100 protein-coding genes and 1 pseudogene (1 of these 101 running past the window's edge) are annotated in these 111,525 nt (G+C 73.6%); 40 read left to right on the forward strand and 61 right to left on the reverse strand.

The window, feature by feature from the left end; all coding sequences use genetic code 11:
- Positions 1-186 precede the first annotated feature (186 nt).
- Positions 187-1,206, reverse strand: a complete 1,020-nt coding sequence (locus tag ACFZCF_RS00325; RefSeq protein ID WP_391283643.1) for an SCO1860 family LAETG-anchored protein — start codon at positions 1,204-1,206, stop codon at positions 187-189.
- A 276-nt stretch (positions 1,207-1,482) separates the two neighbouring features.
- Positions 1,483-2,202 (reverse strand): SIP domain-containing protein, encoded by a 720-nt coding sequence (locus ACFZCF_RS00330; RefSeq protein WP_391283645.1) that lies wholly within the window; start codon positions 2,200-2,202, stop codon positions 1,483-1,485.
- A gap of 103 nt (positions 2,203-2,305) precedes the next feature.
- Between ACFZCF_RS00330 and ACFZCF_RS00335 the strand changes: the two genes are divergently transcribed.
- Together ACFZCF_RS00335 and ACFZCF_RS00340 are read left to right on the forward strand one after the other, a co-directional pair.
- Entirely contained in the window at positions 2,306-4,411 is a 2,106-nt protein-coding gene (locus ACFZCF_RS00335; RefSeq protein WP_391283647.1) for a penicillin acylase family protein, read from the forward strand.
- On the forward strand, positions 4,408-4,971 hold the full coding sequence (locus ACFZCF_RS00340) for a GNAT family N-acetyltransferase (protein ID WP_388439176.1): 564 nt from the start codon (positions 4,408-4,410) through the stop codon (positions 4,969-4,971). The genes ACFZCF_RS00335 and ACFZCF_RS00340 overlap by 4 nt, the downstream gene beginning before the upstream one ends.
- 29 nt (positions 4,972-5,000) lie before the next feature.
- Here the strand turns inward: ACFZCF_RS00340 and ACFZCF_RS00345 are convergent, their stop codons facing one another.
- Positions 5,001-5,138, reverse strand: coding sequence for a hypothetical protein (locus ACFZCF_RS00345; protein WP_388439179.1), 138 nt, complete (start codon positions 5,136-5,138; stop codon positions 5,001-5,003).
- 149 nt (positions 5,139-5,287) lie between these two features.
- Positions 5,288-6,373 (reverse strand): amidohydrolase family protein, encoded by a 1,086-nt coding sequence (locus ACFZCF_RS00350; RefSeq protein ID WP_391283650.1) that lies wholly within the window; start codon positions 6,371-6,373, stop codon positions 5,288-5,290.
- A gap of 101 nt (positions 6,374-6,474) precedes the next feature.
- Between ACFZCF_RS00350 and ACFZCF_RS00355 the strand changes: the two genes are divergently transcribed.
- Complete coding sequence (locus ACFZCF_RS00355; protein ID WP_391284738.1) at positions 6,475-7,572, forward strand: aminotransferase class V-fold PLP-dependent enzyme; 1,098 nt, start codon at positions 6,475-6,477, stop codon at positions 7,570-7,572.
- A 67-nt stretch (positions 7,573-7,639) separates the two neighbouring features.
- Here ACFZCF_RS00355 and ACFZCF_RS00360 read toward each other — a convergent pair whose 3' ends face one another.
- The gene (locus ACFZCF_RS00360; protein ID WP_388439184.1) at positions 7,640-8,710 is read right to left on the reverse strand and encodes an alkene reductase; all 1,071 of its coding nucleotides are present in this window, start codon (positions 8,708-8,710) and stop codon (positions 7,640-7,642) included.
- A 132-nt stretch (positions 8,711-8,842) separates the two neighbouring features.
- Here ACFZCF_RS00360 and ACFZCF_RS00365 point away from each other — a divergent pair, with 132 nt between their 5' ends.
- Positions 8,843-9,346, forward strand: coding sequence for a MarR family winged helix-turn-helix transcriptional regulator (locus ACFZCF_RS00365; protein WP_388439187.1), 504 nt, complete (start codon positions 8,843-8,845; stop codon positions 9,344-9,346).
- Positions 9,347-9,368: 22 nt separating this feature from the next.
- Here ACFZCF_RS00365 and ACFZCF_RS00370 read toward each other — a convergent pair whose 3' ends face one another.
- The 3 genes from ACFZCF_RS00370 to ACFZCF_RS00380 form a co-directional block, all read right to left on the reverse strand.
- A complete protein-coding gene (locus ACFZCF_RS00370; RefSeq protein ID WP_391283653.1) occupies positions 9,369-10,427 on the reverse strand; it encodes an aminotransferase class V-fold PLP-dependent enzyme in 1,059 nt (352 codons plus the stop codon).
- Positions 10,428-10,527: 100 nt separating this feature from the next.
- The gene (locus ACFZCF_RS00375; protein WP_388439192.1) at positions 10,528-11,238 is read right to left on the reverse strand and encodes a DsbA family oxidoreductase; all 711 of its coding nucleotides are present in this window, start codon (positions 11,236-11,238) and stop codon (positions 10,528-10,530) included.
- Between the two features lie 410 nt (positions 11,239-11,648).
- The gene (locus ACFZCF_RS00380) at positions 11,649-13,142 is read right to left on the reverse strand and encodes an aldehyde dehydrogenase family protein (RefSeq protein WP_391283654.1); all 1,494 of its coding nucleotides are present in this window, start codon (positions 13,140-13,142) and stop codon (positions 11,649-11,651) included.
- A gap of 142 nt (positions 13,143-13,284) precedes the next feature.
- Here ACFZCF_RS00380 and ACFZCF_RS00385 point away from each other — a divergent pair, with 142 nt between their 5' ends.
- From ACFZCF_RS00385 to ACFZCF_RS00410, 6 genes and pseudogenes are all read left to right on the forward strand, one after another.
- A complete protein-coding gene (locus tag ACFZCF_RS00385) occupies positions 13,285-14,055 on the forward strand; it encodes an IclR family transcriptional regulator (RefSeq protein WP_388439198.1) in 771 nt (256 codons plus the stop codon).
- Between the two features lie 147 nt (positions 14,056-14,202).
- Entirely contained in the window at positions 14,203-15,651 is a 1,449-nt protein-coding gene (locus ACFZCF_RS00390; protein WP_391283656.1) for a penicillin-binding transpeptidase domain-containing protein, read from the forward strand.
- 154 nt (positions 15,652-15,805) lie between these two features.
- Positions 15,806-16,210 (forward strand): hypothetical protein, encoded by a 405-nt coding sequence (locus tag ACFZCF_RS00395; RefSeq protein WP_391284740.1) that lies wholly within the window; start codon positions 15,806-15,808, stop codon positions 16,208-16,210.
- Positions 16,211-16,790: 580 nt separating this feature from the next.
- Positions 16,791-18,821 carry a SpoIIE family protein phosphatase gene (locus ACFZCF_RS00400; RefSeq protein WP_391284742.1) on the forward strand — a complete coding sequence of 677 codons (2,031 nt, stop codon included), beginning with the start codon at positions 16,791-16,793 and terminating at the stop codon, positions 18,819-18,821.
- Positions 18,818-21,607 carry a SpoIIE family protein phosphatase gene (locus ACFZCF_RS00405; RefSeq protein ID WP_391283658.1) on the forward strand — a complete coding sequence of 930 codons (2,790 nt, stop codon included), beginning with the start codon at positions 18,818-18,820 and terminating at the stop codon, positions 21,605-21,607. Before ACFZCF_RS00400 ends, ACFZCF_RS00405 begins: the two co-directional genes overlap by 4 nt.
- 1 nt (position 21,608) lies before the next feature.
- Positions 21,609-21,797 (forward strand): annotated as a pseudogene (locus ACFZCF_RS00410) (cytosine deaminase); the annotation flags it as partial.
- Here the strand turns inward: ACFZCF_RS00410 and ACFZCF_RS00415 are convergent.
- Entirely contained in the window at positions 21,794-22,945 is a 1,152-nt protein-coding gene (locus tag ACFZCF_RS00415) for a hypothetical protein (RefSeq protein ID WP_391283659.1), read from the reverse strand. The pseudogene ACFZCF_RS00410 and the gene ACFZCF_RS00415 overlap by 4 nt on opposite strands.
- 196 nt (positions 22,946-23,141) lie before the next feature.
- On the opposite strand from ACFZCF_RS00415, the gene ACFZCF_RS00420 reads away from it, so the two are divergent.
- Positions 23,142-23,924 carry an NAD-dependent epimerase/dehydratase family protein gene (locus ACFZCF_RS00420; RefSeq protein WP_391283660.1) on the forward strand — a complete coding sequence of 261 codons (783 nt, stop codon included), beginning with the start codon at positions 23,142-23,144 and terminating at the stop codon, positions 23,922-23,924.
- A gap of 211 nt (positions 23,925-24,135) precedes the next feature.
- Here ACFZCF_RS00420 and ACFZCF_RS00425 read toward each other — a convergent pair whose 3' ends face one another.
- Positions 24,136-25,101 (reverse strand): AraC family transcriptional regulator, encoded by a 966-nt coding sequence (locus ACFZCF_RS00425; RefSeq protein WP_388439217.1) that lies wholly within the window; start codon positions 25,099-25,101, stop codon positions 24,136-24,138.
- Positions 25,102-25,165: 64 nt separating this feature from the next.
- Here ACFZCF_RS00425 and ACFZCF_RS00430 point away from each other — a divergent pair, with 64 nt between their 5' ends.
- Together ACFZCF_RS00430 and ACFZCF_RS00435 are read left to right on the forward strand one after the other, a co-directional pair.
- The gene (locus ACFZCF_RS00430; protein ID WP_388439219.1) at positions 25,166-25,405 is read left to right on the forward strand and encodes a hypothetical protein; all 240 of its coding nucleotides are present in this window, start codon (positions 25,166-25,168) and stop codon (positions 25,403-25,405) included.
- A gap of 45 nt (positions 25,406-25,450) precedes the next feature.
- The gene (locus ACFZCF_RS00435) at positions 25,451-26,683 is read left to right on the forward strand and encodes a TerD family protein (RefSeq protein WP_388441713.1); all 1,233 of its coding nucleotides are present in this window, start codon (positions 25,451-25,453) and stop codon (positions 26,681-26,683) included.
- A 15-nt stretch (positions 26,684-26,698) separates the two neighbouring features.
- On the opposite strand, the gene ACFZCF_RS00440 is transcribed toward ACFZCF_RS00435, so the two are convergent.
- The 4 genes from ACFZCF_RS00440 to ACFZCF_RS00455 all read right to left on the reverse strand — a co-directional run bounded on the left by ACFZCF_RS00440 (position 26,699) and on the right by ACFZCF_RS00455 (position 31,793).
- On the reverse strand, positions 26,699-27,715 hold the full coding sequence (locus ACFZCF_RS00440; protein WP_388439222.1) for a 1-aminocyclopropane-1-carboxylate deaminase: 1,017 nt from the start codon (positions 27,713-27,715) through the stop codon (positions 26,699-26,701).
- Positions 27,716-27,850: 135 nt separating this feature from the next.
- Positions 27,851-28,540, reverse strand: a complete 690-nt coding sequence (locus tag ACFZCF_RS00445) for a GntR family transcriptional regulator (RefSeq protein ID WP_359526758.1) — start codon at positions 28,538-28,540, stop codon at positions 27,851-27,853.
- A 115-nt stretch (positions 28,541-28,655) separates the two neighbouring features.
- Positions 28,656-30,098 (reverse strand): alkaline phosphatase PhoX, encoded by a 1,443-nt coding sequence (locus tag ACFZCF_RS00450; protein WP_388439228.1) that lies wholly within the window; start codon positions 30,096-30,098, stop codon positions 28,656-28,658.
- 246 nt (positions 30,099-30,344) lie between these two features.
- The gene (locus tag ACFZCF_RS00455) at positions 30,345-31,793 is read right to left on the reverse strand and encodes a hypothetical protein (protein WP_388439230.1); all 1,449 of its coding nucleotides are present in this window, start codon (positions 31,791-31,793) and stop codon (positions 30,345-30,347) included.
- 243 nt (positions 31,794-32,036) lie between these two features.
- Between ACFZCF_RS00455 and ACFZCF_RS00460 the strand changes: the two genes are divergently transcribed.
- Complete coding sequence (locus ACFZCF_RS00460; protein ID WP_388439233.1) at positions 32,037-33,875, forward strand: endonuclease/exonuclease/phosphatase family protein; 1,839 nt, start codon at positions 32,037-32,039, stop codon at positions 33,873-33,875.
- Between the two features lie 26 nt (positions 33,876-33,901).
- On the opposite strand, the gene ACFZCF_RS00465 is transcribed toward ACFZCF_RS00460, so the two are convergent.
- Complete coding sequence (locus ACFZCF_RS00465; RefSeq protein ID WP_391283665.1) at positions 33,902-34,612, reverse strand: antibiotic biosynthesis monooxygenase; 711 nt, start codon at positions 34,610-34,612, stop codon at positions 33,902-33,904.
- Positions 34,613-34,705: 93 nt separating this feature from the next.
- Between ACFZCF_RS00465 and ACFZCF_RS00470 the strand changes: the two genes are divergently transcribed.
- Positions 34,706-35,149, forward strand: a complete 444-nt coding sequence (locus ACFZCF_RS00470) for a GNAT family N-acetyltransferase (protein WP_391283666.1) — start codon at positions 34,706-34,708, stop codon at positions 35,147-35,149.
- Positions 35,150-35,233: 84 nt separating this feature from the next.
- Complete coding sequence (gene dapA / locus ACFZCF_RS00475) at positions 35,234-36,106, forward strand: 4-hydroxy-tetrahydrodipicolinate synthase (RefSeq protein ID WP_391283668.1); 873 nt, start codon at positions 35,234-35,236, stop codon at positions 36,104-36,106.
- A gap of 21 nt (positions 36,107-36,127) precedes the next feature.
- Here the strand turns inward: dapA and ACFZCF_RS00480 are convergent, their stop codons facing one another.
- The 4 genes from ACFZCF_RS00480 to ACFZCF_RS00495 form a co-directional block, all read right to left on the reverse strand.
- Positions 36,128-36,346 carry a hypothetical protein gene (locus tag ACFZCF_RS00480; RefSeq protein WP_391284745.1) on the reverse strand — a complete coding sequence of 73 codons (219 nt, stop codon included), beginning with the start codon at positions 36,344-36,346 and terminating at the stop codon, positions 36,128-36,130.
- Between the two features lie 69 nt (positions 36,347-36,415).
- Complete coding sequence (gene dapD, locus ACFZCF_RS00485; protein WP_388439246.1) at positions 36,416-37,402, reverse strand: 2,3,4,5-tetrahydropyridine-2,6-dicarboxylate N-succinyltransferase; 987 nt, start codon at positions 37,400-37,402, stop codon at positions 36,416-36,418.
- A 44-nt stretch (positions 37,403-37,446) separates the two neighbouring features.
- Positions 37,447-38,043, reverse strand: coding sequence for a TetR/AcrR family transcriptional regulator (locus ACFZCF_RS00490; protein WP_391283669.1), 597 nt, complete (start codon positions 38,041-38,043; stop codon positions 37,447-37,449).
- A complete protein-coding gene (locus tag ACFZCF_RS00495) occupies positions 38,043-38,363 on the reverse strand; it encodes a DMT family transporter (protein WP_388439252.1) in 321 nt (106 codons plus the stop codon). Before ACFZCF_RS00495 ends, ACFZCF_RS00490 begins: the two co-directional genes overlap by 1 nt.
- 62 nt (positions 38,364-38,425) lie before the next feature.
- Between ACFZCF_RS00495 and ACFZCF_RS00500 the strand changes: the two genes are divergently transcribed.
- Positions 38,426-39,481, forward strand: a complete 1,056-nt coding sequence (locus tag ACFZCF_RS00500) for an oxidoreductase (RefSeq protein ID WP_391283671.1) — start codon at positions 38,426-38,428, stop codon at positions 39,479-39,481.
- A gap of 75 nt (positions 39,482-39,556) precedes the next feature.
- On the opposite strand, the gene ACFZCF_RS00505 is transcribed toward ACFZCF_RS00500, so the two are convergent.
- From ACFZCF_RS00505 to ACFZCF_RS00540, 8 genes are read right to left on the reverse strand one after another with little or no spacing between them, the layout of a single operon-like run.
- A complete protein-coding gene (locus ACFZCF_RS00505) occupies positions 39,557-39,895 on the reverse strand; it encodes a metal-sulfur cluster assembly factor (protein WP_388439258.1) in 339 nt (112 codons plus the stop codon).
- A complete protein-coding gene (gene sufU / locus ACFZCF_RS00510; RefSeq protein ID WP_189950383.1) occupies positions 39,892-40,353 on the reverse strand; it encodes a Fe-S cluster assembly sulfur transfer protein SufU in 462 nt (153 codons plus the stop codon). The genes ACFZCF_RS00505 and sufU overlap by 4 nt, the downstream gene beginning before the upstream one ends.
- Positions 40,354-40,363: 10 nt before the next feature.
- Entirely contained in the window at positions 40,364-41,632 is a 1,269-nt protein-coding gene (locus ACFZCF_RS00515; protein WP_388439261.1) for a cysteine desulfurase, read from the reverse strand.
- Entirely contained in the window at positions 41,629-42,393 is a 765-nt protein-coding gene (gene sufC / locus ACFZCF_RS00520; protein ID WP_360600684.1) for a Fe-S cluster assembly ATPase SufC, read from the reverse strand. The genes ACFZCF_RS00515 and sufC overlap by 4 nt, the downstream gene beginning before the upstream one ends.
- A gap of 7 nt (positions 42,394-42,400) precedes the next feature.
- Complete coding sequence (locus tag ACFZCF_RS00525; RefSeq protein ID WP_388439266.1) at positions 42,401-42,718, reverse strand: bifunctional 3-phenylpropionate/cinnamic acid dioxygenase ferredoxin subunit; 318 nt, start codon at positions 42,716-42,718, stop codon at positions 42,401-42,403.
- Positions 42,718-43,899 carry a Fe-S cluster assembly protein SufD gene (gene sufD, locus ACFZCF_RS00530; RefSeq protein WP_388439269.1) on the reverse strand — a complete coding sequence of 394 codons (1,182 nt, stop codon included), beginning with the start codon at positions 43,897-43,899 and terminating at the stop codon, positions 42,718-42,720. The genes ACFZCF_RS00525 and sufD overlap by 1 nt, the downstream gene beginning before the upstream one ends.
- Positions 43,900-43,958: 59 nt before the next feature.
- A complete protein-coding gene (gene sufB / locus ACFZCF_RS00535; protein ID WP_388439273.1) occupies positions 43,959-45,374 on the reverse strand; it encodes a Fe-S cluster assembly protein SufB in 1,416 nt (471 codons plus the stop codon).
- Positions 45,371-46,096 carry a helix-turn-helix transcriptional regulator gene (locus ACFZCF_RS00540; RefSeq protein WP_388439276.1) on the reverse strand — a complete coding sequence of 242 codons (726 nt, stop codon included), beginning with the start codon at positions 46,094-46,096 and terminating at the stop codon, positions 45,371-45,373. Before ACFZCF_RS00540 ends, sufB begins: the two co-directional genes overlap by 4 nt.
- A gap of 579 nt (positions 46,097-46,675) precedes the next feature.
- Between ACFZCF_RS00540 and ACFZCF_RS00545 the strand changes: the two genes are divergently transcribed.
- The 3 genes from ACFZCF_RS00545 to ACFZCF_RS00555 all read left to right on the forward strand — a co-directional run bounded on the left by ACFZCF_RS00545 (position 46,676) and on the right by ACFZCF_RS00555 (position 49,445).
- A complete protein-coding gene (locus tag ACFZCF_RS00545) occupies positions 46,676-47,611 on the forward strand; it encodes an ATP-binding cassette domain-containing protein (protein ID WP_391283676.1) in 936 nt (311 codons plus the stop codon).
- A 14-nt stretch (positions 47,612-47,625) separates the two neighbouring features.
- A complete protein-coding gene (locus tag ACFZCF_RS00550; RefSeq protein WP_391284747.1) occupies positions 47,626-48,390 on the forward strand; it encodes an ABC transporter permease in 765 nt (254 codons plus the stop codon).
- Positions 48,391-48,476: 86 nt separating this feature from the next.
- Complete coding sequence (locus tag ACFZCF_RS00555; RefSeq protein ID WP_391284749.1) at positions 48,477-49,445, forward strand: COX15/CtaA family protein; 969 nt, start codon at positions 48,477-48,479, stop codon at positions 49,443-49,445.
- Positions 49,446-49,477: 32 nt separating this feature from the next.
- Here ACFZCF_RS00555 and ACFZCF_RS00560 read toward each other — a convergent pair whose 3' ends face one another.
- From ACFZCF_RS00560 to ACFZCF_RS00570, 3 genes are all read right to left on the reverse strand, one after another.
- A complete protein-coding gene (locus ACFZCF_RS00560; protein WP_388439282.1) occupies positions 49,478-50,557 on the reverse strand; it encodes an amidohydrolase family protein in 1,080 nt (359 codons plus the stop codon).
- 486 nt (positions 50,558-51,043) lie between these two features.
- Positions 51,044-51,388, reverse strand: coding sequence for a hypothetical protein (locus tag ACFZCF_RS00565; RefSeq protein ID WP_388439285.1), 345 nt, complete (start codon positions 51,386-51,388; stop codon positions 51,044-51,046).
- 94 nt (positions 51,389-51,482) lie between these two features.
- Positions 51,483-52,436, reverse strand: a complete 954-nt coding sequence (locus tag ACFZCF_RS00570; RefSeq protein ID WP_391283678.1) for a heme o synthase — start codon at positions 52,434-52,436, stop codon at positions 51,483-51,485.
- Between the two features lie 378 nt (positions 52,437-52,814).
- Here ACFZCF_RS00570 and tkt point away from each other — a divergent pair, with 378 nt between their 5' ends.
- The 5 genes from tkt to pgl are packed head-to-tail and all read left to right on the forward strand — an operon-like array spanning position 52,815 to position 59,414.
- Positions 52,815-54,902, forward strand: coding sequence for a transketolase (gene tkt, locus ACFZCF_RS00575; RefSeq protein ID WP_391283679.1), 2,088 nt, complete (start codon positions 52,815-52,817; stop codon positions 54,900-54,902).
- A gap of 36 nt (positions 54,903-54,938) precedes the next feature.
- Positions 54,939-56,063, forward strand: coding sequence for a transaldolase (gene tal, locus ACFZCF_RS00580; RefSeq protein WP_388439294.1), 1,125 nt, complete (start codon positions 54,939-54,941; stop codon positions 56,061-56,063).
- 5 nt (positions 56,064-56,068) lie between these two features.
- Positions 56,069-57,601: a glucose-6-phosphate dehydrogenase gene (gene zwf / locus ACFZCF_RS00585; protein WP_388439297.1), complete on the forward strand. Its 1,533-nt coding sequence runs from the start codon at positions 56,069-56,071 to the stop codon at positions 57,599-57,601.
- The gene (gene opcA / locus ACFZCF_RS00590) at positions 57,598-58,665 is read left to right on the forward strand and encodes a glucose-6-phosphate dehydrogenase assembly protein OpcA (protein WP_388439300.1); all 1,068 of its coding nucleotides are present in this window, start codon (positions 57,598-57,600) and stop codon (positions 58,663-58,665) included. The genes zwf and opcA overlap by 4 nt, the downstream gene beginning before the upstream one ends.
- Positions 58,662-59,414, forward strand: a complete 753-nt coding sequence (gene pgl / locus ACFZCF_RS00595) for a 6-phosphogluconolactonase (RefSeq protein ID WP_388439303.1) — start codon at positions 58,662-58,664, stop codon at positions 59,412-59,414. The genes opcA and pgl overlap by 4 nt, the downstream gene beginning before the upstream one ends.
- A 28-nt stretch (positions 59,415-59,442) precedes the next feature.
- On the opposite strand, the gene ACFZCF_RS00600 is transcribed toward pgl, so the two are convergent.
- From ACFZCF_RS00600 to ACFZCF_RS00670, 15 genes are all read right to left on the reverse strand, one after another.
- Entirely contained in the window at positions 59,443-60,975 is a 1,533-nt protein-coding gene (locus tag ACFZCF_RS00600) for a PH domain-containing protein (protein WP_391283683.1), read from the reverse strand.
- Positions 60,972-61,472: a PH domain-containing protein gene (locus ACFZCF_RS00605; RefSeq protein WP_391283686.1), complete on the reverse strand. Its 501-nt coding sequence runs from the start codon at positions 61,470-61,472 to the stop codon at positions 60,972-60,974. The genes ACFZCF_RS00600 and ACFZCF_RS00605 overlap by 4 nt, the downstream gene beginning before the upstream one ends.
- A 3-nt stretch (positions 61,473-61,475) precedes the next feature.
- Positions 61,476-63,140: a glucose-6-phosphate isomerase gene (gene pgi / locus ACFZCF_RS00610; RefSeq protein WP_391283688.1), complete on the reverse strand. Its 1,665-nt coding sequence runs from the start codon at positions 63,138-63,140 to the stop codon at positions 61,476-61,478.
- A 154-nt stretch (positions 63,141-63,294) separates the two neighbouring features.
- The gene (locus tag ACFZCF_RS00615; protein WP_003957010.1) at positions 63,295-63,630 is read right to left on the reverse strand and encodes an RNA polymerase-binding protein RbpA; all 336 of its coding nucleotides are present in this window, start codon (positions 63,628-63,630) and stop codon (positions 63,295-63,297) included.
- A 77-nt stretch (positions 63,631-63,707) separates the two neighbouring features.
- The gene (gene secG, locus ACFZCF_RS00620) at positions 63,708-63,938 is read right to left on the reverse strand and encodes a preprotein translocase subunit SecG (RefSeq protein WP_031002768.1); all 231 of its coding nucleotides are present in this window, start codon (positions 63,936-63,938) and stop codon (positions 63,708-63,710) included.
- Positions 63,939-64,043: 105 nt separating this feature from the next.
- Entirely contained in the window at positions 64,044-64,799 is a 756-nt protein-coding gene (gene tpiA / locus ACFZCF_RS00625) for a triose-phosphate isomerase (protein WP_382804133.1), read from the reverse strand.
- A gap of 35 nt (positions 64,800-64,834) precedes the next feature.
- The gene (locus ACFZCF_RS00630; protein ID WP_391283690.1) at positions 64,835-66,046 is read right to left on the reverse strand and encodes a phosphoglycerate kinase; all 1,212 of its coding nucleotides are present in this window, start codon (positions 66,044-66,046) and stop codon (positions 64,835-64,837) included.
- Between the two features lie 118 nt (positions 66,047-66,164).
- On the reverse strand, positions 66,165-67,175 hold the full coding sequence (gene gap / locus ACFZCF_RS00635; protein ID WP_382904667.1) for a type I glyceraldehyde-3-phosphate dehydrogenase: 1,011 nt from the start codon (positions 67,173-67,175) through the stop codon (positions 66,165-66,167).
- 223 nt (positions 67,176-67,398) lie between these two features.
- Entirely contained in the window at positions 67,399-70,353 is a 2,955-nt protein-coding gene (locus tag ACFZCF_RS00640) for a M14 family zinc carboxypeptidase (RefSeq protein ID WP_391283692.1), read from the reverse strand.
- A 559-nt stretch (positions 70,354-70,912) separates the two neighbouring features.
- On the reverse strand, positions 70,913-71,902 hold the full coding sequence (whiA, locus tag ACFZCF_RS00645; protein ID WP_388439323.1) for a DNA-binding protein WhiA: 990 nt from the start codon (positions 71,900-71,902) through the stop codon (positions 70,913-70,915).
- On the reverse strand, positions 71,893-72,933 hold the full coding sequence (gene yvcK / locus ACFZCF_RS00650; protein ID WP_388439326.1) for a uridine diphosphate-N-acetylglucosamine-binding protein YvcK: 1,041 nt from the start codon (positions 72,931-72,933) through the stop codon (positions 71,893-71,895). Before yvcK ends, whiA begins: the two co-directional genes overlap by 10 nt.
- Positions 72,930-73,883, reverse strand: a complete 954-nt coding sequence (gene rapZ, locus ACFZCF_RS00655; RefSeq protein ID WP_388439329.1) for an RNase adapter RapZ — start codon at positions 73,881-73,883, stop codon at positions 72,930-72,932. Before rapZ ends, yvcK begins: the two co-directional genes overlap by 4 nt.
- Positions 73,880-75,862: an excinuclease ABC subunit UvrC gene (uvrC, locus tag ACFZCF_RS00660; RefSeq protein ID WP_388439331.1), complete on the reverse strand. Its 1,983-nt coding sequence runs from the start codon at positions 75,860-75,862 to the stop codon at positions 73,880-73,882. The genes rapZ and uvrC overlap by 4 nt, the downstream gene beginning before the upstream one ends.
- A gap of 240 nt (positions 75,863-76,102) precedes the next feature.
- On the reverse strand, positions 76,103-76,957 hold the full coding sequence (locus ACFZCF_RS00665; RefSeq protein WP_391283696.1) for a hypothetical protein: 855 nt from the start codon (positions 76,955-76,957) through the stop codon (positions 76,103-76,105).
- 2 nt (positions 76,958-76,959) lie between these two features.
- Complete coding sequence (locus tag ACFZCF_RS00670) at positions 76,960-77,571, reverse strand: papain-like cysteine protease family protein (RefSeq protein ID WP_388439337.1); 612 nt, start codon at positions 77,569-77,571, stop codon at positions 76,960-76,962.
- 340 nt (positions 77,572-77,911) lie between these two features.
- Between ACFZCF_RS00670 and ACFZCF_RS00675 the strand changes: the two genes are divergently transcribed.
- Positions 77,912-78,838, forward strand: coding sequence for a hypothetical protein (locus tag ACFZCF_RS00675; RefSeq protein WP_388439340.1), 927 nt, complete (start codon positions 77,912-77,914; stop codon positions 78,836-78,838).
- Between the two features lie 15 nt (positions 78,839-78,853).
- Here the strand turns inward: ACFZCF_RS00675 and ACFZCF_RS00680 are convergent, their stop codons facing one another.
- Positions 78,854-79,291 carry a Rieske (2Fe-2S) protein gene (locus ACFZCF_RS00680; RefSeq protein ID WP_388439343.1) on the reverse strand — a complete coding sequence of 146 codons (438 nt, stop codon included), beginning with the start codon at positions 79,289-79,291 and terminating at the stop codon, positions 78,854-78,856.
- A gap of 479 nt (positions 79,292-79,770) precedes the next feature.
- Positions 79,771-82,797, reverse strand: a complete 3,027-nt coding sequence (gene uvrA / locus ACFZCF_RS00685; RefSeq protein WP_391283699.1) for an excinuclease ABC subunit UvrA — start codon at positions 82,795-82,797, stop codon at positions 79,771-79,773.
- 174 nt (positions 82,798-82,971) lie between these two features.
- Between uvrA and ACFZCF_RS00690 the strand changes: the two genes are divergently transcribed.
- The 3 genes from ACFZCF_RS00690 to ACFZCF_RS00700 all read left to right on the forward strand — a co-directional run bounded on the left by ACFZCF_RS00690 (position 82,972) and on the right by ACFZCF_RS00700 (position 85,803).
- Positions 82,972-83,661: a maleylpyruvate isomerase family mycothiol-dependent enzyme gene (locus ACFZCF_RS00690; RefSeq protein ID WP_391283700.1), complete on the forward strand. Its 690-nt coding sequence runs from the start codon at positions 82,972-82,974 to the stop codon at positions 83,659-83,661.
- Between the two features lie 49 nt (positions 83,662-83,710).
- Positions 83,711-84,367: an MBL fold metallo-hydrolase gene (locus ACFZCF_RS00695; protein ID WP_391283702.1), complete on the forward strand. Its 657-nt coding sequence runs from the start codon at positions 83,711-83,713 to the stop codon at positions 84,365-84,367.
- A 149-nt stretch (positions 84,368-84,516) separates the two neighbouring features.
- Positions 84,517-85,803 (forward strand): MFS transporter, encoded by a 1,287-nt coding sequence (locus ACFZCF_RS00700; protein WP_391284752.1) that lies wholly within the window; start codon positions 84,517-84,519, stop codon positions 85,801-85,803.
- A gap of 94 nt (positions 85,804-85,897) precedes the next feature.
- Here ACFZCF_RS00700 and ACFZCF_RS00705 read toward each other — a convergent pair whose 3' ends face one another.
- The 5 genes from ACFZCF_RS00705 to ACFZCF_RS00725 form a co-directional block, all read right to left on the reverse strand.
- The gene (locus ACFZCF_RS00705) at positions 85,898-86,893 is read right to left on the reverse strand and encodes a TerC/Alx family metal homeostasis membrane protein (protein ID WP_388439355.1); all 996 of its coding nucleotides are present in this window, start codon (positions 86,891-86,893) and stop codon (positions 85,898-85,900) included.
- Between the two features lie 269 nt (positions 86,894-87,162).
- Positions 87,163-89,034, reverse strand: a complete 1,872-nt coding sequence (locus ACFZCF_RS00710) for a TerD family protein (protein WP_391283705.1) — start codon at positions 89,032-89,034, stop codon at positions 87,163-87,165.
- 156 nt (positions 89,035-89,190) lie between these two features.
- A complete protein-coding gene (locus tag ACFZCF_RS00715; protein WP_388439361.1) occupies positions 89,191-89,769 on the reverse strand; it encodes a TerD family protein in 579 nt (192 codons plus the stop codon).
- A gap of 108 nt (positions 89,770-89,877) precedes the next feature.
- Positions 89,878-92,025 carry an excinuclease ABC subunit UvrB gene (gene uvrB, locus ACFZCF_RS00720; protein ID WP_391283706.1) on the reverse strand — a complete coding sequence of 716 codons (2,148 nt, stop codon included), beginning with the start codon at positions 92,023-92,025 and terminating at the stop codon, positions 89,878-89,880.
- A gap of 48 nt (positions 92,026-92,073) precedes the next feature.
- Complete coding sequence (locus ACFZCF_RS00725) at positions 92,074-92,970, reverse strand: MHYT domain-containing protein (RefSeq protein WP_388439367.1); 897 nt, start codon at positions 92,968-92,970, stop codon at positions 92,074-92,076.
- Positions 92,971-93,252: 282 nt separating this feature from the next.
- Here ACFZCF_RS00725 and ACFZCF_RS00730 point away from each other — a divergent pair, with 282 nt between their 5' ends.
- Together ACFZCF_RS00730 and ACFZCF_RS00735 are read left to right on the forward strand one after the other, a co-directional pair.
- A complete protein-coding gene (locus ACFZCF_RS00730) occupies positions 93,253-93,807 on the forward strand; it encodes a methylated-DNA--[protein]-cysteine S-methyltransferase (RefSeq protein ID WP_391283708.1) in 555 nt (184 codons plus the stop codon).
- Positions 93,808-93,910: 103 nt separating this feature from the next.
- Positions 93,911-95,212 carry an MFS transporter gene (locus tag ACFZCF_RS00735; protein ID WP_391283709.1) on the forward strand — a complete coding sequence of 434 codons (1,302 nt, stop codon included), beginning with the start codon at positions 93,911-93,913 and terminating at the stop codon, positions 95,210-95,212.
- Positions 95,213-95,223: 11 nt separating this feature from the next.
- Here the strand turns inward: ACFZCF_RS00735 and ACFZCF_RS00740 are convergent, their stop codons facing one another.
- Positions 95,224-95,583 carry a cupin domain-containing protein gene (locus tag ACFZCF_RS00740; RefSeq protein ID WP_388439376.1) on the reverse strand — a complete coding sequence of 120 codons (360 nt, stop codon included), beginning with the start codon at positions 95,581-95,583 and terminating at the stop codon, positions 95,224-95,226.
- A 287-nt stretch (positions 95,584-95,870) separates the two neighbouring features.
- Here ACFZCF_RS00740 and ACFZCF_RS00745 point away from each other — a divergent pair, with 287 nt between their 5' ends.
- Both ACFZCF_RS00745 and ACFZCF_RS00750 read left to right on the forward strand, forming a co-directional pair.
- Positions 95,871-96,788 (forward strand): pseudouridine-5'-phosphate glycosidase, encoded by a 918-nt coding sequence (locus tag ACFZCF_RS00745; protein ID WP_391283712.1) that lies wholly within the window; start codon positions 95,871-95,873, stop codon positions 96,786-96,788.
- Positions 96,785-97,723, forward strand: a complete 939-nt coding sequence (locus tag ACFZCF_RS00750) for a PfkB family carbohydrate kinase (RefSeq protein ID WP_391283714.1) — start codon at positions 96,785-96,787, stop codon at positions 97,721-97,723. The genes ACFZCF_RS00745 and ACFZCF_RS00750 overlap by 4 nt, the downstream gene beginning before the upstream one ends.
- On the opposite strand, the gene ACFZCF_RS00755 is transcribed toward ACFZCF_RS00750, so the two are convergent.
- Positions 97,715-98,362, reverse strand: coding sequence for a uridine kinase (locus tag ACFZCF_RS00755; protein ID WP_388439386.1), 648 nt, complete (start codon positions 98,360-98,362; stop codon positions 97,715-97,717). The two genes, ACFZCF_RS00750 and ACFZCF_RS00755, sit on opposite strands and share 9 nt — an antisense overlap.
- A gap of 72 nt (positions 98,363-98,434) precedes the next feature.
- Between ACFZCF_RS00755 and ACFZCF_RS00760 the strand changes: the two genes are divergently transcribed.
- From ACFZCF_RS00760 to ACFZCF_RS00775, 4 genes are read left to right on the forward strand one after another with little or no spacing between them, the layout of a single operon-like run.
- Entirely contained in the window at positions 98,435-99,190 is a 756-nt protein-coding gene (locus ACFZCF_RS00760; RefSeq protein WP_391283717.1) for an SDR family oxidoreductase, read from the forward strand.
- 12 nt (positions 99,191-99,202) lie between these two features.
- Entirely contained in the window at positions 99,203-99,580 is a 378-nt protein-coding gene (locus tag ACFZCF_RS00765; RefSeq protein WP_391283718.1) for a MerR family transcriptional regulator, read from the forward strand.
- A 60-nt stretch (positions 99,581-99,640) separates the two neighbouring features.
- Positions 99,641-100,099, forward strand: coding sequence for a hypothetical protein (locus ACFZCF_RS00770; protein WP_388439395.1), 459 nt, complete (start codon positions 99,641-99,643; stop codon positions 100,097-100,099).
- An 11-nt stretch (positions 100,100-100,110) separates the two neighbouring features.
- Positions 100,111-100,827, forward strand: coding sequence for a DUF2293 domain-containing protein (locus ACFZCF_RS00775; RefSeq protein WP_391283720.1), 717 nt, complete (start codon positions 100,111-100,113; stop codon positions 100,825-100,827).
- A gap of 46 nt (positions 100,828-100,873) precedes the next feature.
- Here ACFZCF_RS00775 and ACFZCF_RS00780 read toward each other — a convergent pair whose 3' ends face one another.
- The 3 genes from ACFZCF_RS00780 to ACFZCF_RS00790 form a co-directional block, all read right to left on the reverse strand.
- Positions 100,874-101,662 (reverse strand): chaplin family protein, encoded by a 789-nt coding sequence (locus ACFZCF_RS00780; RefSeq protein ID WP_391283722.1) that lies wholly within the window; start codon positions 101,660-101,662, stop codon positions 100,874-100,876.
- Between the two features lie 137 nt (positions 101,663-101,799).
- Positions 101,800-103,080: an SWIM zinc finger family protein gene (locus ACFZCF_RS00785; protein ID WP_391283724.1), complete on the reverse strand. Its 1,281-nt coding sequence runs from the start codon at positions 103,078-103,080 to the stop codon at positions 101,800-101,802.
- Entirely contained in the window at positions 103,077-105,917 is a 2,841-nt protein-coding gene (locus ACFZCF_RS00790) for an SNF2-related protein (protein ID WP_391283725.1), read from the reverse strand. The genes ACFZCF_RS00785 and ACFZCF_RS00790 overlap by 4 nt, the downstream gene beginning before the upstream one ends.
- A gap of 224 nt (positions 105,918-106,141) precedes the next feature.
- On the opposite strand from ACFZCF_RS00790, the gene ACFZCF_RS00795 reads away from it, so the two are divergent.
- Both ACFZCF_RS00795 and ACFZCF_RS00800 read left to right on the forward strand, forming a co-directional pair.
- A complete protein-coding gene (locus ACFZCF_RS00795; protein ID WP_388439408.1) occupies positions 106,142-106,474 on the forward strand; it encodes a hypothetical protein in 333 nt (110 codons plus the stop codon).
- Between the two features lie 87 nt (positions 106,475-106,561).
- Positions 106,562-106,909, forward strand: a complete 348-nt coding sequence (locus ACFZCF_RS00800) for a DUF6343 family protein (RefSeq protein WP_391283727.1) — start codon at positions 106,562-106,564, stop codon at positions 106,907-106,909.
- Between the two features lie 22 nt (positions 106,910-106,931).
- On the opposite strand, the gene ACFZCF_RS00805 is transcribed toward ACFZCF_RS00800, so the two are convergent.
- The 4 genes from ACFZCF_RS00805 to rpsA all read right to left on the reverse strand — a co-directional run bounded on the left by ACFZCF_RS00805 (position 106,932) and on the right by rpsA (position 110,608).
- A complete protein-coding gene (locus tag ACFZCF_RS00805) occupies positions 106,932-107,300 on the reverse strand; it encodes a tetratricopeptide repeat protein (protein WP_031002694.1) in 369 nt (122 codons plus the stop codon).
- Between the two features lie 54 nt (positions 107,301-107,354).
- Entirely contained in the window at positions 107,355-107,960 is a 606-nt protein-coding gene (gene coaE / locus ACFZCF_RS00810) for a dephospho-CoA kinase (protein WP_391283729.1), read from the reverse strand.
- A 32-nt stretch (positions 107,961-107,992) separates the two neighbouring features.
- Complete coding sequence (locus tag ACFZCF_RS00815) at positions 107,993-108,931, reverse strand: PAC2 family protein (protein WP_189945255.1); 939 nt, start codon at positions 108,929-108,931, stop codon at positions 107,993-107,995.
- Between the two features lie 171 nt (positions 108,932-109,102).
- Complete coding sequence (rpsA, locus tag ACFZCF_RS00820) at positions 109,103-110,608, reverse strand: 30S ribosomal protein S1 (protein WP_388439417.1); 1,506 nt, start codon at positions 110,606-110,608, stop codon at positions 109,103-109,105.
- Between the two features lie 346 nt (positions 110,609-110,954).
- On the opposite strand from rpsA, the gene ACFZCF_RS00825 reads away from it, so the two are divergent.
- Positions 110,955-111,525, forward strand: partial view of a class I SAM-dependent methyltransferase gene (locus tag ACFZCF_RS00825; protein WP_388439420.1) — the 5' portion only. Its footprint extends 269 nt past the window's final position; 571 of the gene's 840 nt are visible here — the first part of the coding sequence; it begins with the start codon at positions 110,955-110,957; the stop codon falls past the right edge of the window.

Consider the following 111,525-nt stretch of genomic DNA (forward strand, 5'->3'; position numbering starts at 1 on the left):
CCGGCCCACCACCACTCTTTCCCGCCCGCCCTGGGCCCAGGCCCCCCGGCGGGGGGGCTCACCCGGGCCCCCCCCCGGGGGGGGGCGGGGGGGGGGGGGGCCGGGGGGGGGGGGGGGGTGTCGGGCCGCCCGCCCGCCCCGGGCCGGTTCCCCCTGCGTCCCCCGACGCGTCTCCCCCTCGGGCGGTCAGCCCCGGGCGCGGAAGCGGGTGAGGGCGAGGGCTCCGCCGCCGGCGAGCACGAGGGCGAGGGCTCCGCCCGCGATGTACGGGGTGGCGGAGCTGCCGCCGGTCTCGGCGAGGTTCTGCGTCGGGACGGAGCCGCCGTTCGGCTTGGTCCCGCCGTCGTCCTTCGACTCGGTGGGCTGCGGCGAGGGCTCCTCGGACGGCTGTCCGGTCGGCTCCCGGGTGGGCTCGGCCGTCGGCTTCTCGGTGGGCCTTTCGGTGGGCTTCTCCGTGGGCTTCTCGGTCGGGGTCGGGGCGTCGGGGGTCTCGCAGGTGGCTTCCGCGAGGGTGACCGTGCCCTTGACCTTGGCGACGCCGAGGTTGAGCGGGTTGACCTCCACGTCGAGCTCCAGGGCGGTGGCGGCCGCGGTGCGCGAGGTGGTGCCGGTGCGGGAGAGGTCGAGGGTGATCCGGCCGACGGCGGGCACGTCGAGCTCGGTGCGGCCGCCGGCGGTCAGCGTGATCTTCTTGCCGAGGGCGCGGACGTGGCCGAGGACGTCGGCCTCGGCGACCGGCTTCCTCCCCGTCTCGCAGAGCGCCCTGGCGGTGACCTTCTCGACCTCGATGATGGCGAGGGACGGCAGGCCGGGCACGTGGACGCGGGCCTTGGCGAGGTTGACGTACCCCTCGGCCTTGCGCTCGTCGACGGTGGCGGTGGCGGTGGCGACGTCGGCGGTGAGGATGTCGACGGGCTCGCCGCCCTCCGCACCCCGCACCTTCACGCTGAGCGCGGTCTCGTTCTCGCTCTCGGGCGCCTTGACCTCGTTGAGCGAGGCGCGGACGGGGACCTTCACGGTCTCGCCGAGCAGGGAGACGTCGAGCCCGGTGCGGAGCACGGCGGCGGTGGCGCGGCCCTCGCGGCGCTCTCCGTCCGTCGCCTGCGCGGCGGGCGCCGCGAGGAGGACCGGACCGACGGCCAGGGCGACGACGGCCGCGGCGGCCGCGGTGCGGCGGACGGGCGCACGGAAGGTGTTGCTGTTCAAGGTGGTGGAACCCCCACGGAATGGCATGGCGTCGCCGGCCGCTCGCCACGGGGACGGCGGCTTCGCGCGGCTGCGGCGACTTGGGACACCGGAATCTTTACGCACGGAGAGTGAACCCACAGTCGCCTGACGTGAGTTCACTCCAAAGGGGGGTTTCCGTGTTCATTTTCGAATTTTTTCGACCCAACCGTTTGCAGGAGCCCCTTGGGTCGCGCAAGAAAACGATCCGCGCCCCGGTGGGGTCACGGATCGTCAACGTCACGCCGAGGGGGCGGTTCAGCTGGGGCGCCAGTAGCCGAGTGCGTGGACCCGCTCCTTGGGCAGGGCGAGCTCCTTGCGGACGTACCCGGAGAGGGCGCGGGTGGTCGCGGTGTCGCAGGCGATCCACACGTACGCCTCCGGCCCGGCCAGCGCGGGCAGTTCGGCCCTGACCCGCTCGACGAGCGCGGCCCCGGCGCGCTGCCGGGGGATCCGGCGCAGTTCGTGGCGGGCCGGGTCGACGCGGAAGGGCAGCCCCTCGTCGGAGGCGTGCTGGGTCTCGAACCAGATGGTGGCCGGGATGTCCGGGTGGGCGTCCAGCAGCGAGTTGACGGCCGGCAGCGAGGCCGGGTCGCCGATGACGAGGAGCCGCTCGGGACGGGGCTCGGGGGTCTCGAAGCCGGTGCCCTGGAGGGTGGCCTCGACGGTGTCGCCCGGGGCGCAGTAGCGGGCCCAGTGGCTGGCGGGGCCGTCGTGGAGGGCGAACTCCAGGCTGAAGGTGCCGGCGTCCCGGTCCGGGTCGACCAGGGTGTAGGCGCGCTGGTGCGGTTTCCCGGCGTTCGCGAACCAGATCCGGACCCACATCGTGGGGTGCACCCCGGCGGCGGCGAGCAGCCCGCCGTCCGAGAAGTGGACCCGCCGGTAGTCCTCGGTGACCTGCTCGGCCCCCGTGACGGTGAACGTGAAGTCCTTGGCGCCCATCAGCTTCAGGACGGCGCCCTGCCACCCGTGCCCCACCGCGCGCTCCTCCCCCGGACCCATGGGTTACCTTGGGTCGACGATCAATTTAGGTCAGCCTAACCTAACGGCATCGGAAAGCACACGGACGGGATCGGTAAGGGTGAGCATCGAGGTCTACCGGGACGCCTACGGCGTCCCCCATCTGCGCGCGGCGGACCCGGAGGAACTGGCCTTCGCGCAGGGCCGGGTGACCGCCCTGGACCGCGCCTGGCAGCTGGAGGTCGAGCGCCACCGGGCCCGCGGCACCAGTGCCGCCTTCCTCGGCGCCGCCGAGGCCGGCTGGGACGCCTTCGTCCGCCGGGCCCGGCTCGCCGACACCGCGCGCCGCTGCCTGGCGCGCCTGGAGGAGCACGACCCGGAGACCGCGGACTGGGTGCGGGCGTACGCGGACGGGGTCAACGACGGCCTCGCCGAAGGGGCCCGCCGTGCCCCCGAGTTCGCCGCCACCGGGCTCGCCCCCGGCCGCTGGGAGGCGTGGACGCCGCTGGCCGTCTGGCTCTCCACCCACATCCTCTTCGCGGGCTTCCCGACGAAGCTGTGGCGCGAGCAGGTGGCCACCGCCCTCGGCGAGGAGTGGACCGAGCTGTTCGCCGCCGACGGGCCGGCCACGGCCGGGTCCAACGGCTGGCTGGTGGCCGGGGAGCGGACCGCGAGCGGCGCCGCCCTGGTGGCCGGCGACCCGCACCGCTTCATCGAGGCGCCCGGCGTCTACCAGCAGATCCGGCTCGCCTGCCCCGCGTACGACGTCGTCGGCCTCGCCGTGCCCGGCGTCCCGGGTCTCGCCCACTTCGGGCACGCCGGCCCGGTCGCCTGGGCCATCACCAACGCGATGGCCGACTACCAGGACCTCTACCGGGAGCGGCTGCGGCGCACCGCGACCGGCGGTGTGGAGGCGTACGGCCCCGAGGGCTGGCGCCCGGCCGCCGCGCACACCGAGACGGTCGAGGTCGCCGGCGGCGAGCCGGTGCTCGTCGAGGTGGTCGAGACACCGCGCGGCCCGGTGATCACCGGCGAGGAGCCGGCCGGGACCGGCGGCGAGTGGGAGGGCCTGAGCCTGCGGTACGTGCCCCGGGTCACCGGCCGACTGGGCTTCGAGGCCCTGCCGCGCCTGCTCGCCGCCCGTACCGTCGCCGACGTCGACGCGGCGCTCGACACGTGGGTGGAGCCGGTGAACGTGGTGCTCGCCGCCGACACCGACGGCGGGCTGCTGCACCGGGTCGCCGGACACGTCCCCGTCCGCGACCGGGCCAACTCCCTGCGCCCCGTGCCCGCCTGGGAGCCGGCGCACGCCTGGGGGCCGGAGCCCGCGCCGCTGCCGCGCGCCGACGTGACGGACGGGTACGCGGTGATGGCCAACGCCCGCGGCCTCGCCGCGCCGCTCGGCGTCGAGTTCGCGCCCCCGCACCGCGCCGACCGCATCGCCGAGCTCCTCGCCGCGTCCGCCGACTGGACCCCGGAGAACACGACCGCCGTCCACCGCGACACCGACAACCGCGCGGCGGCCCGCCTGATGGCCGCCGTCGGGGCGGCGGACGGCGGACCCTCCGGCGACGACGCCCCCGGCGGCCTCACCCCCGCCGCCCGGAAGGTCCGGGAGCGGCTGCTCGCCTGGGACCGGCGGATGGACGCCGACAGCGCCGACGCGGGGCTCTACGCGGCCGTGCGGGGCGCGGTCGTGCGGCGGCTCGCCGCGCACGACACCTTCGCGGGCCTGCGCGAACCCGCCCCGTACCCCGAGGTGTTCCGCCCCTGGCTGTACCTCGGGCCGCGGGTCGGCCTCGCCCTGGAGACGCTCCTGGTGGCGGGTCCCGTGCCGGCCGCGGACGTGGCGCGGATCGTGCGCGAGGCGCTGGAGGAGGTCGCCGCGGGCGAACCGCCGGCCGTCTGGGGGGCCACGCACCGGCTCGCACCCTGGCAGGCGCTGCCCCACCCGGACGACGACCGGTGGCCGGGTCTCGGCGGCGACCACGACTGCGTGCTCTCCGTCTCCAGCGTCCCCGGCTACACCGACCGCGGCGCCCGGGCGTCGGCCGCCCGCTACGTGTGGGACCTCGCCGACCGCGGACGCAGCGGTTGGATCGTGCCGTTCGGCGCCTCGGGCGTCGCGGGCGACCCGCACCACGAAGACCAACTCCCCCTGTGGCTGCGGGGCGAGCTCGCCCCCGTCACCACCGACTGGAACCGCCTCACCAAGGAGCAGGGATGACCACGCCCGTCTACGTCCACACCGTCGAGGGCCTCGGCACCGTCGCCGTCCGACCGATCGCCCCGGACGCGGACGCCCCGCTCGTCCACGCGTGGGTCAACGAGGAGCGGGCCCGCTTCTGGGGCATGAACGGCACCACCGTCGAGCAGGTCAGGGACATCTACGCGCACCTGGACTCGCTCACCACCCACCACGGGTTCATCGTGGAGCTCGACGGGGAGCCGGTGTCGGTCTTCCAGACCTACGACCCGGCGGCCGACCGGGTCGGCGAGTGCTACGAGGTCGAGGAGGGCGACATCGGCTGCCACCTCTTCCTCGCGCCGAGCTCCGCCCCGTCCCCCGGCTTCACCGGCGGGCTGCTCTCCGCGCTCGTCGCCTTCTGCCACCGCGACCACACCCGGATCGTGGTGGAACCGGACGCCGCGAACGAGAAGGCCGTCGCCCGCCTGACGCGGGCCGGCTTCGAACTGGGCCCGGAGGTGGTCCTCCCCGAGGTCGACCTGCCGGAGGTCTTCATCCCGGAGAAGCGCGCCCGGCTGGCCTTCCTCCGCCGGGGCTGACCCGCAGGGCGGAGGAGGGCGGGCGCCGACTAGTTCTGCTGGCAGTAGAAGACGCCGGCGCCGTCGAACCACCACTCGCAGGTGTTCGCGTGGCTCGTGCCGGCGAGACCGAGGGTGGCGAGCGCGGTCAGCGCCAGAACGGTGAGGGTCTTGCGCACGGTCGACATGGTTCCTCCCGGAGACGGACGGACGGTGCCCGTCTCCGTAGGCGCGGAAGCCCCGCCACCGGGAGAGCCGTTTCCGCCGACGGGATCCGGCCGTCCGCCGGGCGCGGCGTCCGGCCCGGCCGGGTCCCTGCGCGAGGACCCGGTCGGCCCTACGCCAGGACCCGGCCGCTGACGACGACCCGGCGCGGTGCCGCCAGGACGCGGACGTCCGCGCGCGGGTCCTCGTCGTAGACGACGAGGTCGGCGGGGGCGCCCTCCTCCAGGGCGGGGCGGCCCAGCCAGGCCCTGGCCCCCCAGGTCGTGGCGGAGAGCGCGTCGAGGGCGGGGATGCCGGCCTTCGTCAGCTCCTCGACCTCCTCGGCCACCAGGCCGTGGGCGAGGGAGCCGCCCGCGTCGGTGCCGACGAAGACCGGGATCCCGGCGTCGAAGGCGGCGCGGACGGTGTCGTACCGGCGCTCGTGCAGCCGGCGCATATGGGCCGACCAGCGGGGGAACTTGGCCTCGCCGCCGTCCGCGAGGTGCGGGAAGGTCGCGATGTTGATCAGGGTCGGCACGATGGCCACCCCGCGCTCGGCGAAGAGCGGGATCGTCTCCTCGGTCAGGCCCGTGGCGTGCTCGACGCAGTCGATGCCCGCCTCGACGAGGTCGCGCAGCGAGTCCTCGGCGAAGCAGTGCGCGGTGACCCGGGCGCCGAGCCGGTGCGCCTCGGCGATGGCCGCCTCGACCTCGGCACGCGGCCAGGAGGGGGCGAGGTCGCCGACCTCGCGGTCGATCCAGTCGCCGACCAGCTTGACCCAGCCGTCGCCGCGCCGCGCCTCCCGGCCCACGTACTCCACCAGGTCGGCGGGCTCGATCTCGTGGGCGTAGTTGCGGATGTAGCGGCGGGTGCGGGCGATGTGCCGGCCCGCCCGGATGATCTTCGGCAGGTCCTCCCGCCCGTCGATCCAGCGGGTGTCGGAGGGCGAGCCGGCGTCCCGGATGAGCAGCGTCCCGGCATCCCGGTCGGTGAGCGCCTGCTTCTCGGCGGTGTCCTGGTCGACCGGTCCGTGCCGGTCGAGCCCGACGTGGCAGTGCGCGTCGACGAGCCCGGGCAGCGCCCACCCCCGGACGACGACGGCCTCGCCGGCGGGCCGCTCGAAGGTGATCCGCCCGTCCACGCACCAGAGTTCGTCCCGTACGTCCTCCGGGCCGACGAGCACCCGCCCCTTCACGTGCAACACCTCGTGATCGCTCATGGCTGCACTGTACGACCGCGGGCCGCGGGGGCACCGGGGAACGGTGGGCGTACGCTGGCCACCGGCCGTACCACCGACCCCGAGAAGGCACCACCGTGACCGTGACGCATCCGCTGCTCGACCTGGCCCCGATGACCGCCGCGCACTTCGCGTCGATCGAGCGGCGGGTCGCCGCGCTGCTCTCCACCGAGCAGGACGTGGTGATCACGCAGGGCGAGGCGCTGCTGCCCCTGGAGGGGTGCATCCGCAGCGGGGCGCGGGCCGGTTCGACCGCGCTGAACGTGGTCACCGGTCCGTACGGGCAGACCTTCGGGAACTGGCTGCGCGACTGCGGGGCGACCGTGGTCGACCTGGCCGTCCCCTTCCACACGGCGGTCACCGCCGAGCAGGTGGAGCGGGCACTCGCCGAGCACCCGGAGATCGACTTCGTCTCGCTGGTGCACGCGGAGGCCGCCACCGGCAACACCAACCCGGTCGCGGAGATCGGCGAGGTCGTGCGCGCCCACGGCGCGCTGTTCTACCTGGACGCGGTGGCCTCGATCGGCGCCGAGCCGGTGCTGCCGGACGCCTGGGGCGTCGACATGTGCATCATCGGCGCGCAGAAGGCCATGGGCGGCCCGGCCGGCATCTCGGCGGTGTCGGTGAGCGAGCGGGCGTGGGAGCGCTTCGCCGCCAACCCGGCCGCTCCGCGCCGCTCGTACCTCTCCCTCCTGGACTGGAAGGAGCGCTGGATCGACGGCGGCCGCAAGGCGCTGCTCCACGCCCCGGCGCAGCTGGAGATGCTGGCGCTCGAAGCGTGCGTGGAGCGGATCGAGGCGGAGGGCCTGGACGCGCTGATGGCCCGGCACGCCTCGGCCGCGGCGGCGACCCGGGCGGGTGCGCTCGCGCTGGGCGGCGGCCTGGAGCCGTACGTGCACGAGGCGAGGGACGCGGCGCCGGTGGCGACGACGCTGCGGGTCCCGGCCGGGATCGACGCCTCCGAGCTGGTGGCGAAGGCGCTGTCCGCCGACCCGTCGCTGCCCGTCATCGCCGGCGGCGGCGCGCTGGCGAAGGAGATGGTCCGGGTGAACCACTACGGGCCCGACGCGACGCCGAACGCGGTGCAGTCCTCGCTGGCCGCGCTCGGCGCGGTGCTGGGCGAGGCGGGCCTGGCGGTGGATCTGGAGGGCGCGCGCCGGGCGGTCACCGCGGCCTGGTAGGGCGGCACCACGCGTGCGGAGGGGCGGGGTCCGGGGTGTCCGGGCCCCGCCCCTCCGGCGTGTGCGCTCAGAGGGCGGGGTAGTCGACGTAACCCTGGGGGCCGCCGGCGTACATGGTGGCGGGGTCGGGGGTGGCGTAGGGGCCGCCGGCCTTCAGGCGGGCGGGCAGGTCGGGGTTGGCGATGAAGAGCCGGCCGTAGGCGACGAGGTCGGTGGTGCCGTCCTCGACCAGGGCGAGGGACTCGGCGCCGGTCGGGTCGGCGCCGGTGGCCGGGTTGAGGATGAAGGTACCGGAGAAGCGCTTGCGCAGGTCGAGGACGAGCGGGCGCCGCTCGGGAGCGGTCTCCAGGACGTGGAGGTAGGCGATGCCGACGGGCTCGATCGCGTCGAGCAGCGCGGGGTAGAGCTCCTCGGTGTCGGCCTCGGCGATGTCGTTGAGGGTGTTGGCCGGGGAGACGCGCAGGCCGGTGCGCTCGGGGCCGATCTCGGCGGCGACGGCCTTGACGACCTCGACGGCGAAGCGGATGCGGTTCTCGACGGGGCCGCCCCACTCGTCGGTGCGGTGGTTGGAGCCGGAGGCGAGGAACTGATGGATCAGGTAGCCGTTGGCGCCGTGGATCTCGACGCCGTCGAAGCCGGCCTCGACGGCGTTGCGGGCGGCGGCGGCGAAGCCGGCGACCGCCTCGTGGACCTGGTCGCCGGTGAGCTCGCGGGGAACGGGGAAGTCCTTGGGGCCCTCGTGGGTGTAGACCTGCCCGGCGGCGGCGACCGCGGAGGGGCCGACGGGGTGGAGGTCTCCGTCGAGGAGGTCGGGGTGGCCGATCCGGCCGGCGTGCATGAGCTGGGCGAAGATCCGGCCGCCGCGCTCGTGGACGGCGTCGGTGACCTCGCGCCAGGCGGCGATCTGCTCGCGGCTGTGCAGACCGGGGGTGTTGGGATAGCCCTGGCCTTCGGCGACCGGCTGGATGCCCTCGCTGATGATCAGACCGGCGGAGGCGCGCTGGGCGTAGTACTCGGCGACGATCGCCGGCGGGGTGCGGTCCTGGCCGTTCGCGCGGCTGCGGGTCATGGGGGCCATGGCGATCCGGTTGGCGAGGCGGGTGCCGGCGAGGTCGACGGGGTCGAAGGCGGTGGTCATGGCGGTCTCCCGGATTAATATGTGGTCGGCCAATCATTAGGTCCGACGCCACTGTACGCATTAGTTGGCCAGCCAAGCAAATGTCGGTGCGCGGTACGCTGAGGAAGGTAGAGCCGCACCGAGGAGCCCCTGATGACCGCAGTCGAGCCCGCCTGCACCGAGCAGCTGCCGTCCGCCGCGCGCGGCGGCCCGGTCGGCATGACCCTCGCCCGGGTCTCGCGGGCGCACCGGATCGCCATGGGGCGGCGGCTGCGCGAGCTCGGGCTCTACCCGGGCCAGGAGCTGATGATGATGCGGCTGTGGGACGGCGGGGCGGCCCGCCAGTCGGAGCTGATCCAGTCGCTCGGGCTCGACCCGTCGACCGTCACGAAGATGCTCCAGCGCCTGGAGCAGTGCGGTTACGTGCGCCGCTCCCCCGACCCCGCCGACCGGCGGGCGGTGCTCGTCGAGGCGACGGAGGAGGGGAAGGCGCTGCGGGCCGGTGTCGAGAACGCCTGGTCCGACCTGGAGGCCGGCTCGCTGGCCGGCCTCGACCCGGCCGAGCGGGCCGAGCTGGCCCGCCTCCTCGGGGTCCTCGCGGAGAACCTGCGCGCGGAGGCGGGCGAGGCGGGCGACTGCCCGCCGGTGAACTGCTGAACTCCCGGACCCCCGGAGGGCTTCAGCCCGCGAGGACGTCCAGGGCGCGGTCGACGTCGGCCGCCGTGTTGTACAGGTGGAACGAGGCCCGGAGGTTGCCGGCGCGGTTCGAGAGCACGACGCCGGCCGCTTCCAGGGCGTCCGCGCGGTGGCCGAGGCCGGGGACGGCGACGACCGGGGAGTCGTCCGCGACCGGCTCGTGCCCGAGGGAGAGCAGTCCGGCGCGGAAGCGGGCGGCGAGCGCCTTGTCGTGGGCCTCGATCCGCTCGACGCCGACCTCCTCCAGGAGGGCCAGGGAGCGGGCCGCGCCGTGGTACGAGAGGAAGGCCGCGGGCTCGTCGAAGCGGCGGGCGGAGCGGGCGAGTTCGCGCACCGGACCGTAGCTGTTGACCCACCGCTCCTCGCCGGTGACCCAGTTCGCGTGGACCGGCAGCAGGCTGTCCTGGGCCTCCTCGGTGACGGTGAGGAAGGAGGCGCCGCGCGGGCAGAGCAGGAACTTGTAGGCGCCGGCCACCGTGTAGTCCCACTCCCCCGCCCGCAGCGGCAGCCAGCCCGCGGACTGGGTGGCGTCGAGGAGGGTGCGGGCCCCGTGGGCCGCGGCGGCGGCGCGGACGGCGGCGAGGTCCGCGGTCCGCCCGTCGGCCGACTGGACGGCGGAGAAGGCGACCAGGGCGGTCTCCGGGCGGACGGACTCGGCGAGCCGCTCCAGGGGCACGAAGCGGACCTTCAGGTCGCCCCGGACGGTGAAGGGCGTGATGAGGGAGGAGAAGTCGCCCTCGGGGAAGAGGATCTCGGCGCCGGCGGGCATCGACTGGGCGATCATCCCGGAGTGGACGCCGACCGAGCTGCCGACCGCGACCCGCTCGGGGGCGACCGAGGCGAGGCGGGCGAAGGTGGCCCGGGCCTCGTCGACGAGGTCGAAGCTGCCGGCGCCGCCCGGCCGCCCGTCGGCGGTCTCCTGGGCCAGGGCGGTGATCGCCTCGACGGTGCGGCGGGGCAGCAGGGCGCAGGCGGAGGTGTTCAGGTAGGTCCGCCGGGGGGCGAACTCGGCGCCGCCGAGCGGCTGATCGAGGGAGTCCATGCCCCTACCCTGGGCTCCCCACGACACCCCGTCAATGCCTTTCGATCATGGGGAGACCCCAAGCACGCCTTATTGCCGCAGGTCAGAGTCGTGGGACCGGTCAGACGCGCGGCGGGACCTCGCAGCCGTCCGGTCCGCAGGCCTCCGCGTCGGCGGCGCCGACCGGCTGGAGGGCGCGGCCCTGCCAGGCCTGCTCCAGGGCCTGCGTGAAGACCTCGGCGGGCTGGCCGCCGGAGACGCCGTAGCGGCGGTCGAGGACGAAGAACGGCACGCCGTTGGCGCCGAGTTCGGCGGCCTCTCGCTCGTCGGCGCGGACGGCGTCGGCATAGGCGGTCCCGTCGGCGAGGACGGCGCGCGCCTCGGCCTCGTCGAGCCCGGCCTCGACGGCGAGCGCCACCAGGGTCTCGTCGTCGAAGACGGAGCGCTCCTCGGCGAAGTTGGCCCGGTAGGCGAGGTCGAGCAGTTCGTTCTGCCGACCGCGGTCCTTGGCGAGGTGGAGCAGCCGGTGGATGTCGAAGGTGTTGCCGTGGTCACGGCCGTCGGCGAGGTACTCCAGACCCTCGGAGTGGGCGTTGGAGGCGACGTGGGCCTCCATGGCGCGGGCCTCGTCGAGCGTCCGGCCGTACTTCTTCGCCAGCATCTCCAGGACGGGCCCGGTGTCGCCCTTGGCGCGGTTCGGGTCGAGCTCGAAGGACCGGTGCACGACCTCGACGTCCTCGCGGTGGGCGAAGGCCGCGAGTCCCTTCTCGAAGCGGGCCTTGCCGATGTAGCACCAGGGGCAGGCGATGTCCGACCAGATCTCGACGCGCATGGCTTTCCTTCTCCGGGGGGGTGGGGCAGTCCTCCGCGCAACGCCATCCCGGTGGATTTCATTCCGCTTTCGCCCGCGAGGGGAGCGCGATGTGAGGCGGAGCACGGGGCCGCGGTCGCGGTCGCGTCCCTCGCGGCCGGGGGGCCGGCGGCGCGGACCCTGGCGCGGTCGCGTTCCGTGCGGCCGAGGGCCCGGCGGCGCGGGCCGTCGCCGCCCGGCCCCCACGGTGCCCTCGCGGTGGCGGCGACCCGTCGCCGGGTTCCTCGGGGCCGGAGCTCGGAAAGGGCTCCCCCGCGCCGGCGATCACCCAGATCCCGGACGGGCGGGAGGGGATCGCCGGCGCCCACCGGCCCTGGAGTCGCGCGCCCGCGCCGGGAGGAGCGCGGTGCGGGTCGCGCGCGGGCGGCGGGTCAGCCGCGGGGGACGGCCGGCGGGTTGTCGTCGCGCAGCTCCGGCGGGAGAAGGTGCTGCGGGGTGGACTGGTAGGCGATCGGCCGGAGCCAGCGCTCGATGGCGGTGGCGCCGACCGAGGTCGCGGTGGAGGTGGTCGCCGGGTAGGGGCCGCCGTGGTGCTGGGCGGCGGCGACGGCCACGCCGGTGGGCCAGCCGCCGACGAGGACGCGGCCGGCGAGCGGGGTGAGCGCGGCGAGCAGGCCGGGGGCGGCGGGGTCCTCCTCGGCGCAGTGCAGGGTGGCCGTGAGATTGCCCGGCAGCCGGCCGAGGACGGCGGTGATCTCCGTCTCGTCGGCGTAGCGGGCGACGACGGTGACCGGGCCGAAGCACTCCTCCAGGAGGAGGGCGTGCTCGCCGGCGGCGAGCCGGGCCGCGTCGACGGTCAGGACGCCGGGGGTGACGGTGTGCTCGTCGGCGGCGCCGGGGACGACGGGGGCCTCGACGCCGTCGAGGGCGGCCCGCTCGGCTACGCCGTCGACGAAGGCGGCCCGCATCCGGTGGTCGAGCAGCACGGCGGCGCCGGCCCGGGCGACGCCCTCGGTGAGCGCGGCGAGGAAGCGGTCGCCGTCGGGCCCGGCCGGGGCGAGGACGAAGCCGGGCTTGGTGCAGAACTGGCCCGCGCCCAGGGTCATGGAGCCGGCCAGGCCCGCGCCGGTCTCCTCGGCCCGCTCGGCGAGCGCGCCGGGGGTGATGACGACCGGATTGAGGGAGCCGAGCTCGCCGTGGAAGGGGATCGGCACGGGGCGGGCGACGGCGGCGTCGAAGAGCGCCCGGCCGCCGCGGACGGAACCGGTGAAGCCGGCGGCCGCGACCAGCGGGTGGCGCACCAGCTCGACGCCCGCGTCGAAGCCGTGCACCAGGACGACGACGTCCTCGGGCAGCCCGGCCTTGGCCGCGGCGCGCCGCAGCAGGGCGGCGGTCAGCTCGGAGGTGGCCGGGTGGCCGGGGTGGGCCTTGACGACGACGGGGCAGCCGGCGGCGAGGGCGCTGGCGGTGTCGCCGCCGGGGACGGAGAAGGCGAGCGGGAAGTTGCTGGCCGCGTAGACGGCGACGACGCCGAGCGGGATCTTCCAGCGGCGCAGGTCGGGACGGGGCGGCACGGCCGACGGGTCGGGCAGGTCGATGCGCACGTCGAGGTAGGCGCCGTCCTCGACGACCGCGGCGAAGGCACGGAGCTGGCCGCTGGTGCGGGCGAGCTCGCCGGTGAGCCGGGGGGACCCGAGGGCGGTCTCGGCGTCGGCGGTGGCGACGACCTCGTCGACGGAGGCGTCGAGGAGGTCGGCGGCGGTCCTGAGGAAGGCGGCGCGGACCGCGCGGTCGGCGAGGGCCTCCCGGGTGGCGTGCGCGGCGCGGACCGCGCGGTCGACGTCGGCGGCCGTGGCCTCCGTGCCGACCTGCTCGCGAGGCTTCCCCGTCCGGGGGTCCACACTCCACACTGCTGCTGCCGACACGACCACACCCCTGTTCACTATGATGAACGCTGTTCTTGTGCATGAACGCTGCAGGGTGGACTCTAGGGACGCCACCGGCGTTCCCACAAGGTCGTCCGGGAGACAGCGGGTCGTCCGGAAGTCCGGCGAGAAGGGCGGGGACATGGCGGGTGCCGACGCGAACGGTGCGCAGGTGAAGTCCGCGGTGCGGACGGTGGAGCTCCTGGAGTTCTTCGCCGGCCGGCCCGGGATGCACACCCTGGCCGCCGTGCAGGAGACCATGGGATACCCCAAGTCCAGCCTGTACATGCTGCTGCGCACCCTGGTCGACCTGGGCTGGGTGGAGACCGACGCCACCGGCACCCGGTACGGCATCGGCGTCCGCGCGCTGCTGGTGGGGACCTCGTACATCGACGGCGACGAGGTCGTGGCGGCCTCCCGCGTCACCCTCGACCGGCTCTCCGACGACACCACCGAGACCGTGCACCTCGCCCGGCTCGACGGCACCAGCGTGGTGTACCTGGCCACCCGCCAGTCCCAGCACCACCTGCGCCCCTTCACCCGGGTCGGCCGGCGGCTCCCCGCGCACTCGACTGCGCTCGGCAAGGCGCTGCTCGCCGGCCACGACGACGCGGAGGTGCGGGAGCTGCTCCCGAAGGAGCTGCCGTCGGTGACCGAGCACACGATCACCGACCGGGAGCGGCTGATCGAGGAGCTGGCGCGGGTCCGGGAGCTCGGGTACGCGGTGGACCGCGAGGAGAACACCCTGGGGCTGCGCTGCTTCGCGGTGGCGATCCCCTACCGCTCCCCGGCCCGGGACGCGCTGAGCTGCTCGGTGCCGGCCGCCCGGCTGACCCCGGCGCACGAGCAGCTGATCAAGGACGCGCTCTTCGACGCGCGCGACCGGCTGACGCTGGCGACGCGGCGGCTGTGACGGCGGTCCCCGCCACGGACGCCGATCCCCGCCACGGCGGTCCCCGCCGCCGTAGCCCGACGCCCGGTTTCTCCCGGATGAACGTTTCCTGAGAATCGGGCCGCGCCCGGAACGCCTGCCACCGTCCCGTTCGTCCCTCCAGGTGCCATGAACAAGACGATCAGGCGCACCTCGGTCTTCGCGCTGCTCCTCGTGCTCGCCCTCCTGGGCCGGGCCACCTGGGTGCAGGCGTACGAGGGCAAGGCGCTCGCGAACGACAGCAAGAACCGGCGGAAGACCATCGCGCAGTACGCGCAGCCGCTCGGGAACATCGTGGTGGCCGGTTCGCCGGTCACCGGTTCGAAGCGGACCGAGAGCGGTGATCTCGCGTACGAGCGCAGTTACACGGACGGCGAGCTGTACGCGGCGGTCACCGGCTACAGCTCGCAGGCGTACGGCGCCACCCAGCTGGAGGGCATCTACGCCGACGTCCTGGACGGCACCGACGACCGGCTGAAGAACCCGGTGGACGCGGTCACCCGCAAGCAGCAGGAGCCGGGTGCCGTCGTCACCACGATCGATCCGGCGGTGCAGAAGGCCGGCTACGAGGCGCTCGGGAGGAAGAAGGGCGCGGCCGTCGCCATCGACCCGGTGAGCGGCCGGATCCTCGCCATGGTCTCCACGCCCTCCTACGACCCGTCGGACATCGCCGGCACGACCGACGGCGCCGCCTGGAAGAAGCTGACCGAGGACCCCGACAAGCCGCTGGTCAACCGGGCGCTCCGGCAGCCGCTGCCGCCCGGCTCCACCTTCAAGCTGGTCGTCGCGGCCGCCGCCCTGGAGGACGGTCTGTACTCCTCCGTCGACGTGCCGACCGCCAGTCCGCAGCCGTACACCCTGCCGGGCACCAGGACCGTGCTCACCAACGAGAACGCCTCCGCGCCCTGCGAGAACGCCACGATCCGCACCGCGCTCCGCTACTCCTGCAACAACGTCTTCGGCAAGATGGCCGCCGATCTGGGCCAGGACAAGGTGAAGGCGATGGCGGAGAAGTTCGGCTTCGGCGACGACGAGCTGGACGTGCCGGTCCGCGCCTACACGAGCGTCTACCCGTCCGGGATGGACCGGGCGCAGACCGCGCTCACCGGCATCGGCCAGTTCGACGTGACCGCCACCCCGCTGCAGATGGCCATGGTCTCGGCGGCGATCGCCAACGACGGGCGGCTCGCCGCCCCGCACATGGTCTCCGAGGTCGTCGACGCCGACGGGGACGCGCTCCGGTCCTTCGAGGACGGCGACGCCACCCGGATCGTCTCCTCCGCCACCGCCGCGCAGCTGCGCAGCGCGATGGTGACGGTGGTGGAGCAGGGCACCGGCAGCAACGCGGCGATCGCCGGGGCGGAGGTCGGCGGCAAGACGGGCACGGCGCAGCACGGCGAGAACAACAGCAAGACGCCGTACGCCTGGTTCACGTCCTACGCCAAGGACCCGTCGACCGGGAAGCAGGTGGCGGTGGCCGTGATGATCGAGGACTCGGGCGCGGCCCGCTCCGAGGTCAGCGGCAACGGCCTGGCGGCGCCGGTGGCGCAGAAGATGATGGCGGCGGCCCTGAAGTGACGTTCGCGGGGGCCGGATTGGCCCCCGCGGCCTCCGGTGCGATAGGCAGGGTCCGTTCGAACAGAACACGTGTTCCCGAACTGTCGATCCCGTTCCGCGGAGGACCGTCGTGCGTCGCCTGCACCGCCTGCCCCGTTCGTTCTCCGGCTGGACCATGGCGGTCTTCGGGGTCCTCGCCGCCGCCCTCGGGGTGGTGGGCCTCGTCGCACCGGACGTCCTCCTCACCGCGATGGGCCTCGAGCCGGTGCCGGCCGGCGGGCGGGCGGACGGCGACCACACCCTGGCCTTCCTCACCGCCTCCTCGATGGCCGCGCTCAACATGGGCGTGTACTACGTGCTCGCCGCCCTCGCCGACTGGCGGGCCTTCTTCCGCTGGACGGTCCCCTTCCGCCTGCTGACCTGCGCGGTCTTCACCGCGGCCGTGATCGCGGAGCGGGCCCCGTCCGGCTTCATCGGCGTGGGCCTGTGGGAGGGGTTCGGAGCGGTGGTCACCGGCGCGGCGCTCTGGCGCGAGGACCGGGCCGCGGAGGCCGCGGCCACGGGGCCCTCCCGGGGGTAGGCGCGGGCCCGCGGGAACAGGGCGCTGGGGACCGTCGGAAGGGGGCGGTTGCCCGATCCCGGCGAGGCGGCGCGAGTCTCCGTCCACGCGCTGGTGGCTGACAGGTGCGGCGCCTCCCACTCCCGGCCGTGGCGGTGGCGGACCTCGCCGGGGCGCTGCGCGCCGCCGCCGACCGGGCCACTGACCGGGTCGGACCGTCTCGTGGTGCGTGCCGGGGAACGGCCGGGGAGCATGGGAAGGGACGTGGGCTCGGCGGGAGGAGGGCAGGGTGACGGCCGGTTCCTTCCCGGAGACGGGCACGGGGACGGAGGAGGCACGCACCGCCGCGCCCGGAAACACCCCGCCCGGCACCGGATCTCCCCAGGGAACCCCGGCCGAAGCTCCCCCTGTAACCCCACCCGAAGCCGGGTCCCCGCCGGAAGGCGGCCCCCCGGCCGAAGCTCCCCCTGTAACCCCACCCGAAGCCGGGTCCCCGCCCGAAGCTGCCCCTGGACCCGCGCCGGAAGGCGGATCCGCGCCCGAACCTCCCCCCGGAGCCCCACCCGAAGCCGGAACCCCGCCCGGGGCGGCGTCCGGGACCCTGTTCGGTGCGCGGGGGCTGCTCGACGTGCTCGGGGTGGCGGCCGTGGTGGTGGACGCGGCCGGGCGGATCGTGCTGTGGAGCCCGCAGGCGGAGACCCTCTTCGGGTACCGGGCGGACGAGGCCCTGGGGCAGTACGTGGCCCGGCTGATCGTGGGCGAGGAGCACCGGTCCGAGGCGATGCGGCTCTTCGGCGAGGTGCTGGGGCGCGGCACCACCTGGGCGGGCACCTTCCCCGTACGGCACAAGGACGGGTCGACCCGCCAGGTGGAGTTCCGCAACATGCGGCTCACCGACGACCTGGGGGACCTGTACGCGCTCGGCATCTGCGCCGACCGGACCGTCGTCGCCCGGATGGAGACGGAGCTGGCGCTCTCCGACCGGCTGGTCGACCAGTCGCCGCTGGGCCTCGCGGTCCTCGACACCGAGCTCCGGTACGTCCTGGTCAACCCGGCCCTCGAACGGTTCAACGGGCTCCCGGCCGCCCGGCACCTGGGCCGCAGGCCGTCCGAGGTGCTGCCGGGCATGGACGCGGCGCCGCTGGAGGACGCGGCCCGGCGGGTCCTGGAGACGGGTCGGCCGCTGCTCGACCTCCAGACCATGGGCGCCACCCCGTCGGACCCCGGCGGCGGGCGGCACGCCTGGTCGGTGTCCTTCTACCGCCTGGAGGCGGCCGGCGGCCGGGTCCTCGGCGTGGCGGCCTGGGTGGTCGACGTCACCGAACGGCAGCGGGCCGACGCGGAGGCCGACCGGTCCCGGCGGCGCCTCGCCCTGATCGCGGACGCCTCGGCCCGGGTGGGGACCACCCTGGAGGTGGAGCGGACGGCGGACGAGCTGGCGTCGGTGGTGGTGCCGGCCCTCGCCGACGTGGCCGCCGTCGACGTCCTCGACTCGGTGCTCACCCTGCGGCGGCCCGGCACCCCCGAGCAGGGCCCGGCGCTCTTCCGGGCGCTCGCGGTCAAGGCCGGGCACGACACCGAGGCGCTGGCCGCCGCCGACCCGCCGGGCTCGGTCGCGCTGTACGGCGCCGACCGGCTGGTGACCCGCTGCGTCCACACCGGACGGCCGGTCCTGGTGCCCCGGGTCGGCCCCGAGGACCTGCCACGGATCGCGCGCGGCCCCGAGGCGGCCGACCGGCTGGCGCGGGCCGGGGTCCACTCGTACCTGGCGGTGCCGCTGATCGCGCGCGGCGAGGTGCTCGGGGCGCTCGACCTGAAGCGCGACCGGAACAACCCGCTCCCCTTCGACGCGGACGACGAGCTGCTCGCCGTGGAGCTGGCGGCCCGCGCGGCCGTCAGCATCGACAACGCCCGCTGGTACCAGAGCATGCGGAACGCGGCCGTCACCCTCCAGCGCAGTCTCCTGCCGGGCGATCCGCCCGCCCGCCCCGGTCTGGCGGCGGCGGCCCGCTACCAGCCGGCGCAGGCGTCGAGCGAGGTCGGCGGGGACTGGTACGACGTGATCGCGCTGCCCGACGACCGGACGGCCCTGGTGGTCGGGGACGTGATGGGCAGCGGCATCGAGGCGGCCGCCACCATGGGCCGGCTGCGGACCGCCGTCCGCGCCTTCGCCGACCTCGGCCTCTCCCCCGGGCAGGTGCTCCGCCACCTGGACCGGATCGCGGTCGGCCTGGAGCCGTCCATCGCCACCTGCCTCTTCGCCGTGCACGATCCGGCCCGGCGGCGCTGCCGGATCTCCAACGCCGGCCATCTGCCGCCGGTCCGGCTCCCGGCCGACGGCCCGGCCGAGCTGGTCGCCGTCTCCACCGGCGTCCCGCTGGGCGTCGGTGGGGGCACCTTCCGCACCGTGCGGGTGCCGTTCCTCCCCGGCGACCGGCTGGTGCTGTACACCGACGGACTGATCGAGACCCGGGACGCCCCCATCGACGAACGGCTCGCGCTGCTCGTCCGGCTCGTCGAGGCGACCCGGGAGCTGTCCCTGGAGGAGAGCTGCGACCGGCTGCTGCGGGAGCTGCGCCGCCCCGGCGCCCAGGACGACGTGGCGCTGCTCATCGCCCGGAGCACCGGATGACCGCCCGCCGGGACGGTGCGCGTCCGCCGCGGAACGGCTCCGGGCTGCGGAGCGTCGCCGGGCAGGTCCTCGCGCTCGAGGCGCTGATCGCCCTTCTGGTGATCGTGGCGGCGGTCCTCGTGACCTTCCAGCAGGCCCGCGGGGACGTGCTGCGGGACGCCCGGATCCGGTCGCTGGCGGTGGCGGAGGCCTTCGCGAAGGCGCCCGGTGTGGACGCGGCGCTGACCTCGCCCGATCCGACGGCGGCGCTCCAGGAGCGGGCGGAGCAGACCCGGGTGGCGACCGGGGTGGACTTCGTCGCGGTCCTCGGCCGGGACGGGGTGCGGTACACGGACGTCGAGACCGGGCTGATCGGCCGGCGGGCGACCGGGGACCTGTCCCGGGCGGTGCGGGACGGCGAGTCGTTCACGGAGACCTTCCGCGGCTCGCCGACCGACGCCGTACGGGCGGTGGTGCCGGTGGTCGCCGACGACGGCCGGATCGTCGGCATGGTGACCAGCGGCATCGAGGTGCAGTCGATCAGCGAGGCCGTGCGGGGCCGCCTCGTGGTGCTCCTCGCGGCCGGCGGCGGCGCGCTGCTGCTCGCGGTGGGCGGCGCGGCGCTGGTGTCGCGGCGGCTGCGGCGCCAGACCCACGGCCTGGGCCCGAGCGAGATGACCCGGATGAAGGAGCACCACGAGGCGGTGCTGCACGCGGTCCGGGAGGGCGTGCTGATCGTCGGCGCGGACGGACGGCTGCTGCTCGCCAACGACGAGGCGCGGCGGCTGCTCGACCTGCCGCCGGACGCCGAACGGCGCCCGGTCGCGGAGCTCGGGCTCGATCCCCGTACGGTCGAGCTCCTGGAGTCCGGGCGGACCGCGACGGACGAGGTGCACCGGGCCGGCGACCGGCTGCTCGCGGTGAGCGTGCGGCCCACCGCCCCCGACGGCTCGGGTGCGGGCAGCGTGATGACGATGCGGGACACCACCGAGCTGGCCGCGCTCTCCGGGCGGGCGGCGGTGGCCCGGGGGCGGCTCCAGCTGCTCTACGAGGCGGGGGTGCGGATCGGGACGACCCTGGAGGTGGTGCGGACGGCGGAGGAGCTGGCGGAGGTCGCGGTGCCGCGCTTCGCGGACTTCGCCACGGTGGAGCTGCTGGAACCGGTGCTGCGGGGCGAGGAGCCGCCGCAGGACGCGACGCTGGCGGAGATGCGCAGGACCGCGCTGAGCGGGGTGCGGGAGGAGCAGCCGCTGCAGCCGGTCGGCGAGCTGATCCGCTTCCACGTGCCGAGCACGCCGATGGCGACGGCGCTCGCCGAGGGGCACGCGGTGGTGCAGGCGGAGCTGGCGGCGGCGGACGGCTGGCGGGCGCAGGATCCGGAGGGGGCGGCCGGGGCGCTGGCGTACGGGATGCACTCGCTGCTCACGGTGCCGCTCCTGGCCCGGGACGTGACCCTGGGGATGGCGAACTTCTGGCGGGCGGACACCGCGGAGCCGTTCGGGGAGGACGACCTGGAGTTCGCGGAGGAGCTGGCGGCGCGGGCCGCGGTGGCGATCGACAACGCCCGGCGGTTCACCCGGGAGCACGCGATGGCGGTGACGCTCCAGCGGAGCCTGCTGCCGCGGGTGCTGCCGGAGCTGAACGCGGTGGAGGTGGCGTACCGCTATCTGCCGGCGAAGGCGGGGGTGGGCGGCGACTGGTTCGACGTGATCCCGCTGCCGGGGGCGCGGGTGGCGCTGGTGGTGGGTGACGTGGTGGGGCACGGGCTGCACGCGGCGGCGACGATGGGCCGGCTGCGGACGGCGGTGCACAACTTCTCGACGCTCGACGTGCCGCCGGACGAGATCCTGGGTCATCTGGACGAGCTGACCGGGCGCATCGACGAGGAGGGCGAACCGGCCGCGGGCGGCGACGGCGGCCGGGGGCGGGGTCAGGAGACCATCACCGGCGCGACCTGCCTGTACGCGATCTACGACTCGGCGTCCGGGGTGTGCACGGTGGCGAGCGCCGGCCATCCGGGGCCGGCGGTGGTGGACGCGGAGGGGCGGGTGGAGTTCCCGCCGCTGGCGCCGGGGCTGCCGCTGGGCCTCGGGCTCGGGGACGTGCCGTTCGAGTCGACGGAGCTGCGGCTCGCGGAGGGCGACAAGCTGGTGCTGTTCACGGACGGGCTCCTGGAGGACCAGGGCCGGGACGTGGGGGCGGGACTGCGGCTGCTGCGCCGGACCCTGGAGCGGCCGGCCAGGAGCCCCGAGCAGATCTGCGCGGACGTGCTCGCGACCCTGCTGTCGCCGGCGCCCCGGGACGACATCGCGCTGCTCGTGGCCCGGACCCGGCGGCTCCCGGCGGACCGGATCGCGGAGTGGGAGGTCGCCCGGGACCCGGCGGCGGTGTCGCCGGTGCGGAACGCGGCGTCGGCCAAGCTGACGGAGTGGGGCCTCGACGAGACGGTCTTCGCGGTGGAGCTGATCCTCAGCGAGCTGGTCACCAACGCGGTGCGGTACGGGGCGGACCCGGTGCGGGTGCGTCTGCTGTACGACCGGACGCTGGTGTGCGAGGTGTCGGACGGCAGCAGCACCTCGCCGCATCTGCGGCACGCGGCGGAGACGGACGAGGGCGGCCGGGGGCTCTACCTGGTGGCGCGGTTCGCGGAACGGTGGGGCACGCGGTACGGGCGGCGCGGCAAGACGATCTGGGCGGAGCTCCGGGTCGGGCCGAGCGGTGGGGAGGGCGGTCCTGGGGTCGCCGGTCCGGGTCCCGCCCCGACGGCGCCGCTGGACCTGGACGCCCTGGAGAAGCTGGCCTGGTGAGGCGGGGACCGCGGGGCCGGCTCCGGTCGGCCGAGGGCTGCCGGCCGCCGATCTGCGCCCGGGCTCCCCGGCCGACTTCATGCTGGTCGCGGGCGAGTGCCTGCCGCAGGTCGTGGTGGACCTGCCGCGCCGCGACCTGGTGGTCCGGGCGGGCCGGGTGGTGGCCAGGGGCGGCCGCCTGGTCGGTTAGCCGAGCCCGGCCAGGGCGGTGCGGACCGCCGCCAGGTCGGCGTCGGAGGCCAGGCCCGCGTGGTACAGACGGAGTTCGGTGGCGCCGTCGGCGAGGGCCCGCCGGGCGTCCTCGGCGAGCCGGTCCGGGGCGCCGCCCATGCCGGCGACGACGGAGAGGTTGGCGGCGACGGTGGCGGCGAGCGGGCGGTGGGCGGCGAAGGCGGCGAGCCGGCCGGGCCGGGCCACCACCCCGTCGGCGAGGCCGAGGACGTGCGCCGGGTCGGTGCCGGCGTCCGCGCCGCAGCGGTACGGGTCGGGGTCGGCGTGCAGCAGGATCCGGAAGCCGGGCGGTGCCGCGGCCCGTACGGCGGCGACCGCGGCCTCCTGGAAGGAGCGGGCGGTCGCGGCGCGCCAGGCGAGGGCGGGCCCGGCGAGCTCGCCGAGCTCCCCCGCGGGCCCGGTGCCGGTCCAGACGGGGGCGAGGGCGGTGCGGACTGCGGCGGCCAGCACGTCCGGGTCGGCGCCGCCGTCCGCGTACCCCTGCCGGCAGTGCGGACAGAAGCAGAGCGACAGCAGCAGTTGGGCCCGGTCGTCGAGGGGGACGCCGCCGGTCTTGTCGTGGGCGTGCAGATGGGCGTAGCCGTACCAGCCGCAGGACTCCAGCTCGGTGCCGGTCGCGCCGGGGCGGACGGCGGCCTCCGCGGCGAGCTCCACGAGGAGGGCGCGGACCTCGGGGTGGGCGATGCAGGGGGCCCACGGGTAGCGGTCGCCGTGGGCGTTGACGACGGAGGTGTCGGGATGGTCGGCGCCGAGCCGGGAGTTGTGGGCGAGGACCACCCAGCTGTGCACGTCGAGGCCGGTGCCGTCGAGCGCCTCCGCGGCCCGCGCCCAGGCGTCGCCCGGGGCCCAGTCGCCCGCCGGGTACGGGGCGAGCCTGCGGCCGGCCCAGCGCCGCGCGTCCGGCGGGTAGAGCACGGCGGCGTACTCGGCGGTGACGACCCGCCGGGCCGGGTGGCGGGGGCTGAGCGCCCGGGTGGAGTGGTACGCGGCGGCCAGCGTCACCTGCCGTACGCCGAGCCCGGCGAGGAGCGCGGGGGCGGCGGGGTCGCCGTCCACGTCCCAGGGGTACAGGAAGGCTCCCGTACGGGGCCGGGCGGGGCTGGTCACGGGCGCTCCGAAGGTACGCGGCACAAGGGCGGCTCATCCGTTCACATCCATGAACGTCCCGCGTACGCTAACCGCGCACGAGGCCCCGGTCAAGGGAAAGAACCCCGGCGGGAGCGCACCTTGACGCCCCCTCACCCCCTCCCTAGCGTGTCCACGTCCATGAATGCGCGATCCTTCCGTCCGAGGAGTACCCCCGATGCCCGCACCCCGCACCCTCCTGCTCACCGGTGCCGCCGGCGGCGTCGGCACCCTGATGCGGGGACTGCTCCCGGAGTACGGCTACGAGCTCCGGCTCCTCGACGTCGCGCCCGTCCCCGACGCCCCGGACGCGATCGTCGCCGACCTGGCCGACCGGAAGGCGGTGCGGGAGGCGGTACGGGGGGTGGACGCGATCGTGCACCTCGCGGGCATCTCCGTCGAGGCCGACTTCGACGCGATCGTCGGGGCGAACGTCACCGGCCTCCACCGGCTCTACGAGGCGGCCCGCGAGGAGGGCGTCCGCCGCGTCGTCTTCGCCTCCAGCAACCACGCCGTCGGCTTCACCCGCCGCCCGCGCGAAGGCGAACCGCCGATCCCGGTCACCACCCCGCACCGGCCCGACACCTATTACGGCCTCTCCAAGTGCTTCGGCGAGGACCTGGCGCAGCTGTACTGGGACCGGCACGGCATCGAGACGGTCTCGGTGCGCATCGGCTCCTGCTTCCCCGAGCCGACGACGGTCCGCATGCTGTCCCTCTGGCTGAGCCCCGCGGACTGCGCGCGCCTGCTGCACGCGGCGCTCACGGCGGAGTCGGTCGGGCACACGGTGGTGTACGGCTCCTCCGCCAACACCCGCGGCTGGTGGGACCTGGGCCCCGCGCGGGCCCTCGGCTACGCCCCCCGGGACGACTCCGAGCCCCACGCCGCCGCGCTCCTGGCCTCCCGGGGCCCCGCCGTCCCCGAGGACGACTACGTGGGCGGGGCCTTCACCGCCCCCTGACCCGGGACGCCCGCGCGCCGGGGAACGCCACGGGCCCGGCCGGTGATACGGGGGAGCCGGCCGGGCCCGGTTCGACGGCGCGCGCTGGCAGCGCCGGACGCCCCCCACGGTAGGCGGCGACCAAGATCACCGCGATCCACGGAACGCGGCCTCTGTCCGGAATGCGCGGTCGGCGGATGCGCGCGGGGGCACCCCGGGCGCGCCCGGCCGCTCAGGGGGCCGTCCGCAGCGTCCGGGACGGGGACTCGCCGAACCTCTCGCGGTAGCGCGCGGCGAAGCGGCCCTGGTGGGCGAAGCCCCAGCGCCAGGCGACCTCGCTGACGCTCACCTCGTCCGGCTCGGCCGCCCGCAGCTCCTCCCGGACCCGTTCGAGCCGGACCTCGCGGACGTACGCCATCGGCGACATCCCGACGTACTCCCGGAAGGACTCCTGGAGCCGGCGCACGCTCACGCGCGCGTGCAGGGCGAGTTCGGTGGTGGTGAAGGGGTGCTCGGGGCGTTCGCGGACCGCGTCCATGGCCCGTTTGACCGGCGCCGGCCGGCGCGGACCGGCGGGGTGGGCGAGCTCGTCCCGCCAGGGGTGGTCGGCGGCCAGCAGCAGGCCGTTGAGCAGCGCCTCCTGGAGGGGGCGGGCGACGAGTTCGTGGTGGGCGAACCCCTCCCCCGCGAGCGCCTCGGCGGCGACCCGGCGGGCGAAGCGCACCCAGGCGAGGCCCGGGCCGCGCGAGATGTCGAGGCCGGGCCGGAAGGCGAGGGCGCCGTGCGCCGGGCGGCCGAGGAGGCTCTCCAGCCGCTCGCGGAGCTCGGCGGCGCCGACCTTGACGGAGAGGATCCGCCCGTCGCCGCTCCACCGGTCGAGGAAGGTGTCGCCGGCGGGGTCGAGGAGCAGCGCGTCACGGGCGGAGGCGTACACGGCGGGGCCGCCGCCCTGGCGCATCTCCATGGTGCCGCTGAGCGGCGCGTTGACGTGGTACGCGCCGAGCTCGCCGAAGCTCATCCGGACATCGGCGCCGCAGCTCAGGTCGCCGATGACGAGCGGCCCGAACTCGACGATGTCGAAGCGGGCGGCGAAGGACCGGTGGTCGTCGACGACGTCCATCCGGCTCGTGTAGTACCGCGCGTCGAGTTCCTGACGCGCCTCGTCGACGTCCCCGGTCTTGAAAGAGCTCCCACCCACAGCACCCACGATGCGAAAGATAATTCATATGACGGACCTGCCCGGGACGGGCAGGATGCCCGTCATGCCACGACCCCAGGGATTCGCGTACGAAGAGCGCAAGGACGGTTCCGTCGTCCTCACCCACCACGGCCGCGCCGCCGGCGTGCTGCGCGGTGCCCGGGCGGTGAAATTCCTGGCCGAGGCGGAGTCCGGCGACGTCCAGCTGCTCATGGCGCGCTGGACGGGGGCGTACCGTTTCGGCAACGAGCGGCAGGCCCGGAACCATCCGCGTCACCAGGGTGGCCGAACCCGCCGCGGGTAAGGGAACGGCAAAGCGCCCCGGAGCGTTAGGCCTGGCATGACCGCAATGACCCCCGGCTCGAACCTTCCGCTCACCGCCCCCCGCGTGGCGGTGGACGTCGCAGCGCCCGTGCGGCTCGACGTCTCGGGCCTGCTGCTCGGCGCCGACGGCAAGGTGCGCTCGGACGACGACTTCATCTTCTACAACCAGCCCGCGGGCCCCGGTGTCACCTACCGCTCCGGCGGCGGCGCGGCGCCGGACGCGATCCTGGTGGACACCGGCGGCCTGCCCGCCGGCATCGAGAGGATCGTGGTCACGGCCAGCCCCGACGCCGCAGGACAGACCTTCCAGGGCATCGAGCCCACCGCGACCGTCCGCGACGCCGACAGCGGCGCGGTCATCGCCACCTTCACCCCGCCGCAGCTCGCCACCGAGACGGCCCTGGTGGTCGTCGAGATCTACCAGCGCAACGGCGCGTGGAAGGTCCGCGCCGTCGGCCAGGGGTACGCGAACGGCCTGGCCGGCATCGCCACCGACTTCGGCGTGAGCGTGGACGAGGAGCCCGCGGCCGCCCCGGCCGCGCCCGCCCAGGCCACCCCGCCGGCCCCGCCGGCGCAGACCGTGCCCTCCTTCACTCCCCCGCCGATGCCGCCGGCCCCGCCGGTGGACCCGCGGCTCGCCGCCGCGGCCCCCGCCGCCGCTCCCGCCCCCGCGTCCACCGGCAAGATCAACCTCGACAAGGGCCGGGTCAGCCTCCAGAAGAACCAGACCGTGTCGCTGGTGAAGGGCGGCCGTCCGCTGCTCTCCCAGGTGAAGATGGGCCTCGGCTGGGAGCCCGCGTACCGGGGCAAGGACATCGACCTGGACGCCTCGGTCATCGCGTACGGCCCCCAGCGCAACCACCTGGACAGCTGCTACTTCGGCAAGCTGACCATCCTCGGCGGGGCGGTCCGGCACTCCGGGGACAATCTGACGGGCGAGGGCGCGGGCGACGACGAGGTCATCACCGTCGACCTCGGCCGGCTGCCCGCGGACGCCACCGGCCTGGTCTTCACCGTGAATTCCTTCTCCGGGCAGAAGTTCACCGAGGTCGCCAAGGCGTACTGCCGGCTGATGGACGCGGCGACCGGCGAGGAGCTGGTCCGCTTCGACCTGACCACCGCCGAGCCGCAGACCGGCGTGATGATGGCCAAGCTCATCAAGCAGTTCACCGGCGAGTGGGAGATGACGGCGATGGGCGAGTTCGTGAAGTCCCGCACGGTCCGGGGCATGGTGAAGCCGGCCGCCCAGGCGCTCTGAGCGGCCGGAAGGGCCTCAGAACAGCGCGCTGTAGGCGTTGAGGGCGGGCTGGCCGCCCAGGTGGGCGTAGAGCACGGTCGAGTCCCGGCCGATCTCGCCCCGGTCCACCAGGTCGATCAGCCCGGCCATCGACTTCCCCTCGTAGACGGGGTCGGTGACCATGCCCTCGGTGCGGGCGGCGAGCCGCATCGCGTCGAGGGTGGCCTCGTCCGGGACGCCGTAGACGCCGGCGTGGTAGCGCTCGTCCAGCTCCACGTCGGCGCCGGTGAGTTCGCGCTCGACGCCGATGAGCCCGGCGGTGGCGCGGGCGATCCTCGTGATCTGCTCGTGGGTCCCGGCGGGCTTCGCGGACGCGTCGATCCCGATGATCCGGCGCGGCCGGCCGCCCTCCTCGGCGAGCGCGGCGAAGCCGGCGACCATGCCGGCCTGGGTGGAACCGGTCACCGAGCAGACCACCACCGTGTCGAAGAAGACGCCGAGGTCCCGCTCCTGCTCCGCCACCTCGTAGGCCCAGTTGGCGAAGCCGAGCCCGCCGAGCGGGTGGTCGGAGGCGCCGGCCGGGATGGCGTACGGCTTCCCGCCGCCCTCCTCGACCTCGCGCAGCGCCTGCTCCCAGCTCTCCTTGAAGCCGATCCCGAAGCCGGCCCGCACCAGCCGCACGTCGGCGCCCGCGAGCCGGCTGATCAGGATGTTGCCGACCTTGTCGTAGACGGCGTCGGGCCACTCCACCCAGCTCTCCTGCACCAGTACGCACCGGAGTCCGGCGCGGGCGGCGACGGCGGCGACCTGGCGGGTGTGGTTGGACTGCACCCCGCCGATGGAGACGAGGGTGTCGCAGCCCTGCGCGAGCGCGTCGGCGACCAGGTACTCCAGCTTGCGGGTCTTGTTCCCGCCGTACGCGATGCCGGAGTTGCAGTCCTCGCGCTTGGCCCACAGCGCGGCCCCGCCGAGGTGGTGCGCGAGCCGCTCCAGCGGGTGCACCGGCGAGGGCCCGAAGAGGAGCGGGTAGCGGTCGAAGTCGGTGATCGGCACGGCGGGCTCTCCCTGGGGTGGCGGACGGAACGGCGAGGCGGACGGCTCCGGGGACGGAGGCGCGGCGGGTGGCGGGGGCGGCAACGGCCCCCGGACGGCGGCCGCGGGGCGCGCGGCTCCGCGGCCGCGGCCGGGTCACACCGGGGCGGGGATCCCGGTGACCTCGGCCACCTCGATGGCGTCGTCGGCCAGTTGTTCGAGCGCGGCCCAGATCTCGCTGGTGATCCGGACGGCCGCCTCCGCGTCGCCGGCGGCACAGGCGTCGATGAGACGGGCGTGGAGGTCGACGGAGCCGCAGCTGCCGGAGTCCCCGAAGAGGCGGCGTTCGACGCGGCGGATCAGCGGCGTGTAGCGGTCGATGGTGGCGGCGGCCGCGTGGTTGCCGCTGGCGCCGACGAGGACCTGGTGCAGCTCGTCGTCGGCGGCGAGGGCGGCCTCGACGTCGGAGGCGCGGACGGCGGCGGCGAAGCGCTCGTTCGCCTCGCGCATGGCACGGATGGCCTCGGGGCCGAGGAGCGGCACGGCGGTGCGGGCGGCGAGTTCGTGCATCACCCGCACCACGGAGGCGGCGTCCCGGACGATCCGGCTCACCGGCCGGGTGACCCGGGTGTAGCTCTGCGGCTTGGTCTCCACGAGGCCCTCGACGGTGAGCCGGGCGAGGGCGTCGCGGACGGGGGCGCGGGAGAGCCCGAGGCGGTCGGCGAGGTCGCAGTCCTTGAGCAGGGCGCCGGGGGCGAGTTCGCCGCGCACGATCGCCTCGCGCAGCGACTCGTAGGCCCGGTCGCGCAGCAGGGTCCGGCCCACGGGCCGCAGAGCGTCGTCCATGGACTGACAGGTTAGATGTCGGTCCATGGAGACGACAGGGGGTCGCAGGATTCCCGCCGCAACCCGACGGGAATCCTCACTGCTTCCCCGCAGGTCCGGCCGGACCTGCGGTACGTCAGCGGCGGGGCTGGCGGCGCCAGGGGCCGGTGATCGCGACCATGATGCCCGGATTCTGGATCGAGGCGTACAGGGTGTCGCCGTCGGGCGAGAAGACGACGCCGGCGAACTCGCTGTCGTTGAGGTCGTTGCGCGCGATCGGGTAGGTGCGGCCCGCGTCGGTGGCGCCGACGAGGTGCTGGACGCCCTCGCCGTCCTCCGCGATGACGAGGCCGCCGTACGGGGAGACGGTGATGTTGTCCGGGGCGTCGTACGCGCCGTCCTGCTCGGGCGCCGGGTTCACGCCGAACAGCACCTTGAGGGTGAGGGTGCGGCGCTTCGGGTCGTAGAACCAGACCTGGCCGTCGTGGTCCTCGCCGGGGCTCTCCTCACGGGCGTACGAGGAGACGACGTAGGTGCCGCCGTCGGCCCACCACATGCCCTCCAGCTTCCGGCCGCGGGTGACCTGGCCGTCCGTGAACTGCTTGCGTACGGGCGTGGTGCGGGCGTCTCGGTCCGGGACGTCGACCCAGTCGACGCCGTAGACCGTGCCGATCCGGGTGGCGCGGGAGAGGTCGTCGACGAACCGTCCGGCGGAGTCGATGCACCGGGCCGCCTGGAGCACGCCGGCGTCGTCGGCGAGCCCCCGCAGCCGGCCCCGGCCGTGCTCGAAGCCCTGCGGCGGCACCCAGCGGAAGAGGAGGCCGTTGGGGCCCGAGGCGTCCTCGGTGAGGTAGGCGTGGCCGCGCTTGGGGTCGATGACGACGGCCTCGTGGTCGTAGCGGCCGAAGAACTTCAGCGGCTTGGGGTCGAGGTTGGCCCGGCGGTCGCGCGGGTCGACCTCGAAGACGTACCCGTGGTCCTTGGTCATGCCGTTCTTGCCGGCGAGGTCGGAGTTCTCCTCGCAGGTCAGCCAGGTGCCCCAGTCGGTGCGGCCGCCGGCGCAGTTGGTGGAGGTGCCGGCGATGCCGACCCACTCGGCGACGGTGCCGTCGCGGTGCACCTCGACGACGGTGCAGCCGCCGGCCGCCTTCGGGTCGTAGACGAGGCCCTCGGCGAGCGGGACGGGGAACTCGACCTTGGCCCGGTCGCCCTTGATCTCGTGGTTGTTCACGAGGTACGTGGTGCCGCGCGGCCCGGCGAAGGCGGCGGTGCCGTCGTGCTTGGCGGGGGTGAACTCGCCGCTCTCCAGGCGGGTGACGCCGGTGCGGGTGATCACGCGGTAGGTGAAGCCCTCGGGCAGCGCGAGGAGGCCGTCGGGGTCGGCGACGAGCGGGCCGTAGCCGAGGCGGTCGTGGCCGTGACCGCGGCCCTGGGCGTCGTCCCGGCCGTGGTCGCCGCCGCGGTCGCGGTCGTCGCCCGCGAGGGCCTCGGGGGCGGTGGCGAGGACGCCGACGGCGCCGGTGAGCGCGAGCCCGGCGACGGCGGACTTCTGCGTGAACTCTCTGCGGTTGAGGGCCATGGTGTGCGGTTCTCTCCCCTGCTGCTGGCCGGTTGTCGCCCCCACCCTCGCGCGCCCGCGGGAACAACGGCTGAACGGCACGGGAACGCCCGCCGAGCGCCTTCCCCGCCCGGGGGCGCCTTCCCCGCCGACCGGGGAGGGGAGAGCCTCCGCCCGCCAGGCATGGAAAAGGGGAAAGGCGCCGCCCGCCACGGCCGCCCGCCACGGCCGCGGGGGCCGGACGGGCGGGTCCGGGGCGGGGTGCGGTCAGGCCGCGCCGGTGCGGGAGCGGGCCTTGAAGGCGGCCTTGCGGGCCTCCTTGGCGGCCGCCTTGTCCGGGTGGAGCCGCCCCATGGCGTCGAGGACCTCGGCCGTGTACGGGTGCTCCACCCGCCAGGCGGTCTCCAGGAAGCCGGTGTGGCGGCTCGTCAGGCCCTGCACGAGCTCCTGGAGTTCCTCCAGGTCGCCGCCAACGTCGAGCTGGGCGGCGATGGTGTCGACCGCGAGCCAGAAGATCATGGACTCCGGCGGGGCGGGCACGTCCGCCGCGCCGCGCTCGGCGAGCCAGACGCGGGCGAGGCCGCCGAGCTCGGGGTCGTCGAGGACCGCGCGGACGACCGGCTCCGCCTCGGGGCCGACGAGGGCGAGGGCCTGCTGGCAGTGGAGGCGGCGGAGCGGGGAGGCGGGGTCGGAGCCACGGGCGGCGGCGAGGAGTTCGGCGGCGGCGGGGACCGGCTCGCGGTCGGCGAGCCAGGCCTCGGTCTCGGCGCGGGCGGCGGCCTCCGGATAGCCGGTGAGTCCGCCGAGGAGGGCCTCGGCGTCCCGCTCGGCGAGGTCGCCGACGGCGGGGGCGTCGACGCCGGCCTCGACCATGCGGGTGCGGACGCCGTAGAGGCCGAGCGGGGTGAGGCGGACCATGCCGTAGCGGGTGACGTCCTCGTCGTCGACGGGCGGGGCGGGCTCCTCGCCCTCCTCGGCCATCAGGGCCTCGTCGACGGGCTGGTACTCGACGAGGCCGATCGGCTCCAGGAGCCGGAACTGCTCGTCGAGCCGCATCATCGCGTCGGAGACCTGCTCCAGGACGTCGTCGGTGGGCTCGCCCATGTCGTCGGGGACGACCATGGAGGCGGCGAGCGCGGGCAGCGGCACCGGCCCGTCGCCGGGGGCCGCCTCGCTGACGGTCAGCAGGTAGAGGTTGCCGAGGACGCCCTCCAGGAACTCGGCCTCCGCCTCCGGGTCCCAGTCGAGGCTGTCGAGGTCGAGGCCGCCGTCCTCGTCGAGCAGCGGCTCCAGGTCGTCGAGGACGGGGGCGACGGCGTCGGCGAAGACGGCCTCGAAGGCGTCGAGCCAGAGCGCGAGCACGTCCTTCGGCGCGCCGCCGGTGACGACGGCGAGGTTCTCGCCGGGGGCGGCGGTGCCCGGGGTGTCGTCGTCGGCGCCGTCCTCGACGTCGACGAGGCCGGTGTCGACGGCGAGCCGCCAGGCGTCGCCCGCCCAGTACTCGGCGTCCTCGTCGTCGCCGAGGCCGAGGACGCCGGCGGCGTCCGGCAGCTGCTCGTCGACGAGTTCGCCGCCCGCGCCGACCCGGGTGTCGGGACCGGCCCAGCGGGCGAGGCGCACGGCGTGCGCGAGGAGGGGGGCGGCCAGGGCGTCCCGAGCCAGCTCCGCGTCCGAGGGCAGCCGAACGGGGGGAAGGGTGGGGTGCTCCGCAGCCATGTGGGGGACTCCTCGACGCGTGCGTGGACCGGTGGGGGATCGCGATGGGGACCGGCGGGAGACCGGTCCGGTACCGGTGGGACCGGCGTCCTCAGCGTAGACGCATCCGGGAGGCCTCCCGACGGTTCACGGGCCCGTCAGCCTTCGTACACCCGTCGACCCTTGACAAGTGGTGGGCTCGCACAAGAGATTGACGCGCGTAGATCCCTCTGCCGTTCCTCCAAGCACCTTCGGAGCCTCCTCATGTCTTCCTCCATACCGAGAACCGCCGCCGTCTCCGCCGTGGTCGCGGCCGCCCTCGCGGCCGGACTGCTCGCCGGCTCGCAGACCGCCGCCGCCGAGGACGCCGCCGTGGTCCGCATCCACGACGTCCAGGGCACGACGCGGGTCTCGCCGCTGGTCGGCAAGCAGGTCACCGGGGTGACGGGCGTCGTCACCGGCGTCCGGACCTACGGCTCCTCGCGCGGCTTCTGGATGCAGGACCCGCAGGGCGACGAGAACCCGGCCACCAGCGAGGGCCTCTTCGTCTTCACGAGCTCCAACCCGACGGTGGCCGTCGGCGACGCGGTCAGCGTCGACGGCACGGTCACCGAGTACGTCCCCGGCGGCCTGAACTCCGGCAACCAGTCGCTGACCCAGCTCTCCCGCCCCAAGGTCACCGTGGTCTCGAAGGGCAACGCGCTGCCCGCGCCGGTCACCATCGCCCCCTGGTCGGTCCCGGACGCCTACGCGCCCGCGGGCGACCCGGCGAACGGCGGCTCCGTCAACGGCCTGGAGCTGGACCCCGGGACGTACGCGCTGGACTACTACGAGTCCCTGGAGGGCACCAACGTCCGCGTCGGCTCCTCCCGGGTGGTCGGCGCCACCGACCCGTACTCCGAGCTGTGGGTCACGGTGAAGCCCTGGGAGAACGACAACGAGCGCGGCGGCACGGTCTACGGCTCGTACGAGTCCCAGAACACCGGCCGTCTCCAGATCCAGTCGCTGATCCCGCTCGCCCAGCAGCCCTTCCCGAAGGCGAACGTCGGCGACTGGCTGACCGGTTCGACCGAGGGCCCGCTGGACTTCAACCAGTTCGGCGGCTACACGCTGACGGCCCGCACGATCGGCACCCTCCAGGACCGCGGCCTGGAGCGCGAGGTCACCGAGAAGCAGCACAAGAACGAGCTGGCCGTGGCCACGTACAACGTGGAGAACCTCGACCCGAGCGACCCGCAGGAGAAGTTCGACGCCCTCGCGAAGGCGGTCGTCGAGAACCTCGCCGCGCCGGACGTCCTGGCCCTGGAGGAGATCCAGGACGACAACGGCGCCAAGAACGACGGCACGGTCTCGGCCGGCCAGACGCTGAAGAAGTTCACGGACGCGATCGTGGCGGCCGGCGGGCCCGCGTACGAGTGGCGCTCGATCGACCCGGAGAACAACAAGGACGGCGGCGAGCCCGGCGGCAACATCCGTCAGGTCTTCCTCTTCAACCCCGAGCGGGTCTCCTTCGTCGACCGCGCGGGCGGCGACGCGACCACCGCGACCGGAGTCACCGGATCGAAGGGCCGCGCCGCCCTCACCCTCTCCCCCGGCCGGATCGACCCGGCGAACACCGCGTGGGAGTCCAGCCGCAAGCCGCTCGCGGGCGAGTTCACCTTCCGCGGCCGGACGGTCTTCGTCGTCGCCAACCACTTCGGCTCCAAGGGCGGCGACGAGTCGATCGTCTCCCACCACCAGCCGCCGAATCGTTCCTCCGAGGCCAAGCGCCTCCTCCAGGCGCAGGCCGTCAACGCCTTCGTGAAGGAGATCATCGCGGTCGACAAGCAGGCGGACGTCCTCGTCGTCGGCGACATCAACGACTTCGAGTTCTCCGACACGACCGAGGCGCTGGCCGACGGCGGCGCCCTCTACCCGGCCGTGCGGTCGCTGCCCCGCTCGGAGCGCTACTCGTACGTCTACCAGGGCAACAGCCAGGTCCTCGACCAGATCCTGACCAGCCCCGGCGTGCACCACTTCGAGTACGACAGCGTGCACATCAACGCCGAGTTCGCGGACCAGAACAGCGACCACGACCCGCAGGTCCTGCGCTTCCGCCCGTGACCCGCCGGGGGTCCGCCGGGCCCCCGCTACGCGCCCGCGCTCAGGCTGAGCGCGGGCGCGTACGTGCGCACCCGGACGCCGACGAGCGCCGGGTGGTGGTGCACCCGCGCCCACGCCTCGCCCGCCCGGGCGTCGTCCGCCAGCCAGTCCGCGTGGGCCCGCTCGCTCTCCCACTCGGCGTAGTTGAGGACCCGGCCACCGTCGAAGGAGAGGTGGAATCGACCGCTCCCGCCGGACCCAGGCCGCGTCGCCACGTCCTCGGCCAAGGCCTCGAACACGCGGTCCACCCACTCCTTCCGGCGGTCCGCGCCGGACGGGTCGAAGTCGGCCTCGACGATGACGACCACCCCGGGCAGTTCCCCCGTGTTCGTCGCGCCGCGGACGGTGGAGCGGTGGATCGCCCCGTAGCGGCGGAGCTCCACCCGCTCGATGCCGGGCACGGCGGCGTCGATCTCGGCGTTCCGGTCGTCGCGGTGGGTGCGGACGAAGTCCTCGTACGCCTGCTCCTGCGTCCACTGCGAGTAGTGCAGCAGCGTCTCCCCGTCGGTCCCGGCGAGGACGCTGTAGGAGAGCAGGCCGAGGTCCGGCCACGCGCGGCTCTCCCAGGCCTTCCGGATCGCCTCGACGGCGGCGCGCTGCCGCTCGGGGGTGCCGACCCGCCAGGTACTGACGAGGACGGCGCCGACGCCGGGGCGGTGGAGGTCGGGACGGGCATCGGGGTGTGCGACGGCGTGCATGGGGTGTCTCCTCCTGCTCGGTGCGGACGGTTCGACCCTCCACCCTCAACCTTGCTCGAGGTCAAGGGGGTTCGACATGGGAGACTTCCGGCCATGATCCTCCGCCCCGCCACCCGCGCCGAACTCCCCGCCGTCCTCGCCCTCCTGGCCGACGAGCGACGGGTCGTCGACCCCGCGACCGTCCCGGTCACCGAGGCGTACGAGCGGGCCTTCGCGGCCATCGAGGCCGATCCCCGCAACGAGATGCTGGTCCTGGTGGACGGCGGCCTCGTCCTCGGCTGCCTCCAGGCCACCTACATCCCGGGGCTCGGCAAGGGCGGCGCCGAACGGGCGCTGATCGAGGCGGTCCGGATCCGGGCCGACCGGCGCGGCGGCGGACTCGGCCGCCGACTGATGGAGCTGGCGGCGGACCGGGCCCGCACGCGCGGCTGCGCCCTCGTCCAGCTGACCAGCGACAAGAAGCGCGCCGACGCCCACCGCTTCTACACCTCGCTGGGGTACACCCGGAGCCACGAGGGCTTCAAGCTGGCCCTGTGACCGGGGTTTCTTCACCCGGGCTGAACGTTCGGGCCAAGCAGATCTAAGTGGACCTTCAGGATCGACGGCGCCCAGACTTCCCGTATGAGCACTCACCGGCCCTTCGGCCGCGCCCTGTGCGCGATGATCACCCCCTTCACCGACTCCGGCGCCCTCGACCTCGACGCCGCCGGGAAGCTCGCCGCCCGGCTGCTCGGGGACGGCTGCGACGGCCTGGTCCTCAACGGCACCACCGGGGAGTCCCCGACCACCACGGACGCCGAGAAGGCGGCACTGATCCGGGCGGTGCGGGAGGCGGTCGGCCCGGGGGTCCCGCTCGTCGCGGGCGTCGGCACCGCGGACACCCGGCACACCGTGGAGCTCGCGCGCCAGGCCGAGGCGGCCGGCGCCGACGGGCTGCTCGTCGTCACCCCGTACTACAGCCGCCCGCCGCAGGACGCGGTCGCCGCCCACTTCCTGAGGGTCGCGGACGCCACCGGCCTGCCGCTGATGGTCTACGACATCCCCGGCCGCACCGGCACCCGCGTCGAGCCCGACACCCTGCGCCGGCTCGCCGCGCACCCGCGGATCACGGCCGTGAAGGACTGCTCGTACGACCTGCTGGCCGCGGCCCGGCTGATCGCCGAGACCGGGCTCGCGTACTACTCCGGCAGCGAGGAGCTGAACCTCCCGCTGTACGCGGTCGGCGGCGCCGGCTACGTCGGCACGGTCGCCAACGTGGCGCCGCGCCCGTTCGCCGCTGTCCTCGACGCGTACGACTCGGGCGACACCGCCCTGGCCGCCCGGCTGCACGCCCGGACGCTGCCGCTCGTCGAGCGGATGATGGCCGGCGGCCTGCCGGGGACGGTCACCGTGAAGGCGCTGCTCGGCGGCCCGGTCCGGGAACCGCTGCGGCCCGCCGACCGGGAGACGGCCGACGGGCTGCGGGTGCTTCTGGAGGAACTGCTCCGGGCCTGAGCCGGCCCGGAGGGAGTCCGCTCAGGCGGAGTCGGTGGTGTCCGTCCGCCCGAGGATCGCCGCGTGCTCCAGGACGTCCTCCAGCGGATCATCGATCTGCCCGGTGCGCAGGTCGACGGCGGGGCCGTTGGTCACCGACGGGCCGTGGCGGGTGTGCGTCTCGTCCGCCGCGGCCGTCCCGGCCGGCAGCAGCGCCGCCACCGCCGTGAGCACCCCCGCGACCATGGGCCCCGTCCTCATCCTCATGCCGACTCCTCGCCTTGACCGGATACGGTGACTCCGCGTCCGGTTAACGCAGCGTCACCGGATTCAGTTGTGGCTGTGCAGGATCTCGTTGAGGCCGCTCCAGACCGCGTTGTTCGGGCGGGCCTCTACGGCGCCGGTGACCGAGTTGCGGCGGAAGAGGATGTTCGAGCGGCCGGAGAGGTCGCGGGCCTTGACGATCTCGCCGTCGGGCATGGTGACCCGGGTGCCGGCGGTGACGTACAGGCCGGCCTCGACGACGCACTCGTCGCCGAGCGCGATGCCGACGCCCGCCTCGGCGCCGATCAGGCAGCGCTCGCCGATGGAGATGACGACGTTGCCGCCGCCGGAGAGGGTGCCCATGGTGGAGGCGCCGCCGCCGATGTCGGAGCCGTCGCCGACGACGACACCGGCGGAGATGCGGCCCTCGACCATGGAGGTGCCGAGGGTGCCGGCGTTGAAGTTGACGAAGCCCTCGTGCATGACCGTGGTGCCGGCGGCCAGGTGGGCGCCGAGGCGGACCCGGTCGGCGTCGGCGATGCGGACCCCGGCGGGCACGACGTAGTCGGTCATGCGGGGGAACTTGTCGATGCTCGTGACGGCGAGGTGGAGGCCCTCGGCGCGGGCGTTGAGCCGCACCTTCTCCACGTCCTCGACGGCGACCGGGCCGAGCGAGGTCCAGGCGACGTTGGCGAGCAGGCCGAAGACGCCGTCCAGGCTCTGGCCGTGCGGCTTCACCAGCCGGTGGCTGAGCAGGTGCAGGCGGAGGTACGCGTCGTGGGCGTCGAGCGGCTTCTCGTCCAGGGAGGCGATGACGGTGCGGACGGCGACCACCTCGACGCCGCGGCGGGCGTCCACGCCGAGGGCCTTGGCGGCGCCCTCGCCGAGGGCGTTCACCGCCTCGTCGGGGGAGAGTCGCGTGGTGCCCGCCTCGCCGGGCTCGTCGGTGAGCTCGGGGGCGGGGAACCAGGTGTCGAGAACGGTGCCGTCACCGGCGAGGGTGGCGAGGCCGGCGGCGACGGCGCCGGTGGTACGGGGAGCAGTGGTGGTCATGACGGAAAACCTAACGGTCGGGCCCCCGCCCGGGCCAACCGGTCTCAGGTGCCGGGCGGGCGCGCCGGAGCGTCCGACGAGCCCCCGGCCCGCGTCTTCGGTGCTTCGTCCAGGATCCGCGCGATCATCTCGCGGGCGTGGGCCTCGTCGTACGGCGCGCCGGTGAGCAGGGCCCGGAGGGCGATGCCGTCGGCGAGGGCGACCAGGGCGCGGGCGGTGGCCCGGCCGGTGCGGGGGGCGAGGGCGGCGGTCGCCTCCTCGGCCCACTCGGCGGCGACGGGCCGCAGCGCGGGGCGGCGCAGCGCGGCGAGGCGGAGCTCGTACTCCAGCTCCACCCGGCTCCGTTCGGCGCCGAGCCACTCCCCCAGGAGGCGGGCGAGGAAGTCGGCGAGGTCGTCCCCGGCGCGGGCCACGCCGCTGCGGAGCTGTTCGGCGAAGCCCGCGTCGACCTGGCGCAGGGCGGCGACGAGGAGCTCGTCGAGGGAGGAGAAGTGGTACGTGGTGGAGCCGAGCGGCACGTCGGCCTCGGCGGCGACCGCGCGGTGGCTCAGTCCGGTGATGCCGCCCCGCCGCACCACCCGCAGGGCGGCGGTGACCAGCCGCTCCCGGCGCCCGGGGTCGTACCGCCGGGGGCGTGCCATCAGTGCGCCCCGCCGAGGTTGAGCACGGCGACCCCGGCGACGATGAGGACGATGCCGGCGATCTTGGCGAGGTTCAGGGTCTCCCCGAGGAAGAGGATCCCGATGCCGGCGACGGCCGCGGTGCCGACCCCGGACCAGATGGCGTAGGCGGTGCCGACCTGGAGGGTCTTGAGGGCCTGGGCGAGGAGCGCGAAGGCGATGAGGTAGCCGGCCGCGGTGATCAGCGAGGGCCAGAGCCTGCTGAAGCCCTCGCTGTACTTCATGGAGGTGGTGGCGATGATCTCGGCCGCGATGGCCCCCGCGAGCAGTCCGTATCCCATGGGCGGGAGGCTACCCGCCGTTGTGTACGGACGTACACATCGCTCCCCGTTACCGTATGGCCATGACTTATGCCCCTGGGCCGTACGGGTGGGGCCACCCGCCCGCCCCGCCGCCGCCGAAGCCCGGCGTGATACCCCTGGCGCCGCTCGACCTGAACCACGTCCTGTCCGGGGCGTTCGGCGCCTACCGGCGGAACTGGAAGGCGCTTCTCGGCATGGCGCTGGCCTCCTACGCCCTGGCCGCCGTGGTGGTCGTGGGCCTCGGGGCGGCCGGCTGGGCCGCCCTCTCCGGCCCGTGGGAGGCGATGGGCGACCCGTCCTCCACCGGGGACGCCGACCTCTCGGACCTGACGCCGCTCTTCCTCGGCCTGACCGGGCTCTGGCTGCTCTTCGCCCTGGGGACGCTGGTGGCGACGGGCCTGCTGCACGGGGCGGTCGCGGTCGTGGTCCAGGAGGCGGTGCTCGGCCGCCGGGTCGGCTTCGGGACGGTGTGGCGCCGGGCCTGGTCGCGGCTGGGCCCGGTGCTCGGCACGGTCGTCCTGCCGGCCCTCGCCGGCCTCGTCCCGGTGCTGCTCGGCCTGTTCGGGCTCTGTCTGGTGCTGGGCGCGATGATCGCGAGCATCGACTCGGCCGGCGACGGCGCCGGGCTCGCGGTCACCGGTCTGCTCGTCCTGCTCCTGAGCACGGCGACGATGCCGGTGGCCGTCTGGATCTGGGTGAGGTTCAGCCTCGCCCCGACCGCCGCGGTCGTCGAGTCGGCCGGCACCCTGACCGCGATGCGCCGCTCGGCGCGGCTGGTCCGCGGCTCCTGGTGGCGGGTCTTCGGCTACACGCTGATGATGGCGCTGATCGTCGGCGGCGTCTCGTTCGCCGTGCAGATGGTGATCTCCGTGGCGACGCAGGCCTCCGTCTTCGGCACGCCGCTCGCCCAGCACGCCACCCCCGGAACCGTCTTCGCGTCGGTCGGCACCCTGGTGGTCACGGGCGGCCTCCTCCAGCTCCTGACGCAGCTCGTCCTCGGCCCCCTGCTGCCGCTGGCCTCCGGCCTCCTCTACGTCGACCTGCGCATCCGCAAGGAGAACCTGGCCCCGGTCCTGGCCGCGACGGCACGGACCTGACGAACCTCCCGGTGGACGCGAGGAGGGGCCCCCGGCAGTGCCGGGGGCCCCTCCTCACATCCGCCGGGTCACGTCTCAGACGTTGAAGCCGAGCGCGCGGAGCTGCTCGCGACCGTCGTCGGTGATCTTGTCGGGGCCCCACGGGGGCATCCAGACCCAGTTGATCCGCAGGTCGCTGACGATGCCGTCGGTGGCCGAGCGGGCCTGGTCCTCGATGACGTCGGTCAGCGGGCAGGCCGCCGAGGTCAGCGTCATGTCCAGCGTCGCGACGTTGGAGTCGTCGACGTGGATCCCGTAGATCAGGCCGAGGTTGACGACGTCGATGCCCAGCTCGGGGTCGACGACGTCGTACAGCGCCTCGCGGATCTCTTCCTCGGAGGCCGGCTTGATCGTGGCCTCGATGTTCTCAGTCATGCCGACTTCCTCTCCGCGTCGCCCAGGGCCTGGGCGGTCGCGTCCTTCCACGCCATCCAGCTGAGCAGCGCACACTTCACCCGGGCCGGGTACTTGGAGACACCGGCGAACGCGACCGCATCCTCCAGCACCTCCTCCATGGCGTCGTCGGGTTCGACCTGGCCCTTGGACTGCATCAGTTCCAGGAAGGTCTCCTGGATCTTCCGGGCCTCGGTCAGCTCCTTGCCGACCAGAAGCTCGTTGAGGACGGAGGCCGAGGCCTGGCTGATGGAGCAGCCCTGGCCCTCGTACGACACGTCCGCGACGCGCTCGCCGTCGTACTTCACCCGGAGCGTGATCTCGTCGCCGCACGTCGGGTTGACGTGGTGCACCTCGGCGTCGCCGTCCCGCAAGCCCCGCCCGTGCGGGTGCTTGTAGTGGTCCAGGATGACGTCCTGGTACATCGAATCCAGCTTCACAGCGCGTCCCCTAGCCGAAGAAGTTCCGGACGTGCTCCAGACCCTCGACCAGGGCGTCGACCTCGGCCGGGGTGGAGTACAGATAGAACGACGCCCGCGTGGTCGCAGGAATTCCGTACCGCAGGCAGACCGGCCGTGCGCAGTGGTGGCCGACCCGGACCGCGATGCCCTGCTCGTCGAGCACCTGCCCCACGTCGTGGGGGTGGATGTCCCCGAGCGTGAAGGAGATCGCCGCGCCGCGGTCCTCGGCCGTGGTGGGGCCGATGATCCGCAGGTCCGGGACCTCCTGGAGGCGCCGGACGGCGTACTCGGTGATCGCGTGCTCGTGGCGCGCGATGTTCTCCATGCCGATCGCCGAGAGGTAGTCCACGGCCGCGCCGAGGCCGACGGCCTGGGCGATCGGGGGCGTACCCGCCTCGAACTTGTGCGGGGCCGGGGCGTAGGTGGAGGAGTGCATCGAGACGGTCTCGATCATCTCGCCGCCGCCGAGGAAGGGCGGCAGGTCCTCCAGGAGCTCCTGCCGTCCCCACAGCACGCCGATGCCGGTCGGGCCGCACATCTTGTGGCCGGTGAAGGCCACGAAGTCGGCCTGGAGCGCCTGCACGTCCAGGACCTGGTGCGGGGCCGCCTGCGAGGCGTCGATGCAGACGAGCGCACCGACCTCTTGGGCGCGCCGGACGATGGTCTCGACCGGGTTCTGGGTGCCGAGCAGGTTGGAGACCAGGGTGAAGGAGACGATCTTCGTCTTCTCCGTGATGACCTCGTCGATGTTCGACAGGTCGAGACGGCCGTCGTCGGTGAGGCCGAACCACTTCAGCTTCGCGCCGGTGCGCTGCGAGAGCAGCTGCCACGGGACGATGTTGGAGTGGTGCTCCATCTCCGTGATGGCGATCTCGGTCTCGTGGTCCACGCGGTAGGGCTCGTCGGCCCAGCCCAGCATGTTGGCCACGAGGTTGAGCGACTCGGAGGCGTTCTTGGTGAAGATCACCTCGTTGCGGCTCGGCGCGTTGATGAAGGCGGCGACCTTGTCGCGGGCGCCCTCGTACAGCGCGGTGGCCTCCTCGGCGACCGTGTAGACGCCGCGGTGGACGTTGGCGTTGTGCCGCTCGTAGTAGGCGTTGAGCGCGTCGAGGACCTGCCGGGGCTTCTGCGAGGTGGCCGCGGAGTCCAGGTACACGATCTTCTTGCCGTCGTGGACCGTGCGATCCAGGAGCGGGAAGTCCTTGCGGATCGCCTCGGTGTCGAGGAGGCCGGTCAGCCCCTGATGGGCGGAAGTCACGCGGATGCGCCACCCTTCACGTACTTGTCGTAGCCCTCGTTCTCCAGCTGGTCGGCGAGCTCGGCGCCGCCGGACTCGACGATGCGGCCGTTCGCGAACACGTGCACGAAGTCGGGCTTGATGTAGCGCAGGATGCGCGTGTAGTGGGTGATGAGGAGGGTGCCGACCTCACCGCTCTCGCGGACGCGGTTGACGCCCTCGGAGACGATGCGCAGGGCGTCGACGTCGAGGCCGGAGTCGGTCTCGTCGAGGATCGCGATCTTCGGCTTGAGGAGCTCCAGCTGCAGGATCTCGTGGCGCTTCTTCTCACCGCCGGAGAAGCCCTCGTTGACGTTGCGCTCGGCGAAGGCCGGGTCCATGGACAGCTTGTCCATGGCCTCGCGGACCTCCTTGACCCAGGTGCGCAGCTTGGGGGCCTCGCCGCGGATGGCGGTGGCGGAGGTGCGCAGGAAGTTGGAGACCGAGACGCCGGGAACCTCGACCGGGTACTGCATGGCGAGGAAGACGCCGGCGCGGGCGCGCTCGTCGACGGACATCTCCAGGACGTCCTCGCCGTCGAGGGTGACGGTGCCGCCGGTGACCGTGTACTTGGGGTGGCCCGCCAGGGAGTACGCCAGGGTCGACTTGCCGGAGCCGTTGGGGCCCATGACCGCGTGGGTCTCACCCTGCTTGATGGTCAGGTCGACGCCCTTGAGGATCTCGCGGGGGCCGTTCTCCGCCTCGACGGAGACGTGCAGGTCGTGGATTTCGAGCGTTGCCATGGGTGACTCAGGACTCCTGGGTGACGGAGACGAGCACATCGTCCCCTTCGATCTTTACGGGGTACACGGGGACGGGGCGCGTCGCGGGAAGGCCGGACGGCTTGCCGGTGCGGAGGTCGAAGCTGGAACCGTGCAGCCAGCACTCGATGGCGCAGTCCTCGACCTCTCCCTCCGAGAGGGAGACGTTGGCGTGCGAGCAGATGTCGTTGATCGCGAACACCTCGCCCTCGGTGTGGACGACCGATACCGGCGTGCCGTCGATCTCGACCCGCTTCGGGGTGTCGGCCTCCAGCTCGCTGAGCGCGCAGACGCGGACGAAGGCCATCAGACGGAAGCCTCCAGCTCGGCCTCGACCTTGGCGATCAGGCGCTCCTCGACGTCCGGCAGACCGATCTGCTGGACCAGCTCGGCGAAGAAGCCGCGGACGACGAGGCGGCGGGCCTCGGTCTCCGGGATGCCGCGGGCCATCAGGTAGAAGAGCTGCTCGTCGTCGAAGCGGCCGGTGGCGGAGGCGTGGCCGGCGCCGGCGATCTCGCCGGTCTCGATCTCCAGGTTCGGCACGGAGTCCACCCGGGCGCCGTCGGTGAGGACGAGGTTCCGGTTGAGCTCGTAGGTGTCGGTGCCCTCGGCGGCGGCCTGGATGAGGACGTCGCCGATCCAGACCGCGTGCGCGTCCTGGCCCTGGAGCGCGCCCTTGTAGGCGACGTTCGAGGAGCAGTGCGGGGTGTTGTGGTCGACGAGGAGGCGGTGCTCCTGGTGCTGGCCGGCGTCGGTGAAGTAGAGGCCGAAGAGCTCGGCCGAGCCGCCGGGGGCGGCGTAGCTGACGCGCGGGTGCAGGCGGACGAGGTCACCGCCGAAGGTGACGACGACCGACTTGAAGGAGGCGTCGCGGCCGAGCAGCGCGTTGTGCTGCGCGACGTGGACGGCGTCCTTCTCCCAGTCCTGCACGGAGACGACGGTGAGCTTGGCGCCGTCGCCGAGGACGAAGTCCACGTTGGCGGCGAGCACCGCGTCACCGGTGTGGTCGATGACGACGACGGCCTCGGCGAAGGCACCGAGCTCGATCACCTGGTGGCCGAAGGCGACGCCGCCCCGGCCGTGCACGGCGACGCGGATCGGCTCGCTGAGGACGGCCTCCTTGGCGACGGTGACGACCGACGCCTTCTCGAAGGAGGAGTACGCCTGGGCGGCGACGCGGTCGACGGGCTTGCCTGCCTTGCGCAGGCGCTCGTCGTCGCGGCCGACGGTCTCCACGGTGACGCCCTCGGGGGCCTCGATCTCGACCCGGACGCCCTCGCCGGTGGCGACGGCGGTGCCGTCGTGCAGACCGCGGAGGCGGGCGAGCGGGGTGAAGCGCCACTCCTCCTCGCGGCCGTGCGGGACGGGGAAGTCCGCGACGTCGAAGGACGGCGGGGCGCTCATGCGCGTGGCGACGGTGGACTCGGCGGCCACCGCGATCGAGCCGGCGGTGGTGGAGCCCGCCGGGATGTTCTGGGCGTCAGCCATGGCTGTCGTTGTGCTCTCTTCCTGCGTAAAGAATCGGTCGCTGCGTACGGGAGGGGCGGTCAGCCGACCGAGCCTTCCATCTGCAGCTCGATCAGCCGGTTCAGCTCCAGCGCGTACTCCATCGGCAGCTCCTTGGCGATCGGCTCGACGAAGCCGCGGACGATCATCGCCATGGCCTCCTGCTCGGTGAGGCCGCGCTGCATCAGGTAGAAGAGCTGGTCCTCGGAGACCTTGGAGACGGTGGCCTCGTGGCCCATGGTCACGTCGTCCTCGCGCACGTCCACGTAGGGGTACGTGTCGGAGCGGGAGATGGTGTCGACGAGCAGGGCGTCGCAGAGGACGTTCGACTTGGAGCCGGGGGCGCCCTCGCCGATCTCGATCAGGCCGCGGTAGGAGGTGCGGCCGCCGCCGCGCGCCACCGACTTGGAGACGATGGACGAGGAGGTGTTCGGGGCCAGGTGGACCATCTTGGCGCCGGCGTCCTGGTGCTGGCCCTCGCCCGCGAAGGCGATGGAGAGCGTCTCGCCCTTGGCGTGCTCGCCCATGAGGTAGACGGCCGGGTACTTCATGGTGACCTTGGAGCCGATGTTGCCGTCGACCCACTCCATGGTGGCGCCCTCGTAGGCGACGGCGCGCTTGGTCACCAGGTTGTAGACGTTGTTCGACCAGTTCTGGATGGTCGTGTAGCGGCAGCGGCCGCCCTTCTTCACGATGATCTCGACGACCGCGGAGTGCAGCGAGTCGGAGGAGTAGATCGGCGCGGTGCAGCCCTCGACGTAGTGGACGTAGGCGTCCTCGTCGACGATGATCAGCGTCCGCTCGAACTGGCCCATGTTCTCCGTGTTGATGCGGAAGTAGGCCTGGAGCGGGATCTCGACGTGCACGCCCTTCGGCACGTAGATGAACGATCCGCCGGACCAGACGGCGGTGTTCAGCGAGGCGAACTTGTTGTCGCCGACCGGGATGACGGTGCCGAAGTACTCCTTGAAGAGCTCCTCGTGCTCCTTCAGCGCGGTGTCGGTGTCGACGAAGATGACGCCCTGCTCCTCCAGGTCCTCGCGGATCTGGTGGTAGACGACCTCGGACTCGTACTGGGCGGCGACACCGGCGACGAGGCGCTGCTTCTCCGCCTCCGGGATGCCGAGCTTGTCGTACGTGTTCTTGATGTCCTCCGGCAGGTCCTCCCAGGACTCGGCCTGCTTCTCGGTGGACCGCACGAAGTACTTGATGTTGTCGAAGTCGATGCCGCCGAGGTCGGAACCCCAGGTGGGCATGGGCTTCTTGTCGAAGAGCCGCAGACCCTTGAGACGCAGCTTCAGCATCCACTCGGGCTCGTTCTTCTTCGCGGAGATGTCGCGGACGACGTCCTCGTTCAGACCGCGCTTGGCCGTGGCGCCTGCCGTGTCGGAGTCGGCCCAGCCGTATTCGTACCGACCCAGGCCCTCGAGCTCGGGGTGGCTGATCTCGGTGGTCATGCGGGGTTCCTCCCGGCCGTGCTTGCGGATGCTGATTCGGTGGTCTGTGGGGTGCTGTGCGGGATGAACGTGGTGCAGACGCCGTCACCGTGGGCGATGGTGGCCAGGCGCTGGACGTGCGTTCCCAGGAGGCGGGAGAAGATCTCCGTCTCCGCCTCGCACAGCTGGGGGTACTGCTCGGCGACGTGGGCGACCGGGCAGTGGTGCTGGCAGAGCTGCTCGCCGACCGGCGCGTTGCGCGCAGTGGCAGCGTACCCGTCCGCCGTCAGGGCCTTGGCAAGAGCCTCGGCCCGGTGCTCGGGCTCCACCGATTCGACGGCCTCGCGGTAGTTCTCGGCCTGGGCCTCGATCCGGTCGCGGGCGAAGGCCGCCACGGCGGCCTCTCCCCCGGCGTTGCGCTCGATCCAGCGGAGCGCCTCGACGGCCAGGGAGTCGTACGACTGGTCGAAGGCGTCCCGGCCGCCGTCGGTGAGGGCGAAGACCTTGGCGGGGCGGCCTCGGGCGCGGGCGCCGTAGACGCGCTTCTCGCGGGCCTCGACGACCTGCTCGGCGACGAGCGCGTCGAGGTGCCGGCGGACGGCGGCCTGGGTGAGGCCGAGCCGTGCCGCGAGGTCGGCGACCGTCGAGGGGCCGTGGTCCAGGATGGACCGCGCGACCCGGTTGCGGGTCGACCGCTCTCGGGTCGCGAGTTCCTCCGCAGGAGCCGCGCCAAGGTTTTTCACAACGCCATTGTTGCGTAATTAATCAGGCAGTGACAAGCGACGCCGAGAGCCCCCACGATGGCGTGCATCACTCAGGTAAGGCTTACCTGACCTGCGGAAACGATCATTCGTAGGATGAATCCACCCGCCCTGGCCAGCCGTTTCGCCCTCGTCCGGCGTCGCCTCCGGCAGGGCCACCGGCCGCCCCGCGGCGCGCATCAGGTCCCGGAAGACGGCCGCGTCACGGGGTGCCTCCACCCCCGGGTCGTTGTCGAAGCAGACATTCGCGTCCACCCCCTCCGGCCGGCCCTCGACGAGCCGCTCCGCCCTGCTCTCCAGCGTCTGGCGGCCGTACGCCGGCCACGAGTCGTGCCGCGGCTCGACGGCCACCCGCACGCCGGCGGGGAACAGGCGAGGACCGCGTCGAGCCCCCCGGGTCGGCCCCGCAGCGACGGCGGGAACCGGAGCAGCACCGGTGGTGCCCACGAAGACCGTCACGGGCCCCTCCTGTGCCGTCCACGGCCGCCCGTACGGCACCCGCCCGGCCCCTCCCCGGGGCCGCGGCCCGACCCGCCCCGGCGGGTCCTTAGACTTCCCGGCATGGAGAACGAGTCCGTCGACACCGCCGTCCGCGTCCGCGGCCTGGTCAAGCGGTACGGCACCAAGACCGCCGTCGACGGCCTCGACCTCGACGTGCGGACCGGCACCGTCACCGCCGTCCTCGGCCCCAACGGCGCCGGGAAGACCACCACCGTCGAGACCTGCGAGGGCTACCGCAGACCGGACGCCGGCACCGTCCGCGTCCTCGGCCTCGACCCGCTCGCCGACGCCGCCGCCCTGCGTCCGCGCGTCGGCGTGATGCTCCAGTCCGGCGGCGTGTACTCCGGCGCCCGCGCCGACGAGATGCTCCGCCACGTGGCCCGGCTGCACGCCCACCCGCTGGACGTCGACGCGCTGATCGAACGCCTCGGCCTCGGCTCCTGCGGCCGCACGACCTACCGGCGGCTCTCCGGCGGCCAGCAGCAGCGGCTCGCCCTCGCCATGGCCGTCGTCGGCCGCCCGGAACTCGTCTTCCTCGACGAGCCCACCGCCGGCCTCGACCCGCAGGCCCGCCGCGCGACCTGGGACCTCGTCCGAGAGCTGCGCGCCGACGGCGTCACCGTGGTCCTCACCACCCACCACATGCAGGAGGCCGAGGAGCTCGCCGACGACGTCGCCATCGTCGACGCCGGCCGGGTCGCCGCCCAGGGCAGCCCCGAGCAGCTCTGCCGCGGCGGCGCCGAGAACACCCTCCGCTTCACCGGCCGCCCCGGCCTCGACCTCGGCTCCCTGCTCAAGGCCCTCCCGGACGGCACCGAGGCCGCCGAGCCGCTCCCCGGCACGTACCGGATCACCGGCACCGTCGACCCCCAGCTGCTCGCCACCGTCACCACCTGGTGCGCCCAGCACGGCGTGATGCCCGACCGCATCGCGGTCGAACGCCACACCCTCGAAGACGTTTTTTTGGAGTTGACCGGCAAGGAGCTGAGGTCATGAAGGCGGACACGCTCATGGGCGTGGGTACGTACGCGCCGAAGCCGGGGGCCGCCCCCGTCGAGCGGATGATCGCGGCCCAGACCGCCCTGGAGACCCGGATGCTGCTCCGCAACGGCGAGCAGCTCCTCCTCACGGTGATCATCCCGTCCCTGCTGCTCGTGCTCTTCTCGACCGTCGACGTCGTCGACACGGGCGACGGCGCGGCCGTGGACTTCCTCGCCCCCGGCGTCCTCGCGCTCGCCGTGATGTCCACCGCCTTCACGGGCCAGGCCATCGCCACCGGCTTCGAGCGCCGCTACGGCGTCCTGAAGCGGCTCGGCGCCTCCCCGCTGCCCCGCTGGGCCCTGATGACCGCCAAGACGCTGGCCGTCCTGGTCACCGAGGTCCTCCAGGTCGCGCTCCTGACCGCCATCGCGTTCGGCCTGGGCTGGTCCCCGCACGGCAACCCGCTCGCCGTGCTGCTCCTCCTCTTCCTCGGCACCGCCGCCTTCTCCGGGCTCGGCCTGCTGATGGCCGGCACCCTCAAGGCCGAGGCGACCCTGGCCGCCGCCAACCTGGTCTTCCTGCTGCTTCTGGTCGGCGGCGGCGTGATCGTCCCGCTGGAGAAGTTCGGCGCGGCCGGCGACGTACTGGCGCTGCTGCCGATCTCCGCGCTCTCCGACGGCCTCAGGGACGTCCTCCAGGACGGCGCGGGGATGCCGTGGGCCGACGCCGGGATCCTCGCCGCCTGGGCCGTCCTGGGCCTCGGCGCGGCGGCCCGGTTCTTCCGCTGGGAGTAGGCGCCCAGAGTGGCGGAGAGGGTTCAGACGGTGACGTTTCCCGACAAGCCACCCCTCGTGAAAGCGTGCACAAGCCCGCGCCTACGATAGGGCCCGTGCAGACCCCCCTCGCCTTCATCGCCCAGCGCTGGACCCCGTCCCCCCGGATCCTCCGGCGCGCCGCGCTCTCCGCCGTCGTGATGAGCGTCCTCATCATCGTCACGGGCGGCGCGGTCCGGCTGACCGGTTCCGGTCTCGGCTGCGACACCTGGCCGAAGTGCACGGACGACAGCCTGATCGTCACCGCCGAGCAGGGCTTCCACGGCTTCGTGGAGTTCGGCAACCGGATGCTGACCTACGTCCTGTCGGCGGCCGTCGGCTGGGCCATCATCGCCGCGCGCTCAACGAAGCCGCTGCGGCGCGGCCTCACCCGCTGGGGCTGGGCCCAGTTCTGGATCGTGATGAGCAACGCCGTGATCGGCGGCGTCACCGTCTGGATGGGCCTCAACCCCTGGACCGTGGCCGGCCACTTCCTGGCCGCGAACGCGCTGCTCACCGTCGCCGTGATCACCTGGCACCGGGCAGGGGAGGGCGACACCGCCCCCCGCCCCCGCGTGCCCGGCCCGGTACGGAAGCTCTCCTGGGCGATCACGATCGTCTCGGCCCTGCTGATCGCGCTGGGCACCACGGTGACCGGCGCCGGCAAGCACGCGGGCGACAGCAGCGACGTGCCCCGCATGCCGTGGGACTGGACGAACGCCGCCCACGTCCACGCCATCGCCGCCTGGGCCGTCTGCGCCCTCGCCGTCGCGATGTGGCTGGTGCTGCGCGTCGTCGACGCCCCGAACGACATCCGCGCCCGCGCCCGCGAGCTGCTGATCGTGCTGCTCCTCCAGGGCGGCATCGGCTACGTCCAGTACCTCACCGGCGTCCCGGAGCTCTTGGTCGCCGCCCACATGCTCGGCTCCTCGCTGATGTGGATCGCGGTGGTGCGCCTGGCCCTGAGCCTGCGTGAGCGCCCGGTGGCCGCCCCGGAGATCCCGGCCCAGGCGGACCCGGAGCTCGCGAAGGCGTGAGCCCGGCTCGGGCCGGCCGGTAGGCCCGCGTCTCAGGCCAGCCGGTAGACCCGCGTGGCGTTCTGCGCCGCGATCATCGCGGCGACCCGCTGGGCGTCGGTGCGGGACCAGGCGCCGTCCTGGACCCAGGCGCCGAGCACCCGGCCGAGCGCCGTACGGAAGGCGCTGGCGGCGACCACGTGCAGCTCGGGCAGGGCGCGGGCCCCGCTGGAGTAGAGGAGCTTGCCGAACGGAGCGAGCTCCAGGACCTCGGCGACCACGTCCGCCGCCCGCGCCCCGGTGTGCGCCAGGGCGGCGCCCAGGTCGGCGTAGAGGTGCGGGAAGACGGCCGCCATCCGGGCGGCCGTGCGGTGGTGCGGCGCGCCGTGCACCAGCACGAGGTCGGCGCCGAGCCCGGCGGTGGCGGCGGCGAAGCCGGCCAGCCCGGCCGGGTCCCGGTCCCCGGTGTGGAGCTGGAGCGGCCGGCCCGCGCCCACCGCGAGCCACAGCAGTCGGCGCAGCAGCACCGGCGAGTCGAGGGGGCCTCCGGCGGTCCGCTGCGCGAGCCAGCGCCCGGCGGCGCGGCGGGTCTCGGCGCGCCCGGGGGATTCCGCCTCGGCGGCGAGGCCGCAGCGCGCGGCGGAGACCGAGGAGAAGGCCACGGAGCGCGTCGCGGCGTCCTGGACGGCCTCGGTGAGGTTCGCCAGGAAGGCGTCGACGGTGCCCGAGGTGTCGGCGACCTGTTCGGCGAGGGGTTCGAGGCGGACGATCTCGTGGGCGCGGGCCTCGCCCGCGGCGGCCAGCTCGGAGGGGCCGGTGAGGTCGCCGGGGAGGCCCGTGTCGACGAGGTAGGTGGCGATGCCGGCGGCGCGCAGCAGCCGGCGGCCGGTCTCGGCGACGCCGAGCTCCCGGCGGCGGGCGAGGTAGTGGGCCGGCGGGCAGTGCGGTTCGAGACCGAGGAGCGGCGGGCACCAGCGCCGTACGGCGAAGCCCGTCTGGGTGTCGAAGAAGGTGGTGCCGGAGGCGGGCATGACGGCGGCGGGGCCGAGGTGGGCCTCGAAGGTGCCGAGGCCCAGCTCCGTCCGGAGCACCCCGTGGCAGTACTGGTCCACCAGGCGCGGCGTGTCGATCATCTCGGGGGCTCCCTGCGTGGGCGTGTCTCCACACGTCCTAACGGGTGAACCCCGCACGAGGTTGTCGCCTCAGGCCTCCGGCGTCACCGGCAACCGGCAACCGGCAACCGGCATCACCGGATCCGGCCACCGCGCCGACCGGCCCGGCCGTCACGGGCCCTGCCGCCACCAGTCCGACCGCCGCCGGTCCGGCCGTCACCGGCCCTGCCGCAGCCGGTCCTACCGCCACCGGTCCTCCCGCCACAGGTCCTACCGCCACAGGTCCTGCCCCCACCAGTCCGACCCTCACCGGCCCTGCCGCAGCCGGTCCTACCGCCACCGGCCCTTCGCCACCGGTCCGGCCTCCACCGCTCCGGCCGTCACCGCTTCGGCGGCACGGGCTCGCCCGCGGCGGGCACGGCGGCACCGGCCCCCGCCCGTCCCAGGCCCCGCCCGTCCCGGCGCACGCCGTCGCAGGTCGAGGCCCCCGGGCCCAGGCGTCGCCGGTCAGGCGTTCGCGGGGCCGCCGAGCTGGATGCCGGCCATGCGGGTCCACTCGTAGGGGCCGGTGACGACCTTCGCGGCGAACTCGCCGTCGAACTCGTCGTGCAGGGTCAGCTCGGCCTTCTCGGCGGCCTGCCGGGCGATGGCGTGGGTGGGGGCCACCAGGTCGCCCCAGCCGCCGTCCTCGCCGACGAGGACGATCCGGGTGCCGGCCTGGCCGATGTGCGCGAGCTGGCCCTCGACGCCGCCGTGCTCCTTGCCGAAGGCGCGGATCTCCTTGGCCAGCTTGGCCGCCTTGCGCGCGTCGCGCGGGGCGACGGGCGTGGTCTCTTCCTTGGTGTCTGCCATGCCAAGGATGCTACCGAGCGGTAGATCGACTGACGACGGCCGGGCCGCGTGGGACAGCCCACACGACCCGGCCGCCGGAGCCGGAAGACCCGCGCTAGCGCAGGAAGGGGTCCACCGCGACCGCCACGAAGAGCAGCGAGACGTAGGTGATCGACCAGTGGAAGAGGCGCATCTCCTTGAGCTTCGCGCCGGTGACCTCGGCCTTGGCGCGGTTGAGCAGGCCGTGCGCCTCCCAGAGCCACCAGCCGCCGGTGGCCAGGGCGACGGCGGTGTAGAACCAGCCGGTGTAGCCCAGCGGGGTGAGCAGCAGCGAGACCGCGACCATCACCCAGCTGTAGGCGACGATCTGCCGGGCCACGACCTTGTTGGAGGCGACCACGGGGAGCATGGGCACGCCCACGCGCGCGTAGTCCTCCTTCACCTTCATCGAGAGCGGCCAGTAGTGCGGCGGCGTCCAGAAGAAGATGACCATGAAGAGGATGACCGCGGCCCAGGACATCGAGTCGGTGACCGAGGACCAGCCGATGAGGACCGGCATGCAGCCGGCGATGCCGCCCCAGACGATGTTCTGCGCGGTGCGCCGCTTCAGGAGCATCGTGTAGACCACGACGTAGAAGAGGAGCGCGCCGAGCGAGAGCCAGGCGGAGAGCCAGTTGACGAGCAGGCCGAACCACAGCGTGGAGACGACGGCGAGGGTGAGGCCGAAGACCAGGCCCTCGCGCGGCGACACCATGCCGGTGACCAGCGGGCGCTGCGCGGTGCGTTCCATCAGCGCGTCGATGTCGCGGTCGATGTACATGTTGAGCGCGTTGGCGCCGCCGGCGGAGAGGTAGCCGCCGAAGCAGGTGGCGAGCACCAGCCACAGGTCCGGCACGCCCTGCTCGGCGAGGAACATCACCGGAACGGTGGTGATGAGCAGCAGTTCGATGATCCGCGGCTTGGTCAGCGCCACGAATGCCTTGACGCGGGCCCCGAACGGCCGATGGCCCCCCGGGCCGTTAGCCAGGACGACCCCTGCGGGTCGGGACTCGACGGCCGTCACGCACACCCCTGACAGAGAAATTCCCAGCAAGTTCCCCGGATGAGCGCGGGGTGAAACTTGCGCGTACCACGCCACTGTAGACGTTGCCCAGACGCCGATCTTCGCGGGGGTGGGGTCGTGTTGGCGGGGTCCACCCACGGGCGCGCCTCCCCCCTCCTCCGCCCCCTCCTCCGGCTGCCCGCGCCCCCCTCGTATCAAGGGGCGGACACCCTTCGGCGCGCCGTTCGGGAGGCGAACCGCCACGGCCACCGGCACTCTTGCCATGTCCGCTCATTTGAGGGGCATGGACACGAAAAGAGGGGGCTTTTTCGGGGGTAGGCTCGACAACGCCGGTACACCCTCAGTCACCGGCTACAGACATGTGGAGAGGAGCCCTGACCCAGGGTGAGCACTAAGCCGACCACCACAGACCTCCAGTGGACCGATTTGGACCAGCGGGCCGTCGACACCGCCCGCATCCTGGCTGCGGACGCCGTACAGAAGGTCGGCAACGGCCATCCCGGTACGGCGATGAGCCTCGCACCGGCCGCGTACACCCTCTTCCAGAAGGTGATGCGCCACGACCCGTCCGATCCGGAGTGGGTCGGCCGCGACCGCTTCGTGCTCTCCGCGGGCCACTCCTCCCTGACCCTGTACACCCAGCTGTACCTGGGTGGCTTCGGTCTGGAGCTCGACGACCTCAAGGCGTTCCGCACCTGGGGCTCGAAGACCCCGGGCCACCCCGAGTACGGCCACACGGCCGGCGTCGAGACCACCACCGGCCCGCTGGGCCAGGGCGTGGCGAACGCGGTGGGCATGGCGATGGCCGCCCGCTACGAGCGCGGTCTCTTCGACCCGGAGGCGGCTCCCGGCACCTCCCCCTTCGACCACCACGTCTACGCCATCGCCGGCGACGGCTGCCTCCAGGAGGGCATCTCCGCCGAGGCGTCCTCGCTCGCGGGCCACCAGAAGCTCGGCAACCTGATCCTGCTGTGGGACGACAACCACATCTCGATCGAGGGCGACACCGAGACCGCCGTGTCCGAGGACACGATGAAGCGGTACGAGGCGTACGGCTGGCACGTGCAGCGCGTCGAGCCGAAGGCCGACGGCGACCTGGACCCGGCCGCCCTGTACGCGGCGATCAAGGCCGCCGAGGCCGAGACCGAGCGTCCGTCGTTCATCGCGATGCGCTCGATCATCGCCTGGCCGGCGCCGAACGCGCAGAACACCGAGGCCGCGCACGGCTCGGCGCTCGGCGACGACGAGGTCGCGGCCACCAAGCGCGTCCTGGGTTTCGACCCGGAGCAGAGCTTCGAGGTCACCGACGAGGTCATCGGCCACACCCGCGCGCTCGGCGAGCGGGGCCGCGAGGCCCGCGCCGCCTGGGACAAGCAGTTCGCCGAGTGGCGTACGGCCAACCCGGAGCGGGCCGCCGAGTTCGACCGGATCCAGGCGAACGAGCTGCCGGCCGGCTGGACGGAGAAGCTCCCCGTCTTCGAGGCGGGCAAGAGCGTCGCCACCCGCGCCGCCTCGGGCAAGGTCCTCCAGGCGCTGGGCGAGGTCCTCCCGGAGCTGTGGGGCGGCTCGGCCGACCTCGCGGGCTCGAACAACACGACGATCGACAAGTCGTCGTCGTTCCTCCCGGCGGGCAACCCGCTGCCGGAGGCGAACCCGTACGGCCGCACGATCCACTTCGGCATCCGCGAGCACGCCATGGCCGCGGAGATGAACGGCATCGCGCTGCACGGCAACACGCGGATCTACGGCGGTACCTTCCTGGTGTTCTCGGACTACATGCGCAACGCGGTGCGCCTGTCGGCCCTGATGCACCTGCCGGTGACCTACGTGTGGACGCACGACTCGATCGGCCTCGGCGAGGACGGCCCGACCCACCAGCCGGTGGAGCACCTGGCCTCGCTGCGCGCGATCCCGGGGCTGAACGTGGTCCGCCCGGCCGACGCCAACGAGACGGCGATCGCCTGGCGCGAGATCATGAAGCGGCACACCAAGGTCTTCGGCAAGGGCGCGCCGCACGGTCTGGCGCTGACCCGCCAGGGCGTGCCGACGTACGCGCCGAACGAGGACGCCGCCAAGGGCGGGTACGTGCTGTTCGAGGCCGAGGGCGGCTCGCCCGAGGTCGTCCTGATCGCGACCGGTTCCGAGGTGCACCTGGCCGTCGAGGCCCGGGAGCGGCTCCAGGCCGAGGGCGTCCCGACCCGCGTGGTCTCGATGCCGTCCGTGGAGTGGTTCGAGGAGCAGGACCAGACGTACAAGGACTCCGTCCTGCCGCCGTCGGTGAAGGCCCGGGTCGCGGTCGAGGCCGGTGTCGGCCTGACCTGGCACCGGTACGTGGGCGACGCCGGCCGGATCGTCTCGCTGGAGCACTTCGGTGCCTCGGCCGACGCGAAGGTCCTGTTCCGTGAGTTCGGTTTCACGCCGGAGGCCGTCGCTTCCGCCGCTCGGGAATCGATCGCCGCCGCCGCGCGCTGACGCGGATACGTACGACTTATTGGAGATGCAACTCTCATGACAGACGCTCTCAAGCGCCTCTCCGACGAAGGCGTCGCGATCTGGCTGGACGACCTCTCGCGTCAGCGGATCACGTCCGGCAACCTGGCCGAGCTCATCGACCAGTCCCACGTGGTCGGCGTGACGACCAACCCGTCGATCTTCCAGAAGGCGATCTCCGAGGGACACGGCTACGACCAGCAGCTGGCCGACCTGGCCGCCCGCAGGGTCACCGTGGAGGAGGCCATCCGCATGATCACGACGGCGGACGTCCGCGACGCCGCCGACATCCTGCGCCCGGTCTTCGACCGGACCGACGGCCAGGACGGCCGGGTGTCCATCGAGGTCGACCCGCGCCTGGCGCACGACACGGCCGCCACGACCGCCGAGGCGAAGCAGCTGGCCTGGCTGGTGGACCGGCCGAACACCCTCATCAAGATCCCCGCGACGAAGGCCGGCCTGCCGGCGATCACCGAGGTCATCGGCCTCGGCATCAGCGTCAACGTGACGCTGATCTTCTCGCTGGAGCGCTACCGCGCGGTCATGGACGCGTACCTGGCGGGCCTGGAGAAGGCCCGCGAGCGCGGCCTCGACCTGTCGAAGATCCACTCGGTGGCGTCCTTCTTCGTCTCCCGCGTGGACACGGAGATCGACAAGCGCCTGGACGGCATCGGCACCGACGAGGCCAAGGCCCTCAAAGGCAAGGCCGCGCTCGCCAACGCGCGGCTGGCCTACGAGGCGTACGAGGAGGTCTTCTCGGACTCCTCGGAGCGCTGGGCGGCCCTGGACAAGGCGCAGGCCAACAAGCAGCGTCCGCTGTGGGCCTCGACCGGCGTCAAGGACCCGGCGTACAAGGACACGCTGTACGTGGTCGACCTGGTCGCCCCCGGCACCGTGAACACCATGCCGGAGGCGACGCTGGAAGCCACCGCCGACCACGGCGAGGTCACCGGCGACACCGTGCGCGGCACGTACGACTCCTCCCGCGAGGTCCTGGAGGCCGTCGCGAAGCTGGGCATCGGCTACGACGAGGTGGTCCAGCTCCTGGAGGACGAGGGCGTCGAGAAGTTCGAGGCGGCCTGGAACGACCTGCTGGGCTCGACCGAGGCGGAGCTCAAGCGCCTCGCCCCTTCGGAGGGCTGACCACAGTGAGCACCGTCGACGGAGCCAACCCGCTCCGTGACGCCGCCGACCGACGGCTCCCGCGCATCGCGGGGCCGTCGGGCCTGGTCATCTTCGGCGTCACGGGCGATTTGTCCCGTAAGAAGCTGATGCCCGCCGTCTACGACCTGGCCAACCGCGGCCTGCTGCCGCCGGGCTTCTCGCTCATCGGCTTCGCCCGCCGCGAGTGGCAGGACGAGGACTTCGCGCAGGAGGTCCACGACGCGGTCAAGCAGCACGCCCGCACCCCCTTCCGCGAGGAGGTCTGGCAGCAGCTCATCCAGGGCATGCGGTTCGTCCAGGGCGACTTCGACAGCGACGAGGCCTTCGAGCAGCTGAAGGAGACCATCGAGGAGCTGGACAAGGCGCAGGGCACCGGGGGCAACTTCGCCTTCTACCTGTCCGTGCCGCCGAAGTTCTTCCCGCTGGTCGTCCAGCAGCTGAAGAAGCACGGCCTGGCCGACCAGAAGAACGGCTCCTGGCGCCGCGCCGTCATCGAGAAGCCCTTCGGCCACGACCTCGCCTCCGCCAAGGAGCTCAACGAGGTCGTCCACGAGGTCTTCCCGCCCGAGGCGGTCTTCCGCATCGACCACTACCTCGGCAAGGAGACCGTCCAGAACATCCTGGCGCTCCGCTTCGCCAACACGCTCTTCGAGCCGACCTGGAACCGGTCGTACGTCGACCACGTCCAGATCACCATGGCCGAGGACATCGGCATCGGCGGCCGCGCGGGATACTACGACGGCATCGGCGCCGCCCGTGACGTCATCCAGAACCACCTGCTCCAGCTGCTCGCGCTGACCGCGATGGAGGAGCCCGCCTCCTTCGACGCCGACGCGCTCGCCGCGGAGAAGACCAAGGTCCTGGGCGCGGTCCGGCTGCCGAAGGACCTGTCGAAGGCCACCGTCCGCGGCCAGTACGCGGCCGGCTGGCAGGGTGGCGCGAAGGCCGTCGGCTACCTCGAGGAAGAGGGCATCGACCCCCAGTCGAAGACCGACACCTACGCGGCGATCAAGCTGGAGATCGACAACCGCCGCTGGGCGGGCGTCCCCTTCTACCTGCGCACCGGCAAGCGCCTCGGCCGCCGGGTCACCGAGATCGCGGTCGTCTTCCAGCGCGCCCCGCACTCCCCCTTCGACCACACGTCGACGGAGGAGCTGGGCCGCAACGCCATCGTCATCCGGGTGCAGCCCGACGAGGGCGTCACCGTCCGCTTCGGCTCCAAGGTGCCCGGCACCCAGATGGAGATCCGGGACGTGTCGATGGACTTCGCCTACGGCGAGTCCTTCACCGAGTCCAGCCCCGAGGCGTACGAGCGGCTCATCCTGGACGTCCTGCTCGGCGACTCCAACCTCTTCCCGCGCGTGGAGGAGGTCGAGCTGTCCTGGAAGATCCTCGACCCGATCGAGCAGTACTGGGACAAGCACGGCAAGCCCGCCCAGTACGAGTCCGGGACCTGGGGTCCGGTCGAGGCGGACGAGATGCTCGCACGAGACGGCAGGAGCTGGCGCCGGCCATGAAGACCGACCTGACGGACACCACGTCCTCGAAGATCAACAAGGCGCTGGTGCTCGGGCGGCGGGCGATCGGGACCCCGGCCGTCGGCATGGTGCTCACCCTCGTCATCGTCACCGACGAGGAGAACGCCTACGACGCCCTGAAGGCGGCCAACGAGGCCTCCCGCGAGCACCCCTCGCGGACCCTCGTGGTCATCAAGCGGGGCTCGCGCTCGCCCCGGGACCGGGCCAACGCCCGGCTCGACGCCGAGGTCCGCCTCGGCGCCGACGCCGGCTCCGGGGAGACGGTGATCCTCCGGCTGTACGGCGAGGTCGTGGACCACGCCCAGTCGGTGGTGCTGCCGCTGCTCCTCCCGGACGCCCCCGTCGTCGTCTGGTGGCCGGTGAACGCGCCGACCGACCCGGCGAACGACCCGCTGGGCGCCCTCGCCCAGCGGCGGGTGACCGACACGTACGCCGCCGAGCAGCCCATCGAGGAGCTGACCGCGCGGGCGGGCACCTACACCCCCGGCGACACGGACCTGTCGTGGACCCGGATCACCCCGTGGCGCTCGATGCTGGCCGCCGCGCTCGACCAGGTCCACTGCACGGTGACCTCGGCCGACGTGGAGGGCGAGGAGTTCAACCCGAGCGTCGAGCTCCTCGCGATGTGGCTGGCCGAGCGGCTCAAGGTGCCGGTGCGGCGCTCCCGGTCGAACGGCCCCGGCCTCACCTCCGTACGGCTGCAGACCAGCGCCGGACCGATCGTCCTCGACCGGCCCGACGGCTCGCTCGCCACCCTCTCCATACAGGGGCAGCCGGACCGCGCGGTGGCGCTCAAGCGGCGCGAGACGGCCGAGCTGATCGCGGAAGAACTGCGCCGGCTCGACCCGGACGACACCTACGCGGCCTCGCTGCGGTACGGCCTGGAGCGGCTCGACGAGGAGGCGGCCGTCACCGCCCCCGCGCCCGAGCGGCCGGTGGACGTGACCGCGGCCCCCGCGGCGGAGGCGGAGCCGGAGGCCGGGGCGGAGAAGAGGGCGCCCGCGGCCAAGAAGGCCCCGGCGAAGAAGGCGGCGGCCAAGTGAGCGCCCCGCGCCGGGTGGTCCACCGGACCAAGGAGCTGATGGCCGAGGCCGCCGCGGCCCGGCTGATCACCGCGGTCGTGGACGCCCAGTCCGCCCGGGGCACCGCCTCGGTGGTGCTGACCGGCGGACGCAACGGCAACGGCCTGCTCGCCGCGCTCGGCGCGGCGCCCGCCCGGGACGCGATCGACTGGTCGCGGCTCGACCTGTGGTGGGGCGACGAGCGGTTCCTGCCCGAGGGCGACCCGGAGCGGAACGTCACCCAGGCCCGTGAGGCGCTGCTGGACCGGGTGCCGCTCGACCCGGCCCGGGTGCACGCCATGCCGGCCTCGGACGGCCCGTACGGGGACGACGCCGACGCCGCCGCGGCGGCCTACGCGGCCGAGCTGGCCGCGGCGGCCGGACCGGGCGCCGAGGTGCCGGCCTTCGACGTGCTGATGCTGGGCGTCGGACCGGACACCCATGTGGCCTCGCTCTTCCCGGAGCTGCCGGCGGTCCGGGAGACCGGCCGCACGGTGGTCGGGGTGCACGACGCGCCCAAGCCGCCGCCGACCCGGATCTCCCTGACCCTCCCGGCGATCCGGGCGGCCCGGGAAGTCTGGCTGCTCGCGGCCGGCGAGGACAAGGCGAAGGCCGCGGCCCTCGCGCTCTCCGGCGACGCGGACGAGGCGCGGGTCCCGGCCTCCGGCGCCCGCGGCACCGAGCGGACGCTGTGGCTGATGGACACGGCGGCGGCCGCGGAGCTGCCGTAGCACCGACCGGCCCGTGCGGAGGCCCGGTTCACCTCTCGGTGGACCGGGCCTCCGGCGTTCCGGCGGGCTCCAGGAAGGGCGCGAGCAGCCCCGGTACGGCCCGGTCGGCGAGGGCGAGGCCCTGGGACTCCCCCGCGTCCAGGACGTCGTAGGCGCCCTCCCCTGCGGCCGTGGTGGCGGTGACGGTGAGGATGCCGGCGCGGCGCTGGAAGTACGACTGCTTGACCGTCCAGCCGATGATCCCGGTCCGCCGCAGGGCGACGGTGGTCCGCCGTACCGTGCCCGAACGGGTCACCAGGTGGCCGCCGCTGACGGTGTGTCCGAGCGAGCGGTACGCGTCCCGGGCCAGCAGCACGGCGGGCGCCGCGAGCACCACGGTCCAGCCGGCCGCCACGTACAGCAGCACCGGCGTGAGGAGCGCCCCGAGGAGGGCGAGGACGGCGGCGGGCGGCAGCACGGCGGCGAGGGCCCAGCGGAGCCTGCGGGTGCGGGCGGCTCGGGGGTGGGCGGTCAGCGGGGCGGAGGTGGGCGGTTCGGGCTCGCGCAGCACCTCGGCGGCGACCCGGTCGGCGACGGCCCGGGGCGCGGCCGGCAGGAGGGCCTTGAGGTCGGTGTGCTTCTCGTCGTCGTCCTCGACGAGGCCGGTGGCGACGGCGTCGAGCCGGGCGGCTCCGAAGAGCCGGACGCCGAGGGGCTCGACCCGTTCGACGCCCCGCAGCCGGCGTTCCTCCAGGCTGACCGAGCGGGCGGTGAGCAGGCCGCGGCGGACCCGGAGGGTGCCGCCCGGTTCGCGTTCGAGCCGGAAGTTCCACCACATGTCGATCCAGAGCCCGAGGGCGCCGACCGCGCCGGCGAGGGTGGCGAGCAGGACCAGGGCGACGATCGTCCAGGGCAGCGACACGGAGGCGAAGCGGGCCCCTATCCAGTCGATGACCTCGGCCTGGGCGCCGAACCACTCGCTGACCTGCATGACCGCTCCGGCCGCGGCGCCGCCGAGGGCGGGGGCGACGAAGGAGACGGGGGCGTAGCGGATCCAGCGGGGGTCGAGGACGGCGAGGGTGCCGTCGCGGGCGGGGTCGGCCGCGTCGGCGGGGCGGGTGAGGAGCTCCCTGCGGAGCCGTTCGCCCTCGGCGCGGCTGACGAATTCGAGTTCCAGGGTGGACTCGCCGCCGCCGGTGGACTCGCCGGTGCCGATGCGGACCTTGACGAGGCCGGGGACGCGCTGGAGCGGATTGGCGGTGAGGTCGACGCTGCGGATGCGGTCGCGGGACAGCGAGCGGCGCTTGAGGAGGAGCAGGCCTGTGTGGAGTTCGACCCGGTCGGGGCCGATCCGGTAGCGGGTGCGCCGGCAGCGCACCCAGTCGGCGGCGGTGCCGCCGCCGACGAGGAGCACGGCGCCGGCGAGGACCCAGGCGACGGCCTGCGCCGCTGGTCGGCCGCCGGTCAGGCCGGCGGCCACGGGCACTCCGGCGCCGACCGCGATGCCGCAGAACACGGCGGCGGTGACGAGGAGGGTGCGCGGGTCGAGCCGCCGCCACTCCCCCTCGGGCCCCGCGCTCACGTGGCGTCCCCGGGGGTGGCCCGGGTCAGCGCGGTGAGCCGTTCGGCGAGCTCGGCGGCGAGCTCGTGGTCGAGCCCCTCCGCCCGCAGCGCGCCCTTGGAGGAGGCGGTGGTGACGGTGACGGTGGCGAGCCCGAAGAGCTGCTCCAGCGGGCCGCGTACGGTGTCCACGGTCTGGATCCGGGACATGGGGGCGATCCGCCACTCCTGCCACAGGGCTCCCGTGCGGATGTACACGGCCTCGTCGGTGACCTCCCAGCGGTGCACCCGGTACCACCAGGCGGGGAAGAACGCGGTGCCGGCCACCCCGACCGCGGCCAGGACGGCGGCCGCGGTGAGCAGCCAGGTCCTCGCCGGTCCGATCAGGGCGCCGAGCACGGCCAGGACCGCGACCGGGGCGGCGGTGGCGAGCAGGCACTGGGCCCGCCACCAGCCGACCGCCCTGCGGTCCACGGCGTTCCTCGGCGGCCGGAGCCGTACCGCGTCCTCCCCCGCCATGGCTCAGCTCCGGCCGCGCAGCGCGCGGTAGGCGGAGACGAGGGCCGCGGTGGAGCTGTCGAGGCCCTCGGTGTCGCCGTCGCCGGTGAGGACGGGCTCGATCTTCTTGGCGAGGACCTTGCCGAGCTCGACGCCCCACTGGTCGAAGGAGTCGATGTTCCACACGGCGCCCTGGACGAAGACCTTGTGCTCGTAGAGCGCCACCAGCTGGCCGAGGACCGACGGGGTGAGGGCGTCGGCGAGGATGGTGGTGGTGGGGTGGTTGCCCCGGAAGGTCTTGTGCGGGACGAGCTCCTCGGGCACGCCCTCGGCGCGCACCTCCTCGGGCGTCTTGCCGAAGGCGAGGGCCTGGGTCTGCGCGAAGAAGTTGGCCATGAGCAGGTCGTGCTGGGGGACCAGGCCGGGCAGCAGGTCGGCGACGGGCTGCGCGAAGCCGATGAAGTCGGCGGGGATGACCTTGGTGCCCTGGTGGATCAACTGGTAGTAGGCGTGCTGTCCGTTGGTGCCGGGGGTGCCCCAGACGACCGGTCCGGTCTGCCAGTCGACCAGCTCGCCCTGACGGTCCACGGACTTGCCGTTGGACTCCATGTCGAGCTGCTGGAGGTAGGCGGTGAACTTGGACAGGTAGTGGGAGTACGGCAGGACGGCGTGCGACTGGGCGTCGAAGAAGCCGCCGTACCAGACGCCGAGGAGGCCGAGCAGGAGCGGGGCGTTCTCCTCCGCGGGGGCGGTGCGGAAGTGCTCGTCGACGAGGTGGAAGCCGTCGAGCATCTCGCGGAAGCGGTCCGGCCCGATGGCGATCATCAGGGAGAGGCCGATGGCGGAGTCGTACGAGTAGCGACCGCCGACCCAGTCCCAGAACTCGAACATGTTGGCCGTGTCGATGCCGAAGTCCCGGACCTTCTCGGCATTGGTCGAGAGGGCCACGAAGTGCTTGGCGACGGCCTCCTGGCCGGCTCCGAGACCGGCGAGGAGCCAGTCGCGGGCGGAGGTGGCGTTGGTGACCGTCTCGATGGTGGTGAAGGTCTTCGAGGCGACGATGAAGAGCGTCTCGGCGGGGTCGAGGTCGCGGACGGCCTCGTGGAGGTCGGCGCCGTCGACGTTGGAGACGAAACGGAACGTCAGGTCCCGCTGCGTGTAGGGGCGCAGGACCTCGTAGGCCATGGCGGGCCCGAGGTCGGAGCCGCCGATGCCGATGTTGACGATGTTCTTGATCGGCTTGCCGGTGTGGCCGGTCCACTCGCCGGAGCGGATCCGGTCGGCGAAGCCGGCCATCTTGTCGAGGACGGCGTGGACCTTGGGGACGACGTTCTCGCCGTCGACCTCGATCACGGCCCCGCGGGGGGCGCGGAGCGCGGTGTGGAGGACGGCCCGGTCCTCGGTGGTGTTGATCTTCTCGCCGCGGAACATGGCGTCGCGCAGGCCGGCGACGTCGGTGGCGACGGCCAGTTCGCGCAGCAGCGCCAGGGTCTCGTCGGTGACGAGCTGCTTGGAGTAGTCCAGGTGGAGGTCGCCGACCCGCAGGGTGTAGCCGGTGCCGCGCTCCGGGTCGGCCGCGAACAGCTCGCGCAGATGGGTGTCGCCCAGCTGCTCCCGGTGCTTGCCGAGGGCCGCCCACTCGGGCAGTCGGTTGAGCCTGATGCGTCCTTCAGTGGTCATTTCGGACATCGCCCACTTCTTCTCGTACGTTTCTGCCCCGCTGCTCCTCCAACCTAATTGATCGCGCGGGGCGATCCGTGCCGCCGGTCCCGGACACGGCGAAGGGCCCTGGGAGCGAAGCCGGTTCGCGTCCAGGGCCCTTCGGCCGGTGTTCGTCCTGTGTTCAGATCTCGCCCCGCAGTTTGGCGAGCGCCTCGGCGAGGATGGCCTCGCCGTCCGCGTCGCTGCGGCGCTCCCGCACGTAGGCGAGGTGGGTCTTGTACGGCTCGGTGCGCGGCGGGTCCGGCGGGTTGTCCCGGTCCTGGCCGGCCGGGAAACCGCAGCGGGGGCAGTCCCAGGTGTCGGGGACCTGCGCGTCGCTCGCGAAACTCGGCTGGGTCTCGTGCCCGTTCGAGCACCAGAAGGAGATGCGGAGGCGCGGCGCCGACTCGCCCCGCTCGGCCTCACCCATCGGCCCCGCTCCGACCCGGCTTCCCCGGATCGCGTTGCCACTTGCCACGGTCGTAACTCCCTGCGTGATGGTGCTCGAAGATGCCCCAGTCTACGGAAGGCCCAACGCGCGTCCAGTGTGCGGAGTTACCCGTCCAGCTTCATGAGCAGACCAAGTACCACAATGCACGCGAACCACAGCACCCCGACCACGACCGTGATCCGGTCGAGGTTGCGCTCGGCGACCGAGGAGCCGCCGACGGAGGACTGCATGCCGCCGCCGAACATGTCGGAGAGGCCGCCGCCCTTCCCCTTGTGCATCAGCACCAGCAGCATCAGCAGGCCGCTGAAGACGATCAGGGCGATCGAGAACCCCATAACCACGGCTGGACCAACTTCCTCGGAGCTTGAAAAGGGACGGGGGCCGGGCGCCTGCCCGACCCCCGCAAGGGTACGACGGATCGCCTCCGCCGCTCTACATCGTCACTGGTCGCGGAAACGGACGATCTTGACGAACTCGTCCGCGTCCAGCGAGGCACCGCCGACCAGGGCGCCGTCGATGTCGGGCTGCGCCATGATCTCGGCGACGTTGCCGCCCTTGACGGAGCCGCCGTACTGGATGCGGATCTTGTCGGCGACGTCCTGCGAGTACAGCTCGGCGAGCTTGCCGCGGATGGCCCCGCAGACCTCCTGGGCGTCGGCGGCGCCGCAGACCTTGCCGGTGCCGATGGCCCAGACGGGCTCGTAGGCGACCACGACGGTCTCGGCCTGCTCGGCCGGGACGTCCTTGAGGCCGCCCTCGACCTGGGCGAGGGTGTGCGCGACGGCGTTCCCGGCCTCGCGCACGTCCAGCTCCTCGCCGACGCAGAGGATCGGGGTGATGCCGTGGGCGAAGGCGGCCTTCACCTTGGCGTTGCAGAGCTCGTCGGACTCGCCGTGGTACTGGCGGCGCTCGGAGTGGCCGACCGCGACGAAGGCGGTGTTCAGCTTGGCCAGCATGGCGCCGGAGATCTCACCGGTGTACGCGCCGGACTCGTGGGCCGACAGGTCCTGGGCACCGTACTTGATCTTCAGCTTGTCGCCGTCGATCAGGGTCTGCACGGAGCGCAGGTCGGTGAAGGGGACGAGGACGGCGACGTCGACGGCGTCGTAGTCCTTGTCGGTGAGGGTGAAGGCGAGCTTCTGGACGTGGGCGATGGCCTCCAGGTGGTTGAGGTTCATCTTCCAGTTGCCCGCCATCAGCGGGGTGCGGGTGGTGTCGGTCATCGTGGTGTTCACTTCTCCAGTGCGACGAGGCCGGGGAGCTGCTTGCCCTCGAGGTATTCGAGGGAGGCGCCGCCACCGGTCGAGATGTGGCCGAAAGCGTTCTCGTCGAAGCCCAGGATCCGGACCGCGGCGGCGGAGTCGCCGCCGCCGACCACGGTGAAGGCCGGGGAGTCGACGAGCGCCTGGGCGACGGCCTTGGTGCCCTCGGCGTAGTCGGGGTGCTCGAAGACGCCCATCGGGCCGTTCCAGAAGACGGTGGCCGCGTCGGCGAGCTTCGAGGCGTACAGCTTGCGGGTCTCCGGGCCGATGTCCAGGCCCTCCTGGTCGGCCGGGATGGCGTCCGCGGCGACCGTGGTGGGGTTCGTCGGGGCCTTGGCCTTCAGGTCCGGGAAGGACGGCGAGACCAGGACGTCGACGGGGAGGACGAACTCGACGCCCTTCTCCTCGGCCCGCTTGAGGTAGTCGAGCACGGCCGGGATCTGGTCCTCCTGGAGGAGGGAGATGCCGACCTCGTGGCCCTGGGCCTTGAGGAAGGTGTAGGCCATGCCGCCGCCGACGAGGATGCGGTCGGCCTTCTCCAGGAGGTGGTCGATCACGCCGAGCTTGTCGGAGACCTTGGCGCCGCCGAGGACGACCGCGTACGGCCGCCGGACGTCCTCGGTCAGCTTCTTGAGGACGCCGACCTCGGTGGCGATCAGGTAGCCGGCCGCGTGCGGCAGCTTGCCCGGGAGGTCGTACACCGAGGCGTGCTTGCGGTGCACGGCGCCGAAGCCGTCGCCGACGTAGACGTCGGCGAGGGCGGCCAGCTGGTCCGCGAAGGCGTCGCGCTCGGCGTCGTCCTTCGAGGTCTCGCCGGCGTTGAAGCGCAGGTTCTCGATGACGGCCACCTCGCCGTCGGCCAGGCCGGCGACGGTGGCCCGGGCGGACTCGCCGACCGTGTCGGTGGCGAAGGCCACCTCGGCGCCGAGCAGTTCGCCGAGCCGCGCGGCGGCCGGGGCGAGGGAGAACGCCGGGTCCGGGGCGCCCTTGGGGCGGCCCAGGTGGGAGGCGACCACGACCCGGGCGCCGGCGTCGGCGAGCGCCTTGACCGTGGGGACGACGGCGCGGATGCGGCCGTCGTCGGTGATGGCGGTGCCGTCGAGCGGCACGTTGAGATCGGCGCGGACGAACACCCGCTTGCCCTCGACGCCCTCGCCGAGAAGCTCGTCGATCGTCTTCATCTGTTCACTGACTCCTTGGTACGCGGTGGAGCACACGAGACAGGGCCCGCGCAGCGCTTCGTCGCGCTGCCCGAGCCCTGCTCACATCGAAAGCCCTGCCCTGTTGAACCCTAGTACGTCAGAGCTGGTCGCCGACGAAGGTGGTGAGGTCGACGAGACGGTTGGAGTAGCCCCACTCGTTGTCGTACCAGCCGAGGATCTTGACCGAGTTGCCGTCCTGGACCATGGTCAGCGAGGAGTCGAAGGTGCACGACGCCGGGTCGCTGACGATGTCCGAGGAGACGATCGGGTCCTCGGTGTAGAAGAGGATGCCCTTCAGCGGGCCGTCCTCGGCCGCCTTCTTGAAGGCCGCGTTGACCTCGTCCTTGGTGACCTCGCGGTCGAGGGTCACGACCAGGTCGGTGGCGGAGCCGGTGGGGACCGGGACGCGCATGGCGATGCCGTCCAGCTTGCCCTTGAGCTGCGGGAGGACCAGGGCGGTGGCCTTCGCGGCACCCGTCGTGGTCGGGATGATGTTCTCCGCGGCGGCGCGGGCGCGGCGCAGGTCCTTGTGCGGGAAGTCCAGGATGCGCTGGTCGTTGGTGTACGCGTGGACCGTGGTCATGAGGCCGCGGACGATGCCGAAGTTCTCGTCGAGGACCTTGGCCATCGGGGCGACGCAGTTGGTGGTGCAGGACGCGTTCGAGATGACGTCGTGGTTCGCCGGCTCGTACTTGTCCTGGTTGACGCCCATGACGATGGTGATGTCCTCGCCCGTGGCCGGAGCCGAGATGAGGACCTTCTTGGCGCCGCCGGCGAGGTGCTTCGCCGCGTCGTCGCGCTTGGTGAAGATGCCGGTGGACTCGATGACGATGTCGACGCCGAGCTCGCCCCAGGGGATGTCGGAGGGGTTGCGCTCGGAGAGGACCTTGATGGTGTGGCCGTCGACGGTGATGGTGTCGGCGGTGTGGGAGACCTCGGCCTTGAGGCGTCCCAGGATGGTGTCGTACTTCAGCAGGTGGGCCGTGGTCGCGGTGTCGCCCAGGTCGTTGACGGCCACGACCTCGATGTCGGCACCCTGCTCAAGGAGCGCGCGGAAGTAGTTGCGACCGATACGGCCAAAGCCGTTGATGCCTACGCGGATCGTCACGAACCGATCTCCTCGTATGAGTGCGCCGGGTGAAATGTCACACCGGCGAGATCTTGATTTTTTTGGGATGTCCCCGACCGCTTACGACCCTACCCCTCCGGGCGCCCCCGGGTGACATCAGGCGGAGCCGTTCGAGCCCGGAAAGTGACCGGAAGCCGGCCGACGGCCCGCACCTACCAACGGGTACGGACCGTCTTGGGACCTTTGTCCCCACTACGCTCCGTCAACGGCGGAGCGCGGTGAGGCCGCGGTCGAGGAGCCGCCGCCGCTCGGCCGCCGACGGGACGTGCTCCAGGCCGAAGCCGAGGAGGACGGTGTCACGCGTGGTGACGGCGGCGACCGAGTGGAAGAGGGCCGGCGAGCGGGTCCAGTCGGCAGCGTTGCCGGGGCTGCCGGGCGGCGCGCCGGGCACGGTCCAGGCGCCGAGCGAGCTCTCGAAGCCCTCACGCTCGGTGCCCGCCGCGGTGACGAGGCGGACGTCGTCGACGAAGGCGCCGGTCTCGCCGGTGCCCGGGTCGGAGACGTACGAGAGGGAGAGCTCGACCTGCTTGCCGGCGTAGGCGGAGAGGTCGACGGAGGCCTGCCGCCAGCCGTTGGAGGGGCCGGTGAAGGCGTTCCAGGCGCCGCTGGTTCCGGTGGGCACGCAGCCGTCCTCACCGAGGGTGAGGTAGCGGCCGAGGGCGGGGTGGAGCTTCAGGTAGTAGCCCTCGCCGCAGTCGGCGGGCGGCTCGGCGGAGGTGCCGCCGTTGCGGTCGGGCAGGGTGGTCCAGTCGTCCTGGCCGACGGTGCGGGCCTCGACGACGAGGTTGTCGTAGCCGGACTCGGTGTCGTGGCTGACCTGGAAGTCGAGCCGGGGGCCCGCGGCGGCGGTGGTGCCGGTGAGGTCGACGGTGCGGCTCAGCCGGGCCCAGGTGTCGTCGGCGTGCTTCACGGCGACGAAGGACGCGCCCTCGGCCGGTTCGAAGGGGGTGCGCAGGCCCGGGTAGTCGCCGGCCGGGGCGCTGGACGCGAACTGCGGGTACCGCTCCGGGTCCAGGCTGTCGGAGGTGACGGTGAACGCGCCTGCGTTGTCGAGCGGGTTGCCGTCGGCTGCGGCGAGCCCGGTGGGCGGTCCGGCGAGGCGGCCGGAGCCGGCGAAGGACGGCGGGGCGTCCAGGCCGGCCCGGTGGTAGGCGCCGAGCCAGTACTGGGCGAAGTCGTTGGACTCGGCCCGGCCGATCCGGGTCTGGCCGCCGGTCTTCTCACCGGCGTTGAGGAGCTTGCCGCCCTCGTTGAGGTAGGAACGGACGGCGAGCTCGACGGCCCCGGAGGGGCGCTCGGCGCCGGTGTACCAGACGACGGTGCGGAAGTGGGAGAGGGCGCCGAGGGCGTGCGGGGCGCCCTGCGTGGCGACGTCCCAGACGGCCGCCTTCCGGCCGGTCGCGGCGAGCGCCTCCGTGTACGCGGCGGCGTGCCGTGCGGCGCCCGTGCCGCCCTCCTCCGCGAGGACGAGGACGTCGCCCCGGGCACGCTCGCCGACCCGGTAGGTGAAGGGGGCGGTGGCGGTGGTCCCGCCGTCGCGGCCGCGGGCGGTGAACCAGACCTCGACGGAGTCGCCGGGCCGGGCGCCGCGCACCTCGCCGCGGTACTGGTCGTAGGAGAGATTGTCCTCGCCGCCGTAGGTCTCGCCGCCCTCCCAGGCCTCGACCCCGGCGCGGTGGGCGCGGCCGCCGTTGATCCGGTAGTGGAGGGTCTTGGCGCGCAGCGACTTGCGGGCGGTGACGGCCACCTGCTGCGCCTGGCCGGCGGCGGCGTAGGAGGTGGTGAAGGCGTCGGGGGTGAGGGCGGGGGCCGGGGCGCCGACCGGGGAGACCGGGTCGTCGGGGCGGGCGGCCGCCTCGGCGACGGCGAGCGCGAAGGGGACGTTCTTGGCGAACTCGGCCTGGATCAGCTTCTCGTCGTCGGGGAAGGTGAAGACGGAGGCGCAGTCGGCGGCCTCCCAGGCGTCGTTCGGGTCGACGCGGGAGGCGGTGGCGCAGGTGGACATCTCGGGGGTGAACATCTGCATGCCGTTGACGTTGGCGGCGTGTCCGTCGGCCTCGCCGTTGGTGGTGTACAGCTCGGAGGCGACCTGCGGCCGGTAGCCGGGCACGGCGGAATTCTGCGGGGTGCCCGCGAGCGCCTTCAGGACGGTGTCGTCGGGCGTGTCGGTGGCGACCTGCCAGCCGACGCCGTAGAGCAGCAGCTGGGCGGCGGAGTGGTAGTTGACGCCGTACGAGAAGCCGATGCGCTTCTGGAAGGCGTCCAGGGCCCGGGTCTCCGGCTCGGACATGGGGCCCTTGCCGCGGAAGGTCTCGTCGGCCGGGTCGGGGGACGAGCCCTCGTCGTCGTAACCCCACTTGTAGGAGAAGTTCCGGTTGAGGTCGACGCCGTCGCCGCCGCCGATCCTCCCGTCGCCGTCGTTGTCGCGGAGGTTCTTGCGCCACTGCCGGTTGGCCGGGTCGGCATGGGTGAAGTCGTAGCCGTCGGGGTTGGCCGAGAGCACGAACCACAGCTCGGTGGAGTCGACGATCCGGGTGATCCGCTCGTCGGTCCCGTAGTTGTCGAGGTAGTGGTGGAGCAGCCGCCGGGTCATCTCCGGGGTGATCCACTCGCGGGCGTGCTGGTTGGAGAGGTACAGCGTGGCCGGCTTGGCGCCGTCCCTGGTCTTCCCCGCCCCCTTGCTGACCTTGACGGCGAGGATGTCCTGGCCCTTGAGGCTCTTGCCGAGGGAGACGACCTTGGTGAGGCCGGGGTGACCGGCGGCGGTGGCGAGGATCTCCTCCTTGAGCCCGCCGGGGCCGCCGTAGGGGCGGAAGACGCCGTCGCCGGCGGCGGCCGCGCGCCGGGCGGCGGCCGGCCCCGGGTCGTGCTCGGTGAGCGTGACGCCCCGGCCGCGCAGGGCGCCGGCCTGCGCCTCGGTGAGGTACAGCTCGACGGTGGCGGTGCCGCGCTCGGGCACCCGCTCGGTCAGTTCGTGCGCGTCGGTGCCGGCCTCCAGGAGCAGGGGCACCTGCTCCTGGGTGACCGTGGCGCGCCAGACGGAGAGGGCGTCCCCGCCCTCCGGGTCCCCCGGCCGCGCTCCGGCGGCGGGTGCCGCCGCGATGCCCGCGACCAGCAGGGAAGCGGCGGCGAGGATCGCCCGCGCTTTTCGTCTCATGAGCCCCCCTTGGTGTGTTCCGTCACGAAGGTGAACGGAGGCCAGGCTCTGGGGCGCTCATGGCCCTGTCAAGGGCGCCTCGCGGCAACGACCTTCGGGCGGCGCAATGATGGCGGTGGCTCAGAAACGTTTCACCGCGAGGGGGTTCGCGGTTCCGCGGGTACGGGTACGGGGAGGCGGGCGGGTCGCGACGGGCTGCGGGCATGTACGGAGAAGGAGACGTGACGGGTACGGAGCGGGTCCGGGGGCCGAGGCGTGGCGCGTACGCGGACGGGTACGGCGCCCGAGACGCAACGGGTACGCGGACGGAGACGCGACCGGTACGGGGCGGGTACGCGACGGGTAAGCGGACGGCCCCTCGTCCCTGCGGCCTGGGCGGGCGGCAGGGGCGAGGGGCCGTTCGGACGTGGGGCGGCCGCCCCGAGCGACCGCGGGGTCGTCGGGGCGGGGCGTCGTGAGGGCCTTCGGGGCGGGCCTCCGGAAGGAGCCGTGCCGACCGCCCTTCGGAAGGGCCGCCGGCGAGGACCGTCGGAAGGGCCGTCGGAGAGGGCCGCCAGGCTCAGCCGACCAGGCTCTCGTCCAGCTCCTCCGTCAGGTTCGACTCGGTGCCGGGGATGCCCAGGTCCTGCGCCCGCTTGTCGGCCATGGCGAGCAGCCGGCGGATCCGGCCGGCCACCGCGTCCTTGGTGAGCGGCGGGTCGGCGAGCGCGCCCAGCTCCTCCAGGGAGGCCTGCTTGTGCTCCATGCGCAGCCGGCCGGCCGCGGCGAGGTGCTCGGGCACATCGTCCGCGAGGATCTCCAGGGCGCGCTGCACCCGGGCGCCGGCGGCGACGGCGGCGCGGGCCGAGCGGCGCAGGTTGGCGTCGTCGAAGTTGGCGAGGCGGTTGGCGGTGGCGCGGACCTCGCGGCGCATCCGCCGCTCCTCCCAGGCCAGCACCGACTCGTGCGCGCCGAGCCGGGTGAGCAGGGCGCCGATGGCGTCCCCGTCGCGGACCACGACCCGGTCCACCCCGCGGACCTCGCGGGCCTTCGCGGCGATGGAGAGCCGGCGGGCGGCGCCGACGAGGGCGAGCGCGGCCTCCGGGCCGGGGCAGGTCACCTCCAGGGAGGAGGAACGGCCCGGCTCGGTCAGCGAGCCGTGGGCGAGGAAGGCACCCCGCCAGGCCGCCTCGGCGTCACAGGTGGCCCCGGAGACCACCTGCGGGGGAAGGCCCCGGATGGGGCGGCCCCGGCCGTCGACCAGGCCCGTCTGGCGGGCCAGCTGGTCGCCGCCGGCCACCACGCGCACCACGAAGCGGGAACCGCGCCGCAGCCCGCCGGGGGCCATCACGATCAGCTCCGAGCTGTGCCCGAAGATCTCCAGGATGTCCCGCTTCAGCCGCCGGGCCGCCATCGCCGTGTCGAGCTCCGCCTCGATCACGATCCGGCCGCTGACCAGGTGCAGACCGCCCGCGAACCGGAGGATCGACGAGACCTCCGACTTCCTGCAGCAGGTCCGGGTGACGGGAAGCCGGGAGATCTCGTCCTTCACCGCTGCCGTCATCGCCATGGGCCGATCCTTCCATGCATCCGAAAAATACGGTCGTACGCGGCGGCCAGGCGCTCCGGGTCGTGCTTCGGAGAGCCGTCGGCGCGGGCCACCGGCGCCAGCTCCAGCGCGGCGCCGAGCCGCTTGGCGGCGTCGACGAGGGGTTCCCTGGCTGACACGTCGGGCACGGCGGCCACATCGGCCAGCACCACGTCCAGGGCGAGTTTAGGGGCGTGTCGTCCCAAAACCTCCAAATGACGCTGCGGTGAGAAGCCCTCTGTTTCTCCCGGCTGGGGCGCGAGGTTCAGCGAGAGCACCTTGCGGGCCTTGGTCTCGACCAGCGCGTCGAGCAGTTCGGGCACGAGGAGGTGCGGGATGACCGAGGAGAACCAGGAGCCCGGGCCGAGCACCACCCAGTCGGCGTCCAGGACCGCCGCGACGGCCTCCGGGACGGCCGGCGGGTCGTGCGGCACCAGGTGCACGGACTGCACCTCGCCCGGAGTGAGCGCCACGGTGGCCTGCCCGCGGACGGTGTCCACGTCCTCCGGGCGCTCCGGGTCGTGGCCCTTGACCAGTGCCTGGAGCTCCAGCGGCACGGCGGACATGGGCAGCACCCGGCCCTGGGCGCCGAGCAGCCGGCCGACCAGGTCGAGGGCCTGCACGGGGTCGCCGCCCAGTTGCTCCCAGAGGGCGACGATCAGCAGGTTGCCGACGGCGTGGCCGCCCATCTCGCCCTTGGACCGGAAGCGGTGCTGGATGACCCGGGCCCAGGTCTGGCCCCAGTCGTCGTCGCCGCACAGCGCGGCGAGCGCCTTGCGCAGGTCGCCGGGGGGCAGCACGCCCAGCTCCTCCCGGAGCCGGCCGCTGGAGCCGCCGTCGTCGGCGACGGTGACGACCGCGGTGAGGTCGCCGGTGATCCGCCGCAGCGCGGCGAGGGAGGCGGAGAGGCCCATGCCGCCGCCGAGGGCGACGACCTTCGGCTGGGCACCGCGCCTGCGGAGCGCCCGCTTCACCGTGAGGGTGGAGGAGGGGCGCCGGCGGTGAGGCTTCACTCGCGCCCCATGTCGCGGTGGACGACCACCGTCTCCACGCCCTCGGCGGCGATGCGGGCGGCGAGCTTCTCGGCGGTGGCGACGGAGCGGTGCTTGCCGCCGGTGCAGCCGACGGCGATCGTCACGTACCGCTTGCCCTCGCGGCGGTAGCCGGCGGCGATCAGCTGGAGCAGCTCGGTGTAGCGGTCCAGGAACTCCTTGGCGCCGGGCTGGTTGTAGACGTAGTTCGCCACCTCCTCGTTGAGGCCGGTGTACGGGCGCAGCTCGGGGACCCAGTGCGGGTTGGGCAGGAAGCGCATGTCGACGACGAGGTCGGCGTCGACCGGCAGGCCGTACTTGAAGCCGAAGGACATGACGGTGGCCCGGAGCTCGGGCTCCTCGTCGCCGGCGAACTGGGCGTCCATCTTGGCGCGCAGCTCGTGGACGTTGAGGCTGGAGGTGTCGATGACCAGGTCGGCGTCGCCGCGCAGCTCGCGCAGCAGGTCGCGCTCGGCGGCGATGCCGTCGACGATGCGGCCGTCGCCCTGGAGCGGGTGGGGGCGGCGGACCGACTCGAAGCGGCGGACCAGGGCCTCGTCGGAGGACTCCAGGAAGACGATCCGGCGGGTGACCTGCTTGGCCTCCAGGTCGGCGAGGGACTCCCGCAGGGCGTCGAAGAACTGCCGGCCGCGGACGTCGACGACGACCGCGATCCGGGCGACGTTGCCCTGGGAGCGGGCGCCGAGCTCCACCATGGTGGGGATCAGCGCGGGCGGCAGGTTGTCGACGACGAACCAGCCGAGGTCCTCCAGACACTTCGCCGCGGTGGACCGGCCGGCTCCTGACATGCCGGAGATGATCACCAGCTCGGGGATGGCCGCCTCGGCGCCGTTGTCGCCCGCGGTCTCCTTCGTGCCCGTACTCACGTGTCCTGCTCCGTCTTCTCGGTGGTGCCCGTCGTGCTCGGTCATGCCGTCGTGCCCCCGTCGTCTTCCATGATCTCTCCTGTGGCCGTGTTCACGGCGGGTGCGGCGGGGGCCGCCTGCGCCAGGGCCACGGCGACCGCCTCCGCGGTCTTCCGGCCGAAGCCGGGGACCTCACAGATCTGCTCGATTGTCGCCTGCTTCAGCCGCTTCACCGAGCCGAAATGCTTGATCAGGGCCTGCTTGCGCGTGTCGCCGAGACCGGGGACGGCGTCGAGGGGGCTGCTCCGGAGCCGTTTGGTCCGCTTGGAGCGCTGGTAGCGGATGGCGAAATCGTGAGCGGTGTCACGGACCCGCTGGAGGAGGTAGAGGCCCTCGCTGGAGCGGGGCAGCACCACGGGGTCGTCCTCGCCGGGCAGCCAGACCTCCTCCAGGCGCTTGGCGAGCCCGCAGACGGCGACGTCGTCGATGCCCAGCTCGTCGAGGGCCCGGCGGGCGGCGGCGACCTGCGGCTGCCCGCCGTCGACCACGACGAGCTGCGGCGGGTAGGCGAAGCGCTTGGGGCGGCCGTCGTCGCCGGCCTCGTCGACGGCGACCTCGCCCTCCTCGCCCCACTCCCCCGTCCGCTCCTTCTCGGCGAGGTAGCGCCGGAAGCGGCGGCCGATCACCTCGTGCATGGCGCGGACGTCGTCCTGGCCCTCGAAGGTCTTGATCTGGAAGCGGCGGTACTCGCTCTTCCGGGGCAGCCCGTCCTCGAAGACGACCATGGAGGCGACGACGTCCTCGCCCTGGAGGTGCGAGATGTCGAAGCACTCGATGCGCAGCGGCGCCGAGTCCAGGTCCAGGGCCTCGGCGATCTCCTCCAGGGCCCGGGAGCGGGTGGTGAGGTCGCTGGCCCGCTTGGTCTTGTGCAGGACGAGCGCCTGCTGGGCGTTGCGGGCGACGGTCGCCATCAGGTCCTTCTTGTCGCCGCGCTGCGGGATCCGCAGGGAGACCTGGGACCCACGGCGGCCCGAGAGCCACTGGGTGACGGCCTCGGCGTCCTCGGGGAGCGCCGGGACGAGGACCTCCTTGGGCACGGCGTCGCCGCTCTCCTCGCCGTACAGCTGCTGGAGGGCGTGCTCGACGAGCCCGGCGGTGTCGACGGCCTCGACCTTGTCGGTGACCCAGCCGCGCTGGCCGCGGACGCGTCCGCCGCGGACGTGGAAGATCTGGACGGCGGCCTCCAGCTCGTCCTCGGCGAGGGCGATGAGGTCGGCGTCGGTGGCGTCGGCGAGGACGACGGCGCTCTTCTCCATGGCCCGGCGCAGCGCCCCTATGTCGTCGCGGAGCCGGGCGGCCTTCTCGTACTCCATCTCCTCGGCCGCCGCCGTCATCTGCTTCTCCAGGCGGCGGATGTACGTGCCGGTGCGGCCGGCCATGAAGTCGCAGAACTCGTCGGCCAGTTCGCGGTGCTCCTCGGGGGTGACCCGGCCGACGCAGGGCGCCGAGCACTTGCCGATGTAGCCGAGGAGGCAGGGCCGGCCGGCGGAGGCGGCGTTCCGGAACACCCCCGCGGAGCAGGTCCGCACCGGGAAGACCCGCAGCATCAGGTCGACGGTCTCGCGGATCGCCCACGCGTGCGCGTACGGCCCGAAGTACCGCACGCCCTTCTTCTTCTGCCCGCGCATGACCTGCACGCGCGGGAACTCCTCGTTCAGCGTGACCGCGAGGTACGGGTAGCTCTTGTCGTCCCGGTACTTCACGTTGAACCGGGGGTCGTACTCCTTGATCCAGGAGTACTCCAGCTGGAGCGCCTCCACCTCGGTGGAGACGACCGTCCACTCCACGGAGGCGGCCGTGGTCACCATGGTGGCGGTCCGCGGGTGGAGGCTCGCGAGCGGCTGGAAGTAGTTGGCCAGCCGCTGCTTCAGCGACTTCGCCTTCCCGACGTAGATCACCCGCCGGTGCTCGTCCCGGAACTTGTAGACACCCGGGACGTCGGGAATCTGCCCCGGCGCGGGTCGATAGCTGGTGGGGTCGGCCATGCGCCCACCCTACTGGCGCCCGGTGACAGCCCGGCCCGCCCGAGCCACCCCCGAAAGCCGCGCTTTCGGGGGCGGCGGGGCCCGGCCGCCCCGCGGGCGGCCGGGCCCGGCACGCCGGGGTGGCCATGCGTGCCGGGGCGGCGCTCGGTGGGGCGGGGTGGCCCCGTGGGCCCGGCGGGCCGGGGTGGCCTGGTGGGTCTCGTGGGCCGGGCGGGCCCGGTGGGCCGGGGCCGGGCGGGGTCAGGCCTCCCCGGTGCGGCGGGAGGCCGTGCGGCGGCGGAGGGCGGTGGCGCCGATCAGGGCGAGGGCGGCCACGGCGCCGAAGGCGGCGACCGTGGAGGCGGCGGTGGCCGCGGCCGGCTGGTGGCGGGGCCCGCCCGCCGCCGTGCCCTCGGCGGGAGCGGTGGGCCCGGCGGCCGCGGCCACGGGTGCGGAACCGGGCGCCGCGGGGGCGTAGCCGCCGGCCGCGCCCTTGCGGGCGTACGCGGAGTCGGGGAGCTTGTCGGCGTACGCGCGCGCGACGCGGTCGCGGTAGGCGGCGAGGGTGGTGCCGTTCCGGCCGACGGCCCGGACCGCGTCCTCGTCCAGCGGGAGCACCTTCGTCCCCTTCTGGACGTACCAGGCGTCGATCTGCGGCTCGCGGAAGACGAGCCCGCCGGGGAGCCGCCCGGCGCCTTCGCGGGCGTACCGGAGCTCGTCGTCACCGGTGGCGATGTTCACCACCTGCCAGCCGGCGGAGCTCCGTACCGTCCACAGCGACGCCTTCCGGCCGTCCGCGGCGACGGCGAGGCTGGCCCGGAACTCCTCCCGGGCGACGGGCGCGCCCGGCTTCCCGGCGACGAAGTCGGCGGAGAGGATCCGCACGGGGACCGACGCGCCGGATATCCGGGGCGCGGCGTCGGTGCGGGCGAACTCTCCGTCACGGGCGAAGAAGCGGCCGACGGTGGCCAGGGTCTCGGGCGCGGCGGCGGCCCGCTCGGCGGTCGGCGCCACCGGCGGGGGCGCGCCGGGACCCGAGGCGGCGGCCGGGGCGGCGGCGCCGAGGGCGAGGAGCGCGGCGGCGGCTCCCGTCACGAGTGCGGTCGTGGTGGTCATGGTCACGCCCCGATCCGGTAGAGCGAGTGGGTCCAGGAGAAGGACCCGTTGTTGACGTACCACGCGTGGGAGGCCCAGTTGTACCGATTGCTGGTGGGCCAGGGGTCGCCCCAGTAGACCCAGCTGTTCGCGTCGTCGTAGCCGTACAGCACGTGCATGTGGCCGCCGCCGCTCGACCACTGGATGCGGGTCTCGACGGGCCGGTCGGCGTTGATCTCGGTCTGCACGGTGGAGTAGCGCAGCCAGCCGTCGACGTACGAGCCGGGGCTGACGCCCGCCCAGGAGAGCCCGGTCTGGACGTTGCCGAGGGTGGCCTGCCAGTTGGGGCAGTCGTAGCCCTGCTGGCGCTGGAAGGCGGCGTTGCAGAACTGGTTCTGGCTGTAGCCGCGGCCGAACCAGGTCGCGATGGTGTTGCCACCGGCGGCCCAGCACCAGTTGCTCTTCTGCTGGGCCTGCATGGTGATGTTCAGGCGCTTGGCGCCGAGCGCGGTGGCCGTATCGGCGGGGACGGGGGCCGGCGCGGCGGACGCCGAGGCCGCGGTGGGGACGAGGAGCAGCGCGGCGGCGGCGAACGCCACGAGGCTCCGCTTCCCGTTCTGGAGTCGTCTGCGCATGGGGATCCTCCCGGTGCGGGGGGTGGGGACGGGTGGGGGGTGCGTGGGGGGGGGGGGTGGCGTCCGGACACCGCTTGGAGCATCGGTCGTTGTCGGGAGCGGGTCAACACGCTTCAATGCGGGGTGACATCGGGCTGTGAACGGTGTGGCGCGGGTGTGAACGCGTGCCCGCCGCCCACCTGCCCGCCCGCCGTCCGGGTCCCTGGGGTCCGTGCCGCGCGCGTGAACGTTCACCCCGGAAATCCGGGAGCCCGAGGAGTCCCGCGCTCGCGGAACCCGCCGGCCCGACAGCCCCATAGCCCGATGAGCCCGACAGCCCGAGGAGCCCGAGGAGGCCCGTGTGAACCACGCCGAGGCCGATCTGGTGCAACTGCTGCACACCGGCCCCTTCCACCTGGCGCTGCGGACCGCGCTGGCCGTGCGCGGGCTGCCGCTCCAGCGGGTCCAGCACCATCTCGCGCACCGGGGCGTCAAGGTCGGCGTGACCTCGCTGAGCTACTGGCAGCAGGGCGCCCGTCGGCCGCAGCGGCCGGAGTCCCTGAAGGCGGTCCGGGCCCTGGAGGAGGTGCTCCAGCTACCGGGGAACTCGCTGCTGCGGCTGCTCACGGAGGACGCGGCCCGGGAGGACGTGGAGCGGCCGGCCGCCCGCGCGTACCGCTCGTTGGTGGAGGCCTCGGGCGCGGTGGAGGAGCTGTTCGCGGAGCTGGAGTCGCCGACGGACGGCGGGCTGCACACGGTCGGCCACCACGAGCGGGTGCGGATCGGCCCCGGCCGGGAGCTGGTGGGCCGCGAGTCGCAGCACGTGGTGCGGGCGCACCGGGACGGCGTCGACCGGTACCTCGCGATCCACCACGGCGACCCGGGCTGCGATCCGTCGCGGGTGCGGGTCCGGTCGGTGGAGAACTGCCGAACGGGGCGGGTGCGGTGGCACGCGGAGACGGGCGTCGTCGTCGCCGAGCTGCTCTTCGACGCGCGGCTGCGGGCCGGCGACACGCACCTGTTCACGTACGGCTTCGAGGACGGGACGGCCGGCCCGAGCGGCGAGTACGTGCGCGGCTTCAGCTTCGCGGGCGGGCAGTACGTGCTCCAGGTGGCCTTCGACGAGGCGGCCCTGCCGGTACGCTGCCGGCGCTTCGCCCAGGCGTCGGCGGGCGCCCCGCGCGGTGGCCGTACGGAGCTGACGCTCGGCGGCCGGCACCGCACGGTGCACCTGGTGGAGCAGGGCGTGCGCCCGGGGATCCTGGGTATCGACTGGGACTGGTCCTGAACCGTCCGGGCCGGGTCAGGCGGAGGGCGCGGCCTTCGGCCCGGCGATGAGCTTGCCGCCCTCGACGCGGACGTCGACGGCGGGCAGCGGGGCGGTGGCGGGGCCCTTGAGCGCCTCGCCGGTGGTGACGTCGAAACGGCTGCCGTGGCAGGGGCAGTTGCCCTCGTTGTCCTCGATCTTGTCGAGGACGCAGCCGGCGTGGGTGCACTGGGCGCTGAAGGCCTGGTACCGGCCCTTGGCGGGGCAGCTCACCAGGATCTTCTGCTCGCGGTAGAGCTTGGCCCCACCGACCGGCACCTCGTCCGGCGAACCCAGGTCGACGGGCGCGGTCGGCGTCGGCACGCCGGCGTGCCCCAGCTTCGACTCGGTGGAGCAGGCGGCGACTCCCAGCCCGGCGGCACCGGCGAGCGCGGCGCCCTTCAGGACGGTACGGCGGGTGGACTGGCCGGACATGATCGCGCTCCACAGGGTGCGGGGACGGTGGCCCCCCGACGATACCCGCGCCCTTTGCTCCGGTTTCGACCGCCCCCACACGCCCCACGACCGAACTCGACCCACCCGCCGCCCCCCGCACCACGCCCCCACCACGGGACCGCAGCCCGGCACACACCGGGCGGCAGGCCACGCGTCCGCCGGACCGTGCCCCCCCACACACACGCCGGACCGGGAGCCACGCGTCCGCCGCGCCCACCCACACACACTGGACCCGGAAGCAACGCGTCCGCCGGACAGGGAGCCACGCACACGCCGGAGCGTGAGCCACGCGCACACCGCCCCGTCCCGTGCGCCCTGCCTACACCGGTCCAGCAGCCGCACGCGCCCGGCCGGAAGTCACACGCCTCCCCCGCCCGCGCGGTCGCGTCCCGCCGTGCCCGTACGCGCGCCGGGGGCAGGCCGGGGCTCGCGGCCCCGGACTGCCCCCGGCGGTGGCGTCACGCCTTGCGGGTGCGGGTCGCCGTCTTCTTGGCCGGCGCGGCCTTCTTCGCCGCTGCGGCCGGCTTCTTCGCCGCGGCCGCCTTCTTCGCGGCCGGCGCCTTCTTCGCCGCCGTCTTCTTCACGGTGGCCTTCTTCGCCGTCGCGCCGCGCCCCGCCGGCGCCCCCGCGTCGCTGACGCGGTCCGCGCCGAGGATCTCGCGGAGGAACTTGCCGGTGTGGCTGGCCGGCTCCGAGGCGACCTCCTCGGGGGTGCCCTCGGCGACGACCATGCCGCCGCCGCTGCCGCCCTCGGGGCCCATGTCGATGATCCAGTCGGCGGTCTTGATGACGTCGAGGTTGTGCTCGATGACGATCACCGAGTTGCCCTTGTCGACCAGGCCCGACAGGACCTTGATGAGCTTCGAGATGTCCTCGAAGTGCAGACCGGTGGTCGGCTCGTCGAGGACGTAGACCGTGCGGCCGGTCGACCGCTTCTGCAGCTCGGAGGCGAGCTTGACGCGCTGCGCCTCGCCGCCGGAGAGCGTCGGCGCGGACTGCCCGAGCCGGACGTACCCGAGCCCGACCTCGTTGAGCGTCCGCAGGTGGCGGGCGATCGTGGGGACGGCCTCGAAGAAGTCGAGGGCCTCCTCGATCGGCATGTCGAGGACCTCGGCGATGGACTTGCCCTTGTAGTGGACCTCCAGGGTCTCCCGGTTGTACCGGGCCCCGTGGCAGACCTCGCACGGCACGTACACGTCCGGGAGGAAGTTCATCTCGATCTTGATCGTGCCGTCGCCGGAGCAGTTCTCGCAGCGCCCGCCCTTGACGTTGAAGGAGAAGCGGCCGGGCAGGTAGCCCCGCACCTTCGCCTCCATCGTCTCGGCGAAGAGCCGGCGGACGTGGTCGAAGACTCCGGTGTACGTCGCCGGGTTCGAGCGCGGGGTGCGCCCGATCGGCGACTGGTCGACGTGCACGACCTTGTCGACGAGGTCGTCGCCCTGCACGCGCGTGTGCCGGCCGGGCACCGTCTTGGCGCCGTTCAGCTCGCGCGCCAGGTGGGTGTAGAGGATGTCGTTGACCAGCGTCGACTTGCCGGAGCCGGAGACTCCGGTGACGGCGGTGAGGACGCCCAGCGGGAAGGAGACGTCGATGTCCCGCAGGTTGTTCTCGCGCGCGCCGTGGACGGTGAGCAGCCGTCCGGGGTCGACGGGGCGGCGGACGTCCGGGGTGGTGATCGCCCGGCGGCCGGAGAGGTACTGCCCGGTCATCGACTCCTCGTTGGCGAGGAGCTCCTTCAAGGTGCCGGAGTGGACGACCTTGCCGCCGTGCTCGCCGGCGCCGGGGCCGATGTCCACGACCCAGTCGGCGACCTTGATCGTGTCCTCGTCGTGCTCGACGACGATGAGCGTGTTGCCCATGTCGCGGAGGCGGACGAGGGTCTCGATCAGGCGGTGGTTGTCGCGCTGGTGGAGGCCGATGGACGGCTCGTCCAGCACGTACAGCACGCCGACCAGGCCGGAGCCGATCTGCGTGGCGAGCCGGATGCGCTGCGCCTCGCCGCCGGAGAGGGTGCCGGCCGCGCGGTTGAGGGAGAGGTAGTCGAGGCCGACGTCGACGAGGAAGCGCAGCCGCTCGTTGACCTCCTTGAGGACTCGCTCGGCGATCTTCTTGTCGCGGGCGTTGAGCGTGAGGCGGCCCAGGAACTCGGCGCAGTCGCTGATCGACATGGCGGAGACCTCGGCGATGGACTTCTCCATCACGGTGACCGCGAGCACGATCGGCTTGAGGCGGGTGCCGTGGCAGGTGGGGCAGGGCACCTCGCGCATGTACCCCTCGAAGCGCTCCCGGCTGGAGTCGCTCTCGGCCTCGCTGTGCCGCCGCTTCACGAAGGAGACGGCGCCTTCGAAGGCGGGGCTGGTCCAGGCGCGCTCGCGCCCGTACCTGTTCCGGTAGCGGACCTCGATCTGGGTCTTGTGGCCGTGCATGAGGGCCTTCTTGGCCCGCTGCGGGAGGCCCGCGTAGGGGATGTCGGTGCGGAAGCCGAGGGCCTGGGAGAGCCCGTCGATCATCCGGCCGAAGTACTCCTTGGTGTGGCCGTGGGACCACGGGTGGATGGCGCCCTCGTCGAGGGACTTCTCCTCGTCGGGGACGACCAGCTCGGGGTCGACCTCCATGCGGGTGCCGATGCCGGTGCAGTCGGGGCAGGCGCCGAACGGCGAGTTGAAGGAGAAGGAGCGGGGCTCCAGCTCCTCGAAGGAGAGGTCGTCGTACGGGCAGTAGAGGTGCTCCGAGTACATCCTCTCGCGCTCGGGGTCGTCCTCGGCGAGGTCGACGAAGTCGAGCACGACCATGCCGCCGGAGAGCCCGAGGGCGGTCTCGACGGAGTCGGTGAGCCGGCGCTTGGCGGAGTCCTTCACGGTGAGGCGGTCGACGACCACCTCGATGGTGTGCTTCTCCTGCTTCTTCAGCGTCGGCGGCTCGCTGAGCTGAATGGTCCGCCCGTCGACCCGGGCGCGGCTGTAGCCCTTGGTCTGGAGGTCGGCGAAGAGGTCGACGAACTCACCCTTGCGCTCGCGCACGAGCGGGGAGAGCACCTGGAAGCGGCTGCCCTCGGGCAGTTCCAGGACCCTGTCGACGATCGCCTGCGGCGACTGGCGGGAGATCGGCCGGCGGCACTCGGGGCAGTGCGGCTTGCCGATGCGGGCGAAGAGCAGGCGGAGGTAGTCGTAGACCTCGGTGATGGTGCCGACCGTGGAGCGCGGATTGCGCGAGGTCGACTTCTGGTCGATGGAGACGGCGGGCGAGAGACCCTCGATGAAGTCCACGTCCGGCTTGTCCATCTGACCGAGGAACTGCCGTGCGTACGAGGAGAGCGACTCGACGTACCGGCGCTGCCCCTCGGCGAAGATCGTGTCGAACGCGAGGGAGGACTTGCCCGATCCCGAGAGCCCGGTGAAGACGATGAGGGAGTCACGGGGGAGATCGAGCGAGACGTTCTTGAGGTTGTGCTCGCGCGCGCCACGGACGATGAGACGGTCGGCCACGCCGGTCCGCACCTTTCTTGAGAGAGCGGATGGACATAACACCCAACAACCAAGGATGCCGGATGCTTCCGTGGTCGGCGGCTGCCACCATCGAGCCTATAGCACGTACATTCGATTTCCGGCCGTCGCCTGCCCGCTTCACCCGAACGAGTGGTCGGCGCTAGGGTCGGCGCCATGATCGATCACGAGCGCGACCTCGCCTCCCTGCACGAAGCGACCGAGCGGCTGCTGACCGACGCCGCCTCCTGGGACAACGCCGCCGTGGCCCAGCCGTCACGGCTTCCGGGCTGGACGCGCGGCCACGTCCTCGCCCACCTGGCCCGGAACGCCGAGGCCCTGGTGAACGTCCTCGAAGGCCGCCCCATGTATCCGAGCGCCGAAGCGCGCGACGCGGACATCGAGCGCGACGCCGGCCGCCCCCTCGACGTCCAGCTCGCCGACGTCCGCGCGACGGCCGAGCGCCTCCGGGCCGCAGCCGCCGTCCCGGCCGACTGGAACCGTGTCGTCGAGCTGCGCAACGGCATCACCGACCGCGCCTCCCGCATCCCCTTCCGCCGCTGGGTCGAGGTGGACCTGCACCACGTGGACCTCGGCTGCGGCTACGAGCTGGAGGACCTTCCCGAGGAGTTCGTCGGGCGCGAGATCGACTTCCTCGCCGAGCGCTTCAGCACCATGGGGAACGTGCCGACGACCGCCCTGCGGGCGGACGACGGGCGCACCTGGACGACCGGCGACCCCTCCGGCGAGGCCGCCGTCACCGTCTCCGGCCCCGCTCCCGAACTCCTCGGCTGGCTGGCCGGCCGCCGCGACGGCTCGGCCCTGAAGACCGAGGGCGGCGTGCTGCCCGCGCTCCCGCCGCTGTAGCGCCCGGCTCACCGGGACCGCCGTCGGCGGGCGGGGCTAGTCTGAGGCCATGACGTACAGCGGAGCGGTGAGGGTGGGCGGTCCGGCCGACGTCCACGAGCTGAAGGACCTGATGATCTCCAAGGTCGCGGTCGGCCCGATGGACAACAACGCGTACCTGCTGCGCTGTCGGGCCACCGGCGAGCAGCTGCTCGTCGACGCGGCCAACGACGCGGAGACCCTGCTCACGCTGATCGGTGACGACGGCATCGCCGCCGTCGTCACCACCCACCGGCACGGCGACCATTGGCAGGCCCTGGCCGAGGTCGTGGCCGCCACCGGCGCGACCACGTACGCGGGCGCGTACGACGCGGAGGGCATCCCGGTCGCCACCGACGTCCCGGTGGAGGACGGCGACACGATCCGCGTCGGCGAGGTCGAGCTCACCGCCCGCCGGCTGGTCGGCCACACCCCGGGCTCGATCGCGCTCGTCTACGACGACCCGCACGGCCACCCGCACGTCTTCACCGGCGACTGCCTCTTCCCCGGCGGCGTCGGGAACACCTGGAAGGACCCGGAGGCCTTCGCGAGCCTCCTGCACGACGTGGAGACGAAGCTCTTCGGCGCCCTGCCCGACGAGACCTGGGTCTACCCCGGCCACGGCAAGGACACCACCCTGGGTGACGAGCGCCCCCACCTCCCGGAGTGGCGCGAGCGCGGCTGGTAGCCCCTCCACCGGCCGGGGCGGGCCCACGCCCCCGGGGACGCCGGGGGCGCTCCCGTACGCCCCCGTAACCCCGAGCGCCGTCGGGTAGTTGGCGCCACATGCGCCACAGTCACGCTCCGTCGCCACCGGCGGCCGCCGGCCCGCCGTCGATGGCCCGGCTCGCCGCCGCCTCGCTCGTCGGCACCGCCATCGAGTTCTTCGACTTCTTCGTCTACGGGACGGCCGCCGCCCTCGTCCTCGGACCGCTCTTCTTCCCGACCTTCTCCCCGCTCGCCGGGACCCTCGCCGCCTTCGGCACCTTCGCCGTCGGCTTCCTCTCCCGCCCCCTGGGCTCGGTCCTCTTCGGGCACGTCGGGGACCGGCACGGGCGCCGGCCGGTGCTCTTCGCCTCGCTGCTGCTCACCGGCTGCGCCACCGTCGCCGTCGGCTGCGTCCCCACGTACGAATCGATCGGCGTCGCCGCTCCCCTGCTGCTGCTGGTGCTCCGCTTCCTCCAGGGGCTCGGCCTCGGCGGCGAGTGGGGCGGGGCCGTCCTGCTGACCGCCGAGCACGCCCCGCCGCACCGCCGCGCGCTGTGGGCGAGCTTTCCGCAGATCGGCCCGGCGGTCGGCTTCCTCCTGGCGAACGGGGTGATGCTGGCGCTCACCGCCGGTCTGAGCGACGCCGACTTCCGGTCCTGGGGCTGGCGGGTGCCGTTCTGGGCGGCGGGGCTGCTCGCCGCCGGCGGCCTGCTGCTGCGCTCCTCGCTCGCGGAGACCCCGCAGTTCGAGGAGCTGTCCGCGTCCGGGCGGCGGGCGAACGCGCCGCTCGCCGAGGTCGCCCGCGACCACTGGCGGCTGGTGCTGCTGACCGCCGGCGCCCTCGCCGTCGGGTACGCGATCTTCTACACGGTCTCCACCTGGGCCCTGGCCTACGGCACCGAGCGGCTCGGGGTGAGCAGCACCGTGATGCTCGTCTGCGTGATGGCCGCGGTGGCGGTGAAGGGCGCCGCGACGCCCTTCCTGGCCCTGCTCGCCGACCGCTGGGGGCGCAGGCCGCTCTGTCTGGCGGGGTGCGCGGCGGCGGCCCTGTGGATGTTCCCGATGGTGGCGCTGCTGCACACCAAGCAACCGCTGCTGATGTTCCTGGGGTTCCTGGGGGCTCTGATGGCCTTCATCACCATGTTCGCGGTGGTCGCCGCGTATCTCCCGGAGCTGTACGAGCCCCGGGTCCGCTGCACCGGCGCGGCGGTGGGCTACAACCTGGCGGGGGTGCTCGGCGGCGCGCTGACGCCGATCGTGGCCACGGCCCTGTCGGAGGGCGGCTCGGGCCCGCCGTGGGGGGTGGCGGCCTATCTGACGGTGGTGGCCCTGGTGAGCCTGGGCTGCTTCGCGCTGCTCCCGGAGACGCTGCCGGAGCGGCGGCCCGAGGAGGCCGTGGAGGGCGCGACCGCCTGACGGCGGCGCGACCGCAGGGGGGCGGACGACGGCGACGGCCGGCCCGGGGCGTGATGCCCCGGGCCGGCCGTCGCCGTGTGCCGGAAGGAACGGGTCAGCGCTCGGCGCCGGCCTTGTCGACGCCCTCGGCGGCCTCCGCCGCCTCGGCCGCCGCCTTCTCGGACTGCCTCTTGGAGGCGATCAGGCTGGTGATCGTGGTGATGACCAGCACGCCGCAGATGACCGCGAGGGAGACCGGGATGGAGATCTCGGGGACGTGGACCCCGGACTCGTGCAGGGCGTGCAGCACCAGCTTGACGCCGATGAAGCCGAGGATCACCGACAGGCCGTAGCTGAGGTGGACCAGCTTCTTCAGCAGACCGCCGATCAGGAAGTACAGCTGACGCAGGCCCATGAGGGCGAAGGCGTTGGCGGTGAAGACGATGTACGGGTCCTGGGTGAGGCCGAAGATCGCGGGGATCGAGTCCATCGCGAACAGCACGTCGGTCATGCCGATGGCGAGCATGACGACCAGGAGCGGCGTCATGACCTTCTTGCCGGACTGCACGATGAAGAGCTTGGTGCCGTGGTAGCGGTCCGCGACGCCGAACTTCTTCTCGATGGACTTCAGGATGCGGTTCTCGTCCCAGTCGTCCTCGTCCTCGTCCGCCATGGCCTCCTTGATGAGCTTCCAGGCGGTGTAGATGAGGAAGGCACCGAAGAGGTAGAAGACCCACGAGAAGCTCGCGATGATCGCGGCGCCCGCCGCGATGAAGATCGCCCGCAGCACGAGGGCGATGAGCACACCGATGAGCAGCACCCGCTGCTGGAGGTGGCTCGGCACGGAGAACTTCGCCATGATCAGGATGAAGACGAAGAGGTTGTCGACGCTGAGCGACTTCTCCGTGATGAAGCCGGCGAAGAACTCTCCGCCCGCCTGGCCGCCGCCCCAGATCGTGACGCCGATGCCGAAGAGCACGGCGAGCACGATCCAGACCACGGTCCAGATTCCAGCTTCCTTGATCGACACGTCATGGGGCTTGCGCCCGATGAAGAAGTCGACCGCGATCAGGGCACCCAGACCGAGAATGGTCAGCACCCAGATGGTCATCGATACGTCCACTGCGCCTCCGGCGTCGTACGGCTGATCAGCGTCGTCGCTGCCGGAGGTCTCTTCCACCCGGGGCCGTGACACACGCCCGCCGGGCCGACGCCCCGGGACCGGATGTCCTTGATCCGTCCGTATTGACGGGCACGCCGCGCATGGGGAGTACTCCCCTCCGCTGGAAAAAGAGTACCCGAAGACCCAAGAGAAGGTAAAGGAAAGGGTAAAGGTGACTCAAAAGCGCAGGTCGGAGCCGCCTCCGGCAACGGGTGGGGTCAGCCGGATTTCCGCCGCCGCGCCTCACCCACCTGGCCGAGCACCTGCCAGAGCACCGCACTCCCCGGCGGGACCGTCGGCGGCTCGTAGGTCCAGGCGTGGCCGACCCACGGGTCCGCGAGGTGGTCGTCGGGCACCGGCGTGAGCCGGAGCAGCGAGCGCCACAGCGGGTCGAGCACCGGCCCGTACGCGGCGGCGTCGGCCCGGTCCGCGACCATCAGCAGGTGGACGCCGACCGAGGGGCCCTCGTCGGCGAGGTAGCGGAGCCTGGTGACCGCCCGGTCGTCGAAGCCGTGCGGGAAGTCGTGGACGACGAGCAGCTGGCGGGCCGGGTCGAAGCCGGGCGGCAGGTCCTCGGAGGCGTCGCCGCGCACCGCCATCTGCAGCAGGTCCACCCGCTCGGTGAGTTGGGCGAGGACATCGGTGACCCCGGCCGCGCCCTGGGCCGGCGGGGCCGCGAGGACCCCGGTCTCGACGAGCGGCGCGAAGGCGGCGGCCCCGCCCCCGGCCGGATCGATGACGTGCACGGTGAGCGCGCCCGCCGGGTGGGCGGCGAGCAGCCGGGCGGTGTGGGCGACGGCGCTGTCCAGGGCGAGCCGGCGCAGCTCCGCCTCGTCCAGCAGCCCGGCGGCCGAGGTGCGGCCGGGCCCCGAGTCCACCCAGAGGCCCCGCTCCAGCGGGAGCCGGACCAGGAAGGGGATGCGGAGGGTGCTCCGCTCGGGGACGTGGAGGTCGCCGAGGCGGACGGCCATCGGGAGCTCCTCCGGGGACCGGTAGGCGTGCCAGACGGGGTTGTCCCAGCGGGCGTAGGCGGCGGGCAGGGCGGGTTCGACGACCTCGGACTCGGCGGTGAGCTGCGCCAGGTCCCGGTCGAGGACCTCCTGGGCGCGGCCCATCAGCTCCTCGTGCGTGGCCCGGGCGGCGGCCCGCGCGGCGTCGCCGGCCGCGCCGACGCGGGTGGCGGGGTCGGCGAGGACCTGGTCGATGGCCCGGTCGAGGCGGTGGTCGGCGAAGTCGCGGGCGCTGCGGTAGGCGGCGACGGTCCTGGCCAGGTCCTCGAACATGCCCCAGACCTGGTTGTAGAGGCGCTCGTCCATGGACCAGCCGCTGGCGTCCCCGGCGACCGGCGCGGGCCGGGACTCCGCGGGCGGCGGGGCCTGCGGCCCGGGCGGCGGCGCGGCCGGCGGATCCGACGGCGGTACGGCTCCGGGCCCGGCGTTCGGGGCGGCGGGGCGGCGGCCGGGGTGGGCGTAGCTGATCGCGCCGGTGGAGGAGGGGTCGGCCGGGGCGGTCTCGGGGACCAGCGGCGGCACCGGGGCGGCGGCGGGGGCTGCCGCGTCGAGGACGGCGGCGGCGAGGTCCGCGGCGGCCGGTGCGCCCTGGTCGGCGAGCAGGTCGGCGAGCCCGCCCTCGTACCCCTGGCCGACGGCGCGGACCTTCCAGGCGCCCTGGCGGCGGTAGAGCTCCAGGGCGACGACGGCGGACTCCCGGTCGAGGCCGGTGATGGTGTACGTGGCGACGGGGGCGCCCGACGGGTCGGCGACGGCCACGAAGGGGGCGGCCGCGGTGCCGAAGCGGGCCGGGCCGGGGCCTCCTGGCGGCAGCGCGAGGAGGAGGGAGAGCCGGTGGACGGTGTCCGGGAGGGCCGCGAGGTCCACGGCGATGCGGTGCTCGGCTGCGGCCTGGACGGCCACCTCGATCCCGGGGCGCACGGGGGCGCCGGGGTGGGCTATCCACTCGGCGCCGGCGACGCGGCCACCCTCGTCGCCGAGGGTGGCCCCGGCGACGACCGGGTGTCCGGCGGAGACCCGGAGTTCGAGTCGGGTGTCGGGCAGGGGGTGGTTCTGCCCCCGGACCAGCTCGGCCGTCATCTGGACTCTGTTTCCCCTCGGCGCTTCGGGTCGGTCGTGCGGTCGTGGATCGGTGCCGCGGTCTCGTCGTGCGGTCACGCGGGGCAGCTCCCGGCGGGCCGGTGCCCGTCGGGAGCTGCGGTGCGACGGCGGGGCGGAGTCCGCCCGCGGTTCCGCCTACAGGTGCGGCAGGATCGACGGCATCAGGTCCTGGAAGGTGCGGCCGTTGGCCGGGTTGCCCAGGGCGGTCATCTGCCAGCCGGAGCCGGCCCGGTGCACCTTCGCCATGATCTGCGCGGTGTACTGGCCGCCGCCGTCCAGGGTGTAGCGCGCCAGCTCCTGGCCGTTCGTCTCGTCGACGAGCCGGCAGAAGGCGTTCTGCACCTCCTGGAAGGTCTGCCCGGTGAAGGAGTTCACCGTGAAGACGATCTGGTCGATGTGGACGGGCACCCGCTGGAGGTCGACGAGGATGGCCTCGTCGTCGCCGCCCTGGCCCACGCCGCCCACGAGGTTGTCGCCGGTGTGGCGGACGGAGCCGTCGTCGCTGACCAGGTGGCGGAAGAAGACCACGTCCACGGGCTGCTTCTCGGCGAACAGCACCGCGGAGGCGTCCAGGTCGATCTCGCGGGTGCGGGAGCCGAAGAGCCCCCGGCGCGGCGCGGCCTGCCAGCCGAGCCCCATCCGCACCTGGGTGAGGCTGCCCCCGCCCTGCTTCTCCAGGCTGATGGCCTGCCCCTTGGTCATGTTGACCGTCACGCGCTGCCCCTCTCGTCGTTGTGGCAGCACCCTACGCAGGCCCACTGACAACGTGCCGGGCGCGGCCCGGTTTTGTGTCGGTCTTGCAACACACCGGGCCGCCGCGGGTCACGCCAGCCCCGCCTCCTTCATCTGCCGCAGCTCCTTCTTCAGTTCGGCGACCTCGTCCCGCAGCCTGGCGGCCACCTCGAACTGCAGCTCCGCGGCGGCGGCGCGCATCCGCTCGGTCATCTCCTCGATGACTCCGGCCAGTTCGGCGGCGGGGCGGTCGCCGAGCTCCAGCGTCGAGCCCGCCTTCGCGCCCGCCTTGCCGGCCTTCCCCGCCTTCGGGGCGTGCGCGGCGAGCGAGGGCACCGGGGACTTGGCGCCCTTGCCGTCCTTGCCCTGGCGGTAGCCGGTGCCGAGCAGCTGCTCGGTGTCGACCTCCTCGCGGGCGATGGTGGCGACGATGTCGTTGATCTTCTTGCGGAGCGGCTGGGGGTCGATCCCGCGCTCCTTGTTGTAGGCGACCTGCTTCTCGCGGCGCCGGTTGGTCTCGTCGATGGCCTGGGCCATGGCGGGGGTGATGGTGTCGGCGTACATGTGGACCTGGCCGGAGACGTTGCGCGCGGCGCGGCCGATGGTCTGGATGAGGGAGGTTCCGGAACGCAGGAAGCCCTGCTTGTCGGCGTCGAGGATGGCGACGAGGGAGACCTCGGGGAGGTCGAGGCCCTCGCGGAGCAGGTTGATGCCGACGAGGACGTCGTACTCGCCGGAGCGCAGCTCGCGGAGCAACTCGATGCGGCGCAGGGTGTCGACGTCGCTGTGGAGGTAGCGGACCTGGATGCCGAGCTCCAGGAAGTAGTCGGTGAGGTCCTCGGCCATCTTCTTGGTGAGGGTGGTGACGAGGACGCGCTCGTCGCGCTCGGTGCGCAGCCGGATCTCGTGGACCAGGTCGTCGATCTGGCCCTCGGTGGGCTTGACGACGACCTCGGGGTCGACGAGGCCGGTGGGGCGGATGATCTGTTCGACGAAGCCGTCGGAGCGGGACAGCTCGTAGGTGCCGGGGGTGGCGGAGAGGTAGACGGTCTGGCCGATCCGCTCCTGGAACTCCTCCCACTTCAGGGGGCGGTTGTCGAGGGCCGAGGGGAGCCGGAAACCGTGGTCGACGAGGGTCCGCTTGCGGGAGGCGTCGCCCTCGTACATGGCGCCGATCTGCGGCACGGTGACGTGCGACTCGTCGATGACGAGGAGGAAGTCCTCGGGGAAGTAGTCGAGGAGGGTGTTGGGCGGGGAGCCGGGCTCGCGGCCGTCGAAGTGCATCGAGTAGTTCTCGATGCCGGAGCAGGAGCCGATCTGGCGCATCATCTCGATGTCGTAGGTGGTGCGCATGCGGAGGCGCTGGGCCTCCAGCATCTTGCCCTGCTTCTCCAGCTCCGCGAGCCGCCCCTCCAGCTCGCGCTCGATGTCGTTGACGGCCCGCTCCATGCGCTCGGGGCCGGCGACGTAGTGGCTGGCGGGGAAGACGTACAGCTGCTGGTCGTCGCTGATGATCTCGCCGGTCAGCGGATGGAGGGTGGAGAGCGCCTCGATCTCGTCGCCGAACATCTCGATGCGGACGGCGAGCTCCTCGTACACGGGGAAGATCTCGATGGTGTCGCCCCGGACGCGGAAGGTGCCGCGGGTGAAGGCGAGGTCGTTGCGCGTGTACTGGATGTCGACGAAGCGGCGGAGCAGCTGGTCGCGGTCGATCTCCTCGCCGACCTTGAGCGGGACCATGCGGTCCACGTACTCCTGCGGGGTGCCGAGGCCGTAGATGCAGGAGACGGAGGCGACCACGACGACGTCCCGGCGGGTGAGCAGGGAGTTGGTGGCGGAGTGGCGCAGCCGCTCGACCTCCTCGTTGATCGAGGAGTCCTTCTCGATGTAGGTGTCGGACTGGGGGACGTACGCCTCGGGCTGGTAGTAGTCGTAGTACGAGACGAAGTACTCGACCGCGTTGTTGGGCAGGAGCTCACGGAACTCGTTCGCCAGCTGGGCGGCCAGGGTCTTGTTCGGCGCCATCACCAGGGTGGGGCGCTGGAGCTTCTCGATCATCCAGGCCGTGGTGGCCGACTTGCCGGTGCCGGTCGCGCCGAGCAGGACGACGTCCTTCTCGCCGGCGCGGATGCGCCGGTCCAGCTCGGCGATGGCCGCCGGCTGGTCGCCGCTCGGCTGGTAGGGGGAGACGACCTCGAAGGGCGCCACCGAACGTTCGATCTTTGAAACGGGCCGCATGCCACCACCGTACGACCCGCCACCGACAGTCGGGCGGTGATCGCCGTGTCACCAGTCCTGGGAGCGGTGGCCGCCGCGCGGGACGGCGTGGCGGGAGCCGCGTCCGGCGGGGCGGGCGGTCCAGTGCGCGGGCTCGCCGTAGCCGGGGACCCGCCGGGGGGCCGGGACGCCGGGACGGTGGGGGACGCGGGCCGGGGGCCGCTGCGGGTCGGGGTCGCCCATGACGAGCAGCGGGTCGAACATGACGACGACGGCGGCGAGGATGAGGAAGACCGCCGGGCCGATCAGCATGGGCAGCAGCATGGAGCCCGCGGTGGCGCCGGTGTCCGCGGCGGAGGGGGCGTGCAGGTGGACGCTGACGGCCGCCATGGCGGTGTAGTGCATGCCGCTGACGGCGACGCCCATGACGAGGCTGGCCGCGAGACTGGCGAGGAATCCGTGGACGGAGACCGCCGCCCAGAGGGCGGTGGTGGCGGCGACGACGGCGATGACCACGGAGAGGGCGACGGTCAGGGTGTCGTACTCGATCCGGCCGGGCAGCCGCATTCCGGCCATGCCGAGGTAGTGCATGGTGGCCACGCCGAGGCCGGTGATGGTGCCGCCGGTCACGAGGGTGAGCGCGGTGGCGCCCCGGTAGCCGACGATGAAGATGCCGATGCCGACCATGACGATGGCGACGGCGAGGCTGGCGAAGGTGATCGGCCGGTCGTAGTCGACCGGCGCCTGCTCGACCGTGAAGCCCATCATGGCGATGAAGTGCATCGTCCAGATGCCGGTGCCGATGGAGGTGGAGCCGAGGGCCAGCCAGCCGGCCTTGAAGGAGTCCCGGTGGCGCAGCGAGCGGGTCGTGCATCTCAGCCCCAGGGCGCCTCCGAGGCAGGCCATGAGGAAGGCCGCCACCGGCGTGACGATCCCGTAGCTGAATCCGTCGACCGTGCCCTGCATGAGCGTGTGCCCTCCCACCCCTGGCGCATGGACGTCCGAAAACAGTCGGTACCGCTGGGTAGTACTACCGGGGCGAGATTATGGCCCGCCGGGGGCTCCGCGGGTACCTGACCGGCGATTTTCCGGTCGCGAGACCGGAGCGAGACCGGTCCGTGACCTCCGGAGGGGGTCCCACCGCCGGATTGCCGCCGAACGATCGTTCTGGCTGACAGGCATCGCTGGAGCATGGCCGGAACGGGCCGTCCGGGCCGGGCTGTCGGTGCCGGGCCGTACCGTGAGGGCATGGACATCGAGGACGGACCGCGCGGTGTGCGGGCCGAGTGGGCGGTGGTGGAGAGCGGCATCGGCCCGCTCTTCCTGGCGGCCACCGGGCGGGGGCTCGTGCGGGTCGAGTTCCACGCGGGCGGGGACCGCGGCGCGCGGATGCCGGAGCGGCTGGCCGGGCAGCTGGGCGGCCCGGCCGTCGAGTGCGCCACGGGACTGCTCGGGGAGCCGGTGCGGCAGCTGGAGCGGTACTTCGCGGGGGCGCTGCGCGCGTTCGAGCTGCCGCTCGACTGGTCGCTGACGACCGGCTTCAACCGCCAGGTGCTGCGCGAGCTGGCCACCGGCGTCCCGTACGGGACGGTGGTCGGGTACGGCGAGCTGGCGCGGCGGGTGGGTCAGCCGGCGGCGGCGCAGGCCGTGGGGGCGGCGATGGGTGCCAATCCGCTGCCGGTGGTGGTGCCGTGCCACCGCGTGGTGGAGAGCGACGGCGGCCTCGGCGGCTTCGGCGGCGGCCTGGAGACGAAGCGAAGACTGCTCGCCCTGGAGGGCGTGCTGCCGGAACCGCTGTTCTGAACCCCCGGTCGCCGGGGCGTGCCCTCCGCCCGGGTGCACCCGGCCACCTGGAGCCCGGTTCCCCGGCATTCCCCTGCGGCGCGGGGGCTGGCACACTCCGGTAGTGACCGAAACGCCCGACGCCCCTGACATCCTCGTCCCCGGAGAGGTCGCCTCGCCGCTCTCCACCGCCGCTCTGCCGGCGCTGCGCCGCCGGGTCCAGGCCGTGCTCGTCGCCACCCAGATCCTCGGCGGTCTCGGGATCGCCACCGGCGTCGCGCTCGCCGCCGTCCTCGCCACCGAGGTGAGCGGCACGGACGCGCTGGCCGGGCTCGCCTCCACGGCGACGGTCGCCGGACCGGCGCTGCTCGCGATGCCGCTCGCGGCGCTGATGACGCGCAGGGGCCGCCGGGCCGGTCTCGTGCTCGCCTATCTCCTCGGCGCGCTCGGCGCCGGCGTCGCGGTGCTCGGCGCGGTCCTCGACAGCTTCCCGCTGCTGCTGGTGGGGCTGGTGGGCTTCGGCGCGGGTTCCTCGGCCAATCTGACGGCCCGGTTCGCGGCCGCCGACCTGGCGCCGCCGGACCGCCGGGCCCGGGCCATCTCGACGGTGGTCTGGGCGACCACGATCGGCGCCGTCCTCGGCCCCAACATCGCGGCGCCGGCCGGGCGGAGCGTCGCGGGCCTGGGGATACCCGTCGCCGCGGGCCCCTTCCTGTGGGCCGCGGTGGTCTTCGTGGTCTCGGCGCTGGTGGTGGCGCTGCTGCTGCGGCCCGATCCGCTGCTGACGGCGCGGGCGCTGGCCGCCGCGGACGGGGGCGGGGCCGACGACCGGCCCGAGGACCGGTCCCTGCGGGCCGGGCTGCGTGCGGTCCGCGAGTCGCCGCAGGCCCGGATCGCCCTGGTCACGGTGGTCGCCTCGCACACGGTGATGGTGTCGATCATGTCGATGACGCCGGTGGCGCTCACCCACCACGGGGCCGGGATCGAGCTGATCGGGCTCGTCATCAGCGTGCACATCGCGGGAATGTACGCGTTCTCGCCCGTCATGGGGTGGCTCTCGGACCGGCTCGGCCGGCTCGCGGTGATCGGTCTCGCGGTCGGACTGCTGGGGATCGCCGCGCTCCTCGCCGGCACCGCGGGAGGGAGCCACACCCGGGTCGCGGCGGGGCTGTTCGTCCTGGGGCTCGGCTGGTCGGCCGGACTGGTGTCGGGCTCGGCGCTGCTGACGGACTCGGTGCCGCAGGCGGCACGGGCGTCCGTCCAGGGCCTGTCGGACACGGCGATGAACACGGCGGCGGGCCTCGGCGGCCTGCTGGCCGGTGTGATCGTCTCCCAGGCGGGCTACGGTCCGCTCAACGCGATCGCCGCCTGCCTGCTGCTGCCGATGGCGGCCCTGGCCCTGCGGGGCGTGCTCCGCAGGGCCTGACCGGCGCCGGGTCAGGGCAAGGTGATGTGGTACGCCTTGCGCAGCGTCTCGTGGACGGTCCAGGTGGTCCGGTCGCCCTCGCGGAGCACGCAGGCGTCACCGGGGCCGACCTCCATGGTGGCGCCGCCCTCGACGGCGACGGTGGCCCGGCCGCTGACGACGACGAAGAGCTCGTTCGCCTCGGTGTCGGTGACCACGCCGGGCGTGATCTGCCAGATGCCGCGCACCTGCTTGCCGTCGGCGGACTCCCACAGCACCTTGCCGGACACCTCGGGGGTGCCGGACACGATCTGGGCGGGGTCGAGCGGGTCGGCTTCCAGCTCGGCGTCGGGGATGTGGACGGCGAAGGAGGGGAGGTCGTGAGTCGTCATGGCCGGTGACTGTAGCCGGGTGCCGGAGCGGCCCCCAGGGCCGGGAGGGCGGAACAAATCCCTCCGCTCACCGCTCTGACCAGGCACGTTGCCGGACCGAGCCGAGCGCTGCGGATTCCGCACCGGGGCCTTGCCCGCCACCGGGGCGGGTCGTGCCCCGCCCGGGCCCGCCGGGCCGGACGCCCGGAGACCGAATCCGTACCCCCCTCGCGCCCTCGTGCGACAGAGGGGTGGCGGGAGATCGCCGGTGGTGTTTGCGGGGCGGGTGGCCGCGCCAGACATGGACCATGACGACCACACTGGTGTCCGAAGAGGTACGGGACGCGCTCCGCGAGGGCCGGCCCGTCGTCGCCCTCGAATCGACGATCATCGCCCACGGCCTGCCGCGCCCGCGGAACCTCGCCGTGGCCGTGGAACTGGAGGAGTCGGTACGGGCCGAGGGCGCCGTGCCCGCCACCATCGCCGTGCTCGACGGCGTGGCGCGGATCGGCCTCGACCGGGCCGGCCTGACCCGGATCGCGGAGGACCCTTCGGTCCGCAAGCTCGGCCACCGCGACCTCGCCCCGGCGCTCGCCACCGGCGCCACCGGCGCGACCACGGTCTCCGCGACGGCCCGGCTCGCCGACGCGGCCGGCATCCGGGTCTTCGCCACCGGCGGCCTCGGCGGCGTGCACCGCGAGTGGCACGAGACCCAGGACGAGTCCGCCGACCTGCGGCTGCTCGCCGAGGTCGGCATCACGGTGGTCTGCGCGGGCGTGAAGTCGATCCTCGACGTCCCGGCCACGCTCCAGCGCCTGGAGACGCTGGGCGTCACGGTCGCCGGATACGGCACCGGGACCTTCCCCGGCTTCTACCTCTCCTCCTCCGGCGAGCCGGTCGACTGGACGCTGCGCACCCCGGAGGAGGTCGCCGCGGTCATACGGGCCCGGCAGGCCCTCGGCCGGCCCTGGTCCGCGCTGGTCGTCGCCCACCCCGTGCCCGAGGCGGAGCAGCTGGACCCGGCGCTGCACGACCGCGTGCTGGCCCGGGGGCTCGCCGAGCTGAAGGAGAAGGGCATCACCGGACAGGCCGTCACCCCCTTCCTCCTGGAGTACCTGACGACGCACACCGACGGCGCGTCCCTGGAGGCCAACCTGGCGGCGGTGCGGGGCAACGTCCGGCTCGCGGCCCGGATCGCGGGGGCGTACGCCGCGGGCGAGCGGTGACGGCGGCCGGCGGCCCGACGCCGAGCGGGGCGCTGCTGATCGTCGGGGACGTCGTCACGGACGTGGTGGCCCGCTACCGGGGGCCGCTGGCTCCCGCGACGGACACGGCCGCCTCGATTCGCACCCTGCCGGGCGGCGCGGGAGCCAACGCGGCCTGCTGGGCGGCCCGTTCGGGGTGGCGTGACGTGCGGCTGCTCGCCCGGGTCGGGGCGGAGTCGGTCGCCCGGCACGGCCGCGAGCTGGCGGGTGCGGGCGTCCGCCCGCACCTCGTGCCGGATCCCGAGGTGCCCACGGCGACCGTGATCGCCCTGGTGGACGCGGCGGCCGAGCGGACCTTCCTGACGGACAGCGGCGCCGCGCTCCGCCTCCGCCCCGACGACTGGTCCGCCGGGCTGCTCGACGGCGTGGCCGCCCTGCACCTCTCCGGCTATCTGTTCTTCGCCCCGTCGAGCCGCGCGGCGGCGCTGCTCGCCCTGCGGGACGCCCGTACGGCCGGGATACCGGTGAGCGTGGACCCGGCGTCGGCCGGCTTCCTGGCGGAGCTGGGCCCGGAGCGGTTCCTGGCGGCCGTGGCGGGCGCCTCCGTGCTGCTGCCCAACGCCGACGAGGCCCGGCTGCTCACCGGAGCCCCGGACGCGGAGGCGGCGGCCCGGGAGCTGAGCCGGCGCGTCCCGCTGGCGGTCGTGACCCTCGGCGCGGGCGGCGCCCTGATCGCCGAGCGGGGCACGGTCACCGCCCGCGTCACGGCCCCGGTCGTGCCGCCGGAGCGGCTGCTGGACTCGACGGGCGCCGGCGACGCCTTCACGGGCGCGTTCCTCGCCGCCCGGCTCGGGGGCGCGGACCCGGAGGAGGCGGCGCGTGCGGGGTGCGCGGCGGGCTCCGAAGCGGTGACCGTGGTGGGCGGCAGACCGCCGGGCCGCCCGCCGTCAGTCTGAGGCGAGGTCTCCGAGCCCGGTCCAGGCCGGGTGCCGGGGGTCGTCGGCCCGGACCACGACGTCGGCGGTACCGGCCGGGTCGACCTCCGTCTCGTACCGGGCGAAGGCGGGCAGCGCCCAGGGCTCACCGGTGCGCCGCCCGAGGGCGGCCGGCGAGAGCCGCAGATGGACGGTCAGGTCGAAGGGGAACCAGTGCCCGAGGAGGAAGGGCCCGTGCAGCACCAGGACACCTCCCGGCGGCAGCGTCACATACGGACTCCGGGTCGCCCGGTCCCTCACCGGGTCCCACAGATCGGGCAGCACCCGCCCGTCCCCTCCCGGCTCCAGCGGGGTGAACACCTCGCGCCACAGGGCCCCGGTGTCGGTCCAGCCCTCGTAGTACGCGTCGGGGTCCTGGCGGCCGTGCTCGTACCGCAGCGACGCGGGCCGCAGGAACCCCTGGGTGCCGACGACCTGGACCGGGCGCCCGCGATCCCGCAGCTGCTCCGCGAGCAGCCCGGCCAGTTCCTCGCCCCCGGCGGCCGGGGCCCCGTCGACGGCGACCTTCAGCCGATCGCCGCCGTCACCGGGCGCGAGCCGGTCCACATGCCGCGCCAGCCGCCCGGCCATCCGGCCCCAGGTGATCGCCTCGTATCGCATCCCACCCATTCTGCCCCGCGCGCTCCCCCGGTTTGACCTTGCCACTGGCGTCACGGTTCCACCATCGACCGCATGAACACCACCGCCTCCCCCAGGGTCGTCCTCGTCACCGGCGCCGGCACCGGCATCGGCCGGGCCACCGCCCGCGCCTTCGCCCGACAGGGCGCCACCGTCGTCGCCGTGGGCCGCAGGCCCGGGCCCCTCCAGGAGACCGCCTCCGACGCCCCCGGCGCGATCCACCCCCTCCCCTCCGACATCACGGCCGACGGCGCGCCCGAGGAGCTCGTCCGCCGGGTTCTCGCCGACCACGGCCGCCTCGACGTCCTGGTCAACAACGCGGGCATCGCCGCCGGCGGCCCCCTGGGCACTCTCGACCGGGCCGGGATCGCACCCCTCCTGGAGACGAACCTGCTCGCGCCGGTGCTCCTCACCCAGGCCGCCGTCCCCGCGCTGCGCGCTTCCGGAGGGGTGGTCGTGAACGTGACGACCACCGTCGGCCAGCGGGGCTGGCCGAACAACTCGGTCTATCCGGCGACGAAGAGCGCCCTGGAGACCCTCACCCGCTGCTGGGCCGTCGAACTGGCGCCCGACGGCGTCCGGGTGGTGGCCGTCGCCCCCGGAGCGATCGAGACCCCCATCGCCGACCACATGGGCCTCACCCCGGAACAGCGCGAGGCCGTCCGGGCCTGGCAGCTCGCCCACACCCCGCTCGGCCGGATCGGCCGGCCCGAGGAGGTCGCCTGGGCGATCACCGCGCTCGCCGCCCCGGGGGCCGCCTTCCTCACCGGCACCGTGCTCCCGGTGGACGGGGGCGCCCTGGTCGCGTGATACGACGGGCGGATGCGCATCGGTGAACTGGCCCGCAGGACGGGCACGTCGACACGGTCCCTGCGCCACTACGAGCAGGCGGGCCTGATCGCCTCGGACCGCGCGCCCAACGGCTACCGGGTCTACGAGGAGGGCGCGGTGGTCCGCGTCGCCAACATCCGCTACCTCCTCGACGCCGGACTCACCCTCGACGACGTGGCGGCCTTCCGCTCCTGTCTCGACGGGGACCTGCCGTCGGTGCGCCCCTCCGCCCGTGGCCTGGAGATCGCCCGCGAGCGGCTCGCCGTTCTCGACGCCCGCATCGCCGCGCAGACGGCGGCCAGGGACCGGCTGGCGGCCGCCCTCGCCGCCCGGTACGACGGTGACGCGGCCCCCGCCGCAATGCCATGATCTGACCGTCCGAAGGATCTTCGGGCGGTCGGCAACGGTGACTCGGGGGAGGACCACGGCATGGACGTGGCGCTGATAGCGGTGGCGGGCACGCTTCTCGGCGTGATCGCCACCCATTGGTTCCAGGGACGGATGACCCTGCGCACGGCGGCACTCACCCGGAACGAGCAACTCCGCCAGGAGCGCATCGCCACCTACAGCGCCTTCGCGGGCGCCGTCGTCGAGTACCGGCACAGCCAGAACGACCGCTGGTTCCGGGCCGTCGAGGAGCCCGGCTCGGAAGAGGCCGAGGAGTCCCGGCACGCCTCCTACCGGCAGCGGACCGCTGCCCGGCAGGCGCTCTTCCGCGTCCAGCTGGTCTGCGACGACGCGGAGCTGCGGCGGCTCGCCGAGGCCGCTTTCGAGGAGACCCACTGCATGCACGAGGCGGTCGGCACGGCCGACCGGGCCCGCCGCTCCGACCTGGCCAAGGACGCCCTCGCCCGGTTCGTCGCCGCCGCCGCGCCCGGCCTCCGCTGAGGGGGGCGGCCATGGACCTCGTCGCCCCCGTCGTCGTCGAACCACTGCGCCGCCGCCGCTGCTCGGAGTGCCGGCAGGGCCCGCTGGAGCGGATGATCGTCGAGTACCACCAGCCGGTCTGCCTGGACTGCGCCGACCTCGGCCACCTCGTCTTCCTGCGCCGGGGCGACACCGCCCTCACCCGGCGCGCCCGCGAAGAGAGCACCCTGTGGGCGGTGGTGGTCCGTCACAACCGGCGCCGCACCCGCTACGAACGCCAGGGGCTGCTCGTCGAGGAGGAGGCGCTCGCCAGGGCGGAGGCGGCCTGCCTCGCCGACGCGGAGGCCCGGGCCCGGCGCCGGGCCCGGGACGCGGAGCGGCGCGCCGTGCGGGACGCCGGGATCACCGAGGCCCTGCGGGTGGAGATCCTGCGGCTCTTCCCGGCGATGCCGCCGGAGCGGGCCACCGAGATCGCCGCCCACGCCTCCGCGAAAGGCAGCGGCCGGGTGGGCAGGACGGCCGCCGGACGCGCCCTCGACCGGGGCGCCGTGACGGCAGCGGTCCGCGCCTCGGTGCGGCACGTGGACACGCCGTACGACGCGCTGCTGATGTCCGGGGTCCCCCGCCACCAGGCCCGCGCCCGGGTCTCCTCCGCCATCGAGACGGTGCTCCGCGCCTGGCGCGCGCCCGGCGTGGCGGGCACGGGCGCGACGGGCGGGGAGGGGACACCGGGCCGGGCCGACCGCTGACGGCTCGGGCGTCAGCTGAGCCGGCCCCGGCGTGGCAGGGTCCGGGTCAGACCTGGTCGCCCGCGCGGCGGGCGCGGCGGTACACCAGCGCGCCACCGAGAAGGAGCGCGGCGCTGCCCGCGGCGGCGTAGCCGACGGAGTCGCTACCGGTGGCGGCGAGCACGACGCGCTCGGTCCCGCCCTGCGGGGCCGGGGCGGGCGCCGGAGCGGCGGGCTTCTCCTGCTCGGTGACCGGCTTCGGCGGAAGGTTGCGCACCGGGGTCTGGGGGCGCGGGGTCGGGACCTCGACCTGCGGCTCCTCGGGGGTGCTCGGGGCGTTGACCCCGGTGTTGCCGACGGCCGGGTTGCCGATGCCCACGACGTTGACCGAGTTGCCGACGACGTTGGCCGGCAGGTCGATGGGGAGCTGGAGGCCGTTCCCGGACAGCACGCCCGGGGAGCCCTCGGCGTGGCTCTCGGCGGTGGCTCCGCCGCCGTTGGCGGCCCCGCCGTCGGAGGAACCGCCGCCGGTCTGCTCGCCGCCGCGCGGGGTCACGGCCTCGTCCTTGTGGGTGCGGCCGGGCCCGCCGTCCCGATGCTCCCCGGCCGGGGCCGAGGTGTTGGCGCAGGCGTTCCCCATGGCCGGGTTGAGCAGCCCGACGACGTTGACGGTGTTCCCGCAGAGGTTGACCGGTACGTGGACCGGCACCTGGATCGTGTTGCCGGAGCCGACTCCCGGGGAGCCGACCGCGGCGCCCTCGGCACCCGAGTCCGCGTGGGCGGCGCCCGCCGACAGCGCGAGCGCACCACCCGTGACCAACAGTGTGGCCAGACCACTTCGGCGCATCTGCCTCATGGCTTCCTGCCTTCCGGAGTTGCACGGGCGATTGCCCGTACCGGAATAAACGCCACGGAGGCGTCCGCCGGATCCGGCCGTTGCCGGGTTTCACTCCTTCGAGGGAGGTTCCGTTCGAGTGATGACCCCGACGGGTTTCAGCGGCCGAGGAGTTCGGTGAGGGCTCCGACCGGGTCGGAGTCGGGGGTGCCGCGCGGCCACCAGTCCTCGCGGCCGTGGTCCGATTCGTACGGGTACCACAGGCCGTCCTTGCCGAGCCGGAGTTGGAGCGAGGCGGTGGAGAGGTGGTTGCGCCAGGGCCGGAAGGCCGGGAAGTCGGCGGCGAGGAGGGCGGGGCGGGCGCGGTCGAAGGGGCCGGCGGGCGGATCCCAGGGTTCTTCCAGGACCGCGAGGCCCTCCGCGCCGCCCTGGCGCCAGGCGGCGACGGCGCGGGCGAGGTCGGTGGGGGTGCGGTCGAGCGCGTCGGCCAGGTCGCGGTAGAGGGCGCGGGTCGAGGCGGTGAGGCCGGAGCCGGGGTGGGCGGCGGCGAGCCGGACGGCGTCCTGCCAGGGGGTGAGACCGGCGACCGGGTCGTGGCCGGTGGCGAGGAAGGCGTGGGCGCGGGCGGCGGCCTCGCCGGCGAGCAGGTCGAGCGCCAGCGGGTCCGGGGCGTGCGGGTCCGGCGGGAAGACGGCGGGCCGCCCGGGCCGGTCGGGGAGCGGCAGCGGCGGGGGCAGCGGCAGCGGGGGCCCGGCGGCGAGCACGTCGCGGGCGGGCACGGCGGGGAGGACGGGCGCGGCGGCGGTGGTCTCGGCGGCGGAGCGGACGGCGTTGCGCCGCGAGAGCTCGGCGAGGAGTTCGCCCTCGCCGCGGCCGCGCATCAGGAAGAGGACGAAGGGGTCCTCGTCGAGGAGGCGGGCGGCCTGGTAGCAGAGGGCGGCGGCGTGCTTGCAGGGGAAGCCGTCGTCGGGGCAGGAGCAGTCGGGGAGCAGGTCGCCGGGGGCGGGCAGCAGCCCCTCGACGGCTTCCAGTGCGTGCGGGACCTCCTTGTCGAGGAGGGCGGCCATGTGCTCCGGGCGGGCGGCGGCCTCGTCGAGGAAGAGCTCCCAGCCGTCGTCGCCGAGCGTCCGCATGCGGATCTCGGTGCGGTAGGGGCGGATCCGGCTGCCGTGCACATAGGCGACGACCCGGCCGGGCGTGACGGTGATGGCGTCGACGTGGCCGCGCTCCGCGTACGCCCTGCCCCGGCCGAGGCGGGCCTGGTCGAGGGCGGTGCGCTCCAGGGCGGCCACCCAGGCGTTGCCCCACCAGGTGGCGGCGAAGCGGCCGTCGGCGGCCTCGCGGGGCGGGACGGCCGGGAAGGTGCGGCGGCGGTCGTCGTGGCGGGGGCCGGCAGCGCGCGGCGCGGGACGGCCGGGCCGGGCTCCGGGGCGGTTCACGCGGACCTCCTCAGGGAGACCAGGTCGGCCAGTTCGCGGTCGGTGAGTTCGGTGAAGGCGGCCTCGCCGGAGCCGAGGACGGCCTCGGCCAGGGCCTTCTTGGCGCGGAGCAGTTCGGCGATGCGGTCCTCGACGGTGCCTTCGGTGACGAGCCGGTGGACCTGTACGGGCTGGGTCTGGCCGATGCGGTAGGCGCGGTCGGTGGCCTGGTCCTCGACCGCCGGGTTCCACCAGCGGTCGTAGTGGACGACGTGGCCGGCGCGGGTGAGGTTGAGGCCGGTGCCGGCGGCCTTGAGGGAGAGCAGGAAGACGGGGACCTCGCCCGCCTGGAAGCGGTCGACCATCCGCTCCCGCTCGGCCACCGGGGTCCCCCCGTGCAGGAGTTGGCTCCCGATCCCCCGGGCGGTGAGGTGATCGGCGAGGAGCCGGGCCATCGTCACGTACTGGGTGAAGACCAGCACGGAGCCGTCCTCGGCGAGGATGGTGTCGAGGAGTTCGTCGAGGAGGGCGAGCTTGCCGGAGCGTCCGGCGAGGCGGGCGGTGCCGCCGCGCGGGGCTTCCTCCTTGAGGTACTGGGCGGGGTGGTTGCAGATCTGCTTGAGCGAGGTCAGCAGTTTCATCACGAGTCCGCGCCGGGCCATCCCCTCGGCGGCCTCGATCAGTCCCATGGTCTCGCGGACCACCGCCTCGTACAGCGAGGCCTGTTCGCGGGTGAGCGGTACCGGGTGGTCGGACTCGGTCTTGGGCGGCAGTTCGGGGACGATGCCGGGGTCGGACTTGCGGCGGCGCAGCAGGAAGGGGCGGACGAGCCGGGCGAGCCGCTCCACCGCCTCCTCGTTCTCCAGCTCCTCGTGGTTCTCGGCGGCGCGGGCGTGCCGGGCGCGGAAGGCCTTGAGCGGGCCGAGGAGTCCGGGGGTGGTCCAGTCGAGGAGGGCCCACAGCTCGGAGAGGTTGTTCTCCACGGGGGTGCCGGTGAGGGCCACCCGGGCGGGGGCGGGGAGGGTGCGCAGTGCCTTGGCGGTCGCGGAGAACGGGTTCTTCACGTGCTGGGCCTCGTCGGCGACGACCATCCCCCAGGAGTGCTCGGCGAGCCGGGCGGCGCGGGTGCGCAGGGTGCCGTAGGTGGTGAGGACGATCCCGCCGTCGAGGTCGCCGAGCTCGCGCGCGGTGCCGTGGAAGCGGCGGACGGGCACGCCGGGGGCGAACTTCGCGGCTTCCCGCTGCCAGTTGCCGAGGAGGGAGGCGGGGCAGACGACGAGGGTGGGTTCACGGCGGGCGCGGCGCAGGTGGAGGGCGAGGACGGTGACCGTCTTGCCGAGGCCCATGTCGTCGGCGAGGCAGCCCCCGAGACCGAGCGAGGTCATCAGGTCGAGCCAGGCGAGGCCGCGGAGCTGGTAGTCCCGGAGGGTGGCGGTGAGTCCGGGCGGCGGCGCGGCCGGCTCGGGGCCGGCGAGGAGCCGGTCGCGGAGGACGGCGAGCGCGCCCACGGGCACGGCGGGGACGGTCTCGCCGTCGACCTCGGCGCTGCCGGTGAGGGCGGCGGCGAGGGCGTCGACCGGTTCGAGCAGGCCCAGTTCGCGCTTGCGGGCCTTGCGGACGAGGTCGGGGTCGACGACGACCCAGCGGTCGCGGAGCCGCACCACGGGGCGGTGGGCCTCGGCCAGGACGTCCATCTCGCGCTGGGTGAGCGGGTCGCCGTCGAGGGCGAGCTGCCAGTCGAAGCGGAGCAGCTCGGTGGAGTCGAAGAAGCTGGTGCCGTCGGTGGCGGAGCCGGGCGCGGAGCGGGCGGGGCGGACGACGGCGGAGGCGCTGAGGGAGCGGGCCAGGTCGCGCGGCCAGTGCAGGGCGACCCCGGCGTCGGCGAGCCGGGCCGCGGCCGGCCCGAGGAGCTCGTACAGCTCGGCCTCGCTGACGGCGAGGACGTCGGGCGCGTCCCGCTCCAGGAGGCGGCCGAGCGGGGGCCAGATCCGGGCGGCGCGGCGCAGCGCGAGGAGGGCGTCGATCCGGGCGCGGGGGCCGAAGTGCTCGCCCTCCCCCGCCCAGAGCGCGGCGGCGTCGATGACCAGGGTCGGATCGGCGAGGCTGTGCACCTGGAGGATGGCGGCGGCCGCCTGCCGCTCGGCGCCTCCCTCGGCCTCGTCGGCGCTGTCGAACAGCTCGGCGGCGGAGAGGTCGAGGCGGAGCGAGATCCGCACCCCGGCGTCCATGCCCGCGGCGGCCTCCGCCGCCCAGGCGCGGGCCCCCGGGAGGTGCTGGGGCTCGGCGGCGGCGAAGGGCGCGCCGACCGCGTGCGCCGCGGCGGGGGTACGGGGCAGGGCGTCGGCGACCGCGTCGAGGAAGGCCCGCACCAGGGCCTCCGGATCGGGCAGGGCGAGCGGCCCCGATCCGGCGACGGGCACCGCGTGCGCCTCGTACGGCATGGCGGCGGCGACGGCGCGCAGATGGGCGATGTCCTCGGCGTCGAGCGGCCCGGCCCGCCAGGCGTCCAGGTCGTCGGCGGTGAGCCCGGGCAGCAGCCGGCCGCGGGCGACGAGGTGGAGGGCGTGCAGGGCGGCGGCGCCCCAGCAGGCGGTGGCGGGGTGGGCGGCGGGGTGGTGCCGGGCGGCGACCAGCAAGGGCAGGGCGGTGGCCACCGGCAGGGTGACGGCGGGGACCTCGCGGCGGCGGGTGCCGCTGCCGTGCGGGCGGGCCACGGTGATCCGGGCGGGCTCCGCGCCGACGAGCCCGTCGGGGGCGGGCAGCGGCGCCCCGTCGGGCGCCCAGAGGACGATCCTGCCCTGGCGCGGCAGCGCCGCGGGCAGGAAGACGGCGGCGCGGGCCGTCCAGCGCTCCGACATGTGCCGCCCTCCTTCCCCGGGTCCACCGGTCGGCGCGGAGCCTCCGCGCCGGTACTCCCGACCTTACGGGCGGGGTCTGACAACGGGCGCGGGCGTGCGTCCCCCGACCGGCCCAACCCGGGGTGACAGCCGCCGCCGGGGGCGGGAGGGTGGCGTCGACCAGGGCTTTTCGCCTCCGGGGCTGCCGCCGACCGCCTCGCTCGCCCGATCGAAGGGGTTCCGCCATGTCCGTTCGCCGGCGTCTCACGACCGCCACCGGGGCCGTGCTGCTCACGCTCACGGTCGCGGGCTGCTCGGGCCTCGGCCGCACCGCCGTCGGCCCCGTCACGTACGAGACGCGCGGGGAGAAGGTGGTGCGGGTGATGAGCCCGCCGGTGAAGGGCTGCCACCGGCTGCCGCTCGGGGCGACCCGGATCGAGAACGGCACCCTGGTGGACCTGATCCTCTACCGGACCCCGCACTGCCGAGGCGAGGCGCCGGTCTACCTCCCGACCAACAGCGGCGACTCGATCGTGCCGGGCACCCTGCCCTGGCGCAGCTACTCGATCGTGCACTGAGCCGGGCCCCTGACGCCCGTTCCCTTCGCCTCCCGGCGGGTACATGCTGGAAGTGCCCACAGGGATCCGACGGAAGAGGGCACCGTCATGCGTACCGGTAGCGAGCCGGTCACCGCGCGCAGCGCGCTGCGGCTGCGGTTCTGGCTGAGTGCCTGGGGAATGGTGTGGGCGCTCTTCGGCACGGTCGTCTTCGTGCTGGTGGGCCGCCCGGGCTGGGCGATCGCCTGCGGAGTGCTGCTCCTGGTGGTCACGGCCGATCTGACGATGGTCCTGCGCCATCTGCGGCAGGGCCCGCACTGGCAGCCGGGCCGCGACATCCCGCCGTACGAGCCCGACCACGGCGACGGCAGGGAACGGAGCGGGTTCGACGGGGACCGGGGCGGCGGGTGGCCCCGGGGGCCGGACGGCGACGGGCGGGACCGCGGGGAGCGCTGAGCCCCCGGCGGGCCGGGCCGGGTCAGTCCTCGGTGCCGAAGCCCGCGGCCCGTACATACTCGGGCCGGGGGTCGAGCGCGGCGGCCAGCCGGAAGTGGCGGGTGGCACGGGCGTCCTGCCCGGAGCGCTGGAGGGTGCGGGCGAGCGCGAAGTGGGCGAAGGCGTTGTCCGGCTCCCGCTCCAGGACCAGCTCGAATTCCAGCTGGGCGGGCCGCAGCTGGGCGGCGGCGAAGAAGGCCCGCGCCCGCAGCAGCCGGGCCGCCGTGTTCTCCGGGTGCTCGGCGATGACCGAGTCCAGCAGTTTCACGGCACCACGCGGATCCCGTGCGGCCAGCAGCTGCTCGGCGGCACGGAAGTCGATGACGTGCGTCTCCGGATTTCTCTCGGCCATGAACTGCATCCTTCCCACGATCCGGGTGGCGGACACCGGACGGGCGCCCGCTGTCTAGGCGGTCTCGGCCGCCCGGCGCTCCAGCTCCTCCCACACCTTCCGCACCTGTGGCTCCAGGGCGTCGAGGGGGCCGTCGTTGTCGATCACGAGGTCCGCGATCTCCAGCCGGGCCGCCCGGGTGGCCTGCGCCGCCATCCGCGCCTTCGCCTCGTCCTCGGTCATGCCCCGGAGCCGTACCAGCCGGTCGAGCTGGGTCTCGGTGGAGGCGTCGACGACGACGACGAGGTCGTAGAGCGGTGCGAGGCCGTTCTCGGTCAGCAGGGGGACGTCGTGGATCACCACGTCCCCGGGCCCCGCGGCGCTCTCCAGCTCGGCCGACCGGGCGCCGACGAGCGGGTGCACGATGGCGTTGAGCACGGCCAGCCGCTCCGGGTCGGCGAAGACGATGGAGCCGAGGCGCGGCCGGTCGAGGGTGCCGTCCTCGGTGAGGATGGACTCCCCGAAGGCGGCCACGACCGCCGCGAGCCCCTCCGTGCCCGGCTCGACCACCTCGCGGGCGATCCGGTCCGCGTCGATCAGCACGGCCCCGTACGAGACGAGCAGCCGCGACACCTCGCTCTTGCCGGCGCCGATGCCGCCGGTCAGTCCGATCTTCAGCATGAGCGGCAGCTTAGGCCCCCACCCCCGCGACCCTAGGAGTCGCCCTCCCGCTCGGCGAGGAAGCGCTCGAACTCGCGGCCCAGCTCGTCGGCGGAGGGCAGGTCGACGGGCTCGGCGACCAGGCTGCCACGGGTCTCCGCGCCGGCCACCGCGTCGTACTGGTGCTCCAGGCCCTGGACCAGGGCGACGAGCTCCTCGTCCCCGGCGCCGATCTGCCGGTCGATCTCGGTCTGGGTGCGGCGGGCCTCGGTGCGGAGCGCGTGGGCGACGCCCGGGAGGACGAGGCCGGTGGCGGCGGTGACGGCCTCCAGGACGGTCAGCGCCGCGTCCGGGTACGGGGAGCGGGCCACGTAGTGCGGCACGTGGGCGGCGACCCCGAGGGTGTCGAAACCGGCCTCGGAGAGCCGGAACTCGATGAGCGACTGGGCGCTGCCGGGCACCTGGGCCTCGTCGAAGGGGCTGCGGTGGCCGGGCATGAGGTCGGTGCGGTTGCCGTGCGGGGTGAGGCCGACGGGCCGGGTGTGCGGAACGCCCATGGGGATGCCGTGGAAGTTGACGGCGAGCCGTACGCCGAGCCGCTCGACGATCTGGGCGACGGCGGCGGCGAAGCGCTCCCACTCGACGTCCGGCTCGGGGCCGGAGAGGAAGAGGAAGGGGGCGCCGGTCGCGTCCTGGACGAGGCGGACCTCGATGGCGGGGGTCTCGTACCCGGCCCAGCGGTCGCGCCGGAAGGTCAGCAGGGGGCGGCGGGCGCGGTAGTCCACCAGCCGGTCGTGGTCGAAGCGGGCGACGACCTGGTGGGGAAGGGTGTCCAGCACCCGCTCGACGATCTGCTCGCCGGCCTCGCCCGCGTCGATGTAGCCGTCGAAGTGGTACAGCATGACCAGCCCGGTCGACTCCTGTGCCAGGGCCAGGTCGACCACGGCCAGGCCCTTGGCGTCCCATTCGTACAAATCCTGGGGATCAAGCACGGTTACCGCTCCTCCTCGCGTCTTCCGGAAGAACGTCCCGGGGCGCAAGGTCATTCCCGCCAGGGCGCGTTCGGGCCGATGTGGCGGAAAAACGACCGGGGCCCGCTCCCCCGGGAGGGAGCGGGCCCCGGTGTACTGCTAGCGACTAGCGCCGCTCAGCGGTGAGCCTGTTCAGCTCTGGCCGCCGGCGAGCTTCTCGCGGAGGGCGGCGAGGGCCTCGTCCGACGCCAGGGCGCCGGCGGAGTCGTCCGACTCGGAGGAGTAGGAGCCACCCGAGATGCCCGCACCGGCGTTGCCGGCGACCGGGGCGGCAGCGCCCTCGGCAGCGGCGGCCTCGTCGGCCTCGCGGGACTTGATGACCTGGGCCTGGTGCTGCTCGAAGCGCGCCTGCGCCTCGGCATACTGGGCCTCCCAGGCCTCGCGCTGGGTCTCGTAGCCCTCGAGCCAGTCGTTGGTCTCGGGGTCGAAGCCCTCGGGGTAGATGTAGTTGCCCTGGTCGTCGTAGGACGCGGCCATGCCGTACAGGGTCGGGTCGAACTCGACCGACGCCGGGTCGGCACCGAAGGACTCGTTGGCCTGCTTCAGGGACAGCGAGATCCGGCGACGCTCGAGGTCGATGTCGATGACCTTGACGAAGATCTCGTCGTTGACCTGGACGACCTGCTCCGGGATCTCCACGTGGCGCTCGGCCAGCTCGGAGATGTGGACCAGACCCTCGATGCCCTCGTCCACGCGGACGAACGCGCCGAACGGAACCAGCTTGGTGACCTTGCCGGGGACGACCTGGCCGATCTGGTGCGTGCGGGCGAACTGCTGCCACGGGTCCTCCTGCGTCGCCTTCAGCGACAGGGAGACACGCTCGCGGTCCATGTCCACGTCGAGAACCTCGACGGTGACCTCCTGGCCGACCTCGACGACCTCGGACGGGTGGTCGATGTGCTTCCAGGACAGCTCGGAGACGTGGACGAGACCGTCGACGCCGCCCAGGTCCACGAAGGCACCGAAGTTGACGATCGAGGAAACGACGCCGGAGCGGACCTGACCCTTCTGGAGGGTCGTGAGGAAGGTCTGGCGGACCTCGGACTGGGTCTGCTCCAGCCAGGCACGGCGGGACAGGACCACGTTGTTGCGGTTCTTGTCCAGCTCGATGATCTTCGCCTCGAGCTCCTTGCCCACGTAGGGCTGGAGGTCGCGGACACGGCGCATCTCGACCAGGGAGGCCGGGAGGAAGCCGCGGAGGCCGATGTCGAGGATGAGACCACCCTTGACGACCTCGATGACGGTACCGGTGACGATGCCGTCCTCTTCCTTGATCTTCTCGATGGTGCCCCAGGCGCGCTCGTACTGGGCACGCTTCTTCGAGAGGATCAGGCGGCCTTCCTTGTCCTCCTTCTGAAGGACCAGGGCCTCGATCTCGTCGCCGACCTTGACGACCTCGTTCGGGTCGACGTCGTGCTTGATCGAGAGCTCGCGGCTCGGGATGACACCTTCGGTCTTGTAACCGATGTCGAGCAGGACCTCGTCCCGGTCGACCTTCACGATGACGCCGTCGACGATGTCGCCGTCGTTGAAGTACTTGATCGTCTCGTCGATCGCGGCGAGGAAGGCTTCCTCGTTACCGATGTCGTTGACCGCAACCTGCGGGGTGGTGGCGGTGGTCTCGGTGCTGCTCGTCATGTGGGAAAGGGCTCCGGTTACGGACAGAAAGTCGTAGGTACTGCTACGCCGAGAGCCCGTATCGCACTGAAGAAGCCGGACAGCTGATGAAGCGCCTTCCCGGGGACCGGGGGCGCCTCGAAAACCGAGGGGACCGCAACAGGTGCGAGCGCGGCCTGCTCCGTCTGAGGCGCGCAGGCCCGCAGCGCAACCTTTAGCATACGGGGGCGGCCGGACAGGGTCAATGTGCGAAGCGCGCAGCCGGGACGGAAGTGCGCGAACCCGGCACAACTCGTGTCCGTACGCGGGCCGTCGGCGGGCCTCCGCCGTTCCGTGGCACTGAGCGCAAACTACATCGACGGGCGAGATGAACCAAGAGTACGGACAGGACGACCGCCTCGGGACGGACGAGGACGAGGCGGTGGCGACCCGGCGTGACGCCGGGGACGCGGAGAGCAGCCGGGCGAGCCGGGGCTGGTGGGACCGGAACGCCGACGAGTACCAGAACGACCACGGTGCCTTCCTCGGCGACGACCGCTTCGTCTGGGGGCCGGAGGGACTCGACGAGGCCGACGCCGGACTGCTCGGGCCGGCGGAGGGGCTGAAGGGGCTGGACGTCCTGGAGATCGGCGCGGGCGCCGCGCAGTGCTCCCGGTGGCTGGCGGCCCGGGGAGCGAGGCCGGTGGCACTGGACCTCTCGCACCGGCAGCTCCAGCACGCCCTGCGGATCGGCGGGGAGGTGCCGCTGGTCGAGGCGGACGCGGGGGCGCTGCCCTTCCGCGACGGCTCCTTCGACCTCGCGTGCTCGGCGTACGGGGCGGTGCCGTTCGTCGCGGATCCGGTGCGGGTGTTCCGGGAGGTGCGCCGGGTGCTGCGGCCGGGCGGGCGCTGGGTGTTCTCGGTGACCCATCCCATCCGCTGGGCGTTCCCCGACGAGC

It is taken from the genome of Streptomyces sp. NPDC007945 (assembly GCF_042958885.1).
GTDB lineage: Bacteria > Actinomycetota > Actinomycetes > Streptomycetales > Streptomycetaceae > Streptomyces.

Bases quoted from the DNA above. Each gene is read 5' to 3' on its own strand.
- ACFZCF_RS00725 (WP_388439367.1), bottom strand. From the start codon at position 92,970: ATGCAGGGCACGGTCGACGGATTCAGCTACGGGATCGTCACGCCGGTG.
- sufB (WP_388439273.1), bottom strand. From the start codon at position 45,374: ATGACCACCGAGATCAGCCACCCCGAGCTCGAGGGCCTGGGTCGGTAC.
- ACFZCF_RS00480 (WP_391284745.1), bottom strand. From the start codon at position 36,346: ATGAGGACGGGGCCCATGGTCGCGGGGGTGCTCACGGCGGTGGCGGCG.
- ACFZCF_RS00560 (WP_388439282.1), bottom strand. From the start codon at position 50,557: ATGATCGACACGCCGCGCCTGGTGGACCAGTACTGCCACGGGGTGCTC.
- ACFZCF_RS00365 (WP_388439187.1), top strand. From the start codon at position 8,843: ATGACCGCAGTCGAGCCCGCCTGCACCGAGCAGCTGCCGTCCGCCGCG.
- tpiA (WP_382804133.1), bottom strand. From the start codon at position 64,799: ATGGCGGGCAACTGGAAGATGAACCTCAACCACCTGGAGGCCATCGCC.
- ACFZCF_RS00805 (WP_031002694.1), bottom strand. From the start codon at position 107,300: ATGGCCGAGAGAAATCCGGAGACGCACGTCATCGACTTCCGTGCCGCC.
- ACFZCF_RS00795 (WP_388439408.1), top strand. From the start codon at position 106,142: ATGTCCGTTCGCCGGCGTCTCACGACCGCCACCGGGGCCGTGCTGCTC.
- ACFZCF_RS00550 (WP_391284747.1), top strand. From the start codon at position 47,626: ATGGGCGTGGGTACGTACGCGCCGAAGCCGGGGGCCGCCCCCGTCGAG.
- rpsA (WP_388439417.1), bottom strand. From the start codon at position 110,608: ATGACGAGCAGCACCGAGACCACCGCCACCACCCCGCAGGTTGCGGTC.
- ACFZCF_RS00360 (WP_388439184.1), bottom strand. From the start codon at position 8,710: ATGACCACCGCCTTCGACCCCGTCGACCTCGCCGGCACCCGCCTCGCC.
- ACFZCF_RS00670 (WP_388439337.1), bottom strand. From the start codon at position 77,571: ATGCGCAGACGACTCCAGAACGGGAAGCGGAGCCTCGTGGCGTTCGCC.
- ACFZCF_RS00730 (WP_391283708.1), top strand. From the start codon at position 93,253: ATGGACATCGAGGACGGACCGCGCGGTGTGCGGGCCGAGTGGGCGGTG.
- ACFZCF_RS00370 (WP_391283653.1), bottom strand. From the start codon at position 10,427: ATGGACTCCCTCGATCAGCCGCTCGGCGGCGCCGAGTTCGCCCCCCGG.
- ACFZCF_RS00760 (WP_391283717.1), top strand. From the start codon at position 98,435: ATGAACACCACCGCCTCCCCCAGGGTCGTCCTCGTCACCGGCGCCGGC.
- ACFZCF_RS00770 (WP_388439395.1), top strand. From the start codon at position 99,641: ATGGACGTGGCGCTGATAGCGGTGGCGGGCACGCTTCTCGGCGTGATC.
- whiA (WP_388439323.1), bottom strand. From the start codon at position 71,902: ATGGCGATGACGGCAGCGGTGAAGGACGAGATCTCCCGGCTTCCCGTC.
- rapZ (WP_388439329.1), bottom strand. From the start codon at position 73,883: ATGACCGAGCACGACGGGCACCACCGAGAAGACGGAGCAGGACACGTG.
- ACFZCF_RS00545 (WP_391283676.1), top strand. From the start codon at position 46,676: ATGGAGAACGAGTCCGTCGACACCGCCGTCCGCGTCCGCGGCCTGGTC.
- secG (WP_031002768.1), bottom strand. From the start codon at position 63,938: ATGGGGTTCTCGATCGCCCTGATCGTCTTCAGCGGCCTGCTGATGCTG.
- ACFZCF_RS00745 (WP_391283712.1), top strand. From the start codon at position 95,871: ATGACGACCACACTGGTGTCCGAAGAGGTACGGGACGCGCTCCGCGAG.
- opcA (WP_388439300.1), top strand. From the start codon at position 57,598: ATGAAGACCGACCTGACGGACACCACGTCCTCGAAGATCAACAAGGCG.
- ACFZCF_RS00490 (WP_391283669.1), bottom strand. From the start codon at position 38,043: ATGGCACGCCCCCGGCGGTACGACCCCGGGCGCCGGGAGCGGCTGGTC.
- ACFZCF_RS00505 (WP_388439258.1), bottom strand. From the start codon at position 39,895: ATGACTGAGAACATCGAGGCCACGATCAAGCCGGCCTCCGAGGAAGAG.
- tal (WP_388439294.1), top strand. From the start codon at position 54,939: ATGACAGACGCTCTCAAGCGCCTCTCCGACGAAGGCGTCGCGATCTGG.
- ACFZCF_RS00565 (WP_388439285.1), bottom strand. From the start codon at position 51,388: ATGGCAGACACCAAGGAAGAGACCACGCCCGTCGCCCCGCGCGACGCG.
- ACFZCF_RS00420 (WP_391283660.1), top strand. From the start codon at position 23,142: ATGCCCGCACCCCGCACCCTCCTGCTCACCGGTGCCGCCGGCGGCGTC.
- ACFZCF_RS00710 (WP_391283705.1), bottom strand. From the start codon at position 89,034: ATGACGGCCGAGCTGGTCCGGGGGCAGAACCACCCCCTGCCCGACACC.
- ACFZCF_RS00395 (WP_391284740.1), top strand. From the start codon at position 15,806: ATGGCGGTCTTCGGGGTCCTCGCCGCCGCCCTCGGGGTGGTGGGCCTC.
- ACFZCF_RS00690 (WP_391283700.1), top strand. From the start codon at position 82,972: ATGATCGATCACGAGCGCGACCTCGCCTCCCTGCACGAAGCGACCGAG.
- uvrC (WP_388439331.1), bottom strand. From the start codon at position 75,862: ATGGCCGACCCCACCAGCTATCGACCCGCGCCGGGGCAGATTCCCGAC.
- ACFZCF_RS00350 (WP_391283650.1), bottom strand. From the start codon at position 6,373: ATGAGCGATCACGAGGTGTTGCACGTGAAGGGGCGGGTGCTCGTCGGC.
- ACFZCF_RS00740 (WP_388439376.1), bottom strand. From the start codon at position 95,583: ATGACGACTCACGACCTCCCCTCCTTCGCCGTCCACATCCCCGACGCC.
- ACFZCF_RS00385 (WP_388439198.1), top strand. From the start codon at position 13,285: ATGGCGGGTGCCGACGCGAACGGTGCGCAGGTGAAGTCCGCGGTGCGG.
- ACFZCF_RS00345 (WP_388439179.1), bottom strand. From the start codon at position 5,138: ATGTCGACCGTGCGCAAGACCCTCACCGTTCTGGCGCTGACCGCGCTC.
- ACFZCF_RS00630 (WP_391283690.1), bottom strand. From the start codon at position 66,046: ATGAAGACGATCGACGAGCTTCTCGGCGAGGGCGTCGAGGGCAAGCGG.
- ACFZCF_RS00500 (WP_391283671.1), top strand. From the start codon at position 38,426: ATGACTTATGCCCCTGGGCCGTACGGGTGGGGCCACCCGCCCGCCCCG.
- ACFZCF_RS00700 (WP_391284752.1), top strand. From the start codon at position 84,517: ATGGCCCGGCTCGCCGCCGCCTCGCTCGTCGGCACCGCCATCGAGTTC.
- ACFZCF_RS00775 (WP_391283720.1), top strand. From the start codon at position 100,111: ATGGACCTCGTCGCCCCCGTCGTCGTCGAACCACTGCGCCGCCGCCGC.
- dapA (WP_391283668.1), top strand. From the start codon at position 35,234: ATGAGCACTCACCGGCCCTTCGGCCGCGCCCTGTGCGCGATGATCACC.
- ACFZCF_RS00695 (WP_391283702.1), top strand. From the start codon at position 83,711: ATGACGTACAGCGGAGCGGTGAGGGTGGGCGGTCCGGCCGACGTCCAC.
- ACFZCF_RS00465 (WP_391283665.1), bottom strand. From the start codon at position 34,612: ATGCACGCCGTCGCACACCCCGATGCCCGTCCCGACCTCCACCGCCCC.
- ACFZCF_RS00430 (WP_388439219.1), top strand. From the start codon at position 25,166: ATGCCACGACCCCAGGGATTCGCGTACGAAGAGCGCAAGGACGGTTCC.
- ACFZCF_RS00390 (WP_391283656.1), top strand. From the start codon at position 14,203: ATGAACAAGACGATCAGGCGCACCTCGGTCTTCGCGCTGCTCCTCGTG.
- ACFZCF_RS00665 (WP_391283696.1), bottom strand. From the start codon at position 76,957: ATGACCACCACGACCGCACTCGTGACGGGAGCCGCCGCCGCGCTCCTC.
- sufC (WP_360600684.1), bottom strand. From the start codon at position 42,393: ATGGCAACGCTCGAAATCCACGACCTGCACGTCTCCGTCGAGGCGGAG.
- ACFZCF_RS00455 (WP_388439230.1), bottom strand. From the start codon at position 31,793: ATGGCTGCGGAGCACCCCACCCTTCCCCCCGTTCGGCTGCCCTCGGAC.
- pgi (WP_391283688.1), bottom strand. From the start codon at position 63,140: ATGTCCGAAATGACCACTGAAGGACGCATCAGGCTCAACCGACTGCCC.
- uvrB (WP_391283706.1), bottom strand. From the start codon at position 92,025: ATGCGGCCCGTTTCAAAGATCGAACGTTCGGTGGCGCCCTTCGAGGTC.
- ACFZCF_RS00755 (WP_388439386.1), bottom strand. From the start codon at position 98,362: ATGCGATACGAGGCGATCACCTGGGGCCGGATGGCCGGGCGGCTGGCG.
- ACFZCF_RS00375 (WP_388439192.1), bottom strand. From the start codon at position 11,238: ATGCGCGTCGAGATCTGGTCGGACATCGCCTGCCCCTGGTGCTACATC.
- ACFZCF_RS00780 (WP_391283722.1), bottom strand. From the start codon at position 101,662: ATGAGGCAGATGCGCCGAAGTGGTCTGGCCACACTGTTGGTCACGGGT.
- dapD (WP_388439246.1), bottom strand. From the start codon at position 37,402: ATGACCACCACTGCTCCCCGTACCACCGGCGCCGTCGCCGCCGGCCTC.
- ACFZCF_RS00790 (WP_391283725.1), bottom strand. From the start codon at position 105,917: ATGTCGGAGCGCTGGACGGCCCGCGCCGCCGTCTTCCTGCCCGCGGCG.
- ACFZCF_RS00800 (WP_391283727.1), top strand. From the start codon at position 106,562: ATGCGTACCGGTAGCGAGCCGGTCACCGCGCGCAGCGCGCTGCGGCTG.
- ACFZCF_RS00435 (WP_388441713.1), top strand. From the start codon at position 25,451: ATGACCCCCGGCTCGAACCTTCCGCTCACCGCCCCCCGCGTGGCGGTG.
- ACFZCF_RS00470 (WP_391283666.1), top strand. From the start codon at position 34,706: ATGATCCTCCGCCCCGCCACCCGCGCCGAACTCCCCGCCGTCCTCGCC.
- ACFZCF_RS00525 (WP_388439266.1), bottom strand. From the start codon at position 42,718: ATGGCCTTCGTCCGCGTCTGCGCGCTCAGCGAGCTGGAGGCCGACACC.
- ACFZCF_RS00450 (WP_388439228.1), bottom strand. From the start codon at position 30,098: ATGGCCCTCAACCGCAGAGAGTTCACGCAGAAGTCCGCCGTCGCCGGG.
- coaE (WP_391283729.1), bottom strand. From the start codon at position 107,960: ATGCTGAAGATCGGACTGACCGGCGGCATCGGCGCCGGCAAGAGCGAG.
- ACFZCF_RS00405 (WP_391283658.1), top strand. From the start codon at position 18,818: ATGACCGCCCGCCGGGACGGTGCGCGTCCGCCGCGGAACGGCTCCGGG.
- ACFZCF_RS00340 (WP_388439176.1), top strand. From the start codon at position 4,408: ATGACCACGCCCGTCTACGTCCACACCGTCGAGGGCCTCGGCACCGTC.
- ACFZCF_RS00495 (WP_388439252.1), bottom strand. From the start codon at position 38,363: ATGGGATACGGACTGCTCGCGGGGGCCATCGCGGCCGAGATCATCGCC.
- ACFZCF_RS00765 (WP_391283718.1), top strand. From the start codon at position 99,203: ATGCGCATCGGTGAACTGGCCCGCAGGACGGGCACGTCGACACGGTCC.
- sufD (WP_388439269.1), bottom strand. From the start codon at position 43,899: ATGGCTGACGCCCAGAACATCCCGGCGGGCTCCACCACCGCCGGCTCG.
- ACFZCF_RS00605 (WP_391283686.1), bottom strand. From the start codon at position 61,472: ATGGCGGGGGAGGACGCGGTACGGCTCCGGCCGCCGAGGAACGCCGTG.
- ACFZCF_RS00445 (WP_359526758.1), bottom strand. From the start codon at position 28,540: ATGGACGACGCTCTGCGGCCCGTGGGCCGGACCCTGCTGCGCGACCGG.
- ACFZCF_RS00680 (WP_388439343.1), bottom strand. From the start codon at position 79,291: ATGTCCGGCCAGTCCACCCGCCGTACCGTCCTGAAGGGCGCCGCGCTC.
- ACFZCF_RS00460 (WP_388439233.1), top strand. From the start codon at position 32,037: ATGTCTTCCTCCATACCGAGAACCGCCGCCGTCTCCGCCGTGGTCGCG.
- ACFZCF_RS00705 (WP_388439355.1), bottom strand. From the start codon at position 86,893: ATGACCATCTGGGTGCTGACCATTCTCGGTCTGGGTGCCCTGATCGCG.
- ACFZCF_RS00640 (WP_391283692.1), bottom strand. From the start codon at position 70,353: ATGAGACGAAAAGCGCGGGCGATCCTCGCCGCCGCTTCCCTGCTGGTC.